Source organism: Synechococcus sp. MU1643 (assembly GCF_020514095.1).
GTDB lineage: Bacteria > Cyanobacteriota > Cyanobacteriia > PCC-6307 > Cyanobiaceae > Parasynechococcus.
In genome coordinates this window covers 544,534-655,606 of sequence record NZ_VTKY01000001.1, presented here as the reverse complement: position 1 = coordinate 655,606, position 111,073 = coordinate 544,534, and the positions used below count along the sequence as shown (strand labels likewise).

The window sequence follows — 111,073 nt, the reverse complement described above, 5'->3', positions numbered from 1 at the left end:
GTATCCGGGGAAACCATATTCCGATTGTCTTAAGTGACATCGCTTGGTTGCAACGGTCACATCGATATACCGTGGTCCCTAATTTAAATGAATTCTTCATCCCTTGATATCTCCTGCCGAATTGTCGAGCATCAAATGGGAGCAAGATGGGGAAATGTCTGCGCAATTCACCTGGAATCTGGTGAAAAAGATCACCAACGTGGAAGAACAAGACAAGGCATCGAGCTTGTTGCATTTGTCGTCGAAATACAGCCACTACAGGCGATCCAATCGTCGCTGAATTCGACCCCTTCCTTCGACAGGTGGTCTGATCTTTGATTGAAGCGTGAGAGAGGTCGTTCGTGCTTATTCCGTTGTTGTCGGCAAATTCTGGAAAGCGTCTTGTTCCAAGTTGAGTCCCCCATTTGAGGGAGGGCGAAGCCTTAAACACTCCCTCATTTGAGGGATGGAGAGTGGTGTTGGTGAGCTGGCATCAACCTACGTGGCTGCTGGTGCTGTTCTGCGCCGGAATGGGTGGTTTGACCATGGCCTGATCCATTCCTTTGCAGAATTACTGCATTGATGGGGAGCGTGGTGGCTGGAGCGGGTGTGAATCGTGCTGATCAGCGCTGGGGTTGGTGGCCGCTGCTGCCGCTCTATCCCTACGGCCGTCGCCGCACGCTGTTCAGTGAGGTGATCCCCGGCCAGCTCTGGAGCCTTGAGCAGCTGCAGGGTGTTTATTACGTGGCCGTGCCGGTGCGACTCACCGTGGCCAAGGTGCCCGGTGGCTTGATGTTGGTGAACCCTCTGCCGCCCACCGGTGAGGTTCGCCAAGCCATTGACGAGTTGGAACAACAGCACGGTCCGGTGCGCACGATCGTTCTGCCCACCGCCTCTGGTTTGGAGCACAAGCTTCCCCTCGGTCCCCTAGCCCGCGCCTTCACGGATGCGGACATCTGGGTGTGTCCGGGGCAGTGGAGCTTCCCAGTGCAGTTGCCCCTGGCCTGGCTGGGTGTGCCGGCACGTCGCACCAAGGTGTTGTTCGACGATGGCCTTCCCCATGGCGATGTTTGTGAGTGGTTCTCCCTTGGACCGCTCGACCTTGGAGTCGGCCGTTTCCAGGAGGTCTCCTGTTTCCATCGCCCGTCAGGGGCTCTGTTGGTGACCGACGCCCTAGTGGGCATCAGTGCTGATCCGCCGGCCCTGTTCGATCTCGATCCAACGCCGTTGTTGTTCCATGCCCGCGAACGCGGAGACGAGCCCCTCACTGATTCAGCGGAAACCCGTCGCCGTGGCTGGGCCCGGCTGGTGCTGTTTGCCTCCTACCTGAGGCCGGAACCGCTGGAAGTTCCAGAGCTCCCTGAGTTGCTGCGGGATGCCTTCAAGCCCGGGCTCCGTTCCCTGAAGGCCCACTTTGGCCTCTACCCCTTCCGTTGGAAGGCCGGTTGGCAGGCGGCTGCTGATGGCTTGATCGGCGAAGAAGCGCCCAGGCTGCAGGTGGCACCGGTGCTCGAGCGGTTGGTGTTGCCCAGAGCCCAGGACGCCCTTTTGTCTTGGTTGCACGCGTTGAGCGGTCTGGCTGAGCTGCGCTGGCTGGTGCCGGCCCACTACAGCGCGCTAGTCACATTTACCCCCGAAACCGTGCAACAACTGCTCGCGTCGTTGCAACAGCGTGATTGGGCTCCCAGTTCAGAGAACTGGGAGTTTCTTGGATCCATTGATCAGCGTTTGCTGGATCTCGGTGTTGTTCCTGATCAGCCCGTGATCAAAGCTTGAGTTCGTCTTCTGGTTCGATTGCCATCTGTTCGTCAGCGAACAAGGTTTCCTCGAGCTCCTTGCGCTGTTCCATCTGGCGCAGGAAGTAGCCAGTCATCATTGCCGAGGCAAGCATGTTGGCGAGGTTGTCGCGGTTGGCTGTCACCTTCACTTCAAAGTGTTCGCCGGGAAGCATCCCCAGCAGGCCCTGAACGTTGTGGCGAATGATGTCTTGAATATCGTTGCTTGCTGATTTGGCGACCCGCTGAAGAGTGTCTGGTGACTGCTCCTGCAGGTACTGGATCAGGCTGTTCCCCGCTTGACCGTCACTACTGTCAGTTGTCAAAAACTCGGGGTTAAACATTCGCCTGTGATGTTCATCACGGACTAAACCTTAACGTAGACACTCGTATTCAACCGGCATCGCTGCTGTCGGTGATCCGTAACGGACCGAACCTCTGCAGCGGCCAATACCGCCAGACCGCAGTGCCCAGCACATTGGTTTCTGGCAGTGATCCCCAGAGGTGGGAATCGAGGCTGGCATTGCGGTTGTCCCCCATCACCCACAGCTGATCCGCCGGCACGGTGATCGGGGCCATGGCGTAAGCAATCGGTTCCGCCAACCAGGGTTCTGCAGCTGGTTCGCCGTTGCGGAACAGCCTGCCGTCGTGCACGTCCAGCTGATCGCCAGGCAGTCCCACCACCCGTTTGATCAGCGCAGCCGATGCGTCGTAGCCAGCGGCCACGAGCTGCTCGGGCGGGGCGAACACCACCACTTCGCCCCGCTGCAGATGGCTGTGGCGGCTGCGGGCCAGGAGGGGCCTCACTTTCTCCACCAGGATGCGATCCTGCAGCTGCAGGGTGGGCAGCATCGATCCGGAGGGAATCCAGCGCGGCTCCATCACCAACCAGCGCAGCAGCAGCGCCAGCAGGGCCCAGAGAATCAGATTGCGCCAGAAGCCCTTGCTGTCTTCTCCTGGAGCAGGTGTCGTGGGTTGGGTCATCGTTGACCGAAGATCACACCAGCCTGGCCTGCTGCACTGACCATCGCTCGCGCCAATTTGCAGGCTGCCCTCACCCTGCTTGAGGCTCTTTGTCTTCAGGGGCTGAAGCAGCTGGTGCTCTGCCCTGGCAGCCGTTCCGGTCCCCTGGCAACAGCGGCGGGAGTGCTGGCATCCCAGGCGAAGCTGCATTTGGTCACGGCCATCGACGAACGGTCGGCCGCGTTTCTGGCCCTCGGCATGGCGACCGCCCATGGACGCGCCGTGGCGGTGGTCACCACCTCCGGCACCGCGGTGGCCAACCTTCTTCCCGCTGCGGTGGAGGCGGACCGCTCCTGTCAGCCCTTGCTGTTGCTCACGGCAGATCGACCCACTCGGCTCAAAAACTGCGGCGCCAACCAGACCGTTAATCAGGAAGCCTTTTTGCTCGCGGCCTGTCGCTGGTTCGGCAGTGGAGCGTTAGATGGCGTCCACACGCAGGCCAGCGACGCCCTCAACGCCCTAGCGGTTCAGGCCTGGCAGCGAGCCCAGGGTGCAGGCATTGGGCCGCCGGGACCAGTGCAGCTCAACCTGCCCTTCGAGGAGCCGCTGCACGCCACTCTCGAGCAACAGCAACAGCTGGTTTCGGGCGCAGGTTCAGTTGCGGCTTGCTCAAAGCCTTCGCCCGAGATTGGGCCTGTGCCTCGCCTCGATCCAGAGCGCCCGGGGGTGGTGATTGCTGGCCCTTGGCGTGGACTTACGCCCGCGGTGGAGGCTTATCAACAGGCGCTGCATCGTTGGCTGAACCTCAGCGGTTGGCCTGTGCTGGCGGATCCCCTTGCCGCACTTGCTTCCGATTGCCCCAACCGCATTGAGCACTGGGAGCTGCAACTGGATTGGCTGAACATCCCTGACGATGCCCAGTTGTTGCGGCTTGGACCGATGCCCGCCAGCCGGCGGCTGGAGACCTGGCTTCAGCGCCATCAGGGTCCCCAACTGTTGATCACTGAAACGGATTCAAGGCCGCTGGATCCCTTGCGAAAAGCCAGCCAATGGTCGGGGGGGTTGGTTGCCTGGATCGCCCAACAGGCCGTCCTGGAACAGTCGACCAAGCCATCAGCAGCCACCAACGACCTGTCGCCGTGGCTCGAGACCCAGCTGCCACTGAATGGCGCCGTCAACGAGCCGGCTCTGGCCTACTGGCTTCCCCAGCTCCTGCCGGAGCATTTGCCGCTGATGCTGGCTGCTAGTTCGCCGGTGCGCGACTGGTTGACCTGGGGCGGGCCCGCCTGTGGCCGCCACCGTTGCTTCAGCTTCCGCGGGGCCTCGGGCATTGACGGAACCTTGTCTCTTGCCATGGGTCTGGCGGCGAATCTCGGTCCGTTGGCCTTGGTGACCGGTGATCTTGCGCTCTTGCACGACAGCAACGGTTGGCTGCTTGCGTCGTCCGCTGCAGCACCTCCACCACTGCTGGTGCTGCTGATCGACAACGGCGGCGGCGGCATTTTTCAGCAGTTGCCCATTGCCACAGCGGGGTTCGAATCGCTCTTCGCCATGCCCCAGCAGGTGGATCCCCTGGCCCTGGCGGCGGCCCATGGTGTGCCAGGACGCCAGGTGGCCTGTTTGGACGACCTGCAGGAGGCCTTGGCCTGGGGCTTGTCGCAGGAGCGGCCGGTGTTGTTGCGGTTGTGCAGCGACCGCGGTCGTGATGCCGACCTGCGTCAGCAGCTGCGCGCCTCTGCTCAGAATGAATGCACTGAGCTCTGAGCCCGATGAGTGACATGCGTCAGGTGCTCCCTGGTGCGCCAAGCGCGCAATGGACCTCGTGGGGCAGCTACCAGGACATCCTTGTGGACCGGTGCGCGGACGGCCTGGCTCGCGTGGCCATCAACCGCCCCGCCAAGCGCAATGCCTTCCGCCCGCAGACGGTGATGGAGCTGTGTGATGCATTTACGCGCATTCGGGATGACCGTCACATCGGTGTGGTGCTGTTCACGGGCGTTGGGCCGGCCCCTGATGGTGGCTATGCCTTCTGTTCCGGCGGTGATCAGAGTGTGCGTGGGGACGGTGGTTACATCGGCGAGGACGGCCTGCCGCGCCTGAACGTGCTGGATCTGCAGCGCATCATCCGCAGCCTGCCCAAGGTGGTGATCGCTCTGGTGGCGGGCTATGCCATGGGCGGCGGCCAGGTGCTGCATCTGCTCTGCGACCTCAGCCTCGCCGCCGACAACGCCGTTTTTGGCCAGACCGGACCCAAGGTCGGCAGTTTTGATGGCGGCTTTGGTGCGGGCTATCTGGCGCGGGTGGTTGGCCAGCGCAAGGCACGTGAAATTTGGTTTCTTTGCCGCCGTTATGGCGCCAAGGAGGCTTTGGAGATGGGGCTCGTTAATGCCGTTGTGCCGTTGGAGCAGTTGGAGGCGGAGGGGGTGCGTTGGGCCCGGGAGGTGATGCAGCACAGCCCTACGGCCATCCGTTGCCTCAAGGCCGCATTCAATGCCGAAACCGATGGCCTCGCCGGGCTGCAGGAGTTGGCCGGCAATGCCACCCATCTCTTTTATCGAACTGAAGAAGCCGTGGAAGGCCGCAATGCCTTCCTCGAGAAGCGGTCTCCAGATTTTTCCGAGACGGGCTGGTTACCCTGACTTCAATGCAGCCTCTTCCTGCGCCGGAACCACTGGCCCTGCTGCAGGCGGCGGCTGTTGATTCCGTTTCGGCAGGCTTGGCCTCACTGCCTCAGGATCTGCACGGCCGGAACAGTCGCCACGTGGTTATGTTGCGCGGCCGTCGTCGTGTGTTTCTGCTCGACAACGGCGAGCTGCGCAACTCCTTTCCGGTGGCCATCGGCATGCCCGGCTGGGAGACTCCCACCGGAATCTTTGAAGTACTGCAGAAATTCCCCAATCCGGTGTGGGTGCACCCGGTGAGTGGCGAGCGGGTGGAGGAACAAGCGCCCAAGAACCCCTTGGGCAGTCACTGGATCACCTTCCATCGCGACTGCCTCGGCCGTGATGCCCATGACGGCGAGGCTTGGATCACGATCAAGGGATGCACCACGACAGGGTTCCATGGCAACCCCCACCGCTGGACGGTGGGACGGGCCGTCTCCCATGGCTGCGTGCGGCTTTACAACGAAGATGTGAGTTCCCTGTATCGCCAGGTGTCGCTTGGAACTCAGGTGACGGTTCTCCCCTGACGGAACAGATTTAAAAATTCCCCTTAAAGTCGCTGCGCCAACGCCGATCTGAGACATGCGCATCCTCTTCGCTGCAGCGGAATGCGCCCCGATGATCAAGGTTGGAGGGATGGGCGATGTTGTTGGCTCTTTGCCGCCGGCATTGGCCAAGCTCGGCCACGACGTGCGCCTGATCATCCCGGGCTACGCCAAGCTCTGGAGCCGCCTCAACGTGCCGGCTGAGCCGATCTGGCGGGCCCAGACGATGGGCACCGAATTCGCTGTCTACGAAACGAAGCATCCCACCAATGGGATGACGATCTACCTGGTGGGTCACCCGGTGTTTGATCCGGAGCGCATCTACGGCGGTGAAGACGAGGACTGGCGCTTCACCTTCTTCGCCAGTGCTGCTGCCGAGTTCTCTTGGAACGTCTGGAAGCCCCAGGTGCTGCATTGCCACGATTGGCATACCGGAATGATTCCGGTCTGGATGCATCAAGACCCTGACATCAGCACGGTGTTCACCATCCACAACCTCAAGTATCAGGGCCCATGGCGCTGGAAGCTCGACCGGATGACCTGGTGCCCCTGGTACATGCAGGGGGATCACACCATGGCCGCAGCGCTCCTGTACGCCGACCGCGTCAATGCGGTTTCTCCCACTTACGCCCAGGAGATCCGCACGGCGGAATACGGCGAAAAGCTGGAGGGTCTGCTCAACTTCGTCTCGGGCAAGCTGCGCGGCATCCTCAACGGCATTGATCTGGATGCCTGGGATCCAGCCACCGATCGCTCCCTGCCGGCGAACTTCAGCTCCGAGGATCTCTCCGGTAAAGCGGTTTGTAAGAAGGTTCTTCAGGAGCGGATGGGCCTGGAGGTGCGGGAGGACGCCTTCGTTCTGGGCATGGTGAGCCGCCTGGTCGACCAGAAGGGGGTCGATCTGCTGCTGCAGGTTGCTGATCGCCTGTTGGCTTACACCGATACCCAGATCGTTGTGCTGGGAACCGGGGACCGTGGCCTGGAATCCGGGCTCTGGCAACTCGCATCGCGTCACCCGGGCAAGTGCGCTGTCTTCCTCACCTACGACGATGACCTGTCACGGTTGATCTATGGCGGCAGCGATGCCTTCCTGATGCCGAGCCGGTTTGAGCCCTGTGGCATCAGCCAGCTCTATGCCATGCGTTACGGCTCAGTGCCTGTGGTTCGCAAGGTTGGCGGGCTCGTCGACACGGTTCCGCCCCACATCCCCGCTGCCGACAGCGGCACTGGGTTCTGCTTCGATCGCTTTGAGCCGGTCGACTTCTACACATCCCTGGTGCGGGCTTGGGAAGCCTTCCGCCACCGTGACAGCTGGGTCGAGCTGCAGAAACGCGGCATGAATCAGGACTACAGCTGGGATCGTTCTGCGGTCGATTACGACCTCATGTACAAGGACGTTTGTGGTATCAAAGAACCCACGCCGGATGCTGCCCTGGTGGAACAGTTCTCCCAAGGTCAGGCTGCTGATCCCTCCCGTTCCGAGGGGCAGACTGAAGAGGCCAGGGTTCCTGCTGAGGCGACCTCCGCCAGTCGTAATCCTCTGAATCGTCTCTTCGGTCGTCGATCCAGTTGAGTTTGAGCGAGCCTGCCCGATCCGACTCCCCCACTGAGGCTCGATCTGAGTCTCAGAGCGTGGAGCCATCGGGCAATCTTCCGGCTCCCTACGTCAGCCCTTGGCAGGAGTTCGGCCGCAACCTGCAGGCAATGGCTGCTGATGTTCGGCTCAGGGGCCAGGAACTCTGGCGCCGCAATCGTGAGGGCGAGCTTTCGGTCCCAGGCTTCTGGCCCCGGGATCTGGCACCCATCTTCTGGCCACTTTTGCTGGTGTTGGTGCTCCTGCTGCCGCTGGCTGGGGTCCGCTTCTGGCAGGACCATGCCAGCCCTGCCCCGCGTCCTGAGCTGGTCGAAGTGCAGCGGACGTCTCCCCTTGACCTTCCCGTGCCGGAGCTGATCCCAGCACCACAGCCCCTGGTGGAGGAGCCATCACCCATGCCGGCAGCTGAAAATGCTGAGCCGGACTTGGAGCCATCGGATCTGGAGGAGCCCCTCCAACCCCTACTCAGTTTCGATCCTCTCTTCTCTCTGTTTCAAGACACGGCCGTCCCTGACGGACTGCTCCGTTCAGCCAAGCCCGTTCCGGAGCAGGACCGCTTGCTGTTGGAGTTGTCTGTTGACGTTTGGGAGCAGTTGCCGCTCGATCAGCGCCAGGCCCTTGCCTCCAGTTGGCTACAGGTGGCGTTCGAGCTGGATTACGCCAGTCTTCATTTGATCAATGAACAGGGCGATCTGCTGGGGCGGTCAGCTCGGGTTGGCGGCGGCATGATCCTGTTTGACCTCGGGTTGGTGGGATGACCCTGACGCTGCGTCAGCTCATTGATGTCTGGGGAACCCCCCTGGGCGGCAGGTTTGAACCCGATGCGCTTGTTGGACGGGTGTGTACCGACAGCCGCAAGCTTCAGGCAGGTGATTTTTTTGTCCCCCTGGTGGGCGAGCGCTTCGATGGTCATCACTTCCTCGACCAATTGCCTGAACACAAGGTCCAGGCTGCTGTTGTGAGCTGCAGCTGGGCTGAACCGTTGCCGCCGGACCTGCTGCATTGGCGGGTGGACGACACACTGCTGGCTTATCAACAGCTGGCCTTGCTGCACCGGCGTGCCCTGGGCACGCCTCTGGTGGCGGTGACGGGCTCAGCCGGCAAAACCACAACACGCGAGTTGATTCGAGCGGTATTGGCTCCGCTGGGAGAGATTCAGGCCAGCGAAGGCAACAACAACAACGACGTTGGGGTTCCCCTCACCGTGCTGGGCGCCACCGCAGCTGATGCGGCCCTGGTGATCGAGATGGGCATGCGGGGGCCTGGGGAGATCGAGCGTCTCTCCTGCTGCACCGAGCCTGATCTGGTGGTGATCACCAACATCGGGATGGCCCACATTGGCCGCCTCGGCAGCCGTGAGGCGATTGCAGCGGCCAAATGTGAGATCACTGCTGGGCTGCAAGCCAAGGGAACTGTGGTGATTCCCGCCGGTGATCCCCTGCTGGAGTCGGCGTTGGCGGCGGTCTGGTCCGGCCGCGTGCTGCGTGTGCGCCTGGCTGACGATCCCGAGGCCGAATCCGATCTGATGGGTAGTGATCCGATCGAAGCTGATCTAGTAGGTGAAATCAAGGGCGACCAGTTGCTGATCGATGCGGATCGTCTCCCGCTTCAGTTGCAGGGGCGCCATAACGCCCGCAATCTGCTCTTGGCCGTTGCTGTCGCTGATCAATTGGGAGTGTCTCGTAAGGCGTTACAAGGCATGGAGGTGACGGTGCCGGGCGGACGCAACCGCCGCCTGCAGCAGGGTGGTTTGACGCTCCTCGATGAGACCTATAACGCCTCCCCCGAGGCGGTGATGGCGGCTCTCGAACTGTTGGCTGCGCAACCGGGGCGACGTTTTGCCGTGCTGGGCACGATGTTGGAGCTCGGGGATCGCAGCCTGGAGCTGCATCAGCAGGTCGCCGCCCGCGCAGTGCAGCTCGGCCTGGATGGCCTGGTGCTGGTGGATGGTGGTGAGGAGGGCAAGGCGATGGCTGAAGTGGCGTCATCCCTGCCCCACTTGCAGCTGGTGTCAAATCCAGAAGACGCCGCAGCGCCCTTGGCAGCATGGCTTGAGTCAGGGGATGTTGTGCTGCTCAAGGCCAGCCGTGGTGTCGCTCTGGAACGGTTGATACCGCTCTTGCCATGCCCTTAAAAAGGCTGGATTAAACCTTTCGTTCTGCCCAGCCGTCCTTGCTCATCTGACGGGCGCGACCAATCGCCAGGGCGCCATCCGCCACATCCTTGGTGATCGTTGACCCGGCACCGATCGTGGCGCGTTCGCCGACGTTGATTGGGGCAACCAGCACGGAATTGGCACCGGTTTTGCTGTTGCTGCCGATCACGGTGCGGTGCTTGTTCACCCCGTCGTAATTGGCGGTGATTGTTCCGGCCCCCACGTTGACTTTTTCCCCGAGTTGGGCGTCGCCGATGTAGCTGAGGTGGTTCACCTTGGTGCCAGCCCCCAGCTGGCTTTTCTTCACCTCAACAAAGTTGCCGATGCGGCATCCGTCGCCTATATCTGCGGCCGGCCGGAGGTGAGCAAAGGGACCGATGGCAACGTCGTTGCCCACCTTGGCCTCACGCACTACGGAGTGCACCGCACTGACGTTGGCCCCTAGAGATGCATCCTCGATCATGCTGCTGGGGCCAATTCGGCAGTTGTCGCCAATCACGCAGCGGCCACGAAAATGGGTTTGCGGTTCGACCACCACATCACGGCCGAAGCTGCAGCCTTCGCTCAAGGTGCAACTGTCGGGATCAATGAAGGTGACTCCTTCATCCATCCAGTGGTGGCGCAATCTTTGCTGCAACAGGGCTTCGCACTGGGCCAGTTGACGCCGGTTGTTGATGCCGTTCACCTCATCGGCATCGGCTACCTCCAGGTGCATGGCCTTGGGCAGCATCGCCACCGTGTCGGTGAGATAAAGCTCTCCCTGATCGTTGTCGGTGCTGAGCTTCGGCAGAACGTTGGCCAGGGCCGTCCAGTTGAAGCAGTAGATCCCGGCGTTGGTGAGGTTGTTGCTGCGTTGCTCGTCGGTGCAATCGCGATGCTCAATGATGCTGCTCACCTGGCCGTCGGCATTGGCGAATACACGCCCGTAACCGGTGGGATCCGCGAGCCGTGCTGTCAGCAGGGTGACATCGGCACCGCTGGCCCGGTGCTGTTGCACCAACGCTTCGACCGTTTCACTCCTCAGCAGCGGCACATCACCGTTGAGCACGAGCAGTTCGCCTTCAAAGCCCTCCAGCGAGGGGATCAGATGTTGCACGGCATGCCCCGTGCCGTTCTGGGGCTGCTGCAGAACAAATTCCAGGCCTCCGAGCGGAGCCAGCTGCTGCTCCACCCGTTCCGCCTGATGACCCACGATCAACAGCCGCCGTTCCGGTTTCAGGTTGCCGGCACTGGCGAGCACCCGTTCCACCAGGGTGGCTCCCGCCAGGGGTTGGAGCACTTTCGGAAGTGCGCTCTTCATGCGGGTGCCTTTTCCAGCGGCCAGAACGGCTACGGCGAGCATGCGGAGCGAGGGGAAGACGGGCGGAATCTACCGGGCTCAGGAAGGACTGTCCCTGCGCCAGCGCCTTTGCCAGGCATTGGTTGGTTCGTGCCCGCAATGCTCCTGTTCAAGGCAGCGGCGCTCAAGGATGACTTCAGCCGTGGCGTTGCCCCGGGGATCGCGAAACGGCACAGCCGCTCGCGTCTGCAGGTGTTCCAATTCCATGGCCGAGAGGGGCTGCCAACCGGGGCCTTCAAAAGGACAGCCGGAGTCTGCGGTTGTGGCCAACGTGCCGCTGCTCCACCCCACCCGTTCCCCCGGGGCTGGCAGCAGTGAAAACAGGTTCAAGCCCGCTCGTTTCAGGCTGGCCCGCACTGCAGCTGAACGGCTGTAGGTCAGCAACCGTCCCAGCGGCGCCAAGCGCTGTGCCAGGGCTCCCAGGAATTCCTCGCTCCATAGTTCTGGGCAGCGCTGGGGCGAGAAGGCATCCAACAGAATCAGATCGAAGCGAACGGGCTCAGGAATCTGCTGGAGCATCGATCGGGCGTCTCCCCAGAGCTGGATCCCTTGGCTGTTGTGCTCCTGCCAGCCGCCGTGGTCGCGGATGGCTTGAAGCTTCGCGAGCACAGGGGCTGACCAGAGGCATTGGAAGCTTGCCTGTTCCAAGGCTTGTTCCAAGGGGCGGCGGTCCAGCTCAAGCCCCCACCACTGCACCTGCGGCCCAGCCGACGGCAAGGCCTCCATCACGGCGGCCGTGTTGTAACCCAGCCCCAGGCACACATCAAGGATCCTTAATTCAGATCCGCTGCTGAAGCGCTGCAGCTCTGCGGGTTGGACGAACTTGGCCCGGGCCTCATTCAGGGCCCCCGCCGAGTTGTGAAAGGCCTCCCCGAAGTGATCGCTGTGCAGGCTGAAGCTGCCATCCGCCGTTGGGTAGACGCGGAGCGCGCCGAGCTCAGCAGCGGAGCCGTTCAAGTTCGTCCCAGAACGAGGGGTACGACACGGCTGCAGCTTCGCTTCTCGCCAGGCTGGAATTGCCGTCGGCGAGCATGGCTGCGACGCCGAGGCTCATTGCCACCCGGTGATCAGTTTCGCTGTCCAGCACAGCTCCCTTGAGTGGACGACCTCCACGGATGGTCATGCCGTCCTCTTGTTCATCAATGTCGGCCCCCATGGCCTTGAGCTGACGGGCCATCACCGCAAGCCGATCTGTTTCCTTCACCCGCAGTTCAGACGCTCCACTGATTCGACTTTCGCCCTCGCAGAAACAGGCGGCAACGCTGAGGATCGGCACTTCATCCACGAGGCGGGGCATGATCTCCTCGCCGAAGTGGAAGGGTTTCAAGGGGCCGTGGGTCACCCGAAGATCGCCTACCGGTTCACCCGCAACATCGCGGGGGTTGAGCACGTCGATCTGGGCACCCATCTGTTCCAACACCTCCAAGATCCCGGTGCGTGTTGGGTTCAGCCCCACGTTTTCGATGGTGAGATCGGCGCCGGGAATCAGGGCTCCAGCCACAAGCCAGAAGGCCGCTGAGCTGATGTCGCCAGGGACCACTACGCTCTTGCCATTCAGGGTGGAGCCGGGACGCACGCTGATGTGCCGTCCCATTTCACCTCCCACGCTGATATCGGCGCCGAACGCCTTGAGCATTCGCTCGCTGTGATCGCGGGACTGGGCCGGTTCGATCACTGTGGTCTGGCTTTCGGCCGTTAGCGCAGCTAGCAGCAGTGCCGATTTCACCTGAGCACTGGCCACGGGCGTGCCGATCACCGTTCCTTTCAGCTGACACCCTTGCACTGCCAGCGGTGCCAGGTTGCCGCCATCACGGCCACGCACATCTGCTCCCATCGAGGCCAACGGTTGGCCCACCCGAAGCATGGGGCGGCGGCGCAGGGACGCATCGCCATCCAGCACGAAATGGCGACCGTCGCGGCCCGCCAGCAGGCCCAGCATCAATCGCATCGTGGTGCCGGAGTTGCCGCAGTCGAGCACTTCTGCTGGCTCCTGTAATCCATCCAGACCCACGCCCTCAACGGTGACGATGTCGCCGTCGGTAATTGGGCTGATGCTGACGCCCATGGCCCGCAGGCAGGCGGCTGTGCTCAGGGGGTCTTCAGCGGGGAGCAGGCCGTCAATCGTCGTCGTGCCCTCAGCGATGGCGCCAAACAGCAGCGATCTGTGCGAGATCGATTTATCTCCCGGGACCTTCACCCGTCCCTGGAGGCTTCCTCCGGCCTTGAGCTCACGGGGGTTGTCGGATTGGCCTGTGCCGCTCAAGGTCGCAACGTCGTTGGGCTGATCCTATTGGCCGGTCTTCAGGCCCTGAATCAGTCGGTCAAGGGCATAGCCGAACAGGCTGGGGTCGGGGTCGTCGTTGCCGAGGTCTTCCAGACCCAGCTCGGCCCAGCGGTCGCTGACCCGTTGTTCCAGATCCTCAGGACGGCTGAGGGGTTCACCCCATTCGTGATTTTTCTCAGGTCCCACTTTGGTGGTGGCATCAATGGCCAGGCGTCCCCCAAGGCCCAACTGCTCGCTGGCGAAGTCCAGGGTGTCGAAAGGGGTGTTCTCCAGGGTGAACAGGTCGCGTTGGGGATCCACCTGGGCCGCGATGGCCCAGACCACCTGGCGCGGGTCGCGCACGTTGATGTGACTGTCCACCACCACCACGAATTTTGTGTAAGTGAACTGCGGCAATGCACTCCAGAAGGCCATGGCTGCACGCTTGGCCTGCCCCGGATAAGCCTTGTCAATCGAGATCACCGCCAGCTTGTAGCTGAGCGCTTCCATCGGCAGGAAGAAGTCGGTGATCTCCGGAATCTGCTGCCGCAGGATCGGTGTGTAGATCCGGTTCAGCGCGATGGCCAGCATCGCTTCTTCCTTGGGAGGACGGCCGCTGAAGGTGGTGAGAAACACCGGATCCCGCCGTTGGGTCATGCAGTGGAAGCGCACCAGAGGTGAGTCCTCCACACCGCCGTAGAAGCCCATGTGATCTCCGAAGGGGCCATCCGGCAGCACTTCCCCTGGGGTGATCGTCCCTTCCAGCACCACTTCGCTGTGGCTGGGCACCTGAAGGTCGATGGTTTTGCAGGGGGCCAGACGCACCCCTTCTCCGGCATAGATGCCTGCGAACAGCCATTCACTGAGCTGCACCGGGATCGGTGTGGCAGCGGCCATCACCAGCAGCGGGTGCACGCCAATGGCCACTGCCACCTCCAGCTTCTTGCCCATAGCGGCCGCTTTGCGCAGGTGGCGGGCGCCGCCGCGCACGCTTAACCAGTGCACGGTCATCGTGTTCACCGACTGCCTCTGCAGCCGGTAGACGCCCACGTTGGGGACACCGGTTTCTGGGTCTTTGGTGATCACCAGCCCAAGCGTGATCACGCCCCCGGCATCACCGGGCCAGGGCCGGATTAGGGGGATGTTGTTGAGATCGACCTCATCACCACGGAAAACCTGCTGACGGCAGGGGGGTGTGAGGTCGCGGTCGGGCTTGGCTTTGACCAGGTCCCAGAAGACGCGGGCGAATTGCTTGGTTTCCTCCAGCCCCTTGGGCGGTCGGGGTTGCTGAAGCAGGGCCAGACGTGACCCCAGCTCCTCCAGCTGCTCGGCCCGTTCGAGGCCCATGCTCCACACCACCCGTTCCACGGTGCCGAGGGTGTTGACGGCCACCGGCATCGTGGAGCCGATCACGTTCTCGAACAGCAGGGCTGGCCCTCCTTGACTCAGCACCCGGTCGGCAATGGCCGCCAGTTCGAGGTCGGGGTCCACCGGTGCCGTGATCCGTCGCAGCTGGCCGCGCTCTTCGAGGAGCTTGAGGAAGCCCCGCAGATCTCGGGTGGCCGGACCGGATTGGAACAGGGCCATGGGATGACGGTCTCGGCGCAAGCAGTCTCGGTACTGTGTCGCACGCCGGTGTACAGCGTGGCCATGCAGATCTCCTACTTCCATGTGCCGGCAGAGATGCCGCAGGATCTACGCCCCGATGCGGCGGTGGTGATTGATGTGTTGCGGGCCACCACCACCATTGCCTGGGCATTGCACAACGGTGCAGAGGCGGTGCAGGCTTTCGCCAGCCTCGACGATCTGCGCAGTGCGGCAGCGGCGTGGCCGGCCGATGCGCGGCTGCTGCTGGGCGAGCGCGGCGGCCAGATGCTCGAGGGCTTTGACCTAGGCAACTCACCTGTTGCCGTGAATCCGGAGCGGGTGGCTGGCAAGCGTCTGTTCATGAGCACCACCAATGGCACCCGTGCTCTTGATCGTGTGCGCCAGGTTCCCCTGCTGTTGACGGCGGCGTTGCCGAACCGCGATGCCGTGGCTCAGCGTTTGCTGGCGAAACAACCCAGCCATGTGGCGGTTGTTGGCAGCGGTTGGGAGGGGGCCTATTCCCTGGAGGATTCACTGGCCGCTGGCGCCTTGGGGCATCGGTTGCTGGAGCTGGATCCCACCGGGAGCAGCGCCGCCAACGACGAACTCACTGCAGCCGTTTCCCTCTGGCGTCAGTGGCAATCCGATCCAGAGGAGTGCCTTCGCACGGCGACCCATGGGCAGCGGTTGATTCGCCTGGGCGATCACGACGCCGATTTCCGCTGCTGTGCTGGCCTCGACCAGCTCAGTGTCGTTCCGACACAGGTCGAGCCCGGGGTGCTTCGAGCGGCCTGACCCTCATTAAAATCCGCCTATCTGATCAGTTCATGTGAGCGACTTCCTGGCGGCTGCTGTCCAGCTGACGAGCGGTCAGGATCCGGAGCTCAACTTCAATACGGCTGAAGAGCAGATCGACCTGGCTGCCCGCCGAGGGGCGGAACTGATTGGTCTGCCCGAAAATTTCGCTTTCATGGGTGAGGACAGCCGGCGCCTTGAGCTGGCCCCCGACCTTGCTGAGCAGAGCAGTCGATTCCTGGTGACCATGGCGCGTCGTTACCAGGTGGCGCTTCTTGGCGGTGGCTTTCCTGTGCCGGTCGGTGATGGATCGCGAACCCTTAACCGCGCTGAGCTCGTCGACCGTGACGGCATGCTCCTGGGCCGTTACGACAAGATTCACCTCTTCGATGTCGACCTGCCGGACGGCAACACCTATCGCGAGTCGGCAACAGTGAACCCAGGCAGGGATTTGCCTCCAGTCGTTGAGATTCCTGGTCTCTGCAAGGTGGGGCTGTCCATTTGCTACGACGTGCGGTTTCCTGAGCTTTATCGCCATCTCGTCGGTGCCGGCGCAGACCTGTTGATGATTCCTGCGGCATTCACAGCCTTCACCGGAAAAGATCACTGGCAGGTGCTTCTTCAGGCCAGGGCCATTGAGAACACGGCCTACGTGCTGGCTCCGGCGCAGACAGGTGTCCATCACGGTCGGCGTCAGAGCCATGGACACTCTCTGGTGATTGATCCCTGGGGAACAGTCCTCGCCGATGCGGGTGTGCAGGCAGGAGCAGCCATTGCTCCGGTGAACACCAATCACCTTGGTCATGTTCGGGGTCAGATGCCGAGCCTTCGGCACCGCCAACCCGCTCTGTTCTGAGCGCCATGGCTCCGGCGTCGTCCCGACGGCTGGCCTGGCTTCTGGCCGCGGCCCTGCAGTGCACTGCTTTCACCCAGTCGTTGCCTGCCCGAGCCGCCAGTGCCTTGGCCGCCTGGGCCTTCACCGAGGAGGGGGTTCTCAAGCTCCGCACCAGCCGGAACGCTCGATTGGAGGCGTTTTTTCAGGCCGCCAGCGATGGTCGCGGCACCAGGGTCTGGATTGATATTCCTGGTGAGCTGAGATTCCCGCGGCGCTTGGCCGGACGTGGTGCTGTCCGTGAGATCCGGCTGGGCAAGCCCCGCGCGGGTGCCACCCGTCTGGTAGTGGAATTCCGCCCTGATGTGGATCTCAACCCCAACGATCTGCGCCTGCGTGGAACCGCGCCGGATCGCTGGGAACTGGTGTTCACCGGCTTGCCGACCCGTGGTTTGGATGATTTCGGCGAAGGCGATCTGACCGGTCGTGCCACGGCCTGGCTCCCACCGGGTGGATTCCGTCCCACCCGCACGCCGGTCGACCCTTCCGGGCTGCCCACGGTGGCCCGAAACCGCTACCGCATCGTGATTGATCCCGGCCATGGCGGCCCAGATCCGGGGGCTATCGGCATTGGTGGTCTGCGCGAGACCGATGTGGTTTTGGATGTGTCGCTGCAGGTGGCCGACTTGCTGCGGGCAAGGGGCGTGGATGTGCGCTTGACCCGCACGCGTGAAGTGGATGTGGACTTGCCTCCGCGGGTTTCCCTGGCGAATCGCAGCGGGGCTACTGCTTTCGTGAGCATCCATGCCAATGCCCTGAGCATGAACCGTCCGGATGTGAATGGGATCGAGACCTTCTTCTTTTCGGATCCCCGTTCTGGGCGCCTGGCCTCGTATCTGCAGCAGCAGATGATGGACGTGTCATCCGGAACACCGAATCGCGGAGTCAGACGCGGTCGCTTCTTCGTGATCCGGCGCAGCACCATGCCTTCTGCCCTGGTGGAGATGGGCTTTGTCACCGGGGCGATTGATGCACCGCGTCTGGCCAATGCCGACCATCGCCGCCGGTTGGCCTTGGCCCTGGCCGCCGGCATTCTCAATTACCTCAAGCAGGAGGTGCGATGACGCAGCAACTGCTGGGCTTCTTCGACAGCGGACTTGGTGGCTTGACGGTTCTGCGCCGGGTGCTCGAACGCCATGGGTCTGTTCCTTGCGTTTACCTCGGCGACACGGCCCGGGTCCCCTACGGCAACCGGCAACCGGATGACATCCGGCGCATCGCCGCTGAAGTGGTGGGTTGGTTAAGCGACCAACAGGTGTCCACGGTGGTCATGGCCTGCAACACCACCAATGCCTTGGCAAGGGATGTGGCCGAGGGGCAGGCCGGGGTGCCAGTCATCGGCCTGATCGGCGCTGCCGCAGCGATGGTTGAAACGGGCCGTGTTGGTGTGTTGGCCACACCAGCCACCGTGGCCTCCTCGGCCTATCGGGCCAGCATCGAAGCACTTCACCCAGGGTCGGTGGTGATTGAGCAGGCCTGTCCTGCTTTTGTTCCCCTGATCGAAGCAGGCGAGATGAACAGCGAAGACCTGCGCCGTGCGGCCCAGGCCTATCTCGAACCCTTGCTAGCGGCTTCAGTTGAGTCGATCGTGCTGGGTTGCACCCATTACCCGCTGCTGGTGCCTCTGTTGCGTCAGCTGCTGCCGGAGTCGGTCCAGATCATTGACCCGGCCATCGGTGTGGCCCGTCAACTAGATGCCGTTTTGGGGCCACCGGCGCGGATTTCGCCGACTCCAAGGCCGTTTTCATTGGAGAGCTGCCGCTTCTGCGTCACCGCTGACCCCGATGCCTTCGCGATGCGCGCCACCCCCTGGCTGGGCCAGCGGCCTGTCGTCAGCCTTCAGCTGCTGCAGGACTGAGCGTGGGGCCACTAGGATCGCGGCGCCGAGGGGAGTCATGAGCACCGTTACCGAGCTACTCCAACCGGTAGAGACAGATCTTGAAACCCTGCTCGGAGACCTGCGCAGCCTGATCGGGGCAGGTCACCCCATTCTCCAGGCCGCTGCGGAACACCTGTTCAGCGCCGGTGGCAAGCGTTTACGCCCGGGCATTGTTTTGCTCCTGTCGCGCGCTCTTTCGGAGAAAGGAGATCTTTCGCCGCGCCATCGCCGCTTGGCTGAGATCACGGAAATGATCCATACCGCCTCGCTTGTTCACGACGATGTGGTAGATGAGGCTTCGACCCGGCGCGGTGTGGACACGGTCCACAGCCGTTTTGATGCCCGCGTTGCGGTTCTTGCCGGCGACTTTCTCTTCGCGCAGGCCAGCTGGCACCTCGCCAACCTCGACGACCTCGATGTGGTGAAGCTGCTGAGCCGCGTGATCATGGACCTCGCCGATGGTGAGGTTAAACAGGGTCTATACCGCTTCGATACAGCCCAAACCTTTGAGACCTACCTCGAAAAGAGCTACTGCAAGACGGCATCACTAATTGCCAACAGTTCCCGAGCAGCGGGTGTGCTCACCGGCTGCTCGCCGTCTCAGCTCGACAGCCTCTACCAATTCGGCCGCCAGTTGGGCTTGGCCTTCCAGGTGGTTGATGACATTCTCGATTTCACCGGAAACGACCAGCAGCTCGGCAAGCCTGCAGCCAGTGATCTCGCCAGTGGCTATCTAACCGCTCCCACTTTCTATGCCCTTGAGGAGCATCCATCGCTGCAGCCGTTGATTGATCGCCAGTTCTCTGAGCCCGGTGACCTGGACAAGGCGCTGGAAATGGTTCGGGCATCCAAGGCGATTGAACGCACCCGTGCGCTTGCAGAAACCTTTGCCCGCGAATCCCGTGAATCGATCGCCTGGCTGCCGGAGTCCGCAGCGCAACGCGCCTTGATGGAACTGCCGGACTTTGTCCTCAGCCGTCTGTACTGAACTGGAACCTCAAGACAACAGACTCAACACAACAGCCAGGCTATTGATTCCACAGGGATTGGAGTTCAAGTTTGGATGCTTAGAGCCTGTGGTGCTCACTAGCCAGACCTGACAACCGGCGCCAAGGGCTGATTGGCTACCGGCCTGGGAATCCTCAAGGGCCCAGCAGTCTTTGGGGTGGAGCCCCAGGCGCTGGGCGGCAAGCCGAAAGGGAGCGGGGTCGGGTTTGCCCGCGTCAAGGTCGGGATCGTCGCCGTAAACCCGTTCATGGATCTGCTCGAGCCAGGGATGGGGGGCTGCTTTGAATTCAACGGCGTCGCGGCTGCTGCTGGTGACCAGCGCCATGGGGATGCCCCGGTTGTGGCAGTGCGTTACCAGCTCCTGCGCTGCGGGCATCGGGGCAGCATCCGGGAGCAGGGCACGAACAATCGGTTGCTGCACCGCCAACAAGGCATCCGCGCCCACCGGTTTGGCCAGCCATGCATCCACTTGGGCCGCACAGTCGAGTCGGCGACGGCCTTTCAGCTGCATCAACTGGACCTCGCTCAGCTGGGTGCCGAAGTGAGCTGCGGCTTCCCACCAGCCCCGGCCATGCAGCGGCTCGGTGTCGAGCAGAAGCCCATCCAGATCGAACAGGCAAGCGGCAGGTGGCAGTTTCATCCCGGAACGGTGATGCCCAGCTCAATCCTTTCGCATCGACTGCATCATCGTCCGACGGATTGATACGGGACCTGGATCAACCGGGGTCCTGCTCCTTACCCTTCGAGGAGATGCACTGCGCAGTCTGCTGTGACCGACGCCAACACCACGATCGAAAGCGTGCTGCAGGAGCAGCGGGTGTTCGAGCCGCCAGCAGACACCTCCGCTAAAGCTCGCATCGGCAGCCTCGAGGCCTACCGGGCCATGGCCGATGCCGCCAAAAACGATCCAGATGCGTTCTGGGGTGAGGCCGCCTGCCGAGAACTGCATTGGTTCGAGCCCTTCCATACCGTGCTCGACTGGTCCAATCCTCCGTTTGCGCGCTGGTTTGAGGGTGGTACGACGAACCTCTCCTACAACTGCCTGGACCGTCATCTCGATGGGCCAAAGGCTCAGAAAACAGCGTTGATCTGGGAAGGAGAGCCGGGGGATGTGCGCCGGTTCACCTACCAGGAACTGCATGCCGAGGTCTGCAAAGCCGCCAATGGCCTCAAGGCCATGGGCATTGGCAAGGGTGATCTTGTGGCGCTTTATATGCCGATGGTGCCTGAGGCGGCGATCGCCATGCTCGCTTGCGCTCGCATTGGTGCTCCCCATTCGGTGGTGTTCGGTGGCTTTTCCGCAGAAGCCCTAAGGGACCGTCTCAATGACGGCGAAGTGAAAGCGGTGATTACCGCTGATGGCGGCTTCCGCAAGGACAATCCGGTGTCTCTCAAGCCCGCGGTGGATGCGGCGCTGGCCAACGGCGCCTGCCCCTCGGTGACCGGTGTGCTTGTGGTGCAGCGCACCAAGCAGGACGTGGAGATGGTTGCCGGTCGCGATCAGTGGTGGCATGACCTGGTGGAGGGTCAAAGTGACGACTGCCCCGCTGCCCCGATGGCTAGCGAGGACCGCCTCTTCGTTCTTTACACATCCGGCTCCACCGGCAAACCTAAGGGCGTGGTTCATACCACCGCCGGTTACAACCTCTGGGCCCATCTCACCTTCCAGTGGATTTTCGACATCCGGGATGAGGATGTCTTCTGGTGTACCGCCGATGTGGGTTGGATCACCGGCCACAGCTACATCGTCTATGGCCCGTTATCGAACGGTGCAACGACGGTGATGTACGAGGGAGCACCGCGCCCGTCCAAGCCCGGTGCCTTCTGGGAGTTGATTCAGAAGCACGGAATCACGATCTTTTACACGGCTCCCACCGCAATCCGGGCATTTATGAAGAGCGGCCGCTCCGTTCCGGATCAGTTCGACATGAGCAGCCTCCGCCTGCTCGGCACCGTTGGCGAACCAATAAATCCGGAGGCCTGGATGTGGTATCGCGACGTGATTGGAGGCAACCGCTGCTCGATCGTCGACACCTGGTGGCAGACGGAAACCGGCGGGGTAATGATCAGCCCCCTGCCTGGTGCAACGCCCACCAAGCCCGGCTCTGCCACCCTGCCCCTGCCTGGCATTCAGGCCGACATCATCGATGCGGAAGGCAACAGCTGTGGTGCCGATGAAGGCGGGTATCTGGCGGTGCGTGCCCCCTGGCCAGGAATGATGCGTACCGTGCATGGCAACCCCCAACGCTTCCGCGAGAGCTATTGGGAGCACATCCGGCCTGCCGATGGTTCCTACCTCTATTTCGCGGGGGATGGCGCCCGGCGTGATGCCGATGGCTACTTCTGGGTCATGGGTCGCGTCGATGACGTGATCAACGTCTCGGGCCACCGTCTCGGCACGATGGAGATCGAATCAGCTCTGGTCAGTCACCCCGCGGTGGCGGAGGCGGCCGTTGTGGGTCGTCCTGATGACCTCAAGGGCGAAGGCATTGTGGCCTTCGTCACCCTCGAGTCAGGCCGTGAGGGCGATGACGCCCTGGTGAAGGAATTGCGGATCCACGTCGGCAAGGAGATCGGTCCGATCGCCCGGCCGGATGAGATCCGTTGCAGTGATGCACTTCCCAAGACCCGCAGCGGCAAGATCATGCGCCGGATCCTGCGGGCCTTGGCGGCGGGTCAGGAGGTGAGTGGCGACACCAGCACCCTGGAGGATCGCTCCGTTTTGGATCGCCTCAGGGCCTGATCGCCTTGCCGATGGTTTGGCTCAGCTGACGGATGACCGCCACCCGCTTGGGGTCGTCCGCCCAGTCTCCTAGGAAGCTGCGTCGCAGCCCGGCACTGGCCGGCGTGAGGTGATCGCCGGGAAGTTCCAGGGTTGAGCTGGCGTCGGAGGGACGTTCTCGAAGGGCCTCGATCAGATCACCGCTTTGATCCAGCTCATCGCGGCCGAAGCGCACCACCAGATTCCGCTCCTGTTGGTAGTGGCGGCTGATCAAGCGAAGCGTTTCGGCTGGACTGGGGCTGAACTCGGTTTCCACCCCGAGCCGGGGTGCCAGTTCGCCCAGCAGGGGAATCGAACGGTCGGCGTTGAAGTTGTTGAAGCTCAGGGCCACCAGGGCCCTGCTGCCGCGACCCCCATCGGGGGCCAGCAGGTGAAGCTTGCATCCCAGGCTGTGGCCAAGCCGCAGCGGAGCTGAAAGGGCCCCGCAGCGCTCCTCAAGTTGGCGACGCGCTGAGCGGAAGGCACTCCAGGCATCGCGGGCCTGGCGTTGATGATCGAACCCAGGCACATAGGCCCAGGCATGCACGGCCAACCCGCCCGCCGCTAGGTCTTCCAGCAGCCTGCGGTAGCTGATCTGGGGTGTGGCTGCCAGATAGCTGCCGCCGATGAATTCGATCAATCCCTTGGGTTCGGCCGGCCGCAGTTGCCAGATCGCACCCAGCTGACGCCAGTTGGCCATGCTCAACCGCGCAGCTGATTCAGCACCTGCTGTGCTTCACGCACGTGGGCCGGACCATCCAAGAGGTTGCTGAAGGTGTGACGGATCACTCCCTCCCCGTCAACGATGTAGGTGACGCGACCGGGCAGCAGACCAAGGGCTTTGGGTACACCCATCTCGCGGCGCAGGGCGTTATTGCGGTCGCAAAGCAGAGGAAACGTGAGGTTGTGGCGGGTGGCGAAACGGCGGTGGCTGACGGCGTCATCACCGCTGATGCCCCAAACCTCTGCATCGAGGGCCGCAAAGCTCTCAGCGTTGTCGCGGAAGCTGCAGGCTTCAGCCGTGCAGCCTGGCGTGTCGTCCTTGGGATAGAAGAACAGCACGAGCCAGCGGCCCTGAACCGAGGCGGGAGTGCGAAGGTCACCGTTCTGATCCTCCAGGCTGAAGGAGGGGAGCCGGTCGCCGATCCCGAGGGCCATTGGATTGAAATGAAGAGGGCTGAACCCTAGGCAGCAGGCACCTTGCCCGGGGCGGGAGAATCAGTGGTGGGAGGAGTCACTGCGCCATGCCTGAACAGCTCGATTTGCTTGCGGGGTTTTCAAGACCTCAGGCGGAGACCCAAACAGCGCCAACCCTGTTGCCTTCATCACCAGCCGTCGAGCCCGAGGCCAAGGCTGATCAGCCAGAGCACGCGCCAGAGGCCTCCCCGACCACTTTGCTGATCATTGACACCGAAACCTCCGGTTTGGATCCGCAGCAGGACCAGTGCCTTGAGGTGGGCTGCATTTTGTTTGATGTGCCGAGTCGTTCGGTGCTGGCGCAGCAATCGTTTCTTCTGCCCGTGGATTCCAACGCGGCAGAGGCGATCAACCGGATTCCCGCCGCCGTCACCCGTCGGCCCCAGCCCTGGCAGGAGGCGCTGGTGTGGTTTGAGCATCTGCTAGCTGCTGCCGATCTGCTGGTGGCCCATAACGCGGCCTTTGATCGCCAGTGGTTTGGTCTTGGTGTCGTGCCGGCCACCGCAACACCGTGGCTTTGCACCATGGAAGACATCCGTTGGCCGGGGGAGCGTCAGTTGCGTTCGCGGCCGTCGGTGCGGGACCTGGCCTTGGCCTATGGCGTCCCGGTCTGGGCCGCCCACCGCGCCCTCAGCGATTGCATCTATATCGCAGAGGTGTTCGCACGTTGTGACGACCTTGAGCAGCTGTTGGAGCGGGGCCTGGAACCGCGCCAGTTGATGCGTGCCCGGGTGTCCTTCGAAGAACGCCATCTGGCCAAAGCAGCGGGTTTCCGTTGGAACGATCCGATCAAGGGGGCCTGGACCCGTCGTTTGAGCGATCGCGAGGTGGCGGAACTTGATTTTCTTGTTGCCCCCGTTGAGCTCGAGACCGATCGCCTCAGCGCCTGAGCCTGCGCATTTGCTTCAGCACTCCGAAGCGTCTGGGTGGTTTTGCAGAGAGCGCCGCTGAGCGCAGCAGGCTGAAGCCATGACGGCATTTCTGCATCCCCATCAACGTCCAATTCGCTCCCGCCTGCGCCAGTGGCAGCAGGTGCGTACCTGGGCGCGGTTGATTCGTGAAGCCGAAGCGCTCTGGCATGTTGACGTGCGCGCCCTGCGACGCATTGGGGCTGATGAACTCAGCCAGTTGATTGGGGAGGTCCCCGCCCCCCACCGCAAACGGGTGAACCGCTGGCTGCGCTGCTATTCAGTCGCGACGCGGCTCACCGTTGCGCACACCGCCTGAGCCTGGATTCACGACGCGGGAGGATGGACCAAATCAAACAAACGGTTTGGGCACATCGTTCCCTGTTATTTCCAGCCTGAGCGTTCTCGCTGTTGGCCTTGCCGCCTGTGGTGGTAGTTCGAGTGTGTCCAGCCTCAATGCAGCCGGAGCGTCCTTCCCCGCCAAGGTGTACCAGAGCTGGTTCGCCGATCTCGCCGGCTCCGGTGGACTCAAGGTGAACTATCAGGCGGTGGGATCCGGTTCCGGCCGCAAAGCTTTCATTGACCAGACTGTGAACTTCGGTGCATCGGATGATCCGATGAAGAAGAAGGACATGGCCAAGGTCGGCCGTGGAGTGGTCCAGATCCCGATGGTGGGTGGCACCATCGCCTTCGGCTACAACAAGCCTGGCTGCGACCTCAAGCTGACTCAGGAGCAGGCTGTCAAGGTCGCCATGGGTGTGGTCAAGAACTGGAAGGAGCTTGGCTGCCAGCCCGGCACCCTCACCTGGGTTCACCGTTCTGATGGCTCTGGCACCACCAAGGCCTTCACCAACTCCATGCAGGCCTTCTCCAAGACCTGGACACTCGGCACAGGCAAATCCGTCAAGTGGCCTGCAGGTGTTGGCGCCAAAGGCAACTCTGGTGTTGCTGGCCTGATCCGGAATCGGGTCGGTGCTATTGGGTACGTGAATCAGTCGTACATCAAGGGCAACGTCAAAGCTGCTGCTCTTCAGAACCTTTCAGGACAATTCCTCAAGCCTTCAGTGGCTGCAGGTGCTACTGCCCTGAACGGAATCACTCTGGACAAGGATCTGGCTGGTAAGAACCCCAACCCCACCGCCAAAGGCGCTTATCCCATCGCTACTCTCACTTGGGTTTTGGCGTATGAGAAAGGCAACGGCCGCAACGCCAAGGTGGTGCAGGAGGCCTTCAACTACATGCTGAGCGACGCTGCTCAGAGCAAAGCTTCTTCCCTGGGCTTCGTTCCCCTGAAGGGCGACATCCTGGCCAAGTCCAAGGCTGCTGTCAAAAAGATCGGCAAGTGATTTTGGCTTGAATCGGTTTTAGAAACCAAACATCAAGGGGGCCCCTCGGGGCCCTTTTTTTATGCATTAAATAATTCAAATTGCGATCAATGTTAGAGCCTTCTTAACCTAATCTCTCCCAAATCTCTCCCAAATCTCTCCCAGCTCTTTGTTGGGAATCGATGTTGTCCTCAATACAGTTTTCCTGGATTCATGGAATTCCAAATGCTTGCCACTCCGTCCGCTGATCTGAGTTCAAAGGCTCTGGGTTTCAAGGCGTTTCTTGAAAGCAGCTACGACAATCGCAATGTTGTATATGTCACCTCAGGAAGTCTCATTCCTCTGCTGAAGAACAGCGTTTGGTTTGTGGTTCGCGGCATGGTGAAGCTGGGGGCTGTGTCAGTCCATGGCGATGAGCTGGTGCTTGGCCTTGTGGGGCCGAATGAACCCTTCGCTGCGGCATTCACCAATGTGGAGGCCTACGAGGCTGTCGCACTTACCGATTGCGATCTGCTCTGCTGCAATCTGGCGGAGCTTGAGCAGTCTCCTCAGTTGGCGCTCGGCTTGGCCAAGGCCATGGCCGCCCGCTACCGCCAAGCGGAGTCGCTCCTGTCTCTGCTGGGGCTGCGCCGCGTTGAAGAACGAGTCCGGGGCTTTCTGGAACTGCTCGCCAAGGACTTTGGCGAACCCTGTGATTCTGGTCTTCGCCTAAACCTTCGCCTGACCCATCAGGAGATCGCTAGCGCCCTCAGCACCACAAGGGTGACTGTGACCCGCGTCTTGGGTCAGTTGCGGGATGAAGGCTGGCTTCAGATTGATGCCTCCAGGCATCTGGTGGTGACCAGCGCCGGCCGCCGCTGAATGCACAAAAAAGAGCCGGCGTAACTGCCGGCTCAAACCCTGAAATGTTGATCTTCAGGTGGGGAAACAAGACGGTTGAATCGGAGCGGCGGGATTTGAACCCACGACCCCCACTACCCCAAAGTGGTGCGCTACCAAGCTGCGCCACGCCCCGTCAGATTTAAGTTATCACAGTGCATCCCGGCGTCTGAGTCGCCTGAGCAACCGAGTGGTGAGTTGGTCTCTCGATGCCGATCCGTACTGGTATATCCGCAGTTCTGCGGCGGCCTGACGAAGCTCGGCCAGGGTCATGGCCGCCAAGCGCAGTTCAGGAAGCGTGCGCCACGCTCTGGAGCGCATCGGGAGCGAAGCAGGGCCTTTGGACTGGCCCAGATTCAAGGTTCCATCCGCCAGCCATTCGGGGATGAGCACCACCAGAACGGCGATCAAGCCATAGAGCTCCACCAGCCCCCTCGGCAGAGGATGCAGTTGTCGCTGCTCGGATGGATCAGGCCGCTCACTCACTGCAGAACGGAGGAACCTTCTCCATCCACGATCGCACCAAGTGGCCGCGTGCCTGTGGGTTGGTGGTCAGATTGCCAATGGTGTTGACTTGGGCTGGGGTGTTTCCCGCCAAAGCATCGGAGCCTGCTGCTCTCGGTTGAGGGACACGCTGCCGAGGATCAGGCCCAGAACCAAAATCAAGGTGAGGGCGATGGCCAGGATCACCTGTCGATCAGACCAGGGCTCAGGCATGGCATGGATTGGGATAATCCTCATCCTGGCCGAATCAGCCCAGAGCGATTGGGCTGTTGTCGGATCGAAGCACGCAGTGGCTGACAGACCAGTCGTACTTGTCCCAGACCTGCTTTGGGAGTTTGTAGTTCGATCCTTCGAACTCACCAAGCAGCGTCTGTGTTGGCATCGCAGAGCAGTAGGGGCGGCTTCCCGGTTTGGCGAGGTACTGCTGGTGATAGTCCTCGGCGAAATAGAAGGTTTGGTCTGCCAGGATTTCGGTGGTGATGGCGCCATAACCCTTGGCAGAGAGTGCGGCTTGATAGGCGTCCCGGCTGGCGAGGGCCAGTTGCAGATGCTCCGGATTGAACGTGTAAATGGCTGACCGGTATTGGCTGCCGGTGTCGTTGCCCTGCCGGTTGCCTTGGGTGGGGTCGTGACACTCCCAGAACAGTTTCAGCAGGTCGCTGAAATCCAGAGCGGGGCGGCTCCACACCACGCGCACCACTTCCGTGTGCCCGGTTCTGCCGGAACAAACCTGGTTGTAAGTCGGTTGCTCGGTTTGGCCTCCCGCGTAGCCCACGGCAGTGCTCATCACCCCTGGGAGTCGCCAAAAACCTTTCTCAGCGCCCCAGAAGCAGCCACAGGCAAAGATTGCTTCTTTCTGGTCGGCCATCAGTGGGGCCTTCAGCGGTGTTCCCAACACTGCGTGTGTTGCCGGTGCAGATGGTTCGGCGTCGCCGCGGGGAGACAGCCAGGAAGGAAGCATGTTGATTACGTCGATTTGGAGAGCTTAGGAAGTTGATTCAATGGAGTGATGCCGCCGCCTCGAGGGCAATCAGTGAACTCTCGGCGATTGCTCCTCCAAGTAACGGATGAAAAGCAACGATCAAAGGTTCTATTGAAGAGTGATTCTTATTTGGACAATGTTCTACAGAAAGTTGTTGATTCTTTTGTCAACAGCTTTCAACCTGAATCTTGCTGATGGCTGGCACATGACCAGAAAGCAAGGCGAATTTGATGGATGAGCCCATTGCAAGTAATTGACTAATGGCTTATGGATTCAAAAAGGTGTTTTTGATAAAAAAACAGGCTGTTGATTCTGGTGAATCAGACATCCCACCTGCGTCAGAAATGTCTACTGTCAATCGCTGCTCTATGGAATGATCTTGTGGTGATGGCCGATCAAGGAACAGTGGTCTCGTCCTGCGGAACCTCCTTCATTCGAATTTCAATCAGAAGAAATCCTGTTCCCTAGATCTAGGGGTAGTCGTTCCGGAGGTGGAGAAGATATGCCTTCGCTTCGTGTTGGCTTGAGTGCTTAGGACACTTTGGCTTCACCCTCAACCGGGTTGAGCTGGATGTGATTCAGCAGCGTTGTGACGAAGGCGAAGAGCAGAAACGGCAGGCTGAGCACCAAAATCAGCCCCACTCCCACCAGTGCAAACAATGGTCGCGAGGAGCCCATCAAGGCAAGCCCCGCAGCCAGGCTCACAAAAATGACGGCCATCCAGGCCAGCACCTGTCCGTAAATATCGCCGAAGGTGAGCGTGCAGCGCACCGCAAAGGGGGATCCGCTGGTCATAGGCAAGGAGTCGCCTACACAGCTAAGCCACGGACGTTGGAGTTGTCAGAAACCGCCCGGAGATTCTTCAGGAAGCCAACGCATCCAGTTGTTGAGATGCCTGTTGACGCTCCCAAAGACGTTTGTACACACCCGGCTGTTGGATCAAGGCGTTGTGGTGTCCCTGTTGAACGATGCGTCCGTTCTCCATCACCAGGATGCGATCACAGGCCGCTGCGGCTGAAAGTTGATGGCTGATCATCACGATGGTCCGATCATCCTGGGCTCGAATCGAATCCAAAATCGCCGCTGCCGTGTTGTTGTCGACGCTTGCCAAGGCGTCGTCCAGGATCAACACCGGCGCCGACATCAGAAGAGCCCGCCCCAGGGCTGTGCGTTGACGTTGACCACCACTCAACGTGATGCCGCGTTCCCCAACGATGGTTCCGAAACCATCAGGAAAGCCCTTCACGTCATCAGCCAGACGGGCTTGTTCTGCCGCCAACTCAACCAGCTGATCACTGGCCTCAGGATCGCCGTAGCGGAGGTTGTCCGCCAGGGTGCTGGTGAACAGAAAGCCCTCCTGGGGAACGATCGCCACGTCACGGCGCAACGTCTTTAGAGGCATCTGGGTGACATCCACGCCATCCAGGAACAGTTGTCCTGGTTCCAGTGGAACCATGCGACCGAACGCCCGAGCCAGGGTGGTCTTGCCGCAGCCCACGGCCCCTACTACGGCAACCAACTCCCCTGGTTCGATGCAGAACTGCAGGCCATTGAGGGTGTTCTGCTCAGCACCTTGATATTTGACCGTCAGGCCGCGGGCTTCAAAACGCCCCCGGCGGTCGGTTGTTGGATGGGGCTGAACTTCAGAGGGATCAGGGTCTTTGATCTCTGGTTCCCGTTTCAGCAATTCCTCCACCCGCTCGAGGCTCACCTGGCCGGTCTGGAAGGTGTTGAGCGTGAATCCCAGCAATGCTGTTGGGAAGACGAGCTGCTCCACATAAAGGATCAGGGCTACCAGTCCTCCAATGCTCAGACGACCGGCTGCGAGTTGCCCGCTGCCGATGGCCAACAGCAAAAGAACAGAGAGGGATGAAATGCCCTGAAGCAGCGGGAACAGGGTGCTTTGTGTTCTCGCCAGCCGAATAGCGCTGTCGCGATAGCGGCGGTTACGTGAAGCGAAGGCCTCCTGTTCCGCACCCTCTTGGCCGTAGATCTTGATGGCCCCGATCCCAGAGAGATCTTCTTGAATCAGGTTGCTTAGGGCGGAGAGTTCTTCCTGCTGCGCGCGCTTTTGACGCATCATGCGCCCACCGAAAAGGCGCACCGTGCTGAGCATCACGGGGTAGAGCCCGACGGCGGCCAGGGTCAGCCACGGATCGATGGCCAACATTGCGGGCAGCGTCAGCGCATAGGCCAGCAGCGTGTTGGTCAGGCTAAGAATCGCGAATCCGAGCAGGCGCCGGATGTTTTCCACATCGCTCGTGGCTCGACTGATTACTTCACCGCTGCCTTTGCCTTGAATCCAATCGGGTTCCTGGCGGAGCATGTGCTCGAACAGGCGCTGTCGCAGATCCACTTCCACCTGCCGACCCACACCAAAGATGAGTTGGCGCGAGGTCAGCCGGATCACGCCCATGGTGCTCGCAAGCAGCACAACCCATCCCGCTTGGCGCAGGACTCCGGCGTAGCTGAATCCCTTCTGCAGCTCGTCCACAACGCTGCGCACTTCCCACGGGATCGTGACCCGCAAAACGTTGACCACCACCAAGGCAATGGCTCCCAGCAGCACCGTGCGGCGGTGGGGACGCAGATAGCGGCCGATCAGGTCGAGACGAAGGGCGGCCATGCGAGCTCGTTGGTCCCGTTGGCAGGCCAACCTAGGCATCCGGCTGCAACGGCTGGTCGTTCGCCGTTGATCTGAGGGATAGTGGGATTGTTCCCATCACCTGGCCCGGTGTGCCTCGCACCCCGGGTTTTTTACTGGCAGCTTCCCTTCCATGTCCTCAGACCCGCGTTCCTGGTCCGGTTGCTTGGACCATCTGCTGCAGGGCAACAACCTCAGCTCCGATGGGGCCACTGCCCTGATGCGTGCCTGGCTAGCTGAAGAGCTCGAGCCCGTGCAGACCGGGGCGTTCCTGGCTGGACTGAGAGCCAAAGGGATGGTGGCCGATGAGCTGGCGGCCATGGCGGCTGTCCTACGCGAGGCCTGCCCCCTTCCCTGCGCCCAGCCCGATCTGGCCATGGTCGACACCTGCGGCACCGGTGGTGACGGTGCAGATACCTTCAATATCTCCACGGCGGTCGCCTTCACCGCCGCTGCTTGCGGGGTCAATGTGGCCAAGCATGGCAACCGCAGCGCCAGCGGCAAAGTGGGTTCAGCCGATGTGCTCGAGGGGCTCGGTCTCAACCTTAAGTCTCCGTTAAACAAAGTGGTGGAGGCTTTGCCGGGAACCGGTGTCACCTTCCTGTTCGCTCCCGCCTGGCATCCAGCTCTTGTGAATCTGGCGCCGCTGCGACGGACCCTGGGGGTTCGCACGGTGTTCAACCTGCTCGGCCCTCTGGTTAATCCGCTTCAGCCCCAGGCGCAGGTTCTTGGCGTGGCGCGTCCAGAGCTTCTCGACCCCATGGCGGGAGCTTTGCAGCAACTCGGCTTGAGCCGTGCCGTCGTGGTTCACGGCGCTGGGGGCCTCGATGAGGCTTCGTTGGCGGGTCCCAATGCCTTGCGTTTGATCGAATCCGGGGGCATCACCACAAAAGAGGTCTCCCCTGAAGACCTGGGTCTGACCCGTGCCGGTCTCGATCTGCTGCGCGGTGGTGACTGCGCGGTGAACCAGCAGATCCTTCAGAACGTTCTGCAGGGGCAGGGATCGCTGGCCCAGACCGAGGTGGTGGCCTTCAACACAGCACTGGTGCTCTGGGCTGCGGGGCTGCAAAGCGATCTGCCGGCTGCTGTTGCTCAGGCTCTGACTGTTCTCAATGAGGGCAAGGCCTGGGACAAGCTTGTCGCTCTGCGGGATGCCCTGTCCGACGGAGATGGAGAATGAGTGACTGATGACCTGCGGCGGCCCTTCGATGCCCGATTCACCATCAGACAAGGCTTATCTCGTCCTTGCCGATGGCACGGTCCTCACCGGTGTTGGCTTCGGCCATCGCGGCACCACCATCGGTGAGGTGGTGTTCAACACCGGCATGACCGGTTACCAGGAGGTGCTTACAGACCCCTCCTATGCCGGACAGTTGGTGAGCTTCACCTATCCCGAACTCGGCAACACAGGGGTGAATGCTGACGATCAAGAAGCTGATCGCCCCCATGCCCGTGGCGTGATTGCCCGCCAACTGGCCCCATTGCCCAGCAACTGGCGCTGTGAACAGCCGCTTGAAAGCTGGATGCAGTCCCATCAGCTTGTAGGCATCAGCGGTTTGGACACCCGTGCCTTGGTGCGTCACCTGCGTGAGGTGGGGGCCATGAATGGCGTGATCAGCAGTGACGGCCAGCCCCCGGCGCAGTTGCTGGAGCTGCTGAAGCAGGCCCCGTCGATGCAGGGGCTGAACCTGGCGGACCGTGTCACCACCCGTGAGCCCTACCAGTGGAATCAGGCCTGCAGTGTTGGCTTCGATCAGCGTTTGCAGCGCCGCAGCGACGAGCCCTTCCGCGTTGTCGCCATCGATTTCGGCATCAAGCGCGCCATTCTCGATCGACTGGTCGCCCATGGCTGTGACGTCACGGTTCTGCCGGCAGACACGGATCTGGCCACGGTTCGCTCCCATCGCCCGGATGGTGTCTTTCTGTCCAACGGCCCTGGCGATCCAGCAGCGGTGACCCACGGGATTGCCCTGGCCAAGATGTTGCTGGAGGAATCCGATTTACCCCTGTTTGGCATCTGTCTGGGCCATCAGATCCTTGGTCTGGCCCTTGGCGGAGAGACGTTCAAGCTGTCCTATGGCCACCGCGGCCTGAACCATCCCTGTGGCACCACGGGCCAGGTTGAAATCACCAGTCAGAACCACGGCTTTGCCCTCTCCGCCGATTCCCTGGATTCAGACGTGATTGACGTCACCCACTTCAATCTGAACGACCGCACCGTGGCAGCAATTGCCCATCGTCAAAAGCCTGTTTTCGGGGTGCAATACCACCCGGAAGCGAGTCCGGGCCCCCATGACGCCGACCATCATTTCGCCCGCTTTGTGACGCTGATGGCCGATCGCCGTTGATGAGGTGGTAGCCAACGCTCAGCATCACTACACTTCGTGCCGATGATGCCTGGGGGGCTTGATCCCATCAGCGAACTGCAGCGACTGACCGTCTCTCTCCGGGGCGGATTCGAACAGAAAAATGGTTGTCTGGTGTTTCATTTCACCGGTCAGCTTGATGCGTACTCCGAGAAGCAATTCTTGGAGTATGCGGCGGATGTTCTGAAGGCCAACAAACTTCCGTCTGTTCTCGATCTCAGCAAGATCGATTTCCTCGATTCATCCGGCCTTGGGGCGCTGGTGCAGCTGGCCAAGCAATGCACAGATGCCAAGCGGTCGTTTCTGCTTGTGGGCAACACCAGGGTCATGCAGACGATCAAGTTGGTGCGTCTTGAGCAGTTCCTTCATCTTGTGGAGGATCTGCCCACAGCCCTGAATCAGTTGGCCGCTTGAGCGATTGGATTAAAAGCCAGTCTCCCAGCGACATCAACGAACAGCTGGGGCCATTGCAACTGGCTTGGATTGGAGATGCCGTGTGGGAGCTGCATCAACGGTTGCGCCATGGCGCGAGGCCTGGACGCTCTGATCAATTGCATCGGGCCGTTGTGGCCGATGTCCGTGCTGACGCCCAGTCCCGCTTGCTGAGCTGGCTGGAAGACCGTGAACTCCTCAGTTCAGAGGAACTCGATCTGGTTCGTCGTGGCCGCAACAGTGCCGGTCGGGGTCCAAGGCGCGCGGACGCTGCTGTTTATGGAAGGGCCACAGGGTTTGAGACAATGGTGGGCTGGCTGTTTCTGAACAATCCAGCCCGGCTTGCGGAGCTCTTCGATCACTTGGAGCAAGCCGGATCCAACCCATAACGTTTCCTCGCACACCATGAGTCCTCGCTTTGAACGCCGCTCAAGCGGCCCATCCCGCGATGGCCGTTCGGGGCCAGGAGGGAGTGGGGGGGCTCGATCACCAGGAGGCAGGCCGCCCAGTGGACGCGCTTCCGCTGGCCGCTCCTCGATGGGGCGCTCGGATAGCGGTCGCCCCATGCCCAGCAACCGCCGTTCCGATGGCGGTCGTTCCCCCTATGCCAAGCCTGGACGTGACGGTGGCGGGTATCGCGAACGACGCGCGCCACGGGATGGAGGCTGGGAACAGTCGCGAGGCGGTGATCGACCCAATAATCGGTTTGGTGAGCGCTCTGGTGATCGACCCGGCAATCGGTTTGGTGATCGTTTCAGTGAGCGCTCTGGTGATCGATCTGGAGAACGCTTCGGTGATCGCCCGAAAGAGCGGTTCGGCAATCGCTCCCGTTCCTTCGACCGAGATCAGAACGCCTCCCGTTCGGACTTTCAAAACGACCGCTCAGGGCCTGGGCGTTTTCGCGATCGCAACGACCGCTACGGCGACCGCCGTCGCTCCGGGGATGAACGGCGCCAACCGTCCCAGCGCTCCAGATCTCGGTATGACGAGGGCCGTTCTCAGCGCCCGGAGGCAGCATCGGAGGCTGCAGCGGCCACACCCCCAGCGGACGATTTGATTTGGGGACGTCATGCCACCCTGGCCGCGTTGGAGGCCGGACGCCCCATCCATCGCATCTGGTGCACTGCCGAGATGCGCAGTGCCTCCAAATTTCTCCAGCTGCTTCGCGATGCCAAGGCTTCGGGCGTTCTCGTGGAAGAGGTGACCTGGGCTCGGCTGGGACAGATCACAGGTGGGTCCGTTCATCAGGGCATTGCCCTGCAGACGGCGGCGGCGGAAACCCTCGACCTCGAGACCCTTATCGAGGGCTGCTCGGATCTGGGGGAACCCCCTTTGTTGGTTGCCTTGGACAGTGTCACCGACCCCCACAACCTTGGGGCGGTTGTTCGTTCCGCTGAGGCCATGGGAGCCCACGGAGTGGTGATTCCCCAGCGCCGCAGCGCTGGCTTGACCGGTTCCGCCGCCAAGGTGGCCGCAGGAGCCCTGGAACACCTGCCGGTGGCACGCGTGGTGAACCTCAACCGCTCCTTGGAAAAGCTCAAAGACGCCGGCTACAGGGTGGTGGGTCTTGCCGCTGAAGGGGACGTGACCCTCACCGATGTCGACCTCACTGGGCCGCTGGTGCTGGTCACCGGATCTGAAGACCAGGGCCTGTCGCTGATGACCCGGCGCCATTGCGACCAGTTGGTTCGCATCCCGCTGCGGGGCATCACACCGAGCCTCAATGCCTCAGTTGCCACAGCTCTTTGCGTGTACGAAGTGGCGCGGCGCAACTGGATGAAGGACATTCATGGCCAAGCGCCGTCTCCGCCGATTCGGAGGCCCAAGCTTGCTGGTGCTGAATCGCCCGTTGAGATGGCAGATGCCTCTGAGACGGCTGCTCAGGTGGAGACAGCACCGGAACAGCGGATTGATCTGGATCTGAATCCATCTCAGCCGGATGCTGTCTTGCCGTTCGATCAGAACATCCAGCTATCTCCCTGAAAACAGCATGGTTTCCCAAGATCTCGGGGCACAATGCTCCAAGGTCCCTTTTCTTCCATGAGTCCCCTGATTCGGCCGCTGCGCAGCCTTGCCAATGGCTTTGGAGTCGCTTGGTGGGCTCGTGTTCAGACCTCAGGCCCTGATGTGACCTATTGGTTCGGTCCCTTCATCACGCGCAAGGGACTGGAGAGCGAGCTCGCTTCCTTCCTGGACGACGTCAAGTCGGAGCAACCCCAGTCGATCAGCCACTCCCTGCTGCGGACTCGGCGCTCTGAGCCCCTCACCATCACCGCTGAGGGCTGATCCTGCGGCTGATAGCGTCCTCCCTGCAATGGATCGCAGGGACATGACGATCAGCGCGTGGCGTCAGCAACTGCAGAGCGGCGAGGTTTCCTCCCGCGAGCTCGTTGATCAGCACCTCAAACGGCTCGAAAGTTCCGAGCCTTCTTTGAACGCTTTTGTTGAAGTCACGGCTGAGAAGGCCCGTGATGAGGCCCTGCGCATCGATGAAGCCAGGGCCGCCGGCGAGGAGCTTGGCCCCCTGGCGGGATTGCCCCTGGCGATCAAGGACAACCTCTGCACTAAGGGTGTTCGCACCACTTGCTCCAGCCGCATGCTCGAGCAGTTTGTGCCCCCCTACGAATCCACGGTCACGGAGCGGCTTTGGCAGGCCGGAGGTGTGTTGGTTGGCAAGACAAACCTTGATGAGTTCGCCATGGGCGGCTCAACCGAAACGTCCGCGTTTGGTGCCACAAAGAATCCCTGGAACACTGCCCATGTGCCGGGTGGAAGCTCCGGTGGCAGTGCAGCCGCCGTCGCTGCCGGCAGTTGCGTCGCTTCGCTTGGTTCCGACACCGGTGGATCCATCCGCCAACCGGCGTCGTTCTGTGGCGTGGTGGGCCTCAAACCCACCTACGGCCGCGTCAGCCGTTGGGGCCTGGTGGCCTTCGCCAGTTCCCTGGATCAAGTGGGTCCTTTCGCCGGCAGCGTTGCTGATGTGGCCGAACTGCTTCAGGTGATCGCCGGGCCCGACCCTCGCGATTCCACCTGTCTTGAAGCGTCGGTTCCAGACTTCAGCACCGGCCTCAACCAGCCCATCAAGGGCCTCAAGGTGGGGGTGATCAAGGAGTGCTTCGACGCCGAAGGCCTTGATGCAGAGGTGAAGGCATCGGTTCAGGCCTCTGCTGCTCAACTGGAGGCTCTTGGCGCTGAACTGGTGGAGGTGAGCTGCCCCCGGTTCAACGACGGCATCGCCACTTACTACGTGATCGCACCATCGGAGGCCTCGGCCAATTTGGCTCGATATGACGGGGTCAAATACGGCTTCCGTGCAGAAGACGCCGAGAGTCTTGCTGCGATGACGGCGCGAAGCCGTGCTGAAGGCTTTGGCGCTGAGGTGCAACGGCGAATCCTGATCGGCACGTATGCCCTTTCTGCCGGGTATGTCGATGCCTACTACAAAAAAGCGCAGCAGGTGCGCACCCTGATCCGGCGAGACTTTGATGCGGCCTTCCAGAGTGTGGATGTCCTGCTCACGCCAACAGCGCCGTCCACGGCCTTCAAGGCTGGCGCTCACGCCGATGACCCTCTGGCGATGTATTTGGCTGACCTGCTGACGATTCCGGTCAACTTGGCTGGACTTCCGGCCATCAGTGTTCCCTGTGGATTCAGTGCTGCGGGTCTGCCGATCGGGATGCAATTGATCGGCAATGTGTTGGATGAACCGCGTCTGCTTCAGGTGGCTCACCAGTACGAGCAGGCTGCGCAGGTGTTCGCATCTCGTCCGGAAGCTTCGCTGGTCCCCTGAGTTGCGCCACATGTGGTGGCTTGTGTTCCCTTTGAACACTGGATCTTGCGTTGGGTCCTAATCTGGCTCCATGGCTTTCGTTCCTCTCCACAACCACAGCGACTACAGCCTTCTGGATGGTGCGTCGCAGTTGCCGGCCATGGTGGAGCGGGCGAAGCAGTTGGGCATGCCTGCCATCGCCCTGACCGATCACGGCGTGATGTACGGCGCGGTTGAGCTGCTGAAGCTCTGTCAGGGCACAGGTCTCAAGCCGATCATCGGCAATGAGATGTATGTGATCAACGGGTCCATCGACGACCCGCAACCCAAGAAGGAAAAGCGTTACCACCTTGTGGTGTTGGCGAAAAACGCCACCGGCTACCGCAATCTGGTGAAGCTCACCAGCATCAGCCACCTGCGGGGGATGCGTGGACGCGGAATCTTCTCCCGTGCCTGCATCGACAAGGAGCTGCTGAAGCAACACAGCGAAGGCCTGATCATCGCGACGGCCTGCCTCGGTGGCGAGATCGCCCAAGCGATTTTGCGTGGTCGCCCCGATGTGGCTCTCAAGGTGGCAACTTGGTACCAAGAGGTCTTCGGCGACGACTACTACCTCGAGATCCAGGACCACGGATCTCCGGAGGATCGGATCGTCAACGTTGAGATCGTCAAAATTGCCAAGGAACTTGGCATCCAGATCGTTGCTACCAACGATGCCCACTACTTGAGCAAGCAGGACGTTGAAGCCCACGACGCCTTGCTCTGCGTGCTCACCGGCAAGCTGATCACCGATGAGAAGCGGCTGCGTTACACCGGTACCGAATACATCAAAACCAAAGAGGAGATGGGTTTTCTCTTTGCGGATCACCTCGAGCCTGAGGTGGTTAACGAAGCGATCGCCAATACCGTGAAGGTGGCCGAGAAGGTGGAGCCCTACGACATCCTCGGGCGCTATCAAATGCCCCGTTTCCCGATTCCCGAGGGCCATACCCCCGTCAGCTACCTGAGGGAGGTGACGGAGCAGGGATTGCGGGATCGGCTCGAGCTCAGCCCGGATGCTGCCTTGCCCGATGACTATGCCGAGCGCATGGCCCATGAGCTCAAGATCATGGAGCAGATGGGATTCCCCACCTACTTCCTAGTGGTATGGGATTACATCCGCTTTGCCCGGGAACAGCACATTCCCGTCGGTCCGGGTCGTGGCTCCGCCGCAGGGTCGCTTGTTGCGTACTGCCTGGGGATCACCAACATTGATCCGATCACCAACTGCCTGCTGTTCGAGCGCTTTCTCAATCCGGAACGCAAGTCGATGCCTGATATCGACACCGACTTCTGCATTGAGCGTCGTAGCGAGGTGATCGACTACGTCACCGAGCGTTACGGCGAGGACAAGGTGGCGCAGATCATCACCTTCAACCGGATGACCTCCAAGGCGGTTTTGAAGGATGTGGCCCGGGTGCTCGACATTCCCTACGGCGATGCCGACCGTCTGGCGAAGTTGATCCCAGTGGTTCGCGGTAAGCCTGCCAAGCTCAAGGCAATGATCGGCGAGGAATCCCCCAACCCCGAGTTCCGCGAGAAGTACGAGGCGGATCCAACGGTGAAGCGTTGGGTGGATATGGCGATGCGGATTGAAGGCACCAACAAAACCTTCGGTGTTCACGCAGCTGGTGTGGTCATCGCCGCTGACCCCCTCGATGAACTGGTGCCGTTGCAGCGCAACAACGACGGTCAGGTGATCACGCAGTACTTCATGGAAGACGTGGAATCCATGGGTCTGTTGAAGATGGATTTCCTGGGGTTGAAAAACCTCACGATGATCGAAAAGACCCTCGAGTTGGTGGAGGTGAGCAGTGGAACCCGTGTCGACCCCGACAAACTGCCGCCTCAGGATGAAGAGACCTTTGCCCTTCTGGCGCGTGGTGATCTGGAGGGGATCTTCCAGTTGGAATCCAGCGGAATGCGGCAGATCGTGCGTGATCTCAAGCCGTCATCGCTGGAAGACATCTCCTCGATCCTTGCCCTTTACCGGCCGGGGCCCCTCGATGCCGGGTTGATTCCCAAATTCATCAACCGCAAGCATGGCCGTGAGGCGATCGATTTCGCTCACGCGATTTTGGAGCCGATCCTGTCCGAGACCTACGGGATCATGGTGTATCAGGAACAGATCATGCGCATCGCGCAGGATCTGGCTGGTTACTCCCTGGGTCAGGCAGATCTGCTTCGGCGAGCGATGGGCAAGAAAAAAGTGTCTGAGATGCAGAAGCACCGCGGCATCTTTGTCCAGGGTGCTGGAGAGCGTGGCGTTGATGAAAAGGTCGCCGACGAACTGTTCGATCAGATGGTTCTCTTCGCTGAATATTGCTTCAACAAGAGCCATTCCACGGCCTATGGCGCCGTCACGTATCAGACGGCTTACTTGAAAGCGCACTACCCGGTCGCCTACATGGCGGCCCTGCTCACGGTGAATGCCGGAGCCGCCGACAAGGTGCAGCGCTACATCTCCAATTGCAATGCAATGGGGATTGAGGTGATGCCCCCGGATGTGAATGCCTCGCTCATCGATTTCACCCCTAACGGCGATCGGATCCTGTTTGGACTTTCCGCCGTTCGCAACCTTGGTGATGGTGCGATCCGTCGATTGATCGCCGCCCGCGATAGCGACGGACCCTTCCGTTCCCTGGCTGATCTCTGCGACCGGATCCCGTCTTCAGTGCTTAATCGCCGTGGTCTGGAGTCGTTGATTCACTGCGGTGCCCTGGATGCCATGGATCCGCAGGCCAACCGTGCTCAGTTGATGGCTGATCTTGATCTTCTGCTCGACTGGGCCTCCTCACGGGCCAAAGACCGAGACAGCGGCCAGGGGAACCTCTTTGATCTGATGGCTCCTGTCGCCAATAACGATGGGCCGGCGGATCTCAGCCATGCACCCAAGGCTTCTCCGGTGCCGGACTATCCCCCAACCGAAAAGCTTCGTCTCGAAAAAGATCTGGTGGGCTTCTACCTGTCAGATCATCCGCTTAAGCAACTCACGCCCTCGTCGAAGTTGTTGGCACCTATCGGTCTGGGCTCTCTGGAAGAGCAGCCGGACAAAGCCAAAGTCAGTGCCGTTGCGATGGTGGCTGAAATGCGCCAAGTCACCACCCGTAAGGGCGATCGCATGGCGATCCTGCAGCTCGAGGATCTCACGGGAAGTTGCGAAGCCGTGGTGTTCCCCAAGAGCTACGCCCGCCTCGCGGACCATCTCATGTCTGAAGCACGCCTCTTGGTGTGGGCTGGAGTTGATCGCCGTGACGAGCGCGTGCAGCTGATCATTGACGACTGCCGCGCCGTTGATGAGCTCAATCTCTTGCTTGTTCAGCTCCCCTCCGATCAGGCCAGTGACATCGCCATTCAGCACAAGCTGAGGGAATGCCTGAACCAACATCGCCCCGAGCGGGATGAGCTGGGCGTAAAGGTGCCTGTTGTCGCCGAGGTCTGCCACGGCGACAGCGTTCGTTATGTGCGACTTGGCTCCCAGTTCTGCGTGAAAGATGTTGATGCAGCAATCGCATCGCTGCGTACCCAATCGTTTGAGGCCCGAAGCAGTGACCGTCTGGTGCTCTCCTGATCGTCTGATCAGGAGGTTCTGATCAACGAAATTTGGTCAGGATTTTTCTTGCTTCTGCTGCTGCTTCTGGGCCCGAATCGACTCCTTCATCCGCTGAACGTTCGGCTTGAAATTCTCGAAGCCGAGCAGGGAACCCGGTTCGGGATCCCAGCTGGCGGTCAACACACCGACGCTGAGGCCCACCAGGCCCAAGAGGAAAAACAAACCGGAACCCGTGAGCGTTAGTCCAGGAGCGATATCGGCAATGCCCCGAGTGACCACGAAATAGCTGCCAACAAAAACTCCCATCCCAGCGAGGGACGGGAGTCCTGCAAATACAGCCACGCGACGGGCCATCCGATCGGCCACGTAGCGAGGAATGGCTTCCTGCCGAGGCGTCCCTGATGCAGGCTTACTAACCTTCCCAGACCCTTTCGGCTCGAAGGGGAGGGCATTGCGTTGCTCAGGCATGGGGCAGGTCGATCAGCCGCGGATGCCCAGTTTGGCGATCGTGTCGGCGTAGCGTTGCTCGCTCTTGCTCCGCATGTAGCTCAGCAGGCGCTTGCGGCGGCCAATCATCTTGAGCAGCCCCTGGCGTGAGGAGAAGTCATGGATGTTGTTCTGCAGGTGGCTGCTGAGACGGTTGATCCGCTCACTCAGCATGGCCACCTGGACCTCGGCCGAACCGGTGTCGGTGCCGTGGGTCTGGTGGGTGTTGATCAGCTGCTGCTTCTCGGAGGTATCAAGCGACATGCGCGGGGGGCGGCCCTGTCAGTGCAAACAACCAGCTTACCTTCGCGTGGGACGGCTCAGGCTGATTCACGGCTCAACCATTGCAAGCAGCCCCGCAGCCAGGCGTCCTGGTCGTCTCCAGCGGGTGGTTGGCCATCTGCCCCCTCGGCGATGGCACGGATGGCGCGACGGATTTCCAGATCGTCGTAACCCAGCATCGAGAGAGTGGCTTCGACGTCGACACCGCTTGCCGGCATCTGCTCCGAGCTGACGCCCTCCGCTAGCGATGGGGCGGGATCCACGCCCGCGAAAGCCGCAATCGAGGCCCTGAGTTCCACCGCCAGGCGCTCAGCGGTGCGTTTGCCGATGCCCTGCGCCTTGCAGAGTCGGCGTAGATCACCACTGCTGATCGCTTCCACCAGCTCCTGGGGCTTGCATTCCTGCATTAACGCCAGACCCGCCTGGGGGCCCACACCGCTGACGCTGATCAACAGGCGGAACAAATCCCGCTCCTGGCGCAGGGGAAAGCCGTAGAGGCTGCTGCCGTCCTCCCGCTGCACCTGATGAATCCATAGGTTCAAATCGACATCAGCAGAATGGTTGTGCTGATGTCGCTCAGTCAGGTGCACCTCATAACCGACCCCACCGCAGAGCAGCAGAACGCCGCTACGGTTGCCTTGAGTCCAGCACTCCATCGGTCGTCCCTGTAGCCAGCCGATCATGGGGAGAGGTTTCAACCGCGTCATGTTGCCGCAGCTGTCATTGCCTGTCTCTGCTTTCAAGCGCGTTGTGCGCCGCCTGCTTCAGGCGCTGTGCGTTCTATCGATCGTGGTTTCTTTGACGGCATGCAATGGATCTCAGCCGCCACGCGCTCTTTTAAATGAAGCGCTGGCCCTGCAGATTCAGCTCACCCAGTCGGCCATTGCAAGCTCCCTGGATCTCACCCCGATGCCCGTCGCCCCCAGCGTGAGCCGTGTGCGGGTGGAGGACCAGGAAAACTTTGCCTTGGGTGACGAGCAGGGCCTGAGGATTTCAGGCCGCTTCGATTGGCAACTGCCCGGAGATCGTGTGCAGGTGGATAGCCCCTTTGAGCTGTTTCTGCAGCGGGGCTCCCGTGGTCAGAGTTGGCGCCTGGCCAGGCCCAAGGGCGGATCCGTCGACCGTCAGGCTTGGCTGACCTACCCCTTGGGGTTGAAGAAAGCCTGAGTTCTAACGTCGCGCCGACAGGCTGATCAGGGTGGCGGCCAACACCAGCATCCCGCCACCCACCTGCCAGGAATTGATCGATTCTGCAAACCAAAGCCAGCCCCAGCCAGTGGCAAAGACCACCTGCACGTAGTTAATCGATGTGGCTCGGGCGGCGGGCAGACAGCGCAGGCCCTCGGTCACCCAGATCTGGCCCAGCTGTGTCATCACCCCGACCCCCAGGAGCCAAAACCATTCGATTCCCTGGAGCCAGACCCCTTGGTGCAGCACCCAGGGCAGGGTCAGGGGCACCGAGATCATCGGGAAATAGAGGATGATCACCAACGGGTGCTCGGTTTGAGACAGCCGCCGCACACTGACGTAGGCCAGGGCAGTCATCAGAGCGCCACCAATACCGATTAGGGCAGGGATCAGTTGTGCAGGTTGCGCTGTTCCCGTGAGCCACTGCGGTTGCACCACCAGGGTGACGCCGATCCAGCCCAGCAGAACCGCTGCACTGATGCGTCGGCGCAGGGGCTCGCCCAGCAGCAACAGCGCTGCCACGGCCGTAAAGGTGGGGTAGGTGTACTGGAGCACCGTCGCTGATGCGAGCGGCAGCTGGTCGATCGCTTCGAAAAAGCAGAGCAGGGCCAAGCTGCCCAGCACCCCTCGTGCCACCAGGAGCCCCCGTCGATGGCCCCAGGGGGAGACCCCAGCCAGGCACAGGCCCACAGCCGTCAGAACGATGCTGATCAGGGCCCGGCAGAGCACGATTTCCGCCACCGGAAGCCGACTGTTCAGTTGCTTGACGCAGACCGTCATCAGGCTGAAGGCCAGGGAGCTGAGAATCAGGGCTCGGCTGCCACGCACCGATTCCCGGTTCCACCAGGGTTGAGGGTTCTGCGGTTCGGCCATGGCTGTTCTGATGACGGGGTGCACGGAACCCTGCGACTTCGCAGAATGGACCGATGGTGAACGCCCGCCTGCACCCCAGAACGATCGAGGCCGTGAAGGAACGGGCCGACATCGTTGATGTGGTGGGCGAGCACGTGGTGCTCAAGAAGAAGGGACGGGAATTCGTCGGGATCTGTCCGTTCCATGACGACAGCAAACCGTCGATGACGGTGTCGCCCGCCAAGCAGTTCTACTACTGCTTCTCCTGTGGTGCCGGCGGCAACTCCATCAAGTTCCTGATGGAGTTCCAGCGCCAGAGCTTCAGCGATGTGGTGCTGGATCTGGCGCGGCGATATCAGCTGCCGATCGAGACGGTCGATGGTCCGCAGCAGGAACGGCTGCGGCAACAGTTGTCCCGCAGGGACAAGCTGCAACGGGCCCTGGCCCTGGCTGCCGGTTGGTTTCGCAGCCAGTTGATGGCACCCACGGGCGCAGAGGCCCTCAAATACCTTAGTGAGGCGAGAGGGCTGAGCCCCGCTACCCAAGAGACCTTCCAGCTCGGCTATGCGCCTGACCAGTGGGATGGTCTGCTGAAGCATCTTCAACAGGTGGAAGGGCTGGCCCCGGAGCTTCTCGAGGCTGCTGGGCTGGTGGTTCCCCGCAAGGGCGGCAATGGGTTTTATGACCGCTTCCGCCATCGGGTCATGGTGCCGATCCATGACCGTCAGGGTCGGGTCATCGGTTTCGGGGGACGCAGCCTTGATGGCAGCGAACCGAAATACCTCAACTCCCCCGAGACCGAAGTGTTCGAGAAGGGAAAGCATCTGTTTGGCCTTGATAAGGCCTCCAATGCCATCCGCAAGGACGACAGGGCCGTGGTGGTGGAGGGTTATTTCGATGTGATGGCCCTGCATGCCGCTGGCATCACCAACGCTGTGGCCTCCCTCGGCACGGCCCTGAGCAGTCAGCAGATCACCCAGTTGTGCCGCGTCAGCGACAGCAAGCGGATCGTTCTGAATTTCGACGCCGACGGCGCCGGTGTTCGTGCGGCCAATCGGGCCATCGGCGAGGTGGAACAGCTGGCGATGCAGGGCCAACTGGAGCTTCGGGTTCTGCACCTTCCGTCCGGCAAGGACCCCGATGAGTTCCTCAAACAGAACGGGGCCGGCGATTACCGCGCTCTGCTGGATCAAGCGCCCCTCTGGCTGGATTGGCAGATCGAGCAGGTGCTGGAGGAGCGCGATCTCAGCAAGGCCGACCAGTTCCAACAGGCGGTGACGGCCCTGGTGGGGCTGCTGGGCAAACTGCCCCAGTCCGCCGTGCGCACCCACTACCTCCAACGGGTGGCGGAGCGCCTCAGTGGTGGCCAAGGTCGGCTAGCGCTTCAGCTCGAGGACGACCTGCGCCAGCAGGTGAAGGGCCAGCGTTGGCATGGGCGCTCCAGCCGTCACGAGCAGCCTGGTGAATCCGGGCAGCGGGAGCGCTGTGAGGCCGATCTGCTGCGGCTGTATCTGCACTGCCCTCGGCATCGGGCCACGATTCGCCAGGAGCTGCGCAAACGCGAGCTGGAGGATTTCGCCATCCCCCATCACCGCCATCTTTGGGCGGCCATCACGGATTTGGAGGAGACCAACCTGTGTGAGGGGCGCTTGGAGTCGATCAGCCGATGCGATGACGACGGCGAGGGTTTGGATCTCATCGATCTGCCCCGATTGCTCACCGATCAACTCCTGTTGGAGAGCAGTGCGCTGGTGTCCCGCTTGACGCCTCTGCTGGAGCCTGGTGAATTGCAGCGTGTCGCCCTGGCGGAGCCGCTGGAGCAGCTGCGGGGCATTGCTGCCCTGCTGGAGCGGCAGAAAAGCTTGAAGCGCTGCCGGCACCTGTTGGAGGCCTGGGGCGGCCAGCGTCTGCAAACCCTGGAATCCTGCATCGCTGTACTGATTGATCAGGAGGCTTCGTCAGATCAGGCCTCCGTGGATATGGAGGTGAGGATTCAGGCCCTTTTCGATGACCTCAACCGTGATGCGCTGCGCTATCAGGAGCTTTATTACACCGAGAGAAAACACATCGGCCATCTGGATCAGCAACGTTGCGCCAGTTACACCATTCCTCCTGCCGCCTGATCCATGAGCCGGTGGTCTGGGCAAACTGCATCAGGATCTGTTCCTCGACCTGAAGATGTCTGAATTCTTCGAAGCGATCTGGCACGGTGAGGGCGTCGGCGACGGCGGTGATCTGGAGGAAGCGCTGCAGGCCTACGTCGCGGTGAAGCCGGAGGAGGGGGATTGGGTTGAGGCTTGCGCCGCCGAGGGGGCCGACCCCGTGATCGAGCGCTTCGCCTCGTTTGACGCCTACCTCGACAATGCTGATCCGCTTGCGCGCATTGCCGTCACCCCGCAGATGATCAGCGAAGCCCTTGCGTTGTTGCCGTCCTGATGACTGATTCGCAGATGGATTTCGCCGCGCTCGATCCGGTTAACCACCTCTGGCCGGCCTTCGTGGAGCGTCTGGGTTCCGAGAAGGCTCAGCGGGCTGTTCGTCAGGCGCTGGATCTGCAGGGCATGCGAGGGCACCAGGGCACTCTGCCGGTGCTGTTCACTGAAACCGGAGGATTGGCGTTGGCCAGCACCGATCTGGTTCGGGAGCAGACGGGCCTCAACGCCCACGGTGAGCGGATGGTGTTGCTGCTCAGCACCCGTGAACAGGTCATCCAGTTGCTGCAGGAGGCCTGAGGCGTTCCTGGATTGTGTTGATCAGGCTCTCACCACCGGTAGATCCTGCAGACGGGTGGTGGCGGCGCGGCTGAGTTGCTCACGCCGCATCAACCAGCTGGGCTGCAGTCCGCAACCGGCCCATTGCAGGGTTCCACGCCCGTAACGCCGATTGATCTGGTCGATGGTCTGCATCAGGCACTCCCGTTTCTGCTGCTGCTCCTCACTCATCGGCACCATCAGATGGGTCTGCAGGATGTCGTGGCTCTGCAGGTGCTGCATCAGCACGCCGGCCTTGGCCAATTGACGGTGGGCGCGAAAGATCCGTGCCACCAAGGGCCGTGCCGCCTCCAGCAGCACGGCTGTGTCATTGCTCGGCAGGTCCAGCTGCGTGCTGGCGGCTTGGCTGTAAAACCCAGGAGCGAACGGGCTGGTGCGCGTGTAGACGGTGAGCGCTGCTGCCCGTTGTCGTTGTTTGCGCAATTTCTCGGCGGCGCGCACCACATAGGTGGCGATGGCCTGGTGTAGCTCCTCCTGGCTGGTGATGGGTCGACTGAAACTGCGGCTCACGCAGGTTTCTTCCTTCGGTGCTGGTGCCAGCTCCAGCGGCAGGCAGGCATGGCCCCGCAGCTCCCGTTGCAGCCGCAGACCCACCACGCCGCATTTGGCGCGCAGTTCACCGCTCGGCATGTCCCGGAGGTGTCGTGCGTTGCTGACGCCCCGCAGGCGGCACCAATGGGCCAGTTGTCGACCGATTCCCCACACATCCTCGATCGCAATGGTTTCCAGCCAGCGATCGGGGTTGTCGCACTGGCCGAGGTCGAACATCCCGGCATGGTCTGGGGTCTGTTTGGCCAGGCGATTGGCCAGCTTGGCTTGTGCCTTGCTGGCCCCTAAGCCGATGGCGATCGGAAGGCCGAGGTTCTGCCGTGCCCGTGCCCGCAGCTGACGGGCCCAACCCTGCAGGTCGCCATTGCGGGGACGACAAATCCTCCCGAAGGCCTCGTCAATCGAATACACCTCCAGCTCTTCACAGTGGGCCTCCAGCAGGCTCATCATGCGCTGGCTCATATCGGCATAGAGGGCGTAGTTCGAACTGCGCACCACAACGTTGTGGTGCTCCAGTTCCCGGCGCGCCTTGAAGTACGGCGTCCCCATGCGGATGCCCAGGGCACGCGCTTCGGCACTGCGCGCCACGATGCAGCCGTCGTTGTTGGACAGCACCACCACGGGGTGGCCGATCAGAGCCGGGTCCAGGCTCTGTTCGCAGGAGGCATAGAAATTGTTTCCATCGATCAGAGCCGTGGCCTGAGGCATGGCGATGTCGCTTCAGAGCGGATGGATGACGTGGATGGCCACGCCCCAGATCTGCACCTCGCCGCAGCGGTGAAGCTCCAGCGGCGGATAGTCCGGATGGGCGGCTTCCAGGCGCAACCGGCCGCGATGACGCATCAGGCGTTTGAGGGTGAAGGCACCGTCAAGCACGGCCACAACCACCTGGCCCGGGCGCGGATCGAGGCTGCGATCGACCATCAGAAGATCGCCATCGTGGATGCCGGCGTCGGTCATCGATTCGCCGCTCACATGCAGAAAAAAGGTGCTGGTGGGATGCCGGATCAGCTGTTCATTGAGGTCGATCCCCACGTCGACGTAGTCATCAGCGGGGGAGGGGAAACCAGCGGCGATGCGTTCCCCAGCCAGGGGCAGGGTGAGCCGACTGCGCTTGGGCTGCAGGGGCAGCGGTCTGTATTGGAGCTCCACGACAGCAGCAACAGCTGACTAAATAGTACGCATGTACTGATTGCTGTGGGGAGGATTCGGTGAGGATGGTGTCCTTCGAAATCTGGTGTTGGCTGACTCTCCTTACCTTGTGGCCATGGCGTTGATCGATCAGCAGGGCCAGCGCGCTTTGCCCCTGGGGGGACGGTCTCAGAAAGAGGTGGCTCCGCAGGGTGAGGCTCCGGAGGCGTTGGGTCATGTCTTGGTGCTGGAGCTGCTGCTGCGGGTGTGGCAGCGCAGTGATCAGGGTGTTCTTCAGCGTGCGTCTGGCGCCGACAGCCTGCTGCTGGTGGAGCTGCCGATGGAACGGCTGCCGGAGGACGTGCCCAAGCTCAAGGCGGACTGGTTGAACACGGGAGATACGGCCGCGTTTAAAGCGGGATTGCAGGCTTTTTCCCCACGGGCCTGGACGGTTTCGATCGAAAAATTCAAGCCGGCGGCTCTGCAGCCGTTGTGGTGAGGGGCGCTTGCTCCCAGATGTTCACGGCCACGGAATAGCGCTCGCCTTCGAACGGGTTGATCCGATGCAGGATGCCAGGGGAGAAGAGCACCAGGCGGTTCACCACCGGTGGGATCGAGATCACCGAGCGGAATGTGGGCAACGGCCCCTGGTATCCGTTCTCGATCGGAGGGTTGTCGGCCACCAGCAGTTCGCCGCCAGCGCAGCTCACGTGGGGGTAAAACACGGTGGACAGCAACGGCAGCACAAAACGGCCGCTGCGTTGGCCTTCGAGCTCGTCTTTGTCGATGTGCCAGTCGAGATCGTTGTTGGTGTTGCACTACCACTCGACTCCAGCCCGCTGGGGGGCGAACGGTGTGGCCATCGGGAGTAGGGCTTCGTCGAGGTAGCGATCGACGACGGCTTGATGAGCGGGTGAATGGATCGAGCGGGGAGATCCGGTTTCAGGGCGCCAGCTGAATTGCGCATCGCCGTCGTGTTGCTCCTTGAGCCGCCCATGGATGTCACAGAGGTCGCGAAGGTCCTGGAGGGCGCTGGCCGGCAGAAGGTTGTCGATGACGTGCAGCAAAGTCAGGCCTCCCCAGCAGCTTGTGCTTGCAGGCGCATCACATAGTGAAACGCCTCGCTATCGGTGTCACGAGCAATTTTTTTGAGCCCAAAGCTGTCGCGGCGTTCGATCATGCGATCGATGCTTTTGCAGGACACTTTCTTTTCCTTGGGCACTGTGATCAAAGGTGGCTGAAAGCTGGTGTCTTGGTCTTCCAAAAGATGAAGAATGCTGCGAATGGCGATCTCAGTGACCGGCTAAATGCACTGAGGGTTCTTCTTAAGGAAGCTGTGTTTGAAGTAATAGTTGTAAACAATGCCAAAAGTTTTGAAGACTGACCAGGGCATGTAGGCGCCGCAAACTCGTCCCTTACGCAGCTTTGAACGGTCTCCGTTGAACATCTCTTGGGTAAAGCGTTTGAGTCGCGGGTCGGATTTTGCTTTCGCTGTCCATTTCCAACGGTTATTGCCACTCTTAAAAGAGTTGTTGCCGCAGCCAATGCGGTGGTTCTGGAGCTGATCCTTGGCTTTGGGTGACACCAATAGATCGGTATCGGTGTGAATCAGGACTTTGTCGTGACTGTGGTGATCGGCAAGCACCGTTTTAATCAGTTCACAGAGGGCATAGGCCGTGCAGGGTCGCCAGGTGGGTTGCCTGCGTTCGGTGAAAACAATGCTGTGCCCCTCACTTTCGGCGAAGGCGGTGAGCTCGGCTTGGAGATTCGGGTGACTCTCCAGAGACACATGGAAGTAATGACGCAGCTCGAAGGGTGCAAGAAACACCCTGTAGTTCTCCAGTTGTCGGGCGATGTGTTCAATCGACTGGCCATGAATCGGAGACAGCAGAGCCAGATGCATGGTCGAGGAGCAGAGATCAGCGACCATCGCTGAACCCTAGGCGCGGTGATAAGGGCTGCCTTGGACAATCGCCTGAGCCCGGAACAGTTGTTCCACGAGCATCAGCCGCGCCAGTTCGTGGGGGAAGGTCATCGGGGAGAGGCTCAGATGCCATTGGGCCTGCGCCTTGAGCTCAGCTGTGAGACCGTCGGCTCCACCAATCACAAAGGCCAGCCGCTGGTTGCCGAATTGTTCGAGTCGTTGCGCGAAAGGCACCGACGCCAAGGTGTCGCCCTGCTCCATCAGCGCAATCAGGGTTTCATCGGGTCGTAGGGCTGCTCTGATGGCATCGGCTTCCTTGCCTGGGTTGCTGTCGCGAAGTTCGTTGATGGTTAACCCAGGCAGGCGTTTGAGGTACAGGTCAATGCCGTCTTGAATCCAGCCACGACGAATTTTGCCCACCGCAAGAATCCGGCAACGGGCCGGGTTCAAACGTCATCTCCCTCGTCCTCGAGCAGCAGTTGCCCGAAAGCCACATACAGGCTTTCCTCATAGCTGCCCGGGTCAACCTTTGGCCCTTTCGGTTGGGTGTTTTTTCCCGGTCCGGGTTGGCTGCGCGCTGGTGCGCCAAGGGCTGGAGTGTGGTCGTTGCTATTGAAAGGCGACGGTTGGGCCGATGGTTTGCTTTGGGCCTCCAACTGTTTGAGGCGAGCCATCAGATGCTCAGGAACGGTGCCGTCCTGGCTGGCCTTCATTAGTTCTCGGAAGAGCTCCTCCGGGTTCTTCTCGGTTTCAACGCGATGGCGCACCTGGCTGGCTTTGGGAGCTGCTGAAGGCTTCTCCGGTTCCGGCAGGCGTGCGGGGAGTTGACGCCCCAACTCACGCAGGCGCTCGAGGCTGCGGGGATCAAAACTCATGGTTCAGGCGCAACCGAGACTCTCGCGGGTGCTGCGGCCCGTGACGGAATTCGTTCCGTCGGCAACGGCGCAGAGGCTTTTGAGTTGGTCACCGCGCATGGGAACGTCGGTGAAGTCGGCTCCCGTGATCAACACATCGCTAAAGCGGGTGTTGAAGGCAAAGGCCCCCTCCAGCACGGCATCCTCAAGGTTGGTGCCTGTCATCACAGCGGCGTCCAGGGTGGCTTCGCGCAGATCGGTGCCGCTGAGGTCGGCGTCCTGCAGCTTGGCGCCGTAGAGGCTGGCTCCCCGCAGGTCCGATCCAGAGAGGTTGGCTTCGCGCAGGTTGCTGAGGTTGAAGGTGGCCCCCCGCAGGTCCTTGTTCGAATAGTCGGCACCGATCAACACCTGTTTGGCCACATCCATCGCGGCGTGGGCCGGAGCCGCCAAAAGCCACTGGCATGTGAACACCACTAAAGAGATCAGTACTGCCGTGAAGCGTCTGCGCATGATCGGAACCATCACCCCTGAACCCTAGAACCGTTCCTGGGAGGAACGCTCAGGCCCAGGTTGAATGGAGATCAACAGGGTTCCGATGGCCGCACCGGCGTTGTTGTCACCCAAAGGAAGCAAGGGAAGGAAGAGCCACCTCGCGATCCCAGTGACGCACACAGGCTCACCCCAAAATCTTCAACACACGGTCAGCACGACATTCAGCTCACGGTCGCCACGACCCTCACCTTGGTATGCCGATCCTGCATATCGAACCGATTCGGCCCACCACCTCCACCTGAGTGCACCAAGCTGATCTAGGTCACATAGGGGTGTGCCGTTAGCAGAACGAGCACCCCTTTGTTTCCACCTCGTTGGCCAGTGCAGGTCCATCGACACAGCAGCAGCTGTTGGTGGTGGAGGGCCGTCGCAATGGATGTCGGGACCGCCATGGCCTGGATGTCTTTCACCCCGCCAAACGGCGCCGCATGGCTCGCGCAATCATTTGTTGGAGAGCTGTGCATCCGGCGTCAGTTGAGCAGCTGCTTCGGGTCAAGCTGGCCCTTGTTCCCTTGATGACATCCCGCCGAACGATTCGCTGGATTGATGTGGAACGGCTGTGCTGATGCACAGTTGACCCATGGGTTTCTCCGGACATCACGCCCGCAAGCGTTTCGGTCAGCACTGGTTGCGGGATGACTCCGTACTGCAACGAATTATCGAGGCTGCTGATCTGCAGTCCTCCGATCGGGTGCTTGAGGTGGGGCCCGGTCGGGGGGCGTTAACCGAGCGTCTGCTGGCCGAGGGTGTGAAGGCGGTTCATGCGATTGAGCTCGATCGTGATCTGGTGGACGGTCTTCAGGAGCGTTTTGAGGCTCAGTCTGGATTCAGCCTCCATCAAGGGGATGTTCTCGAAGCTCCACTTGAATTGAGTGATGGCCACATCGCCGACAAGGTGGTGGCCAACATCCCGTACAACATCACTGGTCCGCTGCTGGAGCGGTTGGTGGGCCGACTGGATCGGCCGGTGGATCCGCCCTACCAACGGCTTGTGTTGCTGGTGCAGAAGGAAGTGGCGGAGCGGATTCGTGCCCGGCCCGGCCACAGCAGTTTCAGTGCTCTGAGCGTCCGCATGCAGTTGCTGGCCCGGTGCCGTTCGGTGTGTCCCGTGCCACCGCGCTGTTTTCAGCCTCCACCAAAGGTGCAATCAGAAGTGATCTGCCTGGATCCCTTGCCGGCTTCGGAGCGGGTGGAGCCAGCTTTGGCCGTCCGAGTGGAATCGCTTCTGAAGCAGGCGTTTTTGGCGCGGCGCAAGATGTTGCGCAACACCCTGGCGGGCGTGGCTGAGCCAGAGCGCTTGAAGGATCTGGCGGCCTCTTCAGGTTTCAGCCTTCAGCAACGCCCTCAGGAACTGCCTCCCGACACCTGGGTCGCCCTGGCCAGGGGTTTGAATCGGGGCGACTGAACAACCACCATGATCACGGTGACGGCCCCGGCCAAAGTCAATCTTCACCTTGAGGTCCTAGGGCTGCGGTCGGACGGTTTCCATGAGCTGGCCATGGTGATGCAGAGCATCGACTTGGCGGATCGCCTGGCCTTTCAGAACACCGCCGATGCTCAACTCAGCCTCACTTGCGATGACGCCACCCTCGGTGTCGGCGATGACAACCTGATCATCAAGGCGGCCCAACTGCTCCGGGACCGTTCCGGTTTCAGTGAACTGGGAGCGTCGATACATCTGGAGAAGCGCATCCCCATTGGAGCTGGCCTGGCTGGTGGCTCCAGCGACGGCGCCGCAGCATTGGTGGGACTGAATGCCCTGTGGGGGTTGGGCCATAGCCCGGCGGCGCTGGAGCGAATGGCCGCTGAGCTCGGTTCAGACATGCCCTTCTGTGTGGCCGGAGGATGTCAGCTCTGTTTCGGGCGAGGCGAACAACTTGAAGCCGTGCCGCCAACGCCCCAACCCCTGGCAGTGCTTTTGGTCAAAGACCCCACGGTGAGCGTCTCAACGCCCTGGGCCTACAAGCGTTGCCGTGAGCTCAATCAATCCCATTACCTCGCTGATGAGGCGGCTTTTGAACAACGCCGGCAAGCCTTGCGAAGCGTTGATTGGCTCCACCCTTTGCGCACCGATCTGCCACCTCCCTTGCGCAACGACTTGCAGGAGGTGGTCGCTCCTGAAACAGCTGCGGTGCGTTCGGCGCTCGACTTGTTGAAGAGCGTTCCGCATAGCCTGGCAGTGGCTATGAGCGGTTCTGGGCCCAGTTGTTTCGCGCTGTTCTCCGATCTGGTGTCATGCCTCCAGGCGCAGGATCAGCTCAACCCCCAGCTTGAGCGCGCCGGCTTGAAGGCTTGGTCTTGCGCCCTCCGCAGCGATGGCGTGAGGATCGAGGCATGACTGAAGCCCCCACACCAGAGAGCCCCGAACCAAGGGATCCGCGCAAAGGTCCTCTGAGCTTTCTCTCCGGAGCGCTAACGGCTGGGCTTTTGGCCTGGCTGGCCCTGGGCCTGAGTCGGAGGATGGTGGTGTATTTCGCCGTTCACCCCCCGCATTACAGCTCGCCGATTGCCCAAAACATCGCCGTCACCCTCAAGACCCTGCTGGTGGGTTTGTCCTTCTTGGCCACCTTCAGCTCAGGGTTTGTGGCCCTTGGTCTGACCCTGGTGTTTCTTCGCAGTCTCTTTACGGCTCGCGATCAGAACCCTGCCTAGCGTCCGCACATTCCCAGGGTTTGGATGACGCCCCACGACCTCGGCCAGCTGGCGTTGCTGCTGTCTCCGGCCATGTTGCTCTCGGTTTTGTTGTTGTTCACCTTCGCGGCGGGCGGTTGACCCTGCGCTGACTGAGATAGCTTGGCCTCACCAACCGGATTGGCCGGGATCACTGTGACGCCGTGGCAGGAACACTTCTCTTCAACGCCCTCCGGGAAGCCATCGACGAGGAGATGGGGAGAGACCCCCACGTCTGTGTGATGGGGGAGGACGTCGGCCATTACGGCGGCAGTTACAAAGTCACCAAGGATCTGGCGGAGAAATACGGCGATCTCAGGGTGCTCGACACTCCAATTGCTGAGAACGGCTTCACCGGAATGGCAGTTGGTGCCGCGATGACCGGCCTCCGGCCGATTGTTGAGGGCATGAACATGGGCTTCCTGCTCCTGGCCTTCAACCAGATCTCTAACAACATGGGAATGCTCCGCTACACCAGCGGCGGTAACTTCACCATCCCCACCGTGGTGCGTGGCCCTGGTGGTGTGGGTCGTCAGCTTGGCGCCGAGCACAGCCAACGGCTTGAGGCCTACTTCCATGCTGTCCCCGGCATCAAGATCGTGGCCTGCAGCACGCCCACCAATGCCAAAGGCCTGATGAAGGCCGCGATTCGCGACAACAATCCTGTGCTCTTCTTCGAGCACGTCTTGCTCTACAACCTCAGTGAGGAGCTCCCCGAAGGCGACTACACCTGTGCCCTCGATCAGGCGGATCTGGTGCAGGAAGGCACCGATGTGACGATCCTCACCTACTCCCGGATGCGTCATCACTGCCTCAAGGCCGTGGAGCAACTGGAGGCTGAGGGGGTGAGCGTTGAACTAATCGATCTCATCAGCCTCAAGCCCTTCGACATGGAGACGATCAGTCGCTCCATCCGCAAGACCAACAAGGTGATCGTGGTGGAGGAATGCATGAAGACCGGCGGCATCGGGGCCGAGTTGATTGCGCTGATCACCGAGCTGTGTTTCGACGACCTTGATGCTCGGCCTGTGCGTCTCTCCAGTCAGGACATCCCCACTCCCTACAACGGTTCACTGGAGAACCTCACGATCATTCAGCCGCATCAGATCGTTGAGGCGGCGCAGGCATTGGTCAAGAAAGGCATCTGAAGTTGATGGCGCGTTATCAGGGTTGGTTTGCCCTTGTTCTTGCCCTGGCGATCGCCGCCGGGATGTTTTTGGTTCGTACGCCGCTGGAACTGGGCCTCGATCTACGGGGCGGCAGTCAGCTCACCGTTGAAGTGAAGCCAGCCGGGGAGATTACCCGGGTCGGCGCCGAAGAGATGGAAGCCGTGAAAGCCGTTCTCGATCGTCGGGTTAACGGCCTTGGCGTGGCCGAGTCCACCCTGCAGACGGTCGGTGAGTCGCAGCTGGTGTTGCAGCTCCCCGGCGAACAGGATCCCACCGCCGCCGCGCGGGTTCTTGGTGATACGGCTCTGCTGGAATTTCGTGCCCAAAAGCCCGATACCGGAGCTGAGTTCCGTGGTCTGAGGCAGCTCCGTTCTCAGGTGGAAGCGATCCTCAGGTTGCGTGAGGATCAGGTCCGCCGCGGTGAAACCCCGGCGCCTCTGGATCTTGATCAGCTGAAGTCAACCCAGGAGACTCTGGGTCTTGATGGTCAGGCCAGCTCAGACGAGGAGCAGCTCCGCGGGCTTTTGAAAAAGGTTGATTCCGATCTGCTCACGATGCTCGAGCCGGCAGCGCTGACGGGTAAGCAGTTGGTGACAGCAGGCCGACAACCGCTCCAGAACAACCCGAACAGCTGGGAGGTGACCCTAAATTTCGATGGTGAGGGTGCTGAGGCTTTCGCTGACCTCACCAAATCAATTGCCGGTACCGATCGGTTGTTGGCCATCACATTGGATGATCAGCTGATTAGTGCTGCCAGTGTTGGCCCCCAGTTCAAAAGTGCTGGAATCTCAGGCGGAGCAGCCACCATCAGCGGCAATTTCAGCGCGGAAACGGCCCGTGAGCTCGAGGTGAAGCTCCGTGGAGGCTCCCTGCCCCTGCCCGTTGAAGTGATCGAGGTCCGCACCATCGGGCCCACGCTCGGAGCAGAGAACATCCGCCGCAGCCTGGTGGCCGCTCTCTCGGGCCTGGCTCTGGTGGCTGTGTTCATGGTGGTGGCCTATCGCCTGCCTGGGGCGGTGGCCGTGATGGCCCTCAGCCTCTATGCCCTGTTCAACTTGGCTGTGTACGCCTTGATTCCGGTCACCCTCACCTTGCCGGGAATCGCTGGTTTCATCCTCTCGATCGGCATGGCGGTGGATGCCAATGTGCTGATTTTCGAGCGCATCAAAGACGAATTGCGGCGGGGCAACACCTTGATCCGGTCGATTGATACAGGCTTCTCCGAGGCTTTTTCATCGATCGTTGATGGTCACCTCACCACGTTGATCAGCTGCGCAGCTCTTTTCTTCCTCGGCATCGGCCTGGTCAAGGGCTTTGCAGCGACCCTGGGCATCGGTGTTCTGCTGAGTTTGTTCACGGCCCTGACTTGCACCCGCACCCTGCTTCGTTTCCTGATGGGCTACGCCGGTCTGCGTCGTGCCACCAATTTCCTGCCCACTGGGCAACTTCCTTCCCCCACCGCCTGAACCATGACTGAAGCATCGTCATCGGCACAAGCGGGCACGGTCCTCAGCCTGCGCTGGTCCCTCAGCAGCATGCGCCGCAGGGTGTGGCTGATTTCTGGTCTGGTGGTTTTGATCAGCCTGTTGGGCTTGTTGCTCAGCTGGTTGGATCCTGGGATACGTGCTCCCCTCCGTCCGGGCTTGGATTTCACTGGCGGCACGCAGATCCAACTGGAGCGCCGTTGTGATGACGCATGCGCTGAGCTCAAGGCGATTGCGGTCTCGGATGTGATCCGCAACCTGGACCTGCCTCAAGAGGAGGGCCAACCTCTCCCCAATCTGGGTGCACCCCGGGTTCAGCTTCTGGATGGGGGGCAGTCTTTGTTGCTGCGCCTGCCGACGTTGTCGGCTGCCCAGGGCCAAGCGGTCATTGAGGCCGTTGATCCCGTCGCAGGGCCGTTCCTCTCCGGTGGTCAATCGGTCGACACCATCGGGCCGAGCCTGGGCAAGCAACTGCTTCGCAGCAGCCTGATTTCTCTGCTGGTGGCCTTCAGCGGTATTGCGGCCTACATCAGCTTCCGCTACGACCGTCGCTACGCCTTACTTGCCCTTGTGGCGTTGGCCCACGATGTGGCGATCGTTTGTGGTGTCTTTGCCTGGCTCGGGGTTGTGCTTCAGCTGGAGGTGGACAGCTTGTTTGCGGTTTCACTGCTGACGATTGCAGGTTATTCGGTGAACGACACGGTGGTGGTCTTTGATCGCATCCGTGAACGCAGCAAGGACGCCGCCGACTTGCCCCTTTCACTACAGGTGGATCAAGCGGTTTCTGCCACATTGACCCGAACCCTTTACACCAGCGGAACGACCTTGCTGCCCCTTTTGGCTCTCGTGTTTTTCGGGGGGGCAACTCTGTATTGGTTTGCGATAGCCCTCGCCCTCGGGGTTGTTGTTGGTTCTTGGTCGAGTATTGCCCTGGCACCGTCGCTGCTCACCCTCTGGGACCGCTCCCGTGACTAATCCCAGCGGCGATTCAGAGCGCAGACGCCGTGCTGTTCCAGCCCGTTGGTTCCCGATTTTGTTGATCCTGCTGGCTCTCGGTGATCTGCGCACCGAAATCCTGTTGCTCAGTGATCAGTTCACCATGACGGGGCTTGGTTATGCCATTCGGCATCATCAGCTTGCTGTGCTGGTTTTGCTGGGTTCCGGCTCTTTATGGCGTCGCTTCAGTTAGCGCTTGGGGCTTTTGCCAAATTCACGCCAGATCGAATCCCAGGTGCGTTGTTTCACGTCGGCATTCCACTGCCCCTGGCTGTGGGTTGAGGCCCACCACGATTCGAACAGATCGTGGGCTTCTTCGTGCAGCAACTCAGGGTCCAAATTCTCGCGAACCAGCTGCATCACGGCCTGCCTCAGTTCCTCATAACGGGAGAAATTGAAGATGACGTCCAAGCCGGTTTGTCTCAAGACCTCTTGGACACACTATTGGATTGAAGGGCGTCGAGGGGGCTTCTTCGGTATCGAGGTGAACGTCATTGTTTTTCAAGCCTGAGCTACGACTCGATTGGTTGCTCAGGTTCCATGGAGTTGAATCCGGGTCTTAGTGAGGTGGTGTTTGGCTTGCGTGCCGAGGTGGAAGCGCTGAAAGCGCGGTTGACCCAAATTGAACGGGGGCAGGAGGTTGCGGTCTCCGCGGCTTACTGGCAGGCGGTTGAGCGAGAGCGCGATTCGAGCGAGAAAAAGAAACGTCAGCTGCTCTGAAGGAGGCAAAAAATTGGGACCCTCTCCCAAGAGTCCCAATGCTCGACGCGTCGTTCTCACGACTCAGTAAAAATACTTAGTCAGAGCTGGTCTCAGGTGTGACCCTTGTTACCAAGTGTTCAGTTCGATGCATGTCTGGTTTCTCGGCTCACGCCCAGCGATCCATGATCTGCTGTACCACCACGCGCTGCATCAGCACCTGAAGCACCACCACCAGGGGAAGGGCCAGCAATACGCCAGGAAGCCCCAACAGGGCACCAAGGCTGAGCTGAGCTGTTAAGGCCACGGTGGGCAGCAGATTCACTGTTTTGCGCAGCAACAGCGGTGTGAGCAGAAAGGCCTCTAGGTTCTGCAGCACCAGCCGGAACACCAGCACCGACACCATCAATTGCGGCGACTGCAGTAGGGCCAACCCCGTGGGCAGCAGCGTTGCCGCCGTAGGGCCGATGGTCGGCACGAATGTGAGCAGGCCACAGACCAAGGCACTCAACAGGGCCAGGGGGGCTTTGAGCAGCAATAGGCCACCCCAGGTAAGTAGAAACACGGTGGTGGCGGAGAGGGTCATGCCACTGAGCCACCCTCCCAACGCTTGCCGGCATTCATAGAGCAGGTGCTCCATCTGCTGACGTGCCGGTCGGGGAGTCATGGCCACAACCATGCGCCGATGGGCGTTTGGATCCAAGGCCAGCAGGATCGCTAGCAGAACCATCAGGAACAGTTGAATCAGCGAGTTCGCCGCACCTCCAGCGAAACCCAGCAACGGCTGAAGCCCTTTCAGATTGAGGCCCTCACCCAAAGCGTCATTGAGTTGCGCCAGGCGTGGCTCATTGCTCAGCAGGTCGGACACCTTGCTGACCAACTGCGGCAGATCCCGCCCCAGTTGCTGGAACTGGCTGATCAGTTCCGGAACCAGCAGTTGCCCAAGCAGTCCCCCGGCCAAAATCAAAATCCCCAGCACGACCCCCAGGGCCTGTGGGCGCTCCAGTGGGGATCGCTTTTGAACCTGAACAATCAGCACATCCAGGGCGACGGCTACAACCACGGCGCCGAATAGCACCAGCAGCACCCAACGCAGGTGCCAGAGCAAAAGCACCAGCACCACCAAGGTGAGTGCAACAAGAAACGTGCCGGATGTCATCGAACCGGCTCCAGACGCTTCCAGCGATCCAAGACATCGTGGATCAGCACTTCACGGATGATCACCTGCAGCACCACCGCTAAGGGCAGAGCCATCAGCAGGCCGAGGGGGCCAAACAGGAGTGTGAACAGAAACTGAGCAGCCAGAGTCAATCCTGGGAGCAGCTTCACCTGGTGGTGCATCACCGATGGTGTGATCACATAACTCTCGATGTTCTGGATCACTACATAGGCACCCAGCACCGCAGCTGCTTTCCAGGGGGCATCCAACAGGGCCACCGCCATCGGGAAGATTGTGCTCATCGTTGGTCCCAGATTGGGAATCACGTTCAACAGGCCTGCAAGGAGTGCATTGGCCAGAACGAGCTTCACGCCCAAAAGTGTTAACGCAATGCTGCACAGCACAAACACCGCCAGGGAGCTGATCAGCACACCCACCATCCAGCTGCTCAAGGCAGCACCGCATTGATCCAGGATGCGGAGCCCCCGGCGTCGGTAGAAGGAGGGAATCAGCTGAAGCCCAACATTCCGATAGGCCTGGGGCTGAATGCTGATCATCAGGGCCACCGCCACCACGAACAACAGACGCAGAACACCGTTGCCGAGGTTGCCAGCCAAACCGAGCAGGCCCAACAAGCCATTGCCCACGCCAGCGGCGAGTGATGAACCGTCGGGCACGAGCTGGCGTGGACCGTTCAGTCCCAGTTCCTCGAGATCGGGGAATGCATCGACGCCATAAATGGACGCACTGATGCTGTCGATCCAACCGAGGCCTAGCCGAACGAGGGTCTGCCCCGCTTCGGGCAGCTTCTGCAACAACAGTGCAAACTCCTCGAGGAAAGGAGGGACAACAACGCCTGCCGCAGCTGCTGCCACCAACATCAGTCCAACGATGCAGAGCAGTAAGGCCACTGGCCGCTGCATCGGCTGCCGCTGGCGAAGGATGCCCACCAGCGTGCACAGCGCCATGGCTAAAACAATCGCTGCAAAAATCAGCAGCAGAAGGTCACGCAGCGACCAAAGCAGAACGATGGCTGCAATAAAGGCTGTCAATGACAGCCACTGAGGCAGTCTCAAGCTTGTTGATCGTCGGCTCCGTCAGTCTGATCGGATTCCTGGCTTTGTGAATAACCCAAGCCATTGGCATCGGCGTAGCGCTGGGCGAAGCGCATGAACCGTTCGAAGTCCTCTTCGGACTTCCATGAATAAACGGCTTCAAGGGCACTGGCGGTGCCGTTTACGAATTTGCCATTCACTTCCCGGGTGACCATTTCGCCCTCTTCATCCACCATCCACATTCCGGTGATGTCACCCATGGTTTCGGGTGCAATCGCAGCGGGCTGTTCGAAACGGAAGGTGGCTTGACCTGTGCGGCCATCACGGCTGCGGGTCAGACGGATGTCGGGCACCACTGGCTCGTTGACTCCCCGAAAGAACTGAATCGCTGCTTTGCTCACGTCGTTCTCGAACCATCGCTGGGGGCGATCTTAATCGGGGATTTCAATGAACCCCCGGTCGATCAAGTTCTCGGCGGCTTGATCAGCGCTGAGCCCCGAGAGATCGATCGCTTCGCGTCTGTGCGTTCGCGCTAACTCATGGTCGTAACAGCGGTCGTAGTAATCGAGCGTGGCGCGGCAGGCGCTGGCCCAGTCTTCCCTGGCAATCGCTTCGAGGGCTTCCTTGGTGCGTTGGGGCCCCAGGCGTCGACTGATCCTTTCGGTTGCTTCAGCCAGAGCAGCTCCCCCCTGGAGGCCGTACACCTGCACCAATTGGTTCACCCGCTCTTTTAGCTCGCGCTTAATCTCCAGCACAGGGGCCTGTTGCATCTGATCGAACAGGGGCTTCGGAATGCGGCAACGGCCCACCTGGATGCTTTCAGCTTCTAACCAGATCGCCGTGGCCCCACGGTGTAGATGTTGATCCAGAGCCTCAGCCAATTGGTTCTCGTAGTGCTCTGTGCTGGGTTGATCCGGTAGGCCCAGGCCGCCGAAACTGCTGCCGCGGTGGTTGGCCAGCCCTTCCAAATCAATAACGGCTGCACCGCGTGCCGCCATGGCCAACAGCAGATCGGTTTTCCCTGTTCCCGTGCGTCCGCCCATCACGCGAAGGGGCCAGGTCTGTTCAAATCGGCTCTGAGCCCAGCGCCGGTAGCTCTTGTATCCCCCCTGAAGCAGCCTCGGCTTGAGATCGATCTGTTGGGCAAGCCAGGCCACACTGGCCGAGCGCATTCCGCCCCTCCAGCAGTAGATCCGTGGATCCCCCTGGTGACGGAGGCTTTCCAGTTGACGGGCCAAGCTGCTGAGCTTGGGGCCGGTGAGTTCAAGCCCCAGATGAATCGCTGGAGTCCGTCCCTGCTGCTTGTAGGCGGTACCGACTGCGGCGCGTTCCTCATTATTGAAAAGAGGCACGTTGATGGCCCCAGGCCAGTGTCCCTGTTCAAATTCGCCGGGGCTGCGCACGTCCACCAGCGGACCTTTCAGCTCGCGAAGCTGCTGAATCTCGATTGAACCTGTTTCGCCCATGCCTGACATAGTGGCCAACACCGAGCCAGTTGGGGCCGGTTGCGACTCATGCTCTCCGGTTCCACACCCGCCACCAAACTCAGCGTTGACCAGCTGCTGGATCGTTTCGCGGAGGGAACACCTCGCCAGCGACGTCCTCTGATCAAGCAGATCGAATCCCGTGCTGAGGAGCTGGCTGCGGTTGGACCAGGATTGCTCTCTGGTTTCGATCCCTCTTGTGATGACTGGGCTGCAGGGTGGATCTTGCAGGTGTTGCAGCGCCACCAGCCCGATGCTGTTTTCGCTCTGCTCCCGTCGTCCGATCGAGGCTGGTTGACCACTGATTCCGGGGTTGGACTGGATTACGGGCCTCTGCAGCAGGAGCTGCTCCATCAGAACTTTGAGGAGGCAGATCGCATCACCAGTCAGTGCCTGCGCGAATTAGCCGGTGATGCCGCCGTGAAACGGGGCTACATCTATTTCTCAGAAGTAGCGCCGATGTCAGGCGTTGATCTGGTCAGTCTCGATCGACTCTGGACCGTGTATTCCCAAGGTCGCTTTGGCTTCACAGCCCAGTCCCAGTTGTTGTCAGCCCTCGATGGGCGTTATGAACGCCTTTGGCCCCGGATTGGCTGGAAATGCGATGGCGTCTGGACCCGCTATCCCGGTGCCTTTACCTGGTCGATCGAGGCTCCTGAGGGGCACATGCCCTTGATCAATCAGCTCCGTGGCGTTCGCCTGATGGATTCCCTGTTGAATCATCCGGCGCTTGTGGCCCGCAGATCCTGACGGGGCTTCCAATCAACGGTAAGTTCGAAAGACCGACGTCAAGGGCCCCACAGTGCCGTCCAAGAGGTTTCGCTGGGCTGAGTTCACCTTGCCGTCGACCCTTCAGCTGGCTCCTCTGCTGGAGCTGCTGACCGAGCCGGTTGGTTGTGGTCTCACCATTCAGCGGATTGAGTTGGGATTGCATGAAGCCCTGGTCAATGCCGTTCGCCATGGCAACGCTGAGAACCCCGCCAAGAAGCTCCGTGTTCGCCGCATCCTTACGCCCAATTGGATGGTCTGGCAGGTTCAGGATGAGGGTTTCGGCCTCCCACAACAGTCACGCACATCAACCCTGCCGTCGAACCTCGATGCTGCCAGCGGCCGTGGTTTGTTTTTGATCCATCAATGTTTTGATGATGTGCGCTGGAGCCGGCGGGGCAATCGCTTGCAGCTGGCCTGCCGATGGCCGGTCAGTGACGCGGGCAGCCCGGATCCTTCAACTCTCCTTTGAACCACCCGAGCGCCTGTTGGGTCAGGTTCTCCACGTCGGCGCTGTTTCCTTGACGGAGCAGTTGCACCATCGCTGCCGCCAATAATTCAGCTCCACGGCGCTGTCTGTTGCTCTTGAGCTGATGCCAGTCGCGATCTCCGATGCGGAGCAACTGATGCAGCTCTTCCGCCTTGGCTGTGGCGGAATCAGGCCATGGGGTGTCGGGTGAAGTCATCCCTGAATCAGCAGATCGATCTAGTTTCGGGTGATGTTGGTGCAATGGAGTGGAGCAGCGCAAAGGTCAACCAGGCGTTCGTGAACTGCGTTGGTTGCACCATGCCTTACGGCTGGTGTTGGAAGGGCAATGTCAGGCCCATGCCCGATCGGATGTTGCGGCGCTGAGATGGGTTCAGCGCCGAAAACTTGCTGTGAATCCGATCACTCAACGGCCCGTGGGCTGGGCGTTTTTACCAGCGTCTGGGGAGCGCTTCTGAAGGGCATTGCGCTTCGGTGGAGCAGGGTTTGGCTTGGCTTGGTTTCTTGCTTAGCTCTGAATAGATCAGGAGAACAGCTCACCTGTTGGTAATGGGCCTAGCCAACCACCACCAGCGAATTGGAGGAAGGGGCAATCTCTTCAGTGGCTGACATCTCAGTGGGCTGTGCCACATCCTGACCGCGAAGCCAGGCATTGTGCAGAGCCCGCCTGCGTCGATCTTCAGATAACACCAAACGATCGGCCGCTGCTTGAGGACTTTCCCCCGGCACCACTGCCGTGCGCAGGCAGATCCCGAAACCGTGGGCTTCCACCTGCACATGGCCTTCCATCAGCACCACCTGAAAGGTCCAGCCCTGAAGCCAACGCAGCCAGAAGGGATTGGTCATGAAGTTCCCTTCGGAATCGATCACACCCTATGGCTCGCAGCCGTTCGTGCAAGGGACCCTGTCAGGGAATCCCCTCAGCTGGCCTCTGCGATGGGTTTGCGTGCGGACCAGACCCGCGTCATGAAGTGAGTTTCCGCGGTGATGCCTTCGAACCCTGCAGCTGAGAGGCGGGCGTCGATGTCATCGCCGATGTAGTCGCGGTAGTACGGCTCATGGAAGACACGCCGGAAGTTTTCCATCACTGCGGCGAACTTGGGTGAGTCAGCCATCTGAACAGAGTCGGCCAGGACAAACACACCACCAGGCTCGAGCACACGCCAGGCCTCGTTCAGGACGTTCTGGCGGGCTTCTGCCGGCAGTTCGTGCAGCAGAAACACACTGGTAACGGCTTGAACCGATCCATCCGCCAATGGCAGGGATTCTCCGTTGGCACGGATCAGCTGAACCAGCGATGCATCGCCGTCATTCAGCCAGCGGTTGGCTTGACGCAGGTAAGACTCGGAAAGATCGGTTCCGATGAGCTGCGCGTGGGGCGCGGCAGCTCTGATTTGCTGCAATGTCCGGCCCGTGCCGGTGGCTACATCGAGAATCTTCAAAGAGCCGGGAGCACGGTCTGCGAAGTGCTTCAAGCCTCGTTTCAGCGGAGCCAAGACCCGCCTTCGCATGGCATCGGCGGTGCCATTGAAGAGAATTTCCACTTGCAGGTCATAGAGACCTGCCGAGTGGTCACTCAGGTAACCGTCGGTTTGATGGTGAAAATTCTGGAGGTAGTACTCGGGGTAAAGCTCTTTGTCGGTCTCCTTAGGCAGATCGCGCACGTTGCGCTCTCGACGTCGATCCCAGGTGGAGGGAAGATCCATCCAAACCTGCGGGTAGCGGCTAACCCAGTCGAGCCAGGGAGCATCGAACAACAACTGTTCGGGGTAGACCCCCTGTTCGGCATCTTGCCAGTCCTGTTCCTGGAGCTTGCTCATGTCCAAGCGGAGCTCTCCAAGAACTTCGGCGGACACGGGTTCCGTTTTCGGAACGGCATCTGGAGCCAGAAGCTCCATCAGCTTGGTACTCAGCTCTTTGTGGGCCAGGCCCGCGATGCTTTTGCCTTGCTGAAGCGTTTGGTACGCAAGTTTGCTCAGGGGCGTTGATGCCATCGCGGATCAATACAACAATGCTATTCCAGCGAATGTGACGCGCAATCGCGTGCTTTGCAGTCCACAAAAAAGCCCGCCTCCAGGGAGGCGGGCCGTGGAATGTATGTGCGCTGATCAGGCGTCGTAGTACATGGTGAATTCGTGGGGATGCGGCCGCTGGCGCAGCTGCTGAACCTCTTCGTACTTCAGGTCGATCCAGTTGTCGATGAAGTCGTCACTGAACACGTCGCCAGCGGTGAGGAATGCGCGATCGGCATTCAACGCTTCTAGCGCACCGTTGAGGGACGCAGGAACCGTGGCGATCTTGGACAGCTCTTCAGCTGCCAGTTCGAACAGGTCGCGGTCTTCGCCATCGCCAGGATCAATCTGGTTCTTGATGCCGTCCAGACCAGCCATCAGCATGGCGCTGAAGGCGAGATAGGGGTTGGCCAGGGCATCACCCGATCGGAATTCGAGACGCTTGGCTTTCGGGCTCGGGCCGGTGAGCGGGATCCGCACTGCTGCAGAGCGATTGCCTTCGGAGTAGACGAGGTTCACGGGTGCTTCGAAACCGGGCACCAGACGCTTGTAACTATTGGTGGTGGGGTTGGTGAAGGCCAGGAAGGCGGGAGCGTGCTTGAGGATGCCTCCGATGTACCAGCGGGCCGTCTGCGAGAGATTCGCGTAGGTGCCTTCGCCGAAGAACAGGGGCTGACCGCCCTTCCAAAGGCTTTGGTGCACGTGCATGCCGGAGCCGTTGTCGTTGAAGACCGGCTTGGGCATAAAGGTGGCCGTCTTGCCGTACTTCTTTGCCACGTTGCGAACGACGTACTTGTACGTCATGACGTTGTCGGCAGCCTCGATCAGCTCAGCAAATTTCATGCCGAGTTCGTGCTGGCCCGCGCCGGCCACCTCGTGGTGGTGCTTCTCCGTAGGGATACCTAGCTGACTCATCAGCAGGAGCATCTCGGAGCGGATGTCCTGAGCGGTGTCGTTGGGAGCGACAGGGAAGTAGCCCTCTTTCTCCTGGATCTTGTAGGCGAGGTTGCCGCCTTCCTCGATGCGTCCGGTGTTCCAGTTTGCCTCGATGGTGTCAACGCTGTAAAAGGAGCCACCTTCGGCCGAGTTGTAACGGACGTCGTCGAAGAGGAAGAACTCCGGCTCAGGACCGAAGAAAGCCATGTCGGCCAGCCCGGTGCTGGCTAGGTGGTTCAGAGCTCTCTGGGCCAGGGCGCGGGGGCAGCGCTCATAGGGCTGGCCGGTGCGTGGTTCCTGAATCGAGCAGATCATGCTCAGGGTCTTGTGCCGGTAGAAAGGGTCCACCCAGGCGGAATTGGGGTCCGGCACCATGGCCATGTCGGAGGCCTGGATGCCTTTCCATCCGCGAATGGATGAGCCGTCAAAAGCAAGGCCCTCAGTGAAGGACTCTTCCTCTAGCAGATCGGTGCAGACCGTGAGGTGCTGCCATTTGCCGTGCAGATCGGTGAATTTGAGGTCGATCAGTTCGATGCCTTCGTCCTTGATCTGGCGCAGGACGTCCTGGGGGGATTTCGACATAAGAAAGGACTGCTCGACTGAATTGTGCAGTGATGTGACCGTAAAGAGCCACAAGTCACCATTTTGTATCAAGGGGTACGTTCCAACCGCTAAACGGCGACTGCGTAACCGTTTCTGTCAACTTGGCTGAAATGCAGGCCTGCCAAAGGATCTGACCGCTTCAACGGTGTTAACTTCCCCTGGGAATCCTCTGGAGATTCAGGGACATGCGCGATGCAATCAGCGGTCTGATCGGTCGCTACGACCAGTTAGGTCGCTATTTCGATCGTTCGGCGATCGACAGCATCAATGCGTACCTAGATGAATCCACGCTGCGGATTCAGGCCGTTGAGCTGATTAACGGGTCTGCTGCCGAGATTGTGCGTGAAGCCAGTCAGCGCTTGTTCCGGGATGAGCCCGACCTGCTGTTGCCTGGCGGCAATGCTTACACCACGCGCAGGCTCGCCGCCTGCCTGAGGGATATGGACTATTTCCTGCGTTACGCCAGTTACGCCCTGGTGGCTGGTGACTCCACGATCCTCAATGAGCGTGTTCTGAACGGACTCGACGACACCTACAAGAGTCTGGGCGTACCCACCGGTCCAACAGTTCGCAGCATCGTTTTGTTGGGCGAAGTTGTCTCTGAGATGCTTCTAGCTAACGGTGCTGCATCTGATCAGCTCGCCACCGTTCTTCAGCCGTTTGATCATCTGGCCAAAGGCCTTGGTGAAACCAACGTGCGTCAGCGCTGAGCCCGAAGGTTCAACGCAAGATTCGAACAGATTGCAATTGCGCTTTCCTCATCCCTTCCGAGGGGCGTGACTGCGTAGGCTCATTATTACGAAAGAATGATCAGGGCTTTGGCGACGACGAACTCACTCCTTCCTGTTGACGATCGTCACCGCAAAGCCTTTGCACCGATCGGCACACCCGACCGCCTCTTGCTTGGACCCGGCCCCTCAAATGCCCATCCAACGGTTCTGGAGGCTCTGTCGAGAACGCCGATTGGTCACCTAGATCCTCTCTACGTGGAGCTGATGGGTGAGGTTCAAGAGCTGCTGCGTTACGCCTGGCAAACCGACAACCGCCTCACGCTTCCGATGAGCGGCACCGGCAGTGCTGCCATGGAGGCAACCTTGGCCAACACCGTTGAACCTGGAGACACCGTTCTCGTGGCGGTCAAGGGATACTTCGGCCTGCGACTGGCTGACATGGCAGGCCGCTACCGCGCTGAGGTGAAAACCATTGAGAAGCCATGGGGTGAGTGGTTTTCCCTCGATGAGCTGGAAGCTGCCCTGATTGAGCACAAGCCCGCCATCCTTGCGATGGTTCATGCCGAAACCTCGACGGGCGTCTGCCAACCCATGGAGGGCATTGGCGTCCTCTGCCGGAAGCATGGTTGCCTGCTGCTGCTCGACACCGTTACATCCCTGGGAGGTGTGCCGCTCTACATCGATGAGTGGAAGGTTGATCTTGCCTACAGCTGCAGCCAGAAAGGCCTGAGCTGCCCTCCCGGACTCGGCCCCTTCACCATGGGTCCCCGTGCTGAGGCCAAGATGACCGCCCGTCAGGGCAAGGTTCCCAACTGGTACCTGGATGTTTCCCTGCTGAATCAATACTGGGGAAGCGACCGCGTCTATCACCACACTGCGCCGGTCAACATGAACTTCGGCATGCGCGAGGCTCTGCGTCTTTTGGCAGAGGAAGGTCTCGATCAGGCCTGGGCACGCCATCGCAGCAATGCTGAGATGCTCTGGAGTGGTCTTGAAAGCCTCGGTCTTTCAATGCATGTCCCAGCCGACCGCCGATTGCCCACCCTTACTACGGTTCGCATTCCTGATGGTGTGGATGGCAAGGCCTTCAGCCAACACCTGCTCAACAACCACGGCATCGAGGTTGGTGGCGGACTCGGCAGCCTTGCTGGAAAAATCTGGCGCATCGGTCTGATGGGCTACAACTCCAACCCTGAAAACGTGAACCGGTTGCTCAACCTGTTTGAGACAGAGCTGCCTCGTTTCAGCGGTTCTGTCGCCGCCGCTGCCTGAACCAGCGTTCCAGCTGCCCCCTCGCCTCAGGTTCGCGCACGCCCTGAATCACCCTCATGTGGTGATGAGCACTGTCATGAGTGGAGAGGTCAAGGCTTCCCCCTAGGCCTCCTCGTTTCGGGTCTTTTGCCGCGAAAACCACTGTTCCCATCCGGGCTTGCACCAAGGCCCCTGCACACATGGGGCAGGGCTCGAGGGTGACGATCAGGGTGCAGTTGTTGAATCTCCAGTCGTCCTGAACGGTCGCTGCCTGTTGCAAGGCCACCAGTTCGGCGTGCCCTAGGGGATCCCTGTGGTTCTGGCGCCGGTTGCGTCCATGGCCGATGGCTCGTCCCTGTCCATCGAGGATCACTGCTGCCACTGGCACTTCTCCCTCCAATCCAGCTTCCTTGGCGCGCTGGAGCAGAACGTCCATCCAGCGAGTGAACTCATCCCGCTGATCCACCGCTGTCCCACGTTGTCCTTTGAGCACCTTCCCACGAGACGCGAAGATCACTGCAGTTCACGAGTCTCCGTTGCAAGCCTGTTCCGAGTCTCAGCAACCACCGGATCGGCTTGCTCCGTTCGCCATCCCCTCGGCCGCAGATCCGGTGCTGAGGGACTTCCTGCATCGCAGTTCAGATCTGCTGTGTAGTTGGATCGGCTCCGCTGATCGATCCAGCCCGGTCCCCGTCATGCGCCCCTTGCCTGACGTGGCCCCAGGGGTTGAGGGGGCCAGCGTTGAATCGTTGCTCAGTGACCTTCAGCAGGTGATGGATGGGGCATATCAGCCTTCCCATCCCGGTGCTCTGGCCCATCTCGATCCGCCCCCGCTCACCGCATCCATTGCGGCGGAATTGGTCTGTGCAGGTCTCAACAACAACCTCCTGGCCGAGGAGCTTTCGCCTGGTCTGACAGGCCTTGAACATGACCTCTGCCGCTGGTTCTGCCACCGGATCGGCTTGCCCACGGGGTCTGGAGGGGTTCTGGCAAGCGGCGGAACCCTGAGCAATCTCATGGGTTTGGTGGCGGCACGGGCGGCGTTGGGGGCCAGTCATCGGGATCCTGTGCTGCTGTGCAGCCAAGATGCCCACGTCTCGATCAACAAGGCCGCAAGGGTTATGGGGCTGGCGGATGATGCGCTTGAGACGCTTCCCGTGGCTGCGGATGGTGGCCTTTGCCTCGAGGCTTTGGCCGAGCGTTTGAGATCCCTACAATCCGAGGGACGTCCTTGTTTGGCGGTGGTGGCCACGGCCGGCACCACGGTGCGCGGAGCCATTGATCCTCTGTTGGATGTGGCAACCCTCTGCCGTGATGCTGAGGTCTGGTTGCATGTTGATGCCGCCATCGGCGGTGTGTTTGCTCTGAGTTACAGCCATGCAACTCTTATGGACGGCATGGACCTGGCGGATTCGATCACGCTGAACCCCCAGAAATTGCTGGGCATCACCAAGGCGTCATCCCTGCTGTTGCTGCGGGACCGGACCCATCTCCGTCAGGCCTTTGCAACGGGTTTGCCCTACATGGAGGCACCCAAGGGGATGGATCACGGCGGGGAGATCGGCTTGCAGGGCACCCGACCTGCGGAGATCCTCAAGCTTTGGCTGGGCCTGCGTCAGTTGGGCGAGGCGGGCATCGAAGCGACGCTCAGCGGAGCTTTGCAACGGCGAACCGCCTTTGCGTCCCAGTTGGATCCAGAGAAGTTCACGGTGTTGACCGGTGATCTTCACCTGCTCGCATTCCATGCCAAGCAGGGGGGTGTTGATGCAGTCGACCGTTGGAGTGAAGACACCCGTCAAACGTTGCTGTCTCACGGCTACATGCTGTCGCGACCTTTCTACGGCGACCGTTTCTGTCTCAAGGCGGTTTTTGGAAACCCCCACACCACGGCTCAGCACCTCAGCGACTTGTCGGGACGACTGAATGGATCGCTGGCTCCAGCCTGATCGTTCACAATCGCCATCGTTTGAAAGGCTCCCATGTCGGAACAGCAGCAGGGTTCACGCTGGGTTGCCATCGTCACCGGGGCGATCTCCGTGGCGATTGGTGTGCTCTATCTGCTCCTGATCACGGTTCTGGATGCCCGGGGTCCGATGCTTCCCCCTCCTGCTGAGGCCCTGGCCGGGGGGGAAGCCGTCCCGCCGCCGCCGTCTGAAGCGGTTCAACCACTTGCCGCATCGCACTGGCCAGAAAGCGCTTCAGTGACTGTTCCCGTCGGTTGAGCTCAAAGGCCTGTTGCACAACGGTCTGCATACCGCCGTCACCCCAGTCTTGGTCCTGCTCGAAATAGCGCATGAAACTGCTTCCGGCGATTCGGGTGAGCCATGCGGTCACCACCCCCTGGAGCACCTGACCAAGAACCAAGGTGGGCAAGCTCAGGCTAAGGCTGGTGCCCAGCAAGCTCATGGCACCTTTGACGATGCCCAGCTTGCCCAGGGTCTGTCCGAGGGACAGGGCCAGATCCTTGGCGCGATCTCGGGACATCTCGACCCCGTAAATCTTGGCCATTTCCAGGATCATCTGAGCATTCACCGCTGCTGTGCTCAACAGATCCACTCCAGGCAGCGGGTTTGCAGCGACGATCCCCGCTCCCATCCAGCTATAGCGGTCGATGCAGCGTTTCGCTTCCCGAGACCGCTGGTCGTTCAGCAGATCGCGCCCACGGCTGTCAAGGGATCGGCATTGCAGAAGGATGTTGTCGGCAATCAATTCCTCCCCTTCGGCGTGCAGCACGACGGCGAGGCGCTGCAACAGATCGCTGACGTCAGGTAGCGGCTGCAGCGGGCGACGTCCGGGTTGAGGAATCGATTGAGGAGATGCACTGCAGGCCACCACATCCGCAGCGTTGAGCTGTCCCTGGCAACGGGAACGAAGCACCTGCAGGAGTCTCTTTTCCTCGTCAATACCGCGTAAATCCCTCTTGTTCAGCACCAAGAGCAGGCGCTTGCCGAGACCGGCGAGGGAACTCACGACGGCGTATTCCGAGGCTCTGAGGTCTCCGTCCACCACGACAATCAACAGGTCGGCGCGAACCGCCCGACGACGGGCTGTTTCTTCTCGGCTGAGGCCTTCTTCTCCAGCTTCCAGGATCCCTGGGGTGTCCACGAGCTGAAGACCACGCTCCAAACCTTTCAAACGCAGGCGGTAGGTACGGCTGGTTTTGGTCACGCCCATGGGCGCTCCCACATCGCCGACCATTTCATTGAGAAGGGCGCGGATCAGCGATGTCTTGCCGCTGGATCCGGTGCCGAACACCACAACCACCAGATCGCCTCGCTTCAGTTCCTCAGCGACCCGATCGCGTTCGTTCTGAAGGCTGCGGCGGCTGATGTCGTCCTGGATCCGTTCGATCAGACGATCGACGTGGCCGAGGCTTGTAGTAGCGGCATCCCGGCGGTTTTGTGGAGCGGCGGTGGGTTGACTTTGGCGTTGGGCCGGGCGTGTTTTCAGGCGTCTCCACATCGGCCAACCCACCTGCACCGCCACGGTGGCCAGCAGCACGAACCCCAGCAGCAGCACCGGCGTGAGCAACCAGGGAGGTAGGAAGTAACTCAGATCCCACAGCAGGCTGCGGATGGTCTGAACGGCAACGCCGATCAGCACGAGAGCCGCAAAAGCAACGGCGAGACCGATCAGCAACCGGGTTTGGCGTTTCATGCCTGCTTCTCACCAGCCTCAGGGCAAGTTTGGGTCAGCCACGGCTGCTGTCACCCCGGCGTGTCAGGAGGTCGATGGCAAAGCAGAGCACCGCGAGATTGATGGCGACATCCGCCCCATTGAAGATCGGGAAATCGATCGGTTGGAGCGCCAGAAAATCCACCACGTGGCCCAGACGCCAACGATCAAGACCATTGCCCAGGGTTCCGCCCAGAAGCGCCGCAGCGGCAAGGGCCTGCCAGAACGGCAGCACCCGTTCACGCCAGATCCACAGGATCAGCCCAATGCCAACAACAAAGCTCAGCAGCCCAAGCAGAACAGTGGAGTTCTGTAAAACACTGAAGGCTGCGCCTGTGTTGTGCACCAATTGCAGGGAGAGCAGGTGCGGCAGCAGGGGTAGGGATTGGCTCCCTTGCAAAGCGCTGGACGCAGCCGCCTTGCTCAGCTGATCCACCACCACGATGACCAGGGCAATCAGCAGGGTTGAGCGACGCGGAAGTGCTCTCTTCATGGCTCGATAACTAACAACCGGCGCAGCACAACCGAGAGGAATCCTGCACCGATGCAGAGCAGCATTTGAGCCGGTAGCGGACCGATCGAAAACTGCATCAGCAGCTCGGGGAAGCCAAGGGCCCATCGCCCTAACAGAGCCCCTAGGGCGAGATTCAGTACCCCGCAGATCTGGAGAACGAGCAGTCCCGCAAGGGCGCAGAGCGACTGTCTGGGAAGGTCATCCATCCCGTCCTGCTGCGCCAGTCGACCGGTGAGCCAGGCCGCGGGAACGAAGCCCGCCAGATAGCCGAAACCCGGTTCAAGCACGTAGCTCAACCCTCCACCGCCATGGAACACCGGCAGACTGAACAATCCCAGAGACAGATAGCCGACAGCGGCCATCACGCCAGCACGCGGCCCACTGACCATGGCGGAGAGAAGCAGAGCCGGCACCTGCCAGGTGACAGGCAGGGGAAGAATGATCGGGTCGGGGGCAGGCAGGAACAACGCGGCCGGCATAAGACCACCGATCAGGATGGCCAGCAGACCCGCCAGGGCACCGCACCAGGAGGCGAGAGCCCTCACACCATTCGCTCAACTCGGCCCATCCTGCTCGACAATGCAGATCCTGCCCAGTCCAGATGACGGTATCGATTGGTGATCGCCTGCGCCTGTCGCAGCAGCTTCAGTTCCTCAAGTCGGCGGATCCGATGCCGATGCTGCGACCGCCTGATCTGGTGGCGGTCGGTGAGGTGGGCGAGGTGGTTGCGCTTCATCCGATGGACACGGTTGCCGTGCGTTTTCGCCGAGGCACGTTTCTGATCCCCCTCGACCGGCTGGATGCGGTGGATGCCGATGAGGTGGACTAGGCAGCAGCTCGGCGCCGCCAGCGCCGGGCGAGCTGCTCCAGTGCACCGGAGGTTCCGCACAGGCTGAGTCGTGGCTCGCTCAGCCAACGTTTGGCTGCCCGGCGCACATCCGTCGGTGTCAGCCCCGCGAGAGCCTCAACACAGCGCTGGTCATGATCGTCGGCCAACCCTTGTGCCTTCAGCTGAACCCGCCGCTCCGCCCGTTGGGAGCAGGTCTGCAGCCCCTGGGCGAGCTGACCGATGTATTTGGCCCGTGCGAGCTCGAGTGCGGCATCACTGAGGGGTTGCTCACTCAGCTCATCCCAGATGTTCAGCAGCAACTCCAGAGCGAGCTCTGAGCGCTCCTCAACGCTGGAGGCCATCAGCACAAACGGCGCAGGCCCAGTCAGGGCAGGGAAGTGAGCTGCCACGTCGTAGGCCACGCCATGGTCTTCCCGCAGACGCTGGAACAGCAGACTCGACATTCCCACCCCCAGATGGCACTGCAACAAACGCAGCGCCAGTTCATCCGGGTGGCCATGCCCCAGCGTCGCTTGCCCAAGCATCAGAACCACCTGTTCGGTGTCCATCGGTTCGAGCTGGATCGTTTCGGTCCCAACCGCTTCGGCGTAGGGGCGGCGGCCTGAGGGATCTTCGCTGTTCCCCTGAGGCCAGTCGCGAAAGTCCTCAAGCGACCGAATCTTGTCGATTATTTGGGGTGGGACGCTGCCCGCCAGGGCGAGAACGCTCGATGCCCCGGCTAGCCGTTCCGCTAGGGGAAGAAGTGCTTTCCGATCAAGGTCAACCAGCTCCTCTGCGATGCCCATGGGGTCGTGGCCGTAGCCCCCGTTGCCATAGGTGAGCTGCCTCCATCCGGTCGTGGCGCAATGGAAGGGGTCCTCCCGTTGCCGTTGCAAGGCCTGAATCGTGAGCGAACGTTCAAGGGCTACCTGGTCAGGCTCAAGCTGGGGGGAACGAACCATCTGTGCCAACAAGGGCAGAAGCTGCCCTGCGTCTTCCACCGTGCAGCGCAGGCTCAGCACAAGCGCGTCCTCCTGGGCATCACAGCGCAGACCTGCTCCGCATCCCTCAACAAGGTCCGCTAGTTCCACGTGGTTGTGTTGGCCGCAGCCGCGGCTGAGCAGGGATGCCAGGAGGTCATGGGCTCCCCGTGTTTCTGCAGGGTCGTCGGCGCTGCCAAAAGGAAGCAGCAGTTTTGCGGCCAAAATCCCCGGGCTGGAGACCGGTTCGATCAGTAGTTCGGGGTTGCTCATCTGTTCTCCGTCTTGGCTTGGGCGGTCAGCACAAACGCCTGTTCGGGTTGAAGCCTGGGGAACAGGTCTGAGCGAAGCCGTTCTGCCGTCCATGGCGGCAGGAAGGCCAGGGGGTGGAGCAGATCTTGCAGACGGTCCCAGAGGGTTTGGCTGGCGCTGAGTCCAGACACCTGGCCCGTCGATTCCAAGGCGTAGCGAAGTCCATTGCTCACCAGCTGCTGGCCCCGTTTCAGTTCCTGATCGCTGACGAGCTCATCTGCCATGGCACGTAACTGCCGGTTCACTTCCTCTTCCACAGCCTCCAGATGCTCGTCAGGGCAGATCACCTCCAGCGTGATCAGGCTTCCCTGCTCTAGAACCGAGAGGTCCATAGATACGCTTTCGACGATCTGCAATTCCTCCCTTAAGCGGTTCACGAGACGACTGCGTCGTCCCTCCCCCAGAAGGGTTGTGGCGAGATCAGCCGCCATTACTCCGCCCTGATCCTGGGCCTGGGGTGCTTCCCAGAGCATCAGCAGTCGAGCTGATTCGAGCCGGTCTACAACAACGCTCTCGCGTCCAGGACGCACGCTCAGGGGGGATGACGGTGATGACGGATCAGAGGCATCCAGGAGGTCTGCCAGAGCCGAGGACCCCACGGCACTGCGTAGCTCAGTTGATGCTGGCCCGGCCATCGCCAGGCAGCAATTGGAACCTCGGTATTGCCGCTGGTGAAATTTCCGCATGGCTTCGGGCGTCATGCCCTCCAGGCTGCGGGGTGTACCCAGGATGGGTCGGCCGTAGGGGTGTTGGTTGCATCCCTTGCTCAACAGCAATTGCAGCACCTGCTCATTGGGTTGATCGGCGTATTGAGCGATCTCCTCAAGCACAACCCCCCGTTCCATGTTGAACCCGTCTCGCTTGAGGCTTGGCAGTAACACCAGTTCGAGCAACAGATCCAACGCTTCGCGGGCTCGATCCGGCGGTGTCAGCACGTGGAAGTGAACGTCATCAAAGCCTGTTGCGGCATTGCTGCTGCCCCCCAGAGCTTCGATGGCCTCGTCGAACGCCCCCGCGGCCAGCCGTTCACTTCCCTTGAACACCATGTGCTCCAGGAAATGGGCCATGCCCTCTTCCCCTGGCTGTTCACTGGCACTGCCGGCACGGCACCAGAGATCGAGACAGGTCAGGGGTGCATCCGGCATGTTGGCCGACACGCAGCGCACTCCGTTGGGGAGGGTCCAATGGTCCAGTGGGGGACCGGAGAACGGAAGGTTCAGAACTGCGTGGCAAAGTTCCATTCTGTGCCTGCTCGTTCGATGCAGCCCAAGCCGCTGGCGCTACCGCCAGGACAGCACCCCCTTGTTCATGCCTTGGCGGCGTCGATCCGTAGTGCCTGGGCGGGATTGCCCGGATTGGAGATCCTTTCCTGCGATGAGGATTTGCGTTTCATCCAGGGGCAACTCGATGGTGAAGGCCTATCGATCGGCAACGAGCTTTTTCGCTGCATCGGTCTTCGCAAACTTCATTTGGAGGTCGCGCGACTCGGCAACGGACTTCAGATCCTCCACAGCGTCTGGTTCCCCGATCCCCATTACGACCTGCCGATTTTCGGGGCAGACATCGTGACGGGCCCCGCTGGCGTTTCCGCCGCGATCGTCGATCTTTCCCCCACCTCCGATGCCCTGCCGGAGCAGTTGATTAAGCGGCTTGAGGCCAAACCCTGGCCGGCGTTCCGTCAGGTTCGGGACCTGCCGGCATGGGGATCACTCATCTTTTCGAACAAGGTGTGCTTCATCCGCCCCGATGGTGCTGACGAGGAAGCGGCCTTCTTGGAGTTGGTGAGCCACTACCTGCAGGTGATGGCCACCAGCGTGATGGAAGCGACTCCCGAACCGTCAAAGGCTCTCACTACAGTCCGCCGGTACGAGGGTCAGTTGAACTATTGCCTTCAGCAAAAACGCAACGACAAGACCCGCCGCGTGCTCGAGAAGGCCTTCGATTCCGCCTGGGCCGATCGCTACATCGACATGCTTCTGTTCGACAACCCACCGGAACTCTGATGACCCCCAAGCGCTGGTCTGTTCTGGCTGGGAGTTTGCTAATTGCTGTCACCGGCGGCTGGTTGCTGCGGCCGACGCCCGAACCCAAGCAGGTTGAACCGGCGCCTGCACGCACGGTTCGACCGGAAGCGGTTGCTGCCCTGGGGCAGCTGCAGCCGGCTGGGGACATCCGCAATCTGGCGGCACCCAATGCGGGAATGGCGGGGACACCCCGGGTGGCAGTCCTCAAGGTGAATGAGGGTGACCAGATCAAGCGGGGCCAGGTGTTGGCGTCGTTCGATCACCGTGATGGCCTCCTCGCTGATCTAGAGCGTGTCGACGCGGAACTGCGCAGCCTCGACCAGGAGATTCGTCTTCAGGCCATTGAGGTGGAGCGCTTCAGCAAAGCCGCTGATTGGGGTGCTGCCGAGTTGACTCTGGTGGACAACAAGCGTGAAGAGTTGGTGCGCCTTGAGGGAAGGCGGGATCAGGCCCTAGCGGAGCGCAAAGGGCTTCAGGCCGACCTAATGCTGAGCGAGCTGATCTCCCCCCTTGATGGTGTTGTGCTCAAGCTGCACGCCCGTGCAGGCGAGCGCCCTAGTGCGGAGGGGGTGATGGATGTGGGGGCCAACCAGGCGATGCAGGCCAGCATCGAGGTTTACGAATCCGACATCTCCCGAGTCCGCCCCGACCAGTCTGTACGCCTCACCAGCGAGAACGGTGGTTTCCGCGGTGAACTCCTCGGTAGCGTTTTGCGCATCAGCCCGCAGGTTGAACAACGGTCTGTTCTCTCCACAGATCCCACCGGCGATGCCGACGCCCGCGTTGTGGTGGTTGATGTGGTGCTCAACCCTGAAGATGCCGCCAAGGTCAGCCGTCTGGCTGGTTTGAAGGTGATCGCCCGCTTCGATCCATGAACCGGTTCTGGCGGGGCCGTCGGATTCCCCTCTCCTGGCTGTTGCTGACGCGCCAGCCCGTTCGCTTGCTGGTGGCACTTGCTGGCATCAGCTTTGCGGGAATTCTGATGTTCATGCAGCTCGGATTCCGTGATGGCCTGTTTGATGCCAGCGTCACGGCGCACCGGCTGTTCGATGCCGATGTCGTTCTGATCAGTCCCCGCTCCGCCAGCTCCGTGAGCATGGAAGCCTTTCCAAGGCGGCGGCTGATTCAGACCCTGGCTGATCCCGATGTTGAGGGGGTGACCCCGGTGCACTGGGGGCTGATGCTCTGGCGCAACCCTGAAACGCGCCGCAACCGGTCGATTCTGGCCTTGGGCTTCAATCCCGAAGACCCCTTCTTTGTCGACCCCTCCCTGGCGCAGAAAACTGACGCTCTGAAGCAGAAAGGGCGGATCCTGTTTGATCAGCTTTCACGCCCTGAATTTGGACCGATTGCCGATTGGTATCGCGATGGCAGGGTGGTGGAAACCGAGATCGCTGGCAACCGTGTCAGGGTCGCGGGTCTGGTGAGCCTGGGCACCAGTTTTGGTGCCGATGGCAACCTGCTCACGAGCACCGAGACGTTCCTCGATCTGATGCCTCAGAAGCCGCCTGGGGCGATCGAAGTGGGTCTGGTGCGGTTGAAGCCAGGAGCGGATGCTGAGCAGGTGGTGTCCCGATTAAGCCAGCGACTGCCTAAGGATGCTTCGGTGCTGACCAAGCAAGGCTTCATCGATTTCGAGCAGAACTACTGGAAGAGCAGCACCTCCATCGGTTTCATCTTCACCCTCGGTGCTGCCATGGGCTTCGTGGTGGGCTGTGTGATCGTCTACCAGGTGCTCTACACCGATGTGAGTGATCACCTGCCGGAGTATGCCACCTTGATGGCGATGGGCTATCGCCTCAGTCATCTGTTGGGGGTGGTGGTCCGTGAGGGCTTCTACCTGGCGGCGATGGGGTATGTCCCCGCCTACCTGGCCGGTCAGGGTCTGTACTGGTTCGTTCGTGACGCCACCAAGCTGCCAGTCGGTATGGATCTTTCCCGGGCGTTGACCGTTCTGGTGATGATCTTGGTGATGTGCATGCTGTCGTCGCTCCTGGCAATGCGTCGTCTCATCGATGCAGACCCTGCGGAGATCTTCTGATGGCAGCTGTTGTTGTCGACAACCTCACCCATGCCTTCGGCCAAGGGGAGATGCGCCGCGAGGTTCTTCAGAACATCAGCTTCAGCATTGAGCCGGGCGAAGTGGTTTTGCTGACCGGTCCCTCCGGCTGTGGCAAGACAACGCTGCTCACTTTGATCGGCGCCTTGCGGACTGTTCAGCAGGGTCAGGTGTCGGTGCTTGGTCAAGCGCTTGATGGGGCCGGACGTCGGCGCCGCCAGCAGGTGCGCCGGCGCATTGGCATGATTTTTCAGGGCCACAACCTCCTGCGCTGCCTCACTGCAGAACAGAACGTGCAGATGGGAGCCGATCTTCTGCCTGATCTCAGCTACAGGGCTCGTCGGGATGAAGCCCGTCAGTGGCTTCGCGCCGTGGGTCTGGAGGACCACATGGCCAAAGTTCCTCACGATTTGTCCGGAGGCCAGAAGCAACGGGTCGCCATTGCCCGTGCCCTTGCCGCAAACCCTCGGCTGCTCCTTGCTGATGAACCCACCGCTGCATTGGACAGCCGCACGGGCCGTGAGGTGGTGGAGCTGCTTCGCCGACTGGCCCGTGAACAATCCTGTGCGGTGCTGATGGTGACCCATGACCCGCGCATCGTTGATGTCGCCGATCGCCTGCTCCAAATGGAGGATGGGCAGCTAATGAATGCTGTTTAGTAAGATGAAAGTTGATATCAGAGCCCGCAGTTCCGCATGGCCAAGCGCAGAAACCTGAAGAAAGAAAAGCAGGAGCGGAACCGCGCCTACGCGCGCAAGTTCAAGAAGCGCAAGATGCGGAACGATGGCCGCGGTGAAGGCGCTGGTAATGGTGTGACCGGAACCGCCAACAATGGTGGTGCCGCCGACTGATCAGCGGATCAAATCATCTGTAAAAAGGGGGCCTTCGGGCCCCTTTTTTGTTGTTCGTAGGCTGGGTTCCCTTCTGCATCGGCCGTCACGATGTTCGTCAGCGTCGTTATTCCGACCTACAACCGACGCCCGATCCTCGAGAAATGCCTCTCGGTACTAGAAGATCAGCAGCTTGCTGGAGCTGTTCAGGACTACGAAGTCGTTGTGGTCGACGACGGTTCCAGCGATGGAACGCCGTCTTGGCTGAGGGAGCAAGCCATTCGTTTTCCCCATGTGCGCCTGATTGAGCAGGAGCACGGTGGTCCTGCGGAGGGGCGGAACCGCGGCGTGGATCACGCCCGTGGTGATGTGATCGTCTTCATCGACAGCGATCTGGTGGTCACAGAGACCTTTCTGGCCACCCATGCACGCGCGTTGAAGCAGTGCTGGCACCGGCGTGGTGATCGGCTCTGCTTCACCTATGGCGCTGTCATTAACACCGCCAACTTCGAAGCACCTTGCTCGGAACGCCACAAATTACGTGACTTGTCCTGGGCTTATTTCGCCACCGGGAATGTGGCCATTGATCGGGAGGTCCTGGAGCGTTCAGGCCTGTTCGATACCGGTTTTCGCCTCTACGGCTGGGAGGACCTGGAACTGGGTGAGCGCCTGCGGCGGATGGGAGTTGAGTTGGTGAAGTGTCCCGCCGCGGTCGGTTACCACTGGCACCCCGCCCTGACCCTCGACCAAATCCCCCGCCTTGTGGAAGTGGAGGGAGAACGGGCCCGTATGGGGCTTGTCTTCTACCGCAAACATCCAACCAAACGGGTGCGGCTGATCATCCAGTTCACCTGGTTCCATCGCATCCTTTGGGAAGTGCTCAACCTCGGCGGGCTCATCAATCCCTCCAGCCTTCGCCCGCTGCTCCGCTGGCTGATCCGGCATGGCTATCCGGGAACGGCGATGGAGCTGCTTCGTTTGCCCCTCAATCGCATTGGTGTCCGTGCCCTGTTCCGTGAAGCCAGAGCGGCGGGGCTTCGCTGATCAACGTTTTGATACCTTCTATAGGTCCTTTCACTCCGCACACCTGCCCGTTTCGGGTGCACCGTGAGACCAGCTCATGCTGGTTGTTCAGGTCCCTGGCAGGTGGAGGCGAACCCGAAACCCTCAATTCATGGCTGTCGTAACCCTCGCCGAGATGATGGAGGCTGGTGCCCACTTTGGGCACCAGACCCGTCGTTGGAACCCCAAGATGTCGCGTTACATCTATTGCGCGCGCAACGGCGTTCACATCATCGACCTCGTGCAGACCGCCGTCTGCATGAACAACGCCTACAAGTGGACTCGTTCTGCTGCCCGAAGCGGCAAGCGTTTTCTTTTCGTCGGTACCAAGAAGCAAGCCTCTGAAGTGGTGGCGCTTGAAGCCGCCCGCTGCGGAGCCTCCTACGTAAACCAGCGCTGGTTGGGCGGCATGCTCACCAACTGGACCACCATGAAGGCCCGGATCGACCGTCTTAAGGATCTAGAGCGGATGGAGTCCAGTGGCGCTATCGCCATGCGCCCCAAGAAAGAGGGTGCGGTGCTGCGTCGTGAACTCGAGCGTCTCCAGAAGTATCTGGGTGGCCTCAAGAACATGCGTCGCTTGCCTGATGTGGTGGTCCTAGTGGACCAGCGTCGTGAATCGAATGCCGTGCTCGAAGCCCGCAAGCTCGACATCCCCCTGGTTTCCATGCTGGATACCAACTGCGATCCGGACCTCTGTGAGGTTCCCATTCCCTGCAACGACGACGCCGTTCGTTCTGTGCAGCTGATCCTGGGTCGTTTGGCCGATGCGATCAATGAGGGTCGCCATGGCTCTAACGATCAGCGTGGTGGTGACAGCGAAGGCTGATCTCCTCTGACCGCTAAGTTCACGCCGCTGATTCCTAACCGGGAATCGGCGGCGATTTAATTCCCTTTCTCACTGCTCCGACCGATGGCTGCTGCCGTATCCGCCAAGCTTGTCAAAGAACTGCGCGACAAGACCGGCGCAGGGATGATGGATTGCAAAAAGGCCCTGGCCGCCACGGAAGGCGATGCCGACAAGGCCGTTGAGTGGCTCCGCCAGAAAGGCATCGCCAGCGCTGAAAAGAAATCCGGTCGCACCGCCGCCGAGGGCGCCATCGGCAGCTACATCCACACCGGTGCCCGTGTGGGTGTGCTGGTTGAGGTGAACTGCGAAACCGACTTCGTGGCACGGGGCGACATGTTCCAGTCGCTTCTGCGTGATGTCTCCATGCAGGTGGCGGCATGCCCCAACGTCGAGTACGTCACCACCGACGAGATCCCCGACGAGATCCGTGAGCGGGAAAAGGCAATCGAGATGGGTCGTGACGATCTCGAGGGCAAGCCTGAGCAGATGAAGGAAAAGATCGTTGAAGGTCGCATTGGCAAGCGCCTCAAGGAACTCGCCCTGATGGAGCAGCCCTTCATCAAGGACAGCTCCATCACCGTTGCTGACCTGGTGAAGCAAACCGCCGGCAAGATCGGCGAGAATGTGAAAGTTCGTCGTTTCACTCGTTACACCTTGGGTGAGGGCATCGAGTTGGAAGACAACGATTTCGCTGCTGAAGTGGCTTCCATGCAGAACGCCGGCTGATTCCCTTGTCCGAACCGGACGTCAGGCCTGCTTACGACCCGTCAGAACAGCTGGCACGCCTACAACGGTTGTGCCGGCTGCGGTCCATTGCCCTCTACAGGGAGCAGGCTCTCTATCTACAAGTGCTGAGGGAGCTGCTGGAAGGAGCCACCCGTCAGGCACTGTTCGATCTTCTTGGTGAGGTTGATCCCTCCCGTTTCAGTCGTCTGCCGGAGTCGACCCGTCAGAATTTCCATGCGTCGGTTAACGACCTGATTGACCGCTGCAGCGTCTTGCTCACGGTGGAGCAGCTGATGCAGCTGGTGAGGCAGATGCAGGAGGAGCAACGGCGCCAGCAGGCGCATGCCAGCAGAAGCATGCTGCAGAAGCTCAGTCGCCAGACCGAGGACAGTGCGCCTGAGCTCGAGCACCCTGCGTCTGATCTGCCACGGGAGGAGCCTAGTGGTTCCATCCGGTTGAGCTTGGCTTCACCGCTTGAGTCCCCCCAGGGCGCTGCTGCTCAGGATCCCGTTACGGAACCGGTCCCTGAACCAGAAGAAGCCAAATCGACCGGCGATCTTGATGTGCTCCGATCACTGTTCGAGCTGACTGGTGATGCCATGCAGCTGGCCCAACAGCCCCTTCAGCCCAGCGTTGATCTGGATCAATCGGTTGAAGACAACGACCACTTTCTCCCCAGTGAGCCGGATGCGCTGTTGCACTGGATCCACGCCATGGACCAGGCGCTTGAGCGACGGCTTCGCAATTTGTCCCACGCTGTGAATGTGCAGATGCTGCGGTCAGGGCTGGCCCAGACCCTTCTCCCCATCAGCCTTCTTGATGCTGTCTTGAAAGGACAAGTCGAAACGCAGCCAACCGCTACGAACGTGCTTCGCCTGCGCCTCCCTTTGGCCGTCGGTGAGCTCGACCAGGGCATGGATGTGCTCTGTGTGCTCCTGCGCAGCAACGATCTGGAGTTCGACAGCCCACGTCTGCGTCAGTGCCGCAAACGATTGCGCACTCACCACCATGCTCTGCTCACAATGGTGCGGCAGCAGCGTCATTGGCAGCGTCGCTCCCTGGATCGTGAGGCCCGGACCCATTGGCAGACCCCATCCGATTCAACGCAGCAGCTGAGCGGGGACTGACCAGCGAGCAGCTGTCGCTGCTCCTGGCCTGGATGCTTCCCATTCAGCGCTCGCTGGGGTTGGAGGCTGATCGAGGTTTTCAGAATCTGCAAGGTCGCCAGCAGCGGTTTCACGACTTTTTGCAGCAGCAGCTCGCCGCCCCACCGGCCGTGCCCTTTCCTCAGGGTGTCAGTGAGCGAATGTCAAAGCTCAGCGCAGGCTTTGCCGATTATCCGGACCTCGCTGACCCTGCCCGCCGTCGCTTGGTCACCGATGCCCGTCAGTGGCTGCATGAGCTGCGCCATCGTTTGGAACCCTCGGCTCCGATGGCACCGCCACGCCTGAAAGTTCAGGCATCTCCCCAGCAACGGACCACTTCACCGCTGCAGCTCGACAGTCCCATCACTCAGATTCGTGGTGTGGGGCCGAAAGTCGCCGCCCGGCTGGCCTCGATCGGCTTACTGCTGGTGCGCGATCTACTCCGCTATTACCCCCGCGATCATGTCGATTACTCCGCGATGCGCCGCATTGAGGCGCTGGTGTCGGGGGAAACAGCCACGATCGTTGCCACGATTCGCCGTTGCAACGGATTTGTCAGCCCGAGGAACACCAACCTCGCCATCATCGAGCTCCAGCTGCAGGATCCGACGGGTCGCCTGAAGGTGAGCCGTTTCCTGGCTGGCAAACGCTTCAGTTCTCCGGCCTACCTCAAAGGCCAGCAGCGCCTCTACCCCGTTGGTGCCACCGTGGCCGTTAGCGGTCTGGTGAAAGACGGCCCCTACGGCATCACCTTTCAGGATCCATTGATCGAGGTGCTGGACAGCCCCTCGTCTCCAGTCAAATCAGCCAGCATCGGGCGACTTCTCCCGGTGTATCCCCTCACCGAAGGGCTCGGAGCTGATCGTTTCCGCAGCCTGATCGATCAGGTCTTGCCGCTCGCGGAATCCTGGCCTGATCCTCTCCCTGCTGCGCTGCAGCGGCAATTCCATCTGCCGACGCTGGCTGAAGCCCTGCAGGCCCTGCATGCGCCCAAGGATCGCGAGAGCCTCGATCAGGGGCGCCGCCGTTTGGTGTTCGATGAGTTTCTGCTCCTGCAGCTCGGCCTGTTGCGCCGACGCCAGGCGCTGCGCTCTCGGACGGGACCGGACCTTGATCTTCAGTCCAGTTCCAGTGGGCTTGTGGGGGAGTTCATGGATCTGCTGCCCTTTTGCTTCACTGCAGCCCAGAAACGAGTGTTTCAGGAGATCGAAGCCGATCTGGCGCGCACCGAACCCATGGCCCGTCTGGTGCAGGGGGATGTCGGCTCTGGAAAGACGGTGGTTGCCATTGCAGCGTTGCTCAGCACCATTGCTTCGGGCTGGCAAGGGGCTCTGATGGCCCCCACGGAGGTGTTGGCAGAGCAGCACTACCGCAACCTCTGCCAGTGGCTGCCGCAGCTCCACGTCAGCGTCGCGCTGTTGACAGGATCCACGCCACGGCCCCGCCGCCGGGAGTTGCTGGATGACCTGGCCAACGGTTCCCTGAAGGTGCTGGTGGGCACCCATGCTTTGCTCGAGGAACCGGTTGTCTTCAACCGCCTGGGGCTGGTGGTGGTGGATGAACAGCACCGTTTCGGTGTGCATCAACGAGATCGCCTGCTCAACAAGGGCTTGCAGCCTCATCTGCTCACCATGACGGCAACACCGATCCCACGGACCCTGGCGCTCTCGATGCATGGGGATCTGGATGTCAGCCAGATCGATGAATTGCCTCCAGGGCGAACACCGATTCGCACTCGCATGCTCACGACCGGAAAGCGGGAAAAGGCCTATGAGTTGATCCGTGAGGAGGTGCAGCTGGGCCAGCGGGCCTATGTCGTTTTGCCTCTGGTGGACGAGTCGGAAAAGCTTGAGCTTCGCTCAGCAGTTGAGGTTCACGCTGAATTGGCCTCGGAGGTTTTTCCTGATCTGGCAGTTGGTCTGCTGCATGGACGACTCTCCAGTGCCGCCAAGCAGGCGGTGCTGACCGATTTCGCTGCGGGCAATACCCAGGTGCTGGTGTCAACCACTGTGGTTGAAGTGGGGGTGGATGTGCCTGAAGCCAGCGTGATGGTGATCGACCATGCCGAACGCTTTGGTCTGGCGCAGCTGCATCAGTTGCGGGGGCGCGTCGGTCGTGGTGCTGCTGCCTCCCATTGCCTGTTGATCAATGGCAGCTCCAACCCCCTGGCCCGCCAGCGTCTGGATGTGCTGGTGCGCTCCACCGATGGCTTCGAGATCGCCGAGATGGATCTGCGCTTGCGCGGTCCTGGACAGGTTCTGGGCACCCGTCAGTCGGGCCTGCCTGATCTGGCCCTGGCCAGCCTTGCCGATGATGGTTCCGTTCTGGAGGACGCACGAACAGCTGCCCAGGAGCTGTTGAAGCATGATCCCGAGCTCGAGCAGCAACCGTTGCTGCGCGAGACCCTCGATGCACAGCAGCGTCGCCTCAGCGGCGGCACCCCTTTGAACTGACCCATCCTCTTGCAGTTTCGATGCGCCCCTGGAGCCCGATTCCGATCGAAGATTGCGGAGAGGCCATGCAACTGCTGCCTCCCGATTTGTGGCGGATGGAACCTCATCCGTACCTGAAGCTCGGGGCGCCCTATGGGGCGTCGGGGAATCCTTTCCAATTGCGCTTGGGGGTCGTTCAGCGCCTGCTTGACGCCCAGCAGCGGTTGATTGAGCACGACCCCAGCTTGCGACTCAGCATTTTTGATGCGTGGCGGCCGATCGCCGTACAGGCCTTCATGGTGGACCACAGCCTTGCGGAACTCTGCCGTGAACGCGGTGTGGAGGTGCGCTCGGGGGACGCCTTCGATCAGGTGGTGGCCGATGTGGGACGGTTCTGGGCCGCTCCCAGTCGGGATCCCGCCACGCCGCCACCCCACAGCACCGGTGCTGCTGTCGACCTCACCCTCAGCAGCAGGGATGGAACGCCACTGGCCATGGGTGGAGAGATTGATGCCATCGGTGCGGTGTCTGAACCGCAGCACTACGCCGGTCGGGAGGATTCCGAAGCTCGGCGTTGGCATCAACGCCGGCAGTTGCTTGCTGAAGTGATGGGATCAGCCGGATTTGTTCAGCATCCAAACGAGTGGTGGCACTACTCTTTTGGCGATCAGCTCTGGGCCTGGAGAAAGGCTGCAGCTGTGGCGGTCTACGCCGAGGCCGTCAACAGCGCGCTCACTTCCTGATCGCCCAGCTTTTCGATGTGGTCCCCGAAGCTGCGTCGTCCACCCGCAGCTTTCCAGCTGATGAGGAGTGGCTCAAGGGTTTTTTCCAGATCGTCTAGGGGAAGTTTCTCCATATACGGGCGAGCAAGGCGCTGGAGGTTGGGGGTGCCGCCGAGCCACAGCTGGTACTGGTTGACTCCGTTGCCCACCAATCCCAGCTCCGCCATGTAAGGGCGAGCGCAGCCGTTGGGGCACCCGGTCATGCGCACCAGAAGAGACTTCTCAATCTCGAGCCGCCGCAGCTGGGCATCGAGACGATCCAGTACATCCGGGAGGATGCGCTCCGATTCGGTGATGGCGAGCCCGCAAGTGGGCAGAGCCGGGCAGGCGATGGCATGTCTGGCCAGGGAGGCTGGGGCTTCAGGCACCTCAAACCCAAGGGCTTCCAGCTGGGTTCGAATGCTGGCTCGTTGGGAGGTGCCGATGTTGCACAGCAGCAGGTCTTGATTGGCGGTGAGACGAATCTCCAGTTGATAGGTCTCCACCAGCTGCCTCAGCCCTGCCTTGAGGTCTCCGTTCAGGCGACCGCAGAGCAGGGGCAATCCCACAAACCACATCCCAGCCTTTTGCCGATGCCAGCCGAGGTAGTCCAACAGCTTGGCCTTCGGCTCATTGCGCAGCCCCTTGAGGGGTCCCTTGAAGTAGGTCGCACAAAGGGTTTCGCGGAACCATTGGATGCCCTTGTCATGCAGCAGGTACTTCATGCGGGCGTGCTTGCGCACCTCCCGATCCCCATGGTCCCGTTGCAGCGCCAGGATCGCCTGAACCACATCCAGAACGTCGGCGGCATCGACGTAACCCAAGGGATCCGCTGTGCGAGCGAAGGTCTCCTCCTTGTTGTGGGTGCGACCCATGCCACCGCCCACGTAGACGTTGCAGCCCCGCAGTTCGCCGGAGGGGTCGGTGAAGGCAACCAGGCCGATGTCCTGGGTGAGCAGATCAACAGAGTTGTCCCCTGGCACGGTGACGGCCACCTTGAACTTCCGGGGCAGGTAGGTATCCCCGTATAAAGGTTCCTCAGTGCTGCCGGAAAAAATGCCGCCTTCGCTCTGGCGCTTTCTGGTCTTCTGAACGGCTCGGCTGGGCTTGAAGCGATAACTCAAGTCACCATCCACCCAGAGGTCGAGATAGGCCCCCTCGGCCGCCTCGGGACTGAGCAGATCGGCAATTTCATCGGCGAGGCGCCGTGCCACGGGATAGCCGCCTTTCTCAAAAGGAGCTGGGGGTGCCATCACGTTGCGGTTGATATCCCCGCAGGCCGCAAGGGTCGAGCCCATGTTACGAACGATGGTGCCGATCACCTCTTTCAAATCGGCCTTGGCGATGCCGTGCATCTGGAAGGCCTGACGGGTGGTGGCTCGCAGGGTTCCATCCCCAAGGCGGTTGGACAGGTCATCGAGGGCGAGGAACAGCCTGGCCGGGATGCGTCCTCCCGGACTGCGCAGCCGCAGCATCATTTGCCAACTGCGGACCTTGTCTGTTTTGCGCAGTTCGCGGTGGTGCTGTTGGTAGCTGCCGTGAAACTTCAGCAGTTGAACGGCATCTTCCGTGAAGCGAACGTCGTCGTTGCTGAGTTCGCTCAACAACGGTTCGCGCAGATAGTCGCTGTCCAGCTTGCGCTGCTCCGCCTTGGACAGCGATTGAGTTCTTGATTCCGCCACTGCCAAGGAGCCTTCCCCCAACCCGAAAAGGTTTTCTTGTTTTGAACGTAGCGAAACGGCTTCCAATACAGTCGCCTTCGGCTCTGACCTTGGCGTGACGGCAACCTTTGTTCTGGAAATCGGCACCGAGGAGCTTCCTGCAGATTTCGTCAAGCAAGCGCTTGACCAGCTGCAGCAGCGAGTCAGTCGTGATCTGCGTGAGGCAAGGCTGGGCCATGGAGCTGTGTCTGTGTTCGGCACCCCACGGCGTCTGGTGGTCTCCGTCGCTGAGCTGGAGGAGCGCCAGCCAGATCTTCAGGAAGAGTGCAAGGGGCCTGCTGTGGCTCAGGCCTTCAAGGACGGCATCCCAGGGCCTGCGGCCATCGGTTTCGCCAAGCGCTGCGGTGTTGATCCTTCAGCCCTTGAGCAGCGTGACACTCCGAAGGGCCCTTGTGTCTTCGCAACCGTGCTCACCCCCGGTCAAGCCAGTGTTGAACTGCTCCAGGGGCTGATTCCCCAATGGATTGATGCTCTCCAGGGTCGGCGGTTCATGCGCTGGGGCACCGGCGCCCAGCGCTTCAGCCGCCCCATCCGCTGGCTGTTAGCGCTCAAGGGGGCAGAGGTGATACCTGTGGTGCTCGATGGCGCTGACCCCGAGGTCCGCAGCGATCGTTTGAGCCGTGCCCACCGTCTCCATGGTGACGAGTCACTGTCCATCGCATCAGCGGAGGTGTTTGGTGAAACCCTCGCCGCCGCCGGCGTTGTTGTCGATCGTGCGGAGCGCGCCAAACGGATTCGCACCAGCCTTGATCAGTCGGCTCAGGCTGCCAATGGAACACCCGACTGTTCGGAGTCTCTGTTCGAGGAACTGGTGGACCTGGTTGAAGATCCCAGGATTCTCGAGGGGACCATTACTGAACGGTTCCTGCAGCTTCCTCCGGAGGTGATCAGCACGGTGATGCAGGCTCACCAGCGTTATGTGCCACTGCAGGTGCCTGGCTTGGAGGCTGACCCGCTCCGACTCACTGCTGAGGCTGTGCTTCGGCCCCAGTTCCTGTTGGTGGGCAATGGCCTGGCCCCGGCGTCTTCCTTGATCGTTCGTGGCAACGAACGTGTGCTTGGCGCGCGCCTGGCGGATGCCGAATTTTTCCTGGACGTTGACCGACGTCAGTCCAGCGCATCTCGGCGTGAAGCCCTTGATCGCGTCACCTTCGCTGATGGGCTGGGCAGTCTTCTCGACCGCTCCAAGCGGATCGAGCGGCTCACGGGGCTGCTGTTGAAGCAACTCGATCTTGATCAGAGCGTGGCGTATGCGGCCCAGCGTGCCGCTCATTTCTGCAAGAACGACTTGGTCAGCCAGATGGTGGGCGAGTTCCCTGAACTTCAGGGCCTGATGGGGGGCAAATACCTCCTGGAGGAGGGAGAACCCCGTGATGTCGCTCTCGCTGTGGTGGAGCACTACCTGCCCCGGGGAGCCGGTGATGCCCTGCCAGCAACCCTCGCGGGAGCAGCTGTGGCCTTGGCGGAACGGCTTGAGCTGCTGCTCAGCATCTTTGCCAAGGGAGAGCGGCCGACAGGATCCTCCGACCCCTATGCCCTGCGTCGGGCCGGCAATGGTGTTGTGCAGATTCTCTGGGGCATGGCTTGGCGCCTTGACCTCATGGCGTTCCTCAACAACGCCGTGGCGGAGTGGGCTTCTCTTTTCCCTGCCTTTGAGGTGGATTCCACCCACTTGCACAACGACCTCTGTCAGCTGATGCGGCAGCGGATCGTGTCTCAACTGGAGGACGACGGCTTTGCTCCCGATCTGGTGCAGGCTGTTGCTGGTGATGCCGTCTCCAGCCAGCGTCTGCTCAGTGATCCCCTGGATGTGAAACAACGGATTCAGCTGTTGCGTGACCTTCGAGACAGCGGTCAGCTGGATGCCGTCCAGGCGGTGGTGCAACGGGCAGCCAAGCTTGCTGAAAAAGGTGATCTGGCACGGGATCAGCTTGTGGCCGGTGATGTGGTTCAGCCTGATCGATTCGAGTCAGCCAGTGAGAAGGATCTGTTCGCAGCTCTGGAGCAGCTGCAGCCATTGGCTCAGCAGCGGTCGTATCAATCCCTCGCCGATGCGCTTGTCGCGGCAACTCCGGCTCTTCAGGCCTTCTTTGATGGTGACACCAGCGTGATGGTGATGGTCGACGATTCCGCGCTGAGGCTCAATCGCCTCAACCTGTTGGCCGTCCTGCGCAATCAGGCCTCGGTGTTGGCTGAATTTGAATCGATTCAATCCAAATAAATGGCAGCGCTGGCCTCTGCGGCTAAGCGGTGGCCAGTCCATTCAGCAGGAATGGCTGATTAAGAGATAAAAAACACCCAGCAGCCTGTGGCGATCCGCCAAGGTTGCAATGGTCTGGGAACCGTGATTGCGGCGGTGATCCTTGCTGCCGCCGCTGTCAACGCCATCAACTTCTGGTCGACGAGAAAGAAAGAAAAATCCCCCGCCAAGAACGTTGAGCGAGGGATTGTGCAAATCAAGGATGCCGCTGGCAAGGCGATTGAGCCTCACAACTAACCAGCAGCTTCAGCGATGTTTTGGGCCGGCCTCCCTCAGGAGACGCCGGCCTTTTCCTTCGACTCGGACCCCTTGGAGTTGGACCCCTTGGATTCTCCGGCCTGAGCCTTGATCTGCTGAGCTGCTTCCTCTGCAAGGAAATCGCCGTCTGAACGACCAACAGCCGAAGGAACAGGGTTGTAGTCGGATGGAGCCAGGGCCTCTCCTCTGATCAGGCTGCCCAGGGTGCGGAGGGTGAGCTTGATCTGCTGCCAGGGGTTCATCAACACCACCCGCTTGTACAGGTAGCTGTCGAAGGTCAGCTTCTGCACGTCCTTGTCATCGCACATCTCCACGAAGGCTTCCCGGGCAGCGTCGTTGCGGTAGAAGATTCGCTGAAGAATGTCGAGCACCACATAGGTGGCGCCGTATTTACGGTCCCAGCGCTTGAGGTAGGTCGACTTGATTTGTTTTTCGGTGGGGATGGAAGCACCGTTGTTGGAGATTTCAACGATCGCTTCTGCACACATCCGGCCGCTTTTGGCAGCGAAATAAATGCCTTCACCGGAGCTCTTGGTGACGTAGCCAGCTGCATCTCCCACAAGTGCCATGCGACCCACAACCCGGCGCGGACGGGGGTGCTCAGGAATCGGATGCGCTTCCACCTTGATCACTTCACCCTGGAACAGACGCTTGTTGGCCCGCTCGCGGATGCCCTTCTGCAGACCCTTGATCAGGCTTTGGTTCTGCTGCATGGTTCCGGTTCCCACGGCCACGTGGTCGTATTTGGGGAACACCCAGGCATAGAAGTCAGGGGAGACGTCCGTTCCGACGTACATCTCAGCAAGATCTTCGTAATAGGTCATTTCTTCAGCAGGAAGCTTGATCCGTTCCTGGAAGGCGATGGCCACGTTGTAATCACCGGCGTCCATCGCTTTCGCCACCCTTGAATTGGCGCCATCGGCACCAATGATCAGATCAACGGCCAGGGTCTTCGGCTCGCCGGTGGGGCCACCACCGCTGTAGTCGGCGTAATGGATGGTGTATGGCCCCTGACGATCTGTTCCTGTGTCGATTTTCTGCACCAGGCCGTTGATCAGGGTTGTGCCCAGATCGGCTGCCCTGTTGCGCAGGAAGGCATCAAACACCTCACGACGGCACATGCCGATGTAGGCGTTTTCGTCGTAGCCGAGGGGATCAAGCTTGATGTCCACCTCCCTGTTGGAAGGCGAAATCATCTTCATGTTGCGGACCTTGCGGTCAATGATTTCATCAGGAAGGTCGAACTCTTCGACCATGCAAAGAGGAATGGCACCACCACAGGGTTTGGCATTGTCGAGTTTGCGCTCGAACAGCCAAGTCTCAATTCCTGCCTTGGCCAGAATTTCGGCAGCACAGGAGCCACTGGGGCCGCCACCGATCACCGCAACTCGCAACATCTCAGCCCGTCTCCGCTGGATTGTTTTTTGAAGCTATCACTGTCACAACAACCATTGTGGGTCGAACTGGCCACTACCTTTACGATCGAAACAACACGCATTAGCGCTTTGGTTCGGGCCTCCTCTGCGCGACGCACTGAGCGGGAGGATATTCCGGTCGCCCGTCGAACACGACAGCCTCGTCAACGCAAAGGAAATTCCGCTGCTGGTTTGTTGTTCGGGTTGGTTCTCGTCTGCGCTGGAAGTCTGGCTGCGGTGATGCTGCTTCCCACCTTCCTCTCCCGTCGTCAGCCCACGCAAAGCCTCGTGATTTCAGGTTTTCGGGAACGTCCCGACGCTGATGGCCGTCTTCTTGGCCACTTTCCCTATAGCGAAGCGGAGGCCGATCAACTCATTGTTTTTGAACCGGGGATTGAGCTGAATGTGGAGGCAGCAGACGCCCTCGACACGATGATGAGGTCCGCTTCAGCTGACGGGGTCGATCTACGTCTGCTCAGTGGGTTCCGTTCTCTAGCCCTTCAGGAATCCATCTTTTTTGACGTGGCTTCCGAACGGAACCAGACCGCTGAACAGCGTGCCCAGGTGTCGGCTCCACCGGGGTACTCCGAGCACAGCACTGGTTATGCCGTTGATCTAGGCGATGGCCGTTTCCCTGAGACCAACCTCTCCCAGAGCTTTCAAGACACCGAAGCATTTCGCTGGCTGCAGGATCACGCGGCCCGATATCACTTCGTGTTGTCTTTTCCTGAGGGCAACAAACAGGGCGTGATGTACGAACCCTGGCATTGGCGCTACCAGGGCAATGCGGATGCACTGCGTTTGTTTGAGCCGGCCAGTCGGTTCTCCAGGCGTGATCCTTGAATGTCCCCGAACTGCTATCTCCCGCCGGCGACTGGGCTGCGATGAAGGCGGCCGCCGCCTCCGGTGCCGATGCGGTGTATTTCGGTGTTGATGCCTTCAACGCTCGTCAGCGGGCTGAGAATTTCCGACTGGATGACCTGCCTGAGGTGATGCAGTGGCTGCATCAGCGGGGGGTGAAGGGCTTCCTCACCTTCAACGTGTTGGTGTTCAGCGATGAATTGCAGGCGGCGGCTCAGTTGCTGATCGCTGCAAACCGGGCGGGGGTGGATGCGGTGATTGTCCAGGACGTGGGGCTCTGTCGCTTGGCCCAGCGGTTGGTGCCCAGCCTCTGTTTGCACGGCTCAACCCAGATGTCGATCACCAGTGCAGCGGGGATTGCCCAGGCGGCTGCGCTCGGTTGTCAGCGGGTGGTGCTGGCCAGAGAGCTTGCCCTGCGTGATTTTGAGCGCCTGCAGACACAACTGGTCCAGCGGCACCTTGCGATGCCATTGGAGGTGTTCGTGCACGGCGCCCTATGCGTGGCCTATTCCGGTCAATGCCTGACCAGTGAATCCCTTGGGCAGCGCAGTGCCAATCGAGGTGAATGTGCCCAGGCCTGTCGCCTGCCCTACGAAATGGTGGTGGATGGTCAACCCCACTCCCTTGAAGACCAGCGCTACCTCCTCTCGCCCCAGGATCTGTCGGCCTGGGAGCTGCTGCCAGAATTGCAGCGCATCGGCGTGGCCAGCCTCAAGATCGAAGGGCGCCTGAAGGACGCTGCTTACGTGGCAGCCGTTACCGACGCCTATCGGCGGCGACTGGATCAGACCCCTGCTTCGGCGCCGCAGGTGCAACGCCAGCTTGAGTTGGCATTTTCCCGAGGTCTGTCCACCGGTTGGCTGGAAGGGGTGAACCATCGCCGTCTGGTGCATGGCCGCTGGAGCAAGAAGCGGGGCCCGCTGCTGGGGCAGTTGCTCCGGGTGGAACGGGGTGGTTGGTTGCATCTCCGCAGCCGGGAACAGCTGCAAGCCGGTCAGGGGCTTGTGCTGGAACAGATGTCGTCTGACCCCCTGCAGCCGCCTCGAGAGATCGGTGGTCGGATCATGGTGTGCGAGCGGATGGGCGACGAACGCTGGAAGCTGCGTCTTGGGCCCGAACGTGTGGATGGCTCTGGCTTGAGACCTGGCGCTTCGGTCTGGCTCACCAGTGACCCTGATTGGCAGTCCCGTTGGCAGCGTGCTGCCCGCCGCAGAGTGGAGGCGCGTTCTCGGGATCTAGCGCTACGGGTGTCCGGTCGGCTGGATGCACCGCTCGCGCTGCACTTGCTGGCACCCCAGGGGGTTGATCTGCAGGTCAACAGCACCATGCCACTGCAGAACGCTTCGCACCGCCCGCTGGATCGGGAACGGCTTGAGGAGCAATTGGGGCGCCTGGGGGGAACCGGCTGGTCGCTTCAGCATCTGGAGGTCCAGCTGGAGGGTGATCTTTTTCTGCCCGTGGCGGAACTCAACCGCATGCGCAGGATCCTGCTGGAGCGGTTGGAGGCCTCGCTGGATGACAGCACCGATTCAGGCCCTGTCCCTTCAGCCACCAAAACGGCAGATCCAACAGAGCTAATCGCCCAGATGTGCCCTATAGCGGAGGCTTGCCTCAGCGAGACCAAGCCAGGCTTGGTGGTGCTTGTGCGCAGCCTGGATCAGTTGCAGGCCTTGGTGGATCTCTCCGACACGGGCCTGCCGATTCGCTCGGTGGTGGCGGACCTCGAGCAGCCCCGGGAGCTGCGGGAAGCGGTGGCGATTGGTCGAGGCTGCTGGCCGGAAGGTGTTTGGTTGGCCGGGGCACGGATCACACGACCCGATGAACGCTGGAGTCTTGAGCCTCTGATTCGCGCCCGCCCCGATGGCTTCCTGGTGCGGAATGCCGATCAGCTGGAGGTGTTGACGCCGCTGGCCCCCTGCATCGGCGACTTTTCCCTCAACACCGCCAACCCCCTGAGTTTCCACTGGTATCGCGACCACTGGAAGCTGCAGCGACTGACGGCCAGTTACGACCTGAACCTTCAGCAACTTCTGGATCTGGCCGCCGCCGTTGATCCAGCGCTGCTCGAGATCACCCTGCATCAGCACATGCCGTTGTTTCACATGGAGCATTGCCTGTTCTGTGCGTTCCTCTCGGACGGCAAGGACCACACGGATTGCGGTCGTCCCTGTGAGAAGCACAACGTCATTCTTCGGGATCGCAGCGGGGTTGAACATCCCCTGCGCGCTGATCTGGGCTGTCGCAACACCCTCTTTAATGGGACGGCGCAATCAGGCGTTGAGGCGCTTCCGTCGCTGCTGCAGGCGGGCGTGCGCAGGATTCGGCTTGAACTTCTCGATGAAGATGCCGTTGCGACGCGTCGGCGCGTCAGCCTTTATGCCGAGGCTTTGGCGGGTCGGATGGCCACCCAGGACGTTTGGTCCCAGGAGCAGATTCACCACCAGCTCGGCGTCACCCGCGGCAGCCTGCGCAGAACTGGTCCTGAGCGCACCAGTCGATTCTCACGTTGAGATAACCTGTCGCACTGCGCCTTTGGCGTTCTTCACAAATACTTACGGTCAGCCCGCATGAGCGCCAACAACAAGGCGATCCGCAACATCGCGATCATCGCCCACGTTGACCACGGCAAGACGACTTTGGTCGATTCGCTGTTGGCGCAGTCAGGAATTTTCCGCGACAACGAGGCCGTCCCCACTTGTGTGATGGACTCCAACGACCTGGAGCGTGAACGGGGAATCACGATTCTGTCGAAGAACACGGCGGTCACCTACAACGACACCCGGATCAACATCGTTGACACGCCGGGTCACGCCGATTTCGGTGGTGAAGTGGAGCGGGTGCTGGGCATGGTTGACGGTTGTCTGCTGATCGTGGACGCCAATGAGGGGCCGATGCCCCAGACCCGCTTTGTGCTGAAGAAGGCCCTCGAGCAGGGCCTGCGTCCGATCGTGTTCGTCAACAAGATCGACCGTGCTCGTGTGGATCCCGAGACCGCCGTCGACAAGGTGCTCGATCTGTTCATCGAACTCGGCGCTGACGACGATCAGTGCGATTTCCCTTATTTGTTCGGCAGCGGTCTTGGCGGCTTCGCCAAGCCCGACATGAAGACCGATAGCGACAACATGCGTCCGCTGTTCGACGCGATCCTGCGGCACGTTCCGCCCCCGGTAGGTGATCCGGAGAAGCCCCTCCAGCTGCAAATCACCACCCTTGACTATTCCGACTTCCTTGGTCGGATCATCATTGGACGTGTTCATAACGGAAAAATTAGACAGGGTCAAAACGCTGCGCTGATCAAGGACGACGGCAGCGTCAAGAAGGGCCGCATCAGCAAGCTGCTGGGCTTCGAGGGTCTCCAGCGCGTCGAGATCGAAGAGGCTTCCGCCGGTGATCTGGTGGCTGTTGCTGGCTTTGATGACGTCAATATCGGCGAAACCATCGCCTGCCCCGATGAGCCCACCGCTCTGCCGTTGATCAAGGTGGATGAGCCCACCCTGCAGATGACCTTTGTCGTCAACGACTCCCCGTTTGCAGGCAAGGAAGGCAAGTTCGTCACCAGCCGTCAGGTGCGTGACCGCCTTCAGCGTGAATTGCTCACCAACGTGGCTCTGCGTGTCGAAGACACCGATTCACCAGACCGCTTTGCTGTGAGTGGTCGCGGTGAGCTGCACCTTGGCATCCTCATCGAGACCATGCGCCGCGAGGGCTATGAGTTCCAGGTTTCCCAGCCTCAGGTGATATACCGCACCATTGATGGCACGCCCTGCGAGCCGGTTGAAACCCTCGTGATGGATGTCCCTGAGCCAGCGGTTGGCAGCTGTATCGAAAAACTTGGCACCCGTAAAGGTGAGATGCAGAACATGGAAACCAGTGCTGATGGACGCACCCAGCTGGAGTTCATCGTTCCCTCCCGCGGTCTGATCGGTTTCCGGGGTGAGTTCATCCGAGCCACCCGAGGCGAAGGAATCATGAGCCACTCCTTCTATGAATACCGACCGATGATGGGTGAATTCGACACCCGCCGGAACGGTGTGCTGATCGCTTTCGAAGAAGGCACGGCAACCTTCTATGCCCTGAAGAACGCCGAGGACCGTGGCCAGTTCTTCATCAGCCCAGGCACAAAGGTCTACAAGGGCATGATCATCGGGGAATACAACCGGCCCCAGGATCTTGAGATCAACGTCTGCAAGACCAAGCAGCTCACCAACATGCGTTCCGCGGGTGCTGAGGAACTGGACACGCTGCAAGCACCGATTCAGATGACCCTTGAGCGGGCTCTGGAATACATCGGTCCAGACGAGATGCTTGAAGTCACCCCCGAGTCGATTCGTTTGCGCAAACTTCCCGGCAAGAAGCCGGCCAAGTCCAAGCGCTGATGCCCCAGGCTGATCCCCGCTTTCAGCAGGGCGTGGAGCTTTTCAATGCCGGTGAGTGGTACGCCGCCCACGATCTGTTTGAAGAGCTCTGGCATGAAACGGCTGATCCGGAGAGGCGCAGCCTGCAGGGAATCCTTCAAGTGGCGGTTGCCCAGCTGCATCTGCAACGTGGCAACCGTCGTGGTGCCACGATCCTTTTCGGCGAAGCCCTTGGACGTCTGAAACGTCCCGGAACTCCTGATCTGGGCCTCAACCTTCATGCTTTCTGCCAAGCGACGCAACAACGGCTTGAAGCCCTTCAGCAGGATGGGGATCCCGAGTTATGCACTGTCCCTGTTCTTGAGTTCACGCGCTGAAGCGCCGGTAATCTCGACGAACTTGGGTGGATGGTGTGGCAGGGAAAGCAATGCTTCATTTCCGGGGGCTTCTTTTAGCTCTGCCACTTCTGGCTGTGCTTTGGCCCCTGTTATCGGCCCGTGCTCAGCAAACGGCTGATGCAGGCGTCATCACAATTGAGTCCGATCTGCAATCGGCCGACAACGGCACCGGTGTTATTACCGCCAGCGGTAATGTTCGCTTCGTGCATGCCGGTCGTGGTTTGGTGGCTACCAGCCGACAGGCCCAGTACTTCACCGCGGAAGACCGGATCGTGCTGAGCGGTGATGTGAATGTGATCCAGGCTGATGGCAACCAGCTCAGCGCTGATCGCTTCACCTATCTGCTGGACGAAGGTCGCGCGATGGCCAGCCCCGTTCCCGGCCAGCAGGTGTTCAGTCAGTGGTCCCTTACTACCAGCCAACCCCAGCTCGACGTTCAGGCTGAGACCAACCCGATGACTCCATGACCCTTGAACTGTCGAATGTCTCCATCACCCTTGGGGGCCGCCAGTTGGTGAAGGGCTTGGATCTGAAGCTTTCCCCCGGCGAGGTGGTCGGCCTGCTGGGTCCCAATGGAGCTGGAAAAACCACCACCTTCAACCTGGTTATCGGTCTGCTGACCCCTGATCTGGGCGAGGTGACCGTGAACGGTGAGCGGGTCACCCATCTGCCCATGCCGGAGCGTGCACGGCTTGGCGTGGGTTACTTGCCCCAGGAAGCCAGTGTTTTTCGCAATCTCACGGTGCGTGAAAACCTGGATATCGCACTTGAACAGACCGATCTCAGCTCTCAGCAGCGTCGGGATCGGCGCCAGCAGCTAGTTGAGGACTTTCACCTCACCGCGTTCATCAATCGCCTTGGCTTCCAACTCTCCGGGGGTGAACGTCGCCGTTGCGAAGTGGCCAGGGCGCTGGCATCGGGTGCCAACGGACCGACCTATCTGCTTTTGGATGAACCCTTCGCCGGCATCGACCCCCTTGCAGTGGCGGATCTGCAGCAACTGATCGAGGGCTTGCGGTCCCGGGGCATGGGGATCCTGATCACCGATCACAATGTGCGGGAAACCCTGGCCACTACCGATCGGGCTTATATCCTCAACGATGGTGAGGTCCTGGCTGCAGGACGTTCTGACGAGGTGGCGGCTGATCCAAAGGTGCGTCGTTATTACCTCGGGGAGGGATTCCAGCTGTGATTTTGGATCGTCTCAAACGCATCACCTGGATGAGGCTGGATCTGCTGGATCGCTGGTTGCTCAAGGAGCTACTGGGTCCACTGCTGTTCTTCATTGCCCTGTTCACCCTGCTGCTTCTTACGGGTGGCGTGATGTTTGAACTGGTGCGGCAGATGGTCGACAAAAACCTGCCGATCACAATTGCGGTTCAGGTGCTGTTGTTGAGCATTCCGCGTTGGTTGGCTTTCTCTGTTCCTATCGGAACGCTGATGGCATCGCTGTTCGTGTTCACCCGCCTTTCCGCAAACAACGAACTCACTGCCCTGCGCAGCCTCGGCATAACAACGAAGCGGATGATTAGTGCCGCCATCGCCCTCTCGATGGCGATGACCATGTTCACCTTCATCCTTAACGATGTGGTTGTGCCCCGCAGTGAGCGCTTTGCAGAAGTCAGCTTAAAGCGGGGCCTAGGTCAGTCTTTAGCCAACAAAACAGGTGAAGACATCATTTATCCCCGATTTGGTAGGCGTACTGGATTAGATGGAAAGTCGGCCGATAGAGGTTTACTACAACTGTTTTATTCAAGTAAGTATAAGGATGGTGAAATGAAAGATGTAACGGTGTTGGACTTCTCTAGGTCAGGGATTACTCAGTTGTTGCGAGCTGATAGGGCTATTTGGAATGAGGATCAGGCTGGTTGGAATTTCCTGGATGGTCACATACTCACTTTGATGGCTAATGGAAGCTCTACCAAAGCCGACTTCGAACGTTATCTTTATCCTCTCGACTCAGCTCCTCAGCGTTTAGCAGGAGTTGAAGAAGATGCGGTCAATATGACTGTTGCTGAAGCCTTACAGGCACAGCGGCTATACGAAGAGGCCGGCAGCATTAAAGAAGCTCGCAAGATCCGTGTGCGTATCCAAGAGAAGTTCACGGTTCCGATGGCCTGTCTCGTGTTTGGCCTGTTTGGAGCCACCCTTGGAGCTCAGCCCAGTTACCGGACCAGCCGAAGCTTCTCGTTTGTGCTCACCCTCGGGATCATCGCTGTCTATTACGTGATTGGTTTCAGCTTCAGTTCCCTTGGAGTCAAGGGAACCCTTCCACCTATCCTGGCGGCTTGGCTGCCTGTGATGTTGTTTCTAGGCTTTGGTGGTCTGTTGCTGAAACAGGCCAGTCGCTGATTGGCCGAGGCAGAATCGCCGTGTATTCGGGGAATGGTGTGCTGAACACGCCTTTTGAGCTGGTCACCAGTCTTGGATTTGCTGGCTTCGTGTTGCTGCTGCTGGCTATGCCGCTGGCCTTCTGGGCGGTTTCCAGTCAGTCCCGTGCTGGTCTGGTTCGCCTGCTTGTGGCTCTCGCCAACCTCCTGTTCACAGCTCAGCTGATTTTGCGCTGGTGGCAATCCGGCCACTTCCCGATCAGCAACCTCTACGAGTCACTCTGTTTTCTTGCCTGGGCTTGCACCCTCACCCAGTTGCTGGTGGAACGGGCCTGGCCTTCCCCCATCGTGGCAGCAGCGGCCACCCCAATGGGTCTTGGTTGCATTGCCTTCGCTAGCTTTGCCCTTCCGGATCAATTGCAGTCAGCGGCTCCTCTGGTTCCTGCCCTTCGCTCCAGCTGGTTGGTCATGCATGTGAGCGTGATCATGGTGAGCTATGCCGCCTTGCTTGTGGGATCCCTGCTCTCCTTGGCGGTGTTGGTCACGGATCGCGGCCAATCCCTGGAACTCCGGAGCAGCTCCATTGGCAGTGGCGGATTTCGTCAGGCGGCCTCAATCGCCAACGCTGGTTCTGTTCAGCTGCAATCGGTTCAGCTGAGCACCAATGAACAACTCGACAGCTTCAGTTACCGCACGATCACGGTTGGGTTTTTGATGCTCACCGTGGGCATCGTGAGTGGTGCTGTTTGGGCGAATGAAGCCTGGGGCAGCTACTGGAGCTGGGATCCCAAGGAAACTTGGGCCTTGATCTGCTGGCTGGTGTATGCCGCTTATCTGCACACCCGCCTCAGTCGCGGTTGGCAGGGCCGACGCCCCGCTCTTGTTGCTGTGGTTGGTCTTGTGGTGATCGCTGTTTGCTACATCGGGGTGAATCTGCTCGGCATTGGTTTGCACAGCTACGGCTGGTTTTTCTGACCAGCTTTCTGTTTGCACTCGAGGGGGGCTCACTCGCCATCGATGTAACATCCGACAAGAGCGCCGCCGACAGCCCCAGCAGGAATCGACCAGATCCAGTTGTCTTTTTTGGCGAGAACGCCTCCCAAGGCTCCACCAAGAACACCGCCAGCGATAGTTCCTTCCAAGCAAGAATTGCTGTCTTCGGCTGCAGGATCTACGACAACGGTTCTGCTACTTGAAGTTGTCGGTTGATCGGCGGAATGATTGTGGGTGCGATTCCCCTCCTGGTGATTATGGCTTTTGCGCCCATGGAAATGCAGGCTCTTGCGGCAAGGCCGTTCAACCCTCTCCGCTCGACTGCTGGCATACCCAGGCTTCTCCCGAGTGCAGGGGTGTTAATCCTAAACGCATTGATTCTGATAATAAGTCTTTGCCCTGGAATAGGTCTTGTTAGCTAGAGCTGGCTCATTCAAGACTGTGATCAACACGACTCCCGTAATAACCCCTGAAAAAATTTTTTTATTACGGAGGAGGTAGCCTGGTTAATCATTCTGGATTTCTGAATGTGGGGAGATTTGTCAACTTCAGTGGATCTGTGACTGGATGCATCTGCTCCTGATCTATTGCTTTTATGTCGTATTAATGGCAATGAATTTTTTCTGTTCGAATCAATTCCCTAGATGAGGGAATGATTCTTTTGCCCATACGCCCCATTCCAGGGATGTTTTGCAGGTTCTGCCTGTGAAGTCTGTATTCGAGCAGTGGAAAAGATTGTTGAGCTGCATGCCTGCAGCTGTGGATGGACTACAAGGTGGAGAGGTGGGTCTGGCAGCGAAAGCGGCCGCCACAAGGGGATCGAGGCCTGACGGACTCTTCCCATCACTGAGGGGGGATCGAGAACCACATGGACTCTTCCCAACGCCAATCACCCCTGGGCTGTGATCTCAAACCTCTCTGATCCCCAGAACGAAGCAAATTAGCGGTTGCATAGTCACGTGGTCTCACGTGGATGAGCGATGTCTATCACTTTGTTGGAACGCTTCGGTCTCTTCCGCTTCCGAGCGCAGATAACGTTTTCGTTGTGCCGATTCCAGACAAGACAGCGGTGTAGCACGTCTTAAGGGTGCCACCTGTTGAGGCCTATCAAGACCTCGAAGAAGTGGATGGGTTCCTCATCTGCTCATGCTGTTCTTCCGTTATACGTGAATCTCGCGTCGTTACCTTTGGTCCATCGAGTTTCTGAATAATTCCATGATCTTCAATCTTGTTCTGTTATCAACGTCACTGATTGGCGTCATGTTTACCAAGGGGTGGTTGGCTTTCGCGATGTGTATCAGAGCAAGGAACAACAAGTAAGGCCACTCCTGCAAAGGGATGGCCTACTTGTTGGCGATCTTTGAAGCTGAACGAAGCGTCTGGCTGTATGGCTTGTCAGGCAGCTTCTAGACATTGGGCAGTTGGACTGTCGTCACGCATTGGACGCCTCCGACTTCGACAATTCCAGTTTGGTCGAAAGGGGAAGCGCTGGTCATCCGTAATTCAACACAAGCGGCAGTGGGTAAGACTAGGCAGGGTGGTACGAAAAGAAATTTAATTGGCTAAGTGTTGAAGGACGGCGCCAATATTCATGCTGCCTTTGAGATAACCGGCAAAAACTAACGAAATCACCCCAGCATTCAGAGCGAGGAATGCTGCAACCAGTTTGGCATCACTTTGCATATCTCGATTATCGGCAGTTTGCTCGCATCAGTGTGGCTATCAAACCTTTGGAGATAATAAAACTGCTCAATCGCTCGGTCCTTGCTTGAAGTTGATGTCGTGGGCTGAGCAATTCTGGCGTGAGTGTTCTTTTCACGAAAAAGCCCGGCAATCGCTGCCGGGCTAGTGGTGCTCAATTGATGCCCTGCTGATCAGGCAAGAACAGCTTCCTTACTGCTGCTGTTGCGGATGCCTTTGATCGCTTCGGCGTAATCGGGTTGGTTGAACACACCGGAGCCGGACACAATCGCGTTGGCACCTGCTTCGATAACCTTCCAGGCATTACCGGCTTTAATGCCGCCATCTACTTCGATCCAGGGATCGAGACCCTTCTCGTCGCACATGCGGCGCAGGTCGCGGATTTTCTGGACCTGGCTTTCGATGAAGCTTTGGCCACCGAAACCGGGGTTGACGCTCATGATCAACACCAAGTCGCAGAGCTCTAGGCAGTACTCGAGGGTGTCGATCGGAGTTGAGGGATTTAGGACTGCGCCAGCTTTTTTGCCCAGGTCCTTGATCTGAGCCAAGTTGCGATGCAGATGCGGGCAGGCCTCAACCTGAACGGAAATGATGTCGGCGCCGGCTTTGGCGAAGTCGGGGACGTACTTCTCCGGCTCGACAATCATCAGGTGAACGTCCAGGGGCTTCTGGGTCACTGGACGCAGCGCCTCAACAATCAGCGGTCCAATGGTGATGTTCGGAACAAAACGACCGTCCATCACATCCACATGGATCCAATCTGCCCCGGCTTCGTCCACGGCTTTCACTTCTGCGCCGAGGCGTGAGAAGTCAGCTGACAGGATCGACGGCGAGATCACCAGGGGCTTGGTGCTCATGGATGAGGAGCGCGATATGCGGGGTGATTTTAGGGACTCCTGCAACCACTGATACAGTGAGCCGCGCTCAGACGTCGAGATCCACTGCGACGACGGCCAACTGCCCGTCCAGGAGATCTTGCCAACCCGTCCCACCTCATCCGGAGTCCCGTGGATCAGACCCTCATTCAGGAAATTCTCGAGATCGTCGAGCAGGCCGCCATCGCTTCCGCCTCGCTCTCCGGCAAAGGCCTGAAGGATGAAGCGGATGCATTGGCCGTCGATGCCATGCGCAAGCGTATGAATCAGATCCAGATGCAAGGCCGCATCGTGATTGGCGAGGGGGAACGTGATGAAGCCCCGATGCTTTACATCGGAGAAGAGGTCGGCACAGGCACTGGCCCTGGCGTGGATTTCGCAGTTGACCCTTGTGAAGGCACCAATCTTTGTGCCTTCAACCAACGCGGCTCGATGGCTGTTCTCGCCGCTTCGGATCGCGGTGGTCTGTTTAACGCCCCCGACTTCTACATGAAGAAGCTGGCTGCTCCTCCGGCTGCCAAGGGCAAGGTGGACATCCGCAAATCGGCCACTGAAAATATCAAGATCCTCAGCGAGTGCTTGTCTCTCCCCGTTGACGAGCTGAACATCGTGGTGATGGATCGTGCTCGTCACAAGGATCTGATCGCTGAGATCCGTGCCACCGGCGCTCGCATCCAGCCCATCTCCGACGGCGACGTTCAGGCCGCCATCGCCTGCGGTTTCGCTGGCACGGGAACCCATTGCCTGATGGGGATTGGTGCTGCCCCTGAAGGTGTGATTTCCGCCGCTGCCATGCGCGCTCTTGGTGGTCACTTTCAGGGTCAACTGGTGTACGACCCTGCCATTGCTCAGACCTCCGAATGGGCTGACATGACCAAGGAGGGCAACCTGGCTCGTCTCGCTGAGATGGGCATCGCCGATCCCGACAAGGTCTACGAAGCAGAGGAGCTGGCCTGCGGCGAGCATGTTTGTTTCGCTGGCAGCGGCATCACTGATGGTCTGCTCTTCAATGGCGTTAAGTTCGAAAAGGATTGCACCCGCACGAGCAGCCTGGTGATCAGCAACCTGGACAACACCTGCCGCTTCACCAACACCGTGCACATCAAAGACGGCGCCCAGAGCATCGCTCTGAGCTGATCGTCACCCACTGGTTGAGAGGAACGTCTTCATGCATATCTCCGTCGTCGGCCTAAGTCATCGAACGGCTCCGGTGGAGATCCGGGAACGGCTCAGCATCCCTGAGCAGACCATGGAGACGTCCCTTCAATCCCTTCGCGGCAATGAGCAGGTGCTCGAGGCATCCATCCTCAGCACCTGTAATCGCCTTGAGATTTACACGTTGGTCCGCAATCCGGACCTTGGCGTGTCTGCTGTTAGCGACTTCCTCAGCAGCCACTCCGGCCTTGAGACAGGAGAGCTGACTCCTCACCTTTTCAGTTTCCACCACGAAGACGCTGTCGACCATCTGATGCGGGTGGCCGCAGGTCTCGACAGCCTTGTGCTGGGGGAAGGTCAAATCCTCTCCCAGGTGAAAAAAATGATGCGGCTCGGCCAGGAGCACAAATCCCTGGGTCCGATCCTAAATCGCTTGCTCACCCAGGCCGTCACCACGGGCAAACGTGTCCGCAGTGAAACCAATCTCGGAACAGGTGCCGTTTCGATCAGCTCGGCCGCCGTTGAGCTCGCTCAGCTCAAGCTCGGTCAATCCAGGGGACTGGATCAACTGGTCACCCTGGAAAGTGAGCAGATCGCCGTTGTCGGTGCTGGGCGCATGAGCCGTCTGTTGCTTCAGCACCTTCAGGCCAAAGGTGCCTCCGGTGTTGTTCTGTTGAACCGCACTGTTGAACGGGCCGAAAAGCTGTCGGCTGATTTCCCCGATCTTCCTGTTCAGTGCAGGCCGCTCATGGATCTGGATCAGTATCTGAGCACCTGCTCGCTGATGTTCACCAGTACCGCCGCCGATGATCCGATCATCGATGCCGCGCGTCTGGCTCCTCTGAACCGGCGCAGCAAGCTTCGCTTGATTGATATCGGGGTGCCGCGCAACATTGCTGCCGATGCTGCCGATGTCGACGGCGTTGAATCCCACGATGTGGACGACCTTCAAGAGGTCGTTGCCCGTAACCAGGAAGCCCGTCAGGCCATTGCCCGGGAGGCTGAGCAGTTGCTTCAGCAGGAAGCACAGCAGTTCCTCGAGTGGTGGGACAGCCTCGAGGCTGTGCCGACCATCAACCAGCTGCGCTCTTCGATGGAGTCGATACGCACGGAGGAACTCCAAAAAGCCCTCAGCCGAATGGGTCCTGATTTCTCAGCCCGGGAACGCAAGGTTGTCGAAGCCTTGAGCAAGGGGATCATCAACAAAATCCTCCACACGCCGGTCACCCAGCTACGGGCTCCCCAGACCCGTCAGGATCGTCAACAAGCCCTTCGAATTGTCGAAAGACTGTTCGATTTGGAAGCATCTTGAGCTCTTCAGCGATTCAGTCGCGACCTGAATCCCAGTAATCTCGACCGATTCTTCCCAAAGACGGTTGAGAAGTCAAAAACTCCGGTAAGTTCTTGCGGCAACGCCGATTAGGGATAACGGCATGAAGCGGGTCTTGGCCATCATTCTGGGCGGCGGAGCAGGCACACGCCTGTATCCGCTCACAAAAATGCGCGCCAAGCCGGCCGTCCCTCTGGCAGGCAAATATCGACTGATTGATATTCCGATTAGCAACTGCATCAATTCCGACATCAACAAGATGTACGTGATGACGCAGTTCAACAGTGCGTCACTCAACCGCCACCTGAGCCAGACCTACAACCTCAGTAATTCCTTCGGGGGAGGGTTCGTTGAGGTGCTCGCAGCCCAGCAGACCCCTGACAGTCCCACTTGGTTTGAGGGCACTGCAGATGCTGTACGCAAATACCAGTGGTTGTTTCAGGAATGGGACGTTGATGAATATCTGATCCTTTCCGGCGACCAGCTGTACCGGATGGATTACAGCCTCTTCATTGAGCACCATCGCCGCTCAGGCGCTGATCTCACCGTTGCCGCTCTTCCCGTTGATCCCAAGCAGGCTGAGGCTTTCGGCCTGATGCGGACCGATGAAAATGGCACGATCAAGGAATTCCGTGAGAAGCCAAAGGGCGATTCGCTGCTGGAGATGGCTGTAGATACCTCTCGTTTCGGCCTAACTGCTGATTCAGCCAAGGAGAGGCCCTATCTGGCCTCAATGGGCATTTATGTCTTCAGCCGTCAGACCCTCTTTGATCTGCTCGACAAGCATCCCGGACACAAGGATTTCGGCAAAGAAATAATCCCCGAGGCTCTCGCGAGGGGAGACAATCTTCAGAGCTACGTGTTCGACGACTACTGGGAAGACATCGGCACCATCGGTGCGTTCTATGAGGCCAACCTCGCGCTGACCCAGCAACCGACTCCTCCCTTCAGCTTCTACGACGAGAAGTTCCCCATCTACACCCGTCCGCGCTACCTGCCCCCCAGCAAGCTGGTCGATGCCCAGATCACCAATTCGATTGTTGGTGAAGGCTCGATCTTGAAGTCCTGCAGCATCCACCACTGTGTTCTCGGCGTACGCAGTCGAATTGAAAGTGACTGCGTGCTTCAAGACACCCTGGTCATGGGAGCCGACTTCTTTGAATCACCTGACGAACGTGCTGTCTTGAAGGAGCGAGGAGGTATTCCTCTTGGCGTGGGCAAGGGCACCACGGTGAAACGAGCCATCCTGGATAAGAACACCCGCATTGGTTCGGGTGTCTCGATCATCAACAAGGACAACGTGGAAGAGGCCGATCGTTCCGATCAGGGCTTCTACATCCGCAACGGCATCGTGGTGGTTCAGAAAAACGCCACCATCGCTGATGGAACGGTGATCTGAGAGTTGAAACCGTTCGTGGGAATGAGCCGCTGTCTCCCTGAACCTATGGTTCATTCCTGACATTTGTTGGTTGATTTGCAGTCAGGACCAGCCGAGATCAACACACTGAGTCAGTCGTTAGTGGTCCTTCAGGCCATGTCCAAGTCTCACTTCGGCCTAATTGGTCTTGGCGTGATGGGCGAGAACCTCGTCCTTAATGCGGAGCGCAACGGTTTTTCCAGCGTTGTTTACAACCGCACTTACGCCAAAACTGAAGACTTCCTCCAGGGGCGTGGCAAGGACAAGAATATTCAGGGCGCCACTGACCTCGAAGATTTCGTTGGCAAGCTGGAACGACCCCGCCGGATTTTGATGATGGTGAAGGCGGGGCCTGCCGTCGATGCCGTCGTCGATCAGCTCTCTCCTTATCTCGAAGAAGGTGATCTGCTCATTGATGGAGGCAACTCCGACTATCACGACACCGAACGTCGGGTGAACCAACTCGAGAGCAAGAGTTTCGGCTTTATCGGTATGGGTGTTTCTGGTGGGGCCAAAGGTGCCCTGGAGGGGCCGAGCATGATGCCAGGAGGAACCAAGACCTCCTACGAGGCTATCGAGAGCCTCGTGAACAAGATGGCGGCGCAGGTCGAAGACGGACCTTGTGTGACCTACATCGGTCCCGGAGGGTCAGGACACCTAGTCAAAACGGTCCACAACGGGATCGAATACGGCATCGAGCAGATCCTTGCAGAGGGCTACGACCTGATGAAGCGGGTCAAGCGAATGAGTGGTGTGCAGATGGCCGACGTTCTCGGTCAATGGAACGCCACCGAAGAGTTGTCGTCGTATCTGGTGGAAATCACCGAGGTGTGTCTCCGTACCAAGGACCCCGTCGATGGCACGGATCTGGTGGAGAAAATCACCGACCAGGCTGGCCAAAAGGGCACGGGACTCTGGACCGTGGTGACGGCGCTGCAGATGGGCGCTTCTGTGCCAACGATCTATGCCTCCCTCAATGCACGGGTGATGAGCTCGATGAAGCCCCAGCGCATGGCGGCGGAATCGATCCTCAAAGGTCCTGCCATCAAGGACTTTGATCTGGGGACGCCTGATAACGCCATGGCTCCGTTGATGGATGCCACGGTTCTGAGCTGCATCGCCAGTTACGCCCAGGGAATGGAACTGTTACGCATCGCCTCCCAGGATCTTGATTATGAGCTCCACATGCCATCGATCGCTCAGATCTGGAAGGGTGGTTGCATCATTCGGGCCCGTCTGCTGAAGCGCATTCAGGATGCTTTCGATGCTGACCCCCAACTGCCCAACCTGATGGTGGATCCCTGGTTCGCTGAGCAGATCAACCGACGGCTGCCGGGGCTGGCTCAAGTGGTGGCCGGTGCCGCCGAGGCCGGTATTCCCGTTCCCTGCTTCAGCAGCACCCTCGACTACATCAACAGCTACCGCTCCGGTCGACTTCCCCAGAACCTGGTTCAGGCGATGCGTGACTGCTTTGGCTCCCATACCTACCAACGGGTGGACAAGGAAGGCGCGTTCCACACCGAATGGCTCAGCTGAGCGGTTGAGCGATGACCAACTACCGCATCGAGCGGGCGAGAGATTCCCATGATCTCGCTCGCAAGGCCTCTGAAATGATTGCCGCTCAGATTGATCTGGCGCTGGACCAACGCGATCGCTGCCAGATCGCTCTCTCGGGTGGAAGCACGCCTGCCAGGGCCTACTCCCTTCTCGGACAGGAGCGGCTGCCCTGGGATCGGGTGGACGTTGTCTTGGGCGACGAGCGCTGGGTTTCTGCGGACGAAGAGTCCAGCAACGCTGGCATGTTGCGACGCACCCTGCTCTCCCCCGGGCCTGGAGCTTCGGCCGCCTTTCACCCGGTGCCCACCGTGGAACTGGAAAGCCCTGAGGCCAGTGCCCAGGCCTTTGCTGACCAGATCTCTCAGCTTTGCTCAGGAGCACCACCGGTGTTCGATGTGATGCTGCTGGGCCTGGGGGATGACGGCCATACCGCATCCCTTTTCCCCGGTACTGAGGCTCCTGCGGTTCTGGATCGCTGGACGACCATTGGCCGTGGCAAAGGGTTGGATCGAATCACCTTGACGGCTCCTGTTCTCAGTGCTGCCCGTCAGGTGATCTTCCTCGTCAGTGGGGCCGGAAAACAGGAGGCCCTCAGGCGACTGGTGGATTCCTCCGAATCCCCCGATCGCACCCCCGCTCGGCTGGTTCAACCTGCTAGTGATGTTCTGGTCCTCGCCGATCAGGATGCAGCCGCCGGCCTCTGAGCAGATTCTTTTCCAGGGCAGCGACTTTGCTGACTGGGCCAGCCTGAACGACACGATCATGGGCGGCCGATCCCGTGCCGGTTGTCGCGTGAACCCCGATGGACTCGTGCTGGAGGGGGACCTGGTGGAAACCGGTGGTGGGTTCGTGAGTTGCCGTTCCCCTCGCCTGCAGCCCGCGCTCGACCTGTCGACCTATTCGGCACTTCGGCTGGATGTTGAAGGCGAGGGACGCACACTGAAGATTGCCCTCGGTTGCCGGGATGGAGCCATGGGACTCACCGAACTGATTCCTGGTGGTCTCCGCTGGGTGGTGGATGTTCCAACCCAACCCACTGGCGTGACACCTTTAGTGGTGTCTTTCGACGACCTCCGACCCACCGTGAGGGCCAAGCCCATTGGCTTACCGCTGCGCTTCGATCCCAGTGGCATCACCCGCATTCAAGTGTTGCACTCGAAATTTGGTGATGCAGGGGATCTCAATCCGGGTTTTCGCGCAGGCTCCATCCGGATGCTGATCCGCTCAATCCGCGCCTTGCCCTGAGCCCATGGACCTTCTGGTGTTGATTGCCAAGGCGGCTGACGTTTGCCTCAAGCCCAGGAACCATGCGGTTGTTTTGATCGATCCTTCAGCTCCCGAACAAATCGACGATCTGCA

119 protein-coding genes, 1 tRNA gene and 1 pseudogene (1 of these 121 cut by a window edge) are annotated in these 111,073 nt (G+C 60.3%); 74 read left to right on the top strand and 47 right to left on the bottom strand.

Features of this window, described 5'->3' with window-relative positions:
- The first annotated feature begins 404 nt into the window (after positions 1–404).
- A complete protein-coding gene (locus tag FZX09_RS11890; protein ID WP_255599588.1) occupies positions 405–533 on the top strand; it encodes a hypothetical protein in 129 nt (42 codons plus the stop codon).
- A 28-nt stretch (positions 534–561) separates the two neighbouring features.
- Positions 562–1,755: a DUF4336 domain-containing protein gene (locus FZX09_RS03885; RefSeq protein WP_226400160.1), complete on the top strand. Its 1,194-nt coding sequence runs from the start codon at positions 562–564 to the stop codon at positions 1,753–1,755.
- Here FZX09_RS03885 and FZX09_RS03880 read toward each other — a convergent pair.
- The gene (locus tag FZX09_RS03880; RefSeq protein WP_115023423.1) at positions 1,745–2,098 is read right to left on the bottom strand and encodes a DUF760 domain-containing protein; all 354 of its coding nucleotides are present in this window, start codon (positions 2,096–2,098) and stop codon (positions 1,745–1,747) included. The two genes, FZX09_RS03885 and FZX09_RS03880, sit on opposite strands and share 11 nt — an antisense overlap.
- Positions 2,099–2,147: 49 nt before the next feature.
- Positions 2,148–2,738 (bottom strand): signal peptidase I, encoded by a 591-nt coding sequence (gene lepB / locus FZX09_RS03875; RefSeq protein ID WP_226400159.1) that lies wholly within the window; start codon positions 2,736–2,738, stop codon positions 2,148–2,150.
- Positions 2,739–2,795: 57 nt separating this feature from the next.
- Between lepB and menD the strand changes: the two genes are divergently transcribed.
- Genes menD through murF form a run of 6 tightly spaced genes read left to right on the top strand, consistent with a single transcriptional unit; the run spans position 2,796 to position 9,653 of the window.
- Positions 2,796–4,481, top strand: a complete 1,686-nt coding sequence (gene menD, locus FZX09_RS03870; RefSeq protein ID WP_226400155.1) for a 2-succinyl-5-enolpyruvyl-6-hydroxy-3-cyclohexene-1-carboxylic-acid synthase — start codon at positions 2,796–2,798, stop codon at positions 4,479–4,481.
- A gap of 5 nt (positions 4,482–4,486) precedes the next feature.
- The gene (gene menB, locus FZX09_RS03865) at positions 4,487–5,356 is read left to right on the top strand and encodes a 1,4-dihydroxy-2-naphthoyl-CoA synthase (RefSeq protein ID WP_226400153.1); all 870 of its coding nucleotides are present in this window, start codon (positions 4,487–4,489) and stop codon (positions 5,354–5,356) included.
- Positions 5,357–5,361: 5 nt separating this feature from the next.
- Entirely contained in the window at positions 5,362–5,907 is a 546-nt protein-coding gene (locus FZX09_RS03860) for a L,D-transpeptidase (protein WP_226400151.1), read from the top strand.
- Positions 5,908–5,962: 55 nt separating this feature from the next.
- Positions 5,963–7,498, top strand: coding sequence for a glycogen synthase GlgA (glgA, locus tag FZX09_RS03855; RefSeq protein WP_226400149.1), 1,536 nt, complete (start codon positions 5,963–5,965; stop codon positions 7,496–7,498).
- Positions 7,499–7,557: 59 nt separating this feature from the next.
- On the top strand, positions 7,558–8,277 hold the full coding sequence (locus FZX09_RS03850) for a hypothetical protein (protein ID WP_226400147.1): 720 nt from the start codon (positions 7,558–7,560) through the stop codon (positions 8,275–8,277).
- Complete coding sequence (gene murF, locus FZX09_RS03845) at positions 8,274–9,653, top strand: UDP-N-acetylmuramoyl-tripeptide--D-alanyl-D-alanine ligase (RefSeq protein ID WP_226400145.1); 1,380 nt, start codon at positions 8,274–8,276, stop codon at positions 9,651–9,653. Before FZX09_RS03850 ends, murF begins: the two co-directional genes overlap by 4 nt.
- A 10-nt stretch (positions 9,654–9,663) precedes the next feature.
- On the opposite strand, the gene glmU is transcribed toward murF, so the two are convergent.
- From glmU to FZX09_RS03825, 4 genes are read right to left on the bottom strand one after another with little or no spacing between them, the layout of a single operon-like run.
- A complete protein-coding gene (gene glmU, locus FZX09_RS03840; protein ID WP_226400143.1) occupies positions 9,664–11,016 on the bottom strand; it encodes a bifunctional UDP-N-acetylglucosamine diphosphorylase/glucosamine-1-phosphate N-acetyltransferase GlmU in 1,353 nt (450 codons plus the stop codon).
- A gap of 36 nt (positions 11,017–11,052) precedes the next feature.
- Entirely contained in the window at positions 11,053–11,970 is a 918-nt protein-coding gene (locus FZX09_RS03835; protein WP_226400141.1) for a tRNA (5-methylaminomethyl-2-thiouridine)(34)-methyltransferase MnmD, read from the bottom strand.
- Positions 11,951–13,276 carry a 3-phosphoshikimate 1-carboxyvinyltransferase gene (aroA, locus tag FZX09_RS03830; protein ID WP_226400139.1) on the bottom strand — a complete coding sequence of 442 codons (1,326 nt, stop codon included), beginning with the start codon at positions 13,274–13,276 and terminating at the stop codon, positions 11,951–11,953. The genes FZX09_RS03835 and aroA overlap by 20 nt, the downstream gene beginning before the upstream one ends.
- 24 nt (positions 13,277–13,300) lie before the next feature.
- Positions 13,301–14,863 carry a UbiD family decarboxylase gene (locus FZX09_RS03825; RefSeq protein WP_226400137.1) on the bottom strand — a complete coding sequence of 521 codons (1,563 nt, stop codon included), beginning with the start codon at positions 14,861–14,863 and terminating at the stop codon, positions 13,301–13,303.
- Between the two features lie 63 nt (positions 14,864–14,926).
- Here FZX09_RS03825 and FZX09_RS03820 point away from each other — a divergent pair, with 63 nt between their 5' ends.
- Genes FZX09_RS03820 through sds form a run of 5 tightly spaced genes read left to right on the top strand, consistent with a single transcriptional unit; the run spans position 14,927 to position 19,417 of the window.
- A complete protein-coding gene (locus FZX09_RS03820) occupies positions 14,927–15,658 on the top strand; it encodes a 2-phosphosulfolactate phosphatase family protein (protein ID WP_226400365.1) in 732 nt (243 codons plus the stop codon).
- A 34-nt stretch (positions 15,659–15,692) separates the two neighbouring features.
- Positions 15,693–16,514: a carbon-nitrogen hydrolase family protein gene (locus FZX09_RS03815; protein ID WP_226400135.1), complete on the top strand. Its 822-nt coding sequence runs from the start codon at positions 15,693–15,695 to the stop codon at positions 16,512–16,514.
- Positions 16,515–16,519: 5 nt separating this feature from the next.
- On the top strand, positions 16,520–17,614 hold the full coding sequence (locus tag FZX09_RS03810; RefSeq protein ID WP_226400133.1) for an N-acetylmuramoyl-L-alanine amidase: 1,095 nt from the start codon (positions 16,520–16,522) through the stop codon (positions 17,612–17,614).
- Positions 17,611–18,408, top strand: a complete 798-nt coding sequence (gene murI, locus FZX09_RS03805) for a glutamate racemase (protein ID WP_226400131.1) — start codon at positions 17,611–17,613, stop codon at positions 18,406–18,408. The genes FZX09_RS03810 and murI overlap by 4 nt, the downstream gene beginning before the upstream one ends.
- Positions 18,409–18,445: 37 nt before the next feature.
- Complete coding sequence (gene sds / locus FZX09_RS03800) at positions 18,446–19,417, top strand: solanesyl diphosphate synthase (RefSeq protein ID WP_226400129.1); 972 nt, start codon at positions 18,446–18,448, stop codon at positions 19,415–19,417.
- A 9-nt stretch (positions 19,418–19,426) separates the two neighbouring features.
- Here the strand turns inward: sds and FZX09_RS03795 are convergent, their stop codons facing one another.
- The gene (locus tag FZX09_RS03795; RefSeq protein ID WP_226400127.1) at positions 19,427–20,077 is read right to left on the bottom strand and encodes an HAD family phosphatase; all 651 of its coding nucleotides are present in this window, start codon (positions 20,075–20,077) and stop codon (positions 19,427–19,429) included.
- Positions 20,078–20,206: 129 nt separating this feature from the next.
- Between FZX09_RS03795 and acs the strand changes: the two genes are divergently transcribed.
- A complete protein-coding gene (gene acs / locus FZX09_RS03790; RefSeq protein WP_226400125.1) occupies positions 20,207–22,180 on the top strand; it encodes an acetate--CoA ligase in 1,974 nt (657 codons plus the stop codon).
- On the opposite strand, the gene FZX09_RS03785 is transcribed toward acs, so the two are convergent.
- Both FZX09_RS03785 and FZX09_RS03780 read right to left on the bottom strand, forming a co-directional pair.
- A complete protein-coding gene (locus FZX09_RS03785; RefSeq protein WP_226400123.1) occupies positions 22,170–22,898 on the bottom strand; it encodes a DUF1350 family protein in 729 nt (242 codons plus the stop codon). The two genes, acs and FZX09_RS03785, sit on opposite strands and share 11 nt — an antisense overlap.
- A gap of 2 nt (positions 22,899–22,900) precedes the next feature.
- The gene (locus FZX09_RS03780; RefSeq protein WP_011364117.1) at positions 22,901–23,356 is read right to left on the bottom strand and encodes a peroxiredoxin; all 456 of its coding nucleotides are present in this window, start codon (positions 23,354–23,356) and stop codon (positions 22,901–22,903) included.
- Between the two features lie 86 nt (positions 23,357–23,442).
- Here FZX09_RS03780 and FZX09_RS03775 point away from each other — a divergent pair, with 86 nt between their 5' ends.
- From FZX09_RS03775 to FZX09_RS03760, 4 genes are all read left to right on the top strand, one after another.
- On the top strand, positions 23,443–24,285 hold the full coding sequence (locus tag FZX09_RS03775) for a 3'-5' exonuclease (protein WP_226400121.1): 843 nt from the start codon (positions 23,443–23,445) through the stop codon (positions 24,283–24,285).
- A 79-nt stretch (positions 24,286–24,364) separates the two neighbouring features.
- Positions 24,365–24,622, top strand: coding sequence for a hypothetical protein (locus tag FZX09_RS03770; protein ID WP_226400119.1), 258 nt, complete (start codon positions 24,365–24,367; stop codon positions 24,620–24,622).
- A 46-nt stretch (positions 24,623–24,668) separates the two neighbouring features.
- Positions 24,669–25,649 carry a phosphate ABC transporter substrate-binding protein PstS gene (gene pstS / locus FZX09_RS03765; RefSeq protein ID WP_370624167.1) on the top strand — a complete coding sequence of 327 codons (981 nt, stop codon included), beginning with the start codon at positions 24,669–24,671 and terminating at the stop codon, positions 25,647–25,649.
- A 204-nt stretch (positions 25,650–25,853) separates the two neighbouring features.
- Positions 25,854–26,489, top strand: a complete 636-nt coding sequence (locus tag FZX09_RS03760; RefSeq protein WP_226400117.1) for a Crp/Fnr family transcriptional regulator — start codon at positions 25,854–25,856, stop codon at positions 26,487–26,489.
- A gap of 80 nt (positions 26,490–26,569) precedes the next feature.
- Here the strand turns inward: FZX09_RS03760 and FZX09_RS03755 are convergent.
- From FZX09_RS03755 to FZX09_RS03730, 6 genes are all read right to left on the bottom strand, one after another.
- A tRNA-Pro gene (locus FZX09_RS03755) sits at positions 26,570–26,643 on the bottom strand.
- A 14-nt stretch (positions 26,644–26,657) separates the two neighbouring features.
- Entirely contained in the window at positions 26,658–26,993 is a 336-nt protein-coding gene (locus FZX09_RS03750) for a hypothetical protein (RefSeq protein WP_226400115.1), read from the bottom strand.
- 66 nt (positions 26,994–27,059) lie between these two features.
- The gene (locus FZX09_RS03745) at positions 27,060–27,224 is read right to left on the bottom strand and encodes a hypothetical protein (RefSeq protein ID WP_226400113.1); all 165 of its coding nucleotides are present in this window, start codon (positions 27,222–27,224) and stop codon (positions 27,060–27,062) included.
- A gap of 34 nt (positions 27,225–27,258) precedes the next feature.
- A complete protein-coding gene (msrA, locus tag FZX09_RS03740; RefSeq protein WP_226400111.1) occupies positions 27,259–27,972 on the bottom strand; it encodes a peptide-methionine (S)-S-oxide reductase MsrA in 714 nt (237 codons plus the stop codon).
- A gap of 552 nt (positions 27,973–28,524) precedes the next feature.
- A complete protein-coding gene (locus FZX09_RS03735; protein ID WP_226400109.1) occupies positions 28,525–28,788 on the bottom strand; it encodes a hypothetical protein in 264 nt (87 codons plus the stop codon).
- Positions 28,789–28,855: 67 nt separating this feature from the next.
- Positions 28,856–30,619, bottom strand: a complete 1,764-nt coding sequence (locus FZX09_RS03730) for an ABC transporter ATP-binding protein (protein WP_226400107.1) — start codon at positions 30,617–30,619, stop codon at positions 28,856–28,858.
- A 151-nt stretch (positions 30,620–30,770) separates the two neighbouring features.
- Here FZX09_RS03730 and trpD point away from each other — a divergent pair, with 151 nt between their 5' ends.
- The 8 genes from trpD to FZX09_RS03690 all read left to right on the top strand — a co-directional run bounded on the left by trpD (position 30,771) and on the right by FZX09_RS03690 (position 40,814).
- Positions 30,771–31,817, top strand: coding sequence for an anthranilate phosphoribosyltransferase (trpD, locus tag FZX09_RS03725; protein WP_226400105.1), 1,047 nt, complete (start codon positions 30,771–30,773; stop codon positions 31,815–31,817).
- Between the two features lie 7 nt (positions 31,818–31,824).
- The gene (gene carA, locus FZX09_RS03720; protein WP_226400103.1) at positions 31,825–32,985 is read left to right on the top strand and encodes a glutamine-hydrolyzing carbamoyl-phosphate synthase small subunit; all 1,161 of its coding nucleotides are present in this window, start codon (positions 31,825–31,827) and stop codon (positions 32,983–32,985) included.
- 42 nt (positions 32,986–33,027) lie between these two features.
- A complete protein-coding gene (locus FZX09_RS03715) occupies positions 33,028–33,417 on the top strand; it encodes an STAS domain-containing protein (RefSeq protein WP_226400361.1) in 390 nt (129 codons plus the stop codon).
- Positions 33,414–33,824 (top strand): Mini-ribonuclease 3, encoded by a 411-nt coding sequence (locus tag FZX09_RS03710; protein WP_226400101.1) that lies wholly within the window; start codon positions 33,414–33,416, stop codon positions 33,822–33,824. The genes FZX09_RS03715 and FZX09_RS03710 overlap by 4 nt, the downstream gene beginning before the upstream one ends.
- 16 nt (positions 33,825–33,840) lie before the next feature.
- Complete coding sequence (gene rlmB / locus FZX09_RS03705) at positions 33,841–35,418, top strand: 23S rRNA (guanosine(2251)-2'-O)-methyltransferase RlmB (protein ID WP_226400099.1); 1,578 nt, start codon at positions 33,841–33,843, stop codon at positions 35,416–35,418.
- 57 nt (positions 35,419–35,475) lie between these two features.
- On the top strand, positions 35,476–35,721 hold the full coding sequence (locus FZX09_RS03700; RefSeq protein ID WP_226400098.1) for a DUF1816 domain-containing protein: 246 nt from the start codon (positions 35,476–35,478) through the stop codon (positions 35,719–35,721).
- 28 nt (positions 35,722–35,749) lie between these two features.
- On the top strand, positions 35,750–37,225 hold the full coding sequence (gene gatA / locus FZX09_RS03695) for an Asp-tRNA(Asn)/Glu-tRNA(Gln) amidotransferase subunit GatA (RefSeq protein ID WP_226400097.1): 1,476 nt from the start codon (positions 35,750–35,752) through the stop codon (positions 37,223–37,225).
- Between the two features lie 70 nt (positions 37,226–37,295).
- Positions 37,296–40,814 (top strand): DNA polymerase III subunit alpha, encoded by a 3,519-nt coding sequence (locus FZX09_RS03690; RefSeq protein WP_226400096.1) that lies wholly within the window; start codon positions 37,296–37,298, stop codon positions 40,812–40,814.
- A gap of 36 nt (positions 40,815–40,850) precedes the next feature.
- Here FZX09_RS03690 and FZX09_RS03685 read toward each other — a convergent pair whose 3' ends face one another.
- Genes FZX09_RS03685 through ruvA form a run of 3 tightly spaced genes read right to left on the bottom strand, consistent with a single transcriptional unit; the run spans position 40,851 to position 42,247 of the window.
- Entirely contained in the window at positions 40,851–41,264 is a 414-nt protein-coding gene (locus FZX09_RS03685) for a PAM68 family protein (protein WP_226400091.1), read from the bottom strand.
- 12 nt (positions 41,265–41,276) lie between these two features.
- Positions 41,277–41,546 carry a 30S ribosomal protein S15 gene (gene rpsO / locus FZX09_RS03680; RefSeq protein WP_226400090.1) on the bottom strand — a complete coding sequence of 90 codons (270 nt, stop codon included), beginning with the start codon at positions 41,544–41,546 and terminating at the stop codon, positions 41,277–41,279.
- 56 nt (positions 41,547–41,602) lie between these two features.
- Entirely contained in the window at positions 41,603–42,247 is a 645-nt protein-coding gene (ruvA, locus tag FZX09_RS03675) for a Holliday junction branch migration protein RuvA (protein WP_226400360.1), read from the bottom strand.
- Between the two features lie 22 nt (positions 42,248–42,269).
- On the opposite strand from ruvA, the gene FZX09_RS03670 reads away from it, so the two are divergent.
- Positions 42,270–42,731, top strand: a complete 462-nt coding sequence (locus tag FZX09_RS03670) for a hypothetical protein (protein WP_226400089.1) — start codon at positions 42,270–42,272, stop codon at positions 42,729–42,731.
- A 3-nt stretch (positions 42,732–42,734) separates the two neighbouring features.
- On the opposite strand, the gene FZX09_RS03665 is transcribed toward FZX09_RS03670, so the two are convergent.
- Positions 42,735–43,625 carry a DMT family transporter gene (locus FZX09_RS03665; protein ID WP_226400088.1) on the bottom strand — a complete coding sequence of 297 codons (891 nt, stop codon included), beginning with the start codon at positions 43,623–43,625 and terminating at the stop codon, positions 42,735–42,737.
- 53 nt (positions 43,626–43,678) lie between these two features.
- Here FZX09_RS03665 and dnaG point away from each other — a divergent pair, with 53 nt between their 5' ends.
- The 3 genes from dnaG to FZX09_RS03650 are packed head-to-tail and all read left to right on the top strand — an operon-like array spanning position 43,679 to position 46,336.
- Positions 43,679–45,727 carry a DNA primase gene (gene dnaG, locus FZX09_RS03660; protein ID WP_226400087.1) on the top strand — a complete coding sequence of 683 codons (2,049 nt, stop codon included), beginning with the start codon at positions 43,679–43,681 and terminating at the stop codon, positions 45,725–45,727.
- A gap of 55 nt (positions 45,728–45,782) precedes the next feature.
- Positions 45,783–46,040: a hypothetical protein gene (locus FZX09_RS03655; RefSeq protein WP_226400086.1), complete on the top strand. Its 258-nt coding sequence runs from the start codon at positions 45,783–45,785 to the stop codon at positions 46,038–46,040.
- Positions 46,040–46,336 (top strand): hypothetical protein, encoded by a 297-nt coding sequence (locus tag FZX09_RS03650; protein ID WP_226400085.1) that lies wholly within the window; start codon positions 46,040–46,042, stop codon positions 46,334–46,336. Before FZX09_RS03655 ends, FZX09_RS03650 begins: the two co-directional genes overlap by 1 nt.
- A gap of 21 nt (positions 46,337–46,357) precedes the next feature.
- On the opposite strand, the gene FZX09_RS03645 is transcribed toward FZX09_RS03650, so the two are convergent.
- Together FZX09_RS03645 and FZX09_RS03640 are read right to left on the bottom strand one after the other, a co-directional pair.
- Positions 46,358–47,632: a Y-family DNA polymerase gene (locus tag FZX09_RS03645; RefSeq protein ID WP_226400084.1), complete on the bottom strand. Its 1,275-nt coding sequence runs from the start codon at positions 47,630–47,632 to the stop codon at positions 46,358–46,360.
- A gap of 12 nt (positions 47,633–47,644) precedes the next feature.
- Entirely contained in the window at positions 47,645–48,076 is a 432-nt protein-coding gene (locus FZX09_RS03640; RefSeq protein WP_226400083.1) for a translesion error-prone DNA polymerase V autoproteolytic subunit, read from the bottom strand.
- Positions 48,077–48,164: 88 nt separating this feature from the next.
- Between FZX09_RS03640 and FZX09_RS03635 the strand changes: the two genes are divergently transcribed.
- A complete protein-coding gene (locus FZX09_RS03635; protein WP_226400082.1) occupies positions 48,165–48,554 on the top strand; it encodes a hypothetical protein in 390 nt (129 codons plus the stop codon).
- On the opposite strand, the pseudogene FZX09_RS03630 reads toward FZX09_RS03635, so the two are convergent.
- The 7 genes and pseudogenes from FZX09_RS03630 to FZX09_RS03600 form a co-directional block, all read right to left on the bottom strand.
- Positions 48,523–48,852 (bottom strand): annotated as a pseudogene (locus FZX09_RS03630) (2OG-Fe(II) oxygenase); the annotation flags it as partial. The gene FZX09_RS03635 and the pseudogene FZX09_RS03630 sit on opposite strands and share 32 nt — an antisense overlap.
- Positions 48,853–48,873: 21 nt before the next feature.
- Positions 48,874–49,122, bottom strand: a complete 249-nt coding sequence (locus tag FZX09_RS03625) for a hypothetical protein (protein WP_226400080.1) — start codon at positions 49,120–49,122, stop codon at positions 48,874–48,876.
- Between the two features lie 2 nt (positions 49,123–49,124).
- On the bottom strand, positions 49,125–49,277 hold the full coding sequence (locus FZX09_RS03620; RefSeq protein ID WP_226400078.1) for a hypothetical protein: 153 nt from the start codon (positions 49,275–49,277) through the stop codon (positions 49,125–49,127).
- Between the two features lie 81 nt (positions 49,278–49,358).
- Positions 49,359–49,985, bottom strand: a complete 627-nt coding sequence (locus tag FZX09_RS03615) for a hypothetical protein (RefSeq protein ID WP_226400076.1) — start codon at positions 49,983–49,985, stop codon at positions 49,359–49,361.
- Between the two features lie 9 nt (positions 49,986–49,994).
- Positions 49,995–50,429 carry a 23S rRNA (pseudouridine(1915)-N(3))-methyltransferase RlmH gene (locus FZX09_RS03610; RefSeq protein ID WP_226400066.1) on the bottom strand — a complete coding sequence of 145 codons (435 nt, stop codon included), beginning with the start codon at positions 50,427–50,429 and terminating at the stop codon, positions 49,995–49,997.
- The gene (locus tag FZX09_RS03605) at positions 50,426–50,854 is read right to left on the bottom strand and encodes a hypothetical protein (protein ID WP_226400065.1); all 429 of its coding nucleotides are present in this window, start codon (positions 50,852–50,854) and stop codon (positions 50,426–50,428) included. The genes FZX09_RS03610 and FZX09_RS03605 overlap by 4 nt, the downstream gene beginning before the upstream one ends.
- A 3-nt stretch (positions 50,855–50,857) precedes the next feature.
- Entirely contained in the window at positions 50,858–51,343 is a 486-nt protein-coding gene (locus tag FZX09_RS03600) for a pentapeptide repeat-containing protein (protein WP_226400064.1), read from the bottom strand.
- 356 nt (positions 51,344–51,699) lie between these two features.
- Here FZX09_RS03600 and FZX09_RS03595 point away from each other — a divergent pair, with 356 nt between their 5' ends.
- From FZX09_RS03595 to FZX09_RS03560, 8 genes are all read left to right on the top strand, one after another.
- Complete coding sequence (locus tag FZX09_RS03595) at positions 51,700–51,951, top strand: hypothetical protein (RefSeq protein WP_226400063.1); 252 nt, start codon at positions 51,700–51,702, stop codon at positions 51,949–51,951.
- Positions 51,952–51,965: 14 nt separating this feature from the next.
- Positions 51,966–52,790, top strand: a complete 825-nt coding sequence (rsmA, locus tag FZX09_RS03590; protein ID WP_226400062.1) for a 16S rRNA (adenine(1518)-N(6)/adenine(1519)-N(6))-dimethyltransferase RsmA — start codon at positions 51,966–51,968, stop codon at positions 52,788–52,790.
- Between the two features lie 9 nt (positions 52,791–52,799).
- On the top strand, positions 52,800–53,723 hold the full coding sequence (gene ispE, locus FZX09_RS03585) for a 4-(cytidine 5'-diphospho)-2-C-methyl-D-erythritol kinase (RefSeq protein ID WP_226400061.1): 924 nt from the start codon (positions 52,800–52,802) through the stop codon (positions 53,721–53,723).
- Positions 53,720–54,037 (top strand): DUF3082 domain-containing protein, encoded by a 318-nt coding sequence (locus tag FZX09_RS03580; RefSeq protein ID WP_226400060.1) that lies wholly within the window; start codon positions 53,720–53,722, stop codon positions 54,035–54,037. Before ispE ends, FZX09_RS03580 begins: the two co-directional genes overlap by 4 nt.
- Before the next feature lie 182 nt (positions 54,038–54,219).
- Positions 54,220–55,203 carry a pyruvate dehydrogenase complex E1 component subunit beta gene (locus FZX09_RS03575; RefSeq protein ID WP_226400059.1) on the top strand — a complete coding sequence of 328 codons (984 nt, stop codon included), beginning with the start codon at positions 54,220–54,222 and terminating at the stop codon, positions 55,201–55,203.
- A 5-nt stretch (positions 55,204–55,208) separates the two neighbouring features.
- Complete coding sequence (gene secD / locus FZX09_RS03570) at positions 55,209–56,690, top strand: protein translocase subunit SecD (RefSeq protein WP_226400058.1); 1,482 nt, start codon at positions 55,209–55,211, stop codon at positions 56,688–56,690.
- Positions 56,691–56,693: 3 nt separating this feature from the next.
- Complete coding sequence (secF, locus tag FZX09_RS03565; protein ID WP_226400057.1) at positions 56,694–57,683, top strand: protein translocase subunit SecF; 990 nt, start codon at positions 56,694–56,696, stop codon at positions 57,681–57,683.
- Positions 57,676–57,897: a hypothetical protein gene (locus FZX09_RS03560; RefSeq protein ID WP_226400055.1), complete on the top strand. Its 222-nt coding sequence runs from the start codon at positions 57,676–57,678 to the stop codon at positions 57,895–57,897. Before secF ends, FZX09_RS03560 begins: the two co-directional genes overlap by 8 nt.
- Here FZX09_RS03560 and FZX09_RS03555 read toward each other — a convergent pair.
- Complete coding sequence (locus FZX09_RS03555) at positions 57,894–58,115, bottom strand: hypothetical protein (RefSeq protein WP_226400053.1); 222 nt, start codon at positions 58,113–58,115, stop codon at positions 57,894–57,896. The genes FZX09_RS03560 and FZX09_RS03555 overlap by 4 nt on opposite strands.
- A 129-nt stretch (positions 58,116–58,244) precedes the next feature.
- Here FZX09_RS03555 and FZX09_RS03550 point away from each other — a divergent pair, with 129 nt between their 5' ends.
- Positions 58,245–58,424 (top strand): hypothetical protein, encoded by a 180-nt coding sequence (locus FZX09_RS03550; RefSeq protein ID WP_226400051.1) that lies wholly within the window; start codon positions 58,245–58,247, stop codon positions 58,422–58,424.
- A gap of 148 nt (positions 58,425–58,572) precedes the next feature.
- On the opposite strand, the gene FZX09_RS03545 is transcribed toward FZX09_RS03550, so the two are convergent.
- Genes FZX09_RS03545 through mnmH form a run of 4 tightly spaced genes read right to left on the bottom strand, consistent with a single transcriptional unit; the run spans position 58,573 to position 62,092 of the window.
- Positions 58,573–59,562, bottom strand: coding sequence for an AI-2E family transporter (locus FZX09_RS03545; protein WP_226400050.1), 990 nt, complete (start codon positions 59,560–59,562; stop codon positions 58,573–58,575).
- Positions 59,559–60,638 (bottom strand): AI-2E family transporter, encoded by a 1,080-nt coding sequence (locus FZX09_RS03540; RefSeq protein WP_226400049.1) that lies wholly within the window; start codon positions 60,636–60,638, stop codon positions 59,559–59,561. The genes FZX09_RS03545 and FZX09_RS03540 overlap by 4 nt, the downstream gene beginning before the upstream one ends.
- Entirely contained in the window at positions 60,635–61,018 is a 384-nt protein-coding gene (psb28, locus tag FZX09_RS03535; RefSeq protein WP_226400048.1) for a photosystem II reaction center protein Psb28, read from the bottom strand. The genes FZX09_RS03540 and psb28 overlap by 4 nt, the downstream gene beginning before the upstream one ends.
- Positions 61,019–61,048: 30 nt before the next feature.
- A complete protein-coding gene (mnmH, locus tag FZX09_RS03530; RefSeq protein WP_226400356.1) occupies positions 61,049–62,092 on the bottom strand; it encodes a tRNA 2-selenouridine(34) synthase MnmH in 1,044 nt (347 codons plus the stop codon).
- 39 nt (positions 62,093–62,131) lie between these two features.
- Between mnmH and FZX09_RS03525 the strand changes: the two genes are divergently transcribed.
- Positions 62,132–62,851 carry a GUN4 domain-containing protein gene (locus FZX09_RS03525; RefSeq protein ID WP_226400042.1) on the top strand — a complete coding sequence of 240 codons (720 nt, stop codon included), beginning with the start codon at positions 62,132–62,134 and terminating at the stop codon, positions 62,849–62,851.
- Between the two features lie 52 nt (positions 62,852–62,903).
- Positions 62,904–63,341, top strand: a complete 438-nt coding sequence (locus tag FZX09_RS03520; protein WP_226400040.1) for an ATP-binding protein — start codon at positions 62,904–62,906, stop codon at positions 63,339–63,341.
- On the opposite strand, the gene FZX09_RS03515 is transcribed toward FZX09_RS03520, so the two are convergent.
- From FZX09_RS03515 to glnA, 4 genes are all read right to left on the bottom strand, one after another.
- Complete coding sequence (locus FZX09_RS03515; RefSeq protein ID WP_226400038.1) at positions 63,301–63,555, bottom strand: DUF6439 family protein; 255 nt, start codon at positions 63,553–63,555, stop codon at positions 63,301–63,303. The two genes, FZX09_RS03520 and FZX09_RS03515, sit on opposite strands and share 41 nt — an antisense overlap.
- 356 nt (positions 63,556–63,911) lie before the next feature.
- On the bottom strand, positions 63,912–64,202 hold the full coding sequence (locus tag FZX09_RS03510; protein ID WP_226400354.1) for a copper-binding protein: 291 nt from the start codon (positions 64,200–64,202) through the stop codon (positions 63,912–63,914).
- A gap of 74 nt (positions 64,203–64,276) precedes the next feature.
- A complete protein-coding gene (locus tag FZX09_RS03505) occupies positions 64,277–65,350 on the bottom strand; it encodes a class I SAM-dependent methyltransferase (protein ID WP_226400036.1) in 1,074 nt (357 codons plus the stop codon).
- Positions 65,351–65,464: 114 nt separating this feature from the next.
- Positions 65,465–66,886 carry a type I glutamate--ammonia ligase gene (glnA, locus tag FZX09_RS03500; protein WP_226400034.1) on the bottom strand — a complete coding sequence of 474 codons (1,422 nt, stop codon included), beginning with the start codon at positions 66,884–66,886 and terminating at the stop codon, positions 65,465–65,467.
- A gap of 206 nt (positions 66,887–67,092) precedes the next feature.
- On the opposite strand from glnA, the gene FZX09_RS03495 reads away from it, so the two are divergent.
- Both FZX09_RS03495 and FZX09_RS03490 read left to right on the top strand, forming a co-directional pair.
- Positions 67,093–67,617: an allophycocyanin subunit beta gene (locus FZX09_RS03495; protein WP_226400032.1), complete on the top strand. Its 525-nt coding sequence runs from the start codon at positions 67,093–67,095 to the stop codon at positions 67,615–67,617.
- 96 nt (positions 67,618–67,713) lie between these two features.
- On the top strand, positions 67,714–68,910 hold the full coding sequence (locus FZX09_RS03490) for an alanine--glyoxylate aminotransferase family protein (RefSeq protein WP_226400030.1): 1,197 nt from the start codon (positions 67,714–67,716) through the stop codon (positions 68,908–68,910).
- Here the strand turns inward: FZX09_RS03490 and FZX09_RS03485 are convergent.
- Positions 68,882–69,325, bottom strand: coding sequence for a nucleoside deaminase (locus FZX09_RS03485; RefSeq protein ID WP_226400352.1), 444 nt, complete (start codon positions 69,323–69,325; stop codon positions 68,882–68,884). The genes FZX09_RS03490 and FZX09_RS03485 overlap by 29 nt on opposite strands.
- A gap of 100 nt (positions 69,326–69,425) precedes the next feature.
- Here FZX09_RS03485 and FZX09_RS03480 point away from each other — a divergent pair, with 100 nt between their 5' ends.
- A complete protein-coding gene (locus tag FZX09_RS03480) occupies positions 69,426–70,835 on the top strand; it encodes a pyridoxal-dependent decarboxylase (protein ID WP_226400028.1) in 1,410 nt (469 codons plus the stop codon).
- A gap of 121 nt (positions 70,836–70,956) precedes the next feature.
- On the opposite strand, the gene FZX09_RS03475 is transcribed toward FZX09_RS03480, so the two are convergent.
- From FZX09_RS03475 to FZX09_RS03465, 3 genes are read right to left on the bottom strand one after another with little or no spacing between them, the layout of a single operon-like run.
- On the bottom strand, positions 70,957–72,546 hold the full coding sequence (locus FZX09_RS03475; protein ID WP_226400026.1) for a YcjF family protein: 1,590 nt from the start codon (positions 72,544–72,546) through the stop codon (positions 70,957–70,959).
- 34 nt (positions 72,547–72,580) lie between these two features.
- Positions 72,581–73,057 (bottom strand): signal peptidase II, encoded by a 477-nt coding sequence (gene lspA / locus FZX09_RS03470; RefSeq protein ID WP_226400024.1) that lies wholly within the window; start codon positions 73,055–73,057, stop codon positions 72,581–72,583.
- The gene (locus FZX09_RS03465; RefSeq protein WP_226400022.1) at positions 73,054–73,623 is read right to left on the bottom strand and encodes a biotin transporter BioY; all 570 of its coding nucleotides are present in this window, start codon (positions 73,621–73,623) and stop codon (positions 73,054–73,056) included. The genes lspA and FZX09_RS03465 overlap by 4 nt, the downstream gene beginning before the upstream one ends.
- Before the next feature lie 56 nt (positions 73,624–73,679).
- Here FZX09_RS03465 and FZX09_RS03460 point away from each other — a divergent pair, with 56 nt between their 5' ends.
- Positions 73,680–73,907: an NAD(P)H dehydrogenase assembly family protein gene (locus tag FZX09_RS03460; RefSeq protein WP_226400020.1), complete on the top strand. Its 228-nt coding sequence runs from the start codon at positions 73,680–73,682 to the stop codon at positions 73,905–73,907.
- On the opposite strand, the gene FZX09_RS03455 is transcribed toward FZX09_RS03460, so the two are convergent.
- Together FZX09_RS03455 and FZX09_RS03450 are read right to left on the bottom strand one after the other, a co-directional pair.
- Positions 73,904–75,160, bottom strand: coding sequence for a pitrilysin family protein (locus tag FZX09_RS03455; RefSeq protein ID WP_226400018.1), 1,257 nt, complete (start codon positions 75,158–75,160; stop codon positions 73,904–73,906). The two genes, FZX09_RS03460 and FZX09_RS03455, sit on opposite strands and share 4 nt — an antisense overlap.
- On the bottom strand, positions 75,157–76,440 hold the full coding sequence (locus FZX09_RS03450; RefSeq protein WP_226400015.1) for a pitrilysin family protein: 1,284 nt from the start codon (positions 76,438–76,440) through the stop codon (positions 75,157–75,159). Before FZX09_RS03450 ends, FZX09_RS03455 begins: the two co-directional genes overlap by 4 nt.
- Before the next feature lie 18 nt (positions 76,441–76,458).
- On the opposite strand from FZX09_RS03450, the gene FZX09_RS03445 reads away from it, so the two are divergent.
- The 11 genes from FZX09_RS03445 to FZX09_RS03395 all read left to right on the top strand — a co-directional run bounded on the left by FZX09_RS03445 (position 76,459) and on the right by FZX09_RS03395 (position 87,070).
- Positions 76,459–77,202, top strand: a complete 744-nt coding sequence (locus tag FZX09_RS03445) for a phycocyanobilin:ferredoxin oxidoreductase (protein WP_226400013.1) — start codon at positions 76,459–76,461, stop codon at positions 77,200–77,202.
- The gene (locus tag FZX09_RS03440; protein WP_226400011.1) at positions 77,202–78,098 is read left to right on the top strand and encodes an HlyD family efflux transporter periplasmic adaptor subunit; all 897 of its coding nucleotides are present in this window, start codon (positions 77,202–77,204) and stop codon (positions 78,096–78,098) included. Before FZX09_RS03445 ends, FZX09_RS03440 begins: the two co-directional genes overlap by 1 nt.
- Positions 78,095–79,264, top strand: a complete 1,170-nt coding sequence (gene devC / locus FZX09_RS03435; RefSeq protein ID WP_226400009.1) for an ABC transporter permease DevC — start codon at positions 78,095–78,097, stop codon at positions 79,262–79,264. The genes FZX09_RS03440 and devC overlap by 4 nt, the downstream gene beginning before the upstream one ends.
- The gene (locus FZX09_RS03430; protein WP_226400007.1) at positions 79,264–79,941 is read left to right on the top strand and encodes a DevA family ABC transporter ATP-binding protein; all 678 of its coding nucleotides are present in this window, start codon (positions 79,264–79,266) and stop codon (positions 79,939–79,941) included. Before devC ends, FZX09_RS03430 begins: the two co-directional genes overlap by 1 nt.
- Positions 79,942–79,977: 36 nt before the next feature.
- Positions 79,978–80,133 (top strand): hypothetical protein, encoded by a 156-nt coding sequence (locus tag FZX09_RS03425; RefSeq protein WP_006850288.1) that lies wholly within the window; start codon positions 79,978–79,980, stop codon positions 80,131–80,133.
- Between the two features lie 90 nt (positions 80,134–80,223).
- Complete coding sequence (locus FZX09_RS03420) at positions 80,224–81,156, top strand: glycosyltransferase family 2 protein (RefSeq protein WP_226400005.1); 933 nt, start codon at positions 80,224–80,226, stop codon at positions 81,154–81,156.
- Between the two features lie 130 nt (positions 81,157–81,286).
- Positions 81,287–82,003: a 30S ribosomal protein S2 gene (gene rpsB / locus FZX09_RS03415; RefSeq protein WP_006850376.1), complete on the top strand. Its 717-nt coding sequence runs from the start codon at positions 81,287–81,289 to the stop codon at positions 82,001–82,003.
- A gap of 84 nt (positions 82,004–82,087) precedes the next feature.
- Positions 82,088–82,750 carry a translation elongation factor Ts gene (gene tsf, locus FZX09_RS03410; RefSeq protein WP_226400003.1) on the top strand — a complete coding sequence of 221 codons (663 nt, stop codon included), beginning with the start codon at positions 82,088–82,090 and terminating at the stop codon, positions 82,748–82,750.
- Between the two features lie 5 nt (positions 82,751–82,755).
- The gene (locus tag FZX09_RS03405) at positions 82,756–83,877 is read left to right on the top strand and encodes a hypothetical protein (protein ID WP_226400001.1); all 1,122 of its coding nucleotides are present in this window, start codon (positions 82,756–82,758) and stop codon (positions 83,875–83,877) included.
- A 32-nt stretch (positions 83,878–83,909) separates the two neighbouring features.
- The gene (gene recG, locus FZX09_RS03400; protein ID WP_226400350.1) at positions 83,910–86,348 is read left to right on the top strand and encodes an ATP-dependent DNA helicase RecG; all 2,439 of its coding nucleotides are present in this window, start codon (positions 83,910–83,912) and stop codon (positions 86,346–86,348) included.
- A gap of 20 nt (positions 86,349–86,368) precedes the next feature.
- Complete coding sequence (locus FZX09_RS03395) at positions 86,369–87,070, top strand: M15 family metallopeptidase (protein ID WP_226399999.1); 702 nt, start codon at positions 86,369–86,371, stop codon at positions 87,068–87,070.
- On the opposite strand, the gene FZX09_RS03390 is transcribed toward FZX09_RS03395, so the two are convergent.
- A complete protein-coding gene (locus FZX09_RS03390; protein ID WP_370624179.1) occupies positions 87,034–88,776 on the bottom strand; it encodes an NADPH-dependent assimilatory sulfite reductase hemoprotein subunit in 1,743 nt (580 codons plus the stop codon). The genes FZX09_RS03395 and FZX09_RS03390 overlap by 37 nt on opposite strands.
- An 88-nt stretch (positions 88,777–88,864) precedes the next feature.
- On the opposite strand from FZX09_RS03390, the gene glyS reads away from it, so the two are divergent.
- Both glyS and FZX09_RS03380 read left to right on the top strand, forming a co-directional pair.
- Positions 88,865–91,030 (top strand): glycine--tRNA ligase subunit beta, encoded by a 2,166-nt coding sequence (gene glyS / locus FZX09_RS03385; RefSeq protein ID WP_226399995.1) that lies wholly within the window; start codon positions 88,865–88,867, stop codon positions 91,028–91,030.
- Between the two features lie 123 nt (positions 91,031–91,153).
- Positions 91,154–91,306, top strand: coding sequence for a hypothetical protein (locus FZX09_RS03380; RefSeq protein WP_226399993.1), 153 nt, complete (start codon positions 91,154–91,156; stop codon positions 91,304–91,306).
- 35 nt (positions 91,307–91,341) lie between these two features.
- On the opposite strand, the gene chlP is transcribed toward FZX09_RS03380, so the two are convergent.
- A complete protein-coding gene (gene chlP, locus FZX09_RS03375) occupies positions 91,342–92,724 on the bottom strand; it encodes a geranylgeranyl reductase (protein WP_226399991.1) in 1,383 nt (460 codons plus the stop codon).
- Positions 92,725–92,832: 108 nt separating this feature from the next.
- On the opposite strand from chlP, the gene FZX09_RS03370 reads away from it, so the two are divergent.
- From FZX09_RS03370 to ccsB, 8 genes are read left to right on the top strand one after another with little or no spacing between them, the layout of a single operon-like run.
- The gene (locus FZX09_RS03370; RefSeq protein WP_226399989.1) at positions 92,833–93,585 is read left to right on the top strand and encodes a M15 family metallopeptidase; all 753 of its coding nucleotides are present in this window, start codon (positions 92,833–92,835) and stop codon (positions 93,583–93,585) included.
- Entirely contained in the window at positions 93,582–96,113 is a 2,532-nt protein-coding gene (locus tag FZX09_RS03365) for a U32 family peptidase (protein ID WP_226399988.1), read from the top strand. The genes FZX09_RS03370 and FZX09_RS03365 overlap by 4 nt, the downstream gene beginning before the upstream one ends.
- Positions 96,114–96,170: 57 nt before the next feature.
- Positions 96,171–97,979 (top strand): translational GTPase TypA, encoded by a 1,809-nt coding sequence (gene typA, locus FZX09_RS03360; protein ID WP_226399987.1) that lies wholly within the window; start codon positions 96,171–96,173, stop codon positions 97,977–97,979.
- Positions 97,979–98,335 carry a DUF309 domain-containing protein gene (locus FZX09_RS03355; protein ID WP_226399986.1) on the top strand — a complete coding sequence of 119 codons (357 nt, stop codon included), beginning with the start codon at positions 97,979–97,981 and terminating at the stop codon, positions 98,333–98,335. Before typA ends, FZX09_RS03355 begins: the two co-directional genes overlap by 1 nt.
- Positions 98,336–98,385: 50 nt before the next feature.
- Positions 98,386–98,823 carry an LptA/OstA family protein gene (locus FZX09_RS03350; RefSeq protein WP_226399985.1) on the top strand — a complete coding sequence of 146 codons (438 nt, stop codon included), beginning with the start codon at positions 98,386–98,388 and terminating at the stop codon, positions 98,821–98,823.
- Complete coding sequence (gene lptB / locus FZX09_RS03345) at positions 98,820–99,548, top strand: LPS export ABC transporter ATP-binding protein (RefSeq protein ID WP_226399984.1); 729 nt, start codon at positions 98,820–98,822, stop codon at positions 99,546–99,548. Before FZX09_RS03350 ends, lptB begins: the two co-directional genes overlap by 4 nt.
- Entirely contained in the window at positions 99,545–100,708 is a 1,164-nt protein-coding gene (locus FZX09_RS03340) for an LptF/LptG family permease (protein ID WP_226399983.1), read from the top strand. The genes lptB and FZX09_RS03340 overlap by 4 nt, the downstream gene beginning before the upstream one ends.
- A gap of 38 nt (positions 100,709–100,746) precedes the next feature.
- A complete protein-coding gene (gene ccsB, locus FZX09_RS03335; RefSeq protein WP_226399982.1) occupies positions 100,747–101,661 on the top strand; it encodes a c-type cytochrome biogenesis protein CcsB in 915 nt (304 codons plus the stop codon).
- 29 nt (positions 101,662–101,690) lie between these two features.
- Here the strand turns inward: ccsB and FZX09_RS03330 are convergent, their stop codons facing one another.
- Together FZX09_RS03330 and rpe are read right to left on the bottom strand one after the other, a co-directional pair.
- A complete protein-coding gene (locus tag FZX09_RS03330; RefSeq protein WP_226399981.1) occupies positions 101,691–101,828 on the bottom strand; it encodes a glycine zipper 2TM domain-containing protein in 138 nt (45 codons plus the stop codon).
- Between the two features lie 1,725 nt (positions 101,829–103,553).
- Positions 103,554–104,237: a ribulose-phosphate 3-epimerase gene (rpe, locus tag FZX09_RS03325; RefSeq protein WP_226399980.1), complete on the bottom strand. Its 684-nt coding sequence runs from the start codon at positions 104,235–104,237 to the stop codon at positions 103,554–103,556.
- 150 nt (positions 104,238–104,387) lie between these two features.
- On the opposite strand from rpe, the gene glpX reads away from it, so the two are divergent.
- From glpX to FZX09_RS03290, 7 genes are all read left to right on the top strand, one after another.
- Positions 104,388–105,392 carry a class II fructose-bisphosphatase gene (gene glpX / locus FZX09_RS03320; RefSeq protein WP_226399979.1) on the top strand — a complete coding sequence of 335 codons (1,005 nt, stop codon included), beginning with the start codon at positions 104,388–104,390 and terminating at the stop codon, positions 105,390–105,392.
- Positions 105,393–105,423: 31 nt separating this feature from the next.
- Positions 105,424–106,722, top strand: coding sequence for a glutamyl-tRNA reductase (locus FZX09_RS03315; RefSeq protein WP_226399969.1), 1,299 nt, complete (start codon positions 105,424–105,426; stop codon positions 106,720–106,722).
- A gap of 121 nt (positions 106,723–106,843) precedes the next feature.
- A complete protein-coding gene (locus FZX09_RS03310; RefSeq protein WP_226399967.1) occupies positions 106,844–108,139 on the top strand; it encodes a glucose-1-phosphate adenylyltransferase in 1,296 nt (431 codons plus the stop codon).
- A 135-nt stretch (positions 108,140–108,274) separates the two neighbouring features.
- A complete protein-coding gene (gene gndA, locus FZX09_RS03305; protein WP_226399965.1) occupies positions 108,275–109,693 on the top strand; it encodes an NADP-dependent phosphogluconate dehydrogenase in 1,419 nt (472 codons plus the stop codon).
- An 11-nt stretch (positions 109,694–109,704) separates the two neighbouring features.
- Positions 109,705–110,418 carry a 6-phosphogluconolactonase gene (gene pgl / locus FZX09_RS03300; RefSeq protein ID WP_226399963.1) on the top strand — a complete coding sequence of 238 codons (714 nt, stop codon included), beginning with the start codon at positions 109,705–109,707 and terminating at the stop codon, positions 110,416–110,418.
- Complete coding sequence (locus FZX09_RS03295) at positions 110,399–110,959, top strand: CIA30 family protein (RefSeq protein ID WP_226399961.1); 561 nt, start codon at positions 110,399–110,401, stop codon at positions 110,957–110,959. Before pgl ends, FZX09_RS03295 begins: the two co-directional genes overlap by 20 nt.
- A gap of 4 nt (positions 110,960–110,963) precedes the next feature.
- Positions 110,964–111,073 carry the beginning of a hypothetical protein gene (locus tag FZX09_RS03290; RefSeq protein WP_226399959.1) on the top strand. It continues 259 nt past the right edge of the window, so only the first 110 of its 369 coding nucleotides appear in the window; the start codon lies at positions 110,964–110,966; the stop codon falls past the right edge of the window.

Coding starts and splice junctions, on each gene's coding strand:
- FZX09_RS03885 (WP_226400160.1), top strand. CDS start 562: ATGGGGAGCGTGGTGGCTGGAGCGGGTGTGAATCGTGCTGATCAGCGC.
- FZX09_RS03880 (WP_115023423.1), bottom strand. CDS start 2,098: ATGTTTAACCCCGAGTTTTTGACAACTGACAGTAGTGACGGTCAAGCG.
- lepB (WP_226400159.1), bottom strand. CDS start 2,738: ATGACCCAACCCACGACACCTGCTCCAGGAGAAGACAGCAAGGGCTTC.
- menB (WP_226400153.1), top strand. CDS start 4,487: ATGAGTGACATGCGTCAGGTGCTCCCTGGTGCGCCAAGCGCGCAATGG.
- FZX09_RS03860 (WP_226400151.1), top strand. CDS start 5,362: ATGCAGCCTCTTCCTGCGCCGGAACCACTGGCCCTGCTGCAGGCGGCG.
- glgA (WP_226400149.1), top strand. CDS start 5,963: ATGCGCATCCTCTTCGCTGCAGCGGAATGCGCCCCGATGATCAAGGTT.
- murF (WP_226400145.1), top strand. CDS start 8,274: ATGACCCTGACGCTGCGTCAGCTCATTGATGTCTGGGGAACCCCCCTG.
- glmU (WP_226400143.1), bottom strand. CDS start 11,016: ATGCTCGCCGTAGCCGTTCTGGCCGCTGGAAAAGGCACCCGCATGAAG.
- FZX09_RS03825 (WP_226400137.1), bottom strand. CDS start 14,863: ATGGCCCTGTTCCAATCCGGTCCGGCCACCCGAGATCTGCGGGGCTTC.
- FZX09_RS03820 (WP_226400365.1), top strand. CDS start 14,927: ATGCAGATCTCCTACTTCCATGTGCCGGCAGAGATGCCGCAGGATCTA.
- FZX09_RS03810 (WP_226400133.1), top strand. CDS start 16,520: ATGGCTCCGGCGTCGTCCCGACGGCTGGCCTGGCTTCTGGCCGCGGCC.
- murI (WP_226400131.1), top strand. CDS start 17,611: ATGACGCAGCAACTGCTGGGCTTCTTCGACAGCGGACTTGGTGGCTTG.
- sds (WP_226400129.1), top strand. CDS start 18,446: ATGAGCACCGTTACCGAGCTACTCCAACCGGTAGAGACAGATCTTGAA.
- FZX09_RS03795 (WP_226400127.1), bottom strand. CDS start 20,077: ATGAAACTGCCACCTGCCGCTTGCCTGTTCGATCTGGATGGGCTTCTG.
- FZX09_RS03785 (WP_226400123.1), bottom strand. CDS start 22,898: ATGGCCAACTGGCGTCAGCTGGGTGCGATCTGGCAACTGCGGCCGGCC.
- FZX09_RS03780 (WP_011364117.1), bottom strand. CDS start 23,356: ATGGCCCTCGGGATCGGCGACCGGCTCCCCTCCTTCAGCCTGGAGGAT.
- FZX09_RS03775 (WP_226400121.1), top strand. CDS start 23,443: ATGCCTGAACAGCTCGATTTGCTTGCGGGGTTTTCAAGACCTCAGGCG.
- FZX09_RS03770 (WP_226400119.1), top strand. CDS start 24,365: ATGACGGCATTTCTGCATCCCCATCAACGTCCAATTCGCTCCCGCCTG.
- FZX09_RS03760 (WP_226400117.1), top strand. CDS start 25,854: ATGCTTGCCACTCCGTCCGCTGATCTGAGTTCAAAGGCTCTGGGTTTC.
- FZX09_RS03745 (WP_226400113.1), bottom strand. CDS start 27,224: ATGCCTGAGCCCTGGTCTGATCGACAGGTGATCCTGGCCATCGCCCTC.
- msrA (WP_226400111.1), bottom strand. CDS start 27,972: ATGCTTCCTTCCTGGCTGTCTCCCCGCGGCGACGCCGAACCATCTGCA.
- FZX09_RS03735 (WP_226400109.1), bottom strand. CDS start 28,788: ATGACCAGCGGATCCCCCTTTGCGGTGCGCTGCACGCTCACCTTCGGC.
- FZX09_RS03730 (WP_226400107.1), bottom strand. CDS start 30,619: ATGGCCGCCCTTCGTCTCGACCTGATCGGCCGCTATCTGCGTCCCCAC.
- trpD (WP_226400105.1), top strand. CDS start 30,771: ATGTCCTCAGACCCGCGTTCCTGGTCCGGTTGCTTGGACCATCTGCTG.
- carA (WP_226400103.1), top strand. CDS start 31,825: ATGACCTGCGGCGGCCCTTCGATGCCCGATTCACCATCAGACAAGGCT.
- FZX09_RS03715 (WP_226400361.1), top strand. CDS start 33,028: ATGATGCCTGGGGGGCTTGATCCCATCAGCGAACTGCAGCGACTGACC.
- rlmB (WP_226400099.1), top strand. CDS start 33,841: ATGAGTCCTCGCTTTGAACGCCGCTCAAGCGGCCCATCCCGCGATGGC.
- FZX09_RS03700 (WP_226400098.1), top strand. CDS start 35,476: ATGAGTCCCCTGATTCGGCCGCTGCGCAGCCTTGCCAATGGCTTTGGA.
- gatA (WP_226400097.1), top strand. CDS start 35,750: ATGGATCGCAGGGACATGACGATCAGCGCGTGGCGTCAGCAACTGCAG.
- FZX09_RS03690 (WP_226400096.1), top strand. CDS start 37,296: ATGGCTTTCGTTCCTCTCCACAACCACAGCGACTACAGCCTTCTGGAT.
- FZX09_RS03685 (WP_226400091.1), bottom strand. CDS start 41,264: ATGCCTGAGCAACGCAATGCCCTCCCCTTCGAGCCGAAAGGGTCTGGG.
- rpsO (WP_226400090.1), bottom strand. CDS start 41,546: ATGTCGCTTGATACCTCCGAGAAGCAGCAGCTGATCAACACCCACCAG.
- ruvA (WP_226400360.1), bottom strand. CDS start 42,247: ATGATCGGCTGGCTACAGGGACGACCGATGGAGTGCTGGACTCAAGGC.
- FZX09_RS03670 (WP_226400089.1), top strand. CDS start 42,270: ATGTTGCCGCAGCTGTCATTGCCTGTCTCTGCTTTCAAGCGCGTTGTG.
- FZX09_RS03665 (WP_226400088.1), bottom strand. CDS start 43,625: ATGGCCGAACCGCAGAACCCTCAACCCTGGTGGAACCGGGAATCGGTG.
- dnaG (WP_226400087.1), top strand. CDS start 43,679: ATGGTGAACGCCCGCCTGCACCCCAGAACGATCGAGGCCGTGAAGGAA.
- FZX09_RS03655 (WP_226400086.1), top strand. CDS start 45,783: ATGTCTGAATTCTTCGAAGCGATCTGGCACGGTGAGGGCGTCGGCGAC.
- FZX09_RS03650 (WP_226400085.1), top strand. CDS start 46,040: ATGACTGATTCGCAGATGGATTTCGCCGCGCTCGATCCGGTTAACCAC.
- FZX09_RS03645 (WP_226400084.1), bottom strand. CDS start 47,632: ATGCCTCAGGCCACGGCTCTGATCGATGGAAACAATTTCTATGCCTCC.
- FZX09_RS03615 (WP_226400076.1), bottom strand. CDS start 49,985: ATGGTCGCTGATCTCTGCTCCTCGACCATGCATCTGGCTCTGCTGTCT.
- FZX09_RS03605 (WP_226400065.1), bottom strand. CDS start 50,854: ATGAGTTTTGATCCCCGCAGCCTCGAGCGCCTGCGTGAGTTGGGGCGT.
- FZX09_RS03600 (WP_226400064.1), bottom strand. CDS start 51,343: ATGCGCAGACGCTTCACGGCAGTACTGATCTCTTTAGTGGTGTTCACA.
- rsmA (WP_226400062.1), top strand. CDS start 51,966: ATGGGTTTCTCCGGACATCACGCCCGCAAGCGTTTCGGTCAGCACTGG.
- ispE (WP_226400061.1), top strand. CDS start 52,800: ATGATCACGGTGACGGCCCCGGCCAAAGTCAATCTTCACCTTGAGGTC.
- FZX09_RS03580 (WP_226400060.1), top strand. CDS start 53,720: ATGACTGAAGCCCCCACACCAGAGAGCCCCGAACCAAGGGATCCGCGC.
- secD (WP_226400058.1), top strand. CDS start 55,209: ATGGCGCGTTATCAGGGTTGGTTTGCCCTTGTTCTTGCCCTGGCGATC.
- secF (WP_226400057.1), top strand. CDS start 56,694: ATGACTGAAGCATCGTCATCGGCACAAGCGGGCACGGTCCTCAGCCTG.
- FZX09_RS03550 (WP_226400051.1), top strand. CDS start 58,245: ATGGAGTTGAATCCGGGTCTTAGTGAGGTGGTGTTTGGCTTGCGTGCC.
- FZX09_RS03545 (WP_226400050.1), bottom strand. CDS start 59,562: ATGACATCCGGCACGTTTCTTGTTGCACTCACCTTGGTGGTGCTGGTG.
- mnmH (WP_226400356.1), bottom strand. CDS start 62,092: ATGTCAGGCATGGGCGAAACAGGTTCAATCGAGATTCAGCAGCTTCGC.
- FZX09_RS03525 (WP_226400042.1), top strand. CDS start 62,132: ATGCTCTCCGGTTCCACACCCGCCACCAAACTCAGCGTTGACCAGCTG.
- FZX09_RS03515 (WP_226400038.1), bottom strand. CDS start 63,555: ATGACTTCACCCGACACCCCATGGCCTGATTCCGCCACAGCCAAGGCG.
- FZX09_RS03510 (WP_226400354.1), bottom strand. CDS start 64,202: ATGACCAATCCCTTCTGGCTGCGTTGGCTTCAGGGCTGGACCTTTCAG.
- FZX09_RS03505 (WP_226400036.1), bottom strand. CDS start 65,350: ATGGCATCAACGCCCCTGAGCAAACTTGCGTACCAAACGCTTCAGCAA.
- glnA (WP_226400034.1), bottom strand. CDS start 66,886: ATGTCGAAATCCCCCCAGGACGTCCTGCGCCAGATCAAGGACGAAGGC.
- FZX09_RS03495 (WP_226400032.1), top strand. CDS start 67,093: ATGCGCGATGCAATCAGCGGTCTGATCGGTCGCTACGACCAGTTAGGT.
- FZX09_RS03490 (WP_226400030.1), top strand. CDS start 67,714: ATGATCAGGGCTTTGGCGACGACGAACTCACTCCTTCCTGTTGACGAT.
- FZX09_RS03485 (WP_226400352.1), bottom strand. CDS start 69,325: ATGGACGTTCTGCTCCAGCGCGCCAAGGAAGCTGGATTGGAGGGAGAA.
- FZX09_RS03475 (WP_226400026.1), bottom strand. CDS start 72,546: ATGAAACGCCAAACCCGGTTGCTGATCGGTCTCGCCGTTGCTTTTGCG.
- lspA (WP_226400024.1), bottom strand. CDS start 73,057: ATGAAGAGAGCACTTCCGCGTCGCTCAACCCTGCTGATTGCCCTGGTC.
- FZX09_RS03460 (WP_226400020.1), top strand. CDS start 73,680: ATGACGGTATCGATTGGTGATCGCCTGCGCCTGTCGCAGCAGCTTCAG.
- FZX09_RS03455 (WP_226400018.1), bottom strand. CDS start 75,160: ATGAGCAACCCCGAACTACTGATCGAACCGGTCTCCAGCCCGGGGATT.
- FZX09_RS03450 (WP_226400015.1), bottom strand. CDS start 76,440: ATGGAACTTTGCCACGCAGTTCTGAACCTTCCGTTCTCCGGTCCCCCA.
- FZX09_RS03445 (WP_226400013.1), top strand. CDS start 76,459: ATGCAGCCCAAGCCGCTGGCGCTACCGCCAGGACAGCACCCCCTTGTT.
- FZX09_RS03440 (WP_226400011.1), top strand. CDS start 77,202: ATGACCCCCAAGCGCTGGTCTGTTCTGGCTGGGAGTTTGCTAATTGCT.
- devC (WP_226400009.1), top strand. CDS start 78,095: ATGAACCGGTTCTGGCGGGGCCGTCGGATTCCCCTCTCCTGGCTGTTG.
- FZX09_RS03430 (WP_226400007.1), top strand. CDS start 79,264: ATGGCAGCTGTTGTTGTCGACAACCTCACCCATGCCTTCGGCCAAGGG.
- FZX09_RS03425 (WP_006850288.1), top strand. CDS start 79,978: ATGGCCAAGCGCAGAAACCTGAAGAAAGAAAAGCAGGAGCGGAACCGC.
- FZX09_RS03420 (WP_226400005.1), top strand. CDS start 80,224: ATGTTCGTCAGCGTCGTTATTCCGACCTACAACCGACGCCCGATCCTC.
- rpsB (WP_006850376.1), top strand. CDS start 81,287: ATGGCTGTCGTAACCCTCGCCGAGATGATGGAGGCTGGTGCCCACTTT.
- tsf (WP_226400003.1), top strand. CDS start 82,088: ATGGCTGCTGCCGTATCCGCCAAGCTTGTCAAAGAACTGCGCGACAAG.
- recG (WP_226400350.1), top strand. CDS start 83,910: ATGCTTCCCATTCAGCGCTCGCTGGGGTTGGAGGCTGATCGAGGTTTT.
- FZX09_RS03395 (WP_226399999.1), top strand. CDS start 86,369: ATGCGCCCCTGGAGCCCGATTCCGATCGAAGATTGCGGAGAGGCCATG.
- chlP (WP_226399991.1), bottom strand. CDS start 92,724: ATGTTGCGAGTTGCGGTGATCGGTGGCGGCCCCAGTGGCTCCTGTGCT.
- typA (WP_226399987.1), top strand. CDS start 96,171: ATGAGCGCCAACAACAAGGCGATCCGCAACATCGCGATCATCGCCCAC.
- FZX09_RS03355 (WP_226399986.1), top strand. CDS start 97,979: ATGCCCCAGGCTGATCCCCGCTTTCAGCAGGGCGTGGAGCTTTTCAAT.
- FZX09_RS03350 (WP_226399985.1), top strand. CDS start 98,386: ATGCTTCATTTCCGGGGGCTTCTTTTAGCTCTGCCACTTCTGGCTGTG.
- lptB (WP_226399984.1), top strand. CDS start 98,820: ATGACCCTTGAACTGTCGAATGTCTCCATCACCCTTGGGGGCCGCCAG.
- rpe (WP_226399980.1), bottom strand. CDS start 104,237: ATGAGCACCAAGCCCCTGGTGATCTCGCCGTCGATCCTGTCAGCTGAC.
- FZX09_RS03315 (WP_226399969.1), top strand. CDS start 105,424: ATGCATATCTCCGTCGTCGGCCTAAGTCATCGAACGGCTCCGGTGGAG.
- FZX09_RS03310 (WP_226399967.1), top strand. CDS start 106,844: ATGAAGCGGGTCTTGGCCATCATTCTGGGCGGCGGAGCAGGCACACGC.
- gndA (WP_226399965.1), top strand. CDS start 108,275: ATGTCCAAGTCTCACTTCGGCCTAATTGGTCTTGGCGTGATGGGCGAG.
- pgl (WP_226399963.1), top strand. CDS start 109,705: ATGACCAACTACCGCATCGAGCGGGCGAGAGATTCCCATGATCTCGCT.
- FZX09_RS03295 (WP_226399961.1), top strand. CDS start 110,399: ATGCAGCCGCCGGCCTCTGAGCAGATTCTTTTCCAGGGCAGCGACTTT.